Origin of the sequence: Sphingobacterium sp. InxBP1 (assembly GCF_026191775.1) — a bacterium.
In the GTDB taxonomy this organism is placed as follows: domain Bacteria; phylum Bacteroidota; class Bacteroidia; order Sphingobacteriales; family Sphingobacteriaceae; genus Sphingobacterium; species Sphingobacterium thalpophilum.
This window is the reverse complement of the sequence record NZ_JAINDX010000041.1, coordinates 57,672-173,014: the sequence shown is the minus strand read 5'-3', so window position 1 is coordinate 173,014 and position 115,343 is coordinate 57,672. Positions and strand designations below refer to the sequence as shown.

Annotated in this window: 84 protein-coding genes (1 of these 84 only partly in view); 41 read left to right on the top strand and 43 right to left on the bottom strand. The window is 45.4% G+C overall.

Annotation, left to right across the window (positions count from 1 at the left end; genetic code table 11):
- Positions 1–278 precede the first annotated feature (278 nt).
- Positions 279–1,253 (top strand): Rpn family recombination-promoting nuclease/putative transposase, encoded by a 975-nt coding sequence (locus K7A41_RS06490; protein WP_265713050.1) that lies wholly within the window; start codon positions 279–281, stop codon positions 1,251–1,253.
- A gap of 94 nt (positions 1,254–1,347) precedes the next feature.
- Here the strand turns inward: K7A41_RS06490 and K7A41_RS06485 are convergent, their stop codons facing one another.
- From K7A41_RS06485 to K7A41_RS06455, 7 genes are all read right to left on the bottom strand, one after another.
- Positions 1,348–1,890 (bottom strand): hypothetical protein, encoded by a 543-nt coding sequence (locus K7A41_RS06485; RefSeq protein ID WP_265713049.1) that lies wholly within the window; start codon positions 1,888–1,890, stop codon positions 1,348–1,350.
- A 57-nt stretch (positions 1,891–1,947) separates the two neighbouring features.
- Positions 1,948–4,398, bottom strand: a complete 2,451-nt coding sequence (locus K7A41_RS06480) for a zinc-dependent metalloprotease (RefSeq protein ID WP_265713048.1) — start codon at positions 4,396–4,398, stop codon at positions 1,948–1,950.
- Between the two features lie 20 nt (positions 4,399–4,418).
- On the bottom strand, positions 4,419–5,843 hold the full coding sequence (locus K7A41_RS06475) for a RagB/SusD family nutrient uptake outer membrane protein (RefSeq protein ID WP_265713047.1): 1,425 nt from the start codon (positions 5,841–5,843) through the stop codon (positions 4,419–4,421).
- A 12-nt stretch (positions 5,844–5,855) separates the two neighbouring features.
- Positions 5,856–9,461, bottom strand: a complete 3,606-nt coding sequence (locus K7A41_RS06470) for a SusC/RagA family TonB-linked outer membrane protein (RefSeq protein WP_265713046.1) — start codon at positions 9,459–9,461, stop codon at positions 5,856–5,858.
- 31 nt (positions 9,462–9,492) lie between these two features.
- Positions 9,493–10,638: a FecR family protein gene (locus K7A41_RS06465; RefSeq protein ID WP_265713045.1), complete on the bottom strand. Its 1,146-nt coding sequence runs from the start codon at positions 10,636–10,638 to the stop codon at positions 9,493–9,495.
- A 56-nt stretch (positions 10,639–10,694) separates the two neighbouring features.
- On the bottom strand, positions 10,695–11,279 hold the full coding sequence (locus tag K7A41_RS06460) for an RNA polymerase sigma factor (protein ID WP_265713044.1): 585 nt from the start codon (positions 11,277–11,279) through the stop codon (positions 10,695–10,697).
- Between the two features lie 337 nt (positions 11,280–11,616).
- Positions 11,617–11,958: a winged helix-turn-helix transcriptional regulator gene (locus K7A41_RS06455; protein ID WP_265713043.1), complete on the bottom strand. Its 342-nt coding sequence runs from the start codon at positions 11,956–11,958 to the stop codon at positions 11,617–11,619.
- Positions 11,959–12,077: 119 nt separating this feature from the next.
- Here K7A41_RS06455 and K7A41_RS06450 point away from each other — a divergent pair, with 119 nt between their 5' ends.
- Together K7A41_RS06450 and K7A41_RS06445 are read left to right on the top strand one after the other, a co-directional pair.
- The gene (locus K7A41_RS06450; RefSeq protein WP_265713042.1) at positions 12,078–12,452 is read left to right on the top strand and encodes a DoxX family protein; all 375 of its coding nucleotides are present in this window, start codon (positions 12,078–12,080) and stop codon (positions 12,450–12,452) included.
- A gap of 294 nt (positions 12,453–12,746) precedes the next feature.
- Complete coding sequence (locus K7A41_RS06445) at positions 12,747–13,694, top strand: hypothetical protein (RefSeq protein ID WP_265713041.1); 948 nt, start codon at positions 12,747–12,749, stop codon at positions 13,692–13,694.
- A 54-nt stretch (positions 13,695–13,748) separates the two neighbouring features.
- Here the strand turns inward: K7A41_RS06445 and K7A41_RS06440 are convergent, their stop codons facing one another.
- Positions 13,749–14,087, bottom strand: coding sequence for a helix-turn-helix transcriptional regulator (locus tag K7A41_RS06440; protein ID WP_322784014.1), 339 nt, complete (start codon positions 14,085–14,087; stop codon positions 13,749–13,751).
- Between the two features lie 496 nt (positions 14,088–14,583).
- Between K7A41_RS06440 and K7A41_RS06435 the strand changes: the two genes are divergently transcribed.
- Positions 14,584–15,729 carry an ImmA/IrrE family metallo-endopeptidase gene (locus K7A41_RS06435; RefSeq protein ID WP_265713039.1) on the top strand — a complete coding sequence of 382 codons (1,146 nt, stop codon included), beginning with the start codon at positions 14,584–14,586 and terminating at the stop codon, positions 15,727–15,729.
- Positions 15,729–16,229, top strand: coding sequence for a DUF4411 family protein (locus tag K7A41_RS06430; protein ID WP_265713038.1), 501 nt, complete (start codon positions 15,729–15,731; stop codon positions 16,227–16,229). The genes K7A41_RS06435 and K7A41_RS06430 overlap by 1 nt, the downstream gene beginning before the upstream one ends.
- A gap of 145 nt (positions 16,230–16,374) precedes the next feature.
- On the opposite strand, the gene K7A41_RS06425 is transcribed toward K7A41_RS06430, so the two are convergent.
- Together K7A41_RS06425 and K7A41_RS06420 are read right to left on the bottom strand one after the other, a co-directional pair.
- Positions 16,375–16,713: a helix-turn-helix domain-containing protein gene (locus K7A41_RS06425; protein WP_265713037.1), complete on the bottom strand. Its 339-nt coding sequence runs from the start codon at positions 16,711–16,713 to the stop codon at positions 16,375–16,377.
- Between the two features lie 346 nt (positions 16,714–17,059).
- Positions 17,060–17,554 (bottom strand): hypothetical protein, encoded by a 495-nt coding sequence (locus tag K7A41_RS06420; protein ID WP_265713036.1) that lies wholly within the window; start codon positions 17,552–17,554, stop codon positions 17,060–17,062.
- Between the two features lie 880 nt (positions 17,555–18,434).
- Between K7A41_RS06420 and K7A41_RS06415 the strand changes: the two genes are divergently transcribed.
- From K7A41_RS06415 to K7A41_RS06405, 3 genes are all read left to right on the top strand, one after another.
- Positions 18,435–19,016, top strand: a complete 582-nt coding sequence (locus K7A41_RS06415) for a TlpA family protein disulfide reductase (RefSeq protein ID WP_265713035.1) — start codon at positions 18,435–18,437, stop codon at positions 19,014–19,016.
- Positions 19,017–19,060: 44 nt separating this feature from the next.
- Entirely contained in the window at positions 19,061–22,240 is a 3,180-nt protein-coding gene (locus K7A41_RS06410) for a SusC/RagA family TonB-linked outer membrane protein (RefSeq protein WP_265713034.1), read from the top strand.
- A gap of 132 nt (positions 22,241–22,372) precedes the next feature.
- Complete coding sequence (locus tag K7A41_RS06405; RefSeq protein ID WP_265713033.1) at positions 22,373–23,701, top strand: RagB/SusD family nutrient uptake outer membrane protein; 1,329 nt, start codon at positions 22,373–22,375, stop codon at positions 23,699–23,701.
- 44 nt (positions 23,702–23,745) lie between these two features.
- Here K7A41_RS06405 and K7A41_RS06400 read toward each other — a convergent pair whose 3' ends face one another.
- The 5 genes from K7A41_RS06400 to K7A41_RS06380 form a co-directional block, all read right to left on the bottom strand.
- Complete coding sequence (locus K7A41_RS06400) at positions 23,746–24,174, bottom strand: hypothetical protein (RefSeq protein ID WP_265713032.1); 429 nt, start codon at positions 24,172–24,174, stop codon at positions 23,746–23,748.
- A 237-nt stretch (positions 24,175–24,411) separates the two neighbouring features.
- Complete coding sequence (locus K7A41_RS06395; RefSeq protein ID WP_265713031.1) at positions 24,412–25,383, bottom strand: AraC family transcriptional regulator; 972 nt, start codon at positions 25,381–25,383, stop codon at positions 24,412–24,414.
- The gene (locus tag K7A41_RS06390) at positions 25,380–26,327 is read right to left on the bottom strand and encodes a hypothetical protein (protein WP_265713030.1); all 948 of its coding nucleotides are present in this window, start codon (positions 26,325–26,327) and stop codon (positions 25,380–25,382) included. Before K7A41_RS06390 ends, K7A41_RS06395 begins: the two co-directional genes overlap by 4 nt.
- A gap of 6 nt (positions 26,328–26,333) precedes the next feature.
- Complete coding sequence (locus K7A41_RS06385) at positions 26,334–26,840, bottom strand: hypothetical protein (protein WP_265713029.1); 507 nt, start codon at positions 26,838–26,840, stop codon at positions 26,334–26,336.
- A gap of 23 nt (positions 26,841–26,863) precedes the next feature.
- Positions 26,864–27,079 carry a hypothetical protein gene (locus K7A41_RS06380; protein WP_265713028.1) on the bottom strand — a complete coding sequence of 72 codons (216 nt, stop codon included), beginning with the start codon at positions 27,077–27,079 and terminating at the stop codon, positions 26,864–26,866.
- A 136-nt stretch (positions 27,080–27,215) separates the two neighbouring features.
- Between K7A41_RS06380 and K7A41_RS06375 the strand changes: the two genes are divergently transcribed.
- From K7A41_RS06375 to K7A41_RS06350, 6 genes are all read left to right on the top strand, one after another.
- The gene (locus tag K7A41_RS06375; RefSeq protein WP_265713027.1) at positions 27,216–28,046 is read left to right on the top strand and encodes a LytR/AlgR family response regulator transcription factor; all 831 of its coding nucleotides are present in this window, start codon (positions 27,216–27,218) and stop codon (positions 28,044–28,046) included.
- Positions 28,039–29,130 (top strand): histidine kinase, encoded by a 1,092-nt coding sequence (locus K7A41_RS06370; RefSeq protein ID WP_265713026.1) that lies wholly within the window; start codon positions 28,039–28,041, stop codon positions 29,128–29,130. Before K7A41_RS06375 ends, K7A41_RS06370 begins: the two co-directional genes overlap by 8 nt.
- 111 nt (positions 29,131–29,241) lie before the next feature.
- Positions 29,242–29,559 (top strand): hypothetical protein, encoded by a 318-nt coding sequence (locus tag K7A41_RS06365; protein WP_265713025.1) that lies wholly within the window; start codon positions 29,242–29,244, stop codon positions 29,557–29,559.
- A gap of 526 nt (positions 29,560–30,085) precedes the next feature.
- Positions 30,086–30,754: a fibronectin type III domain-containing protein gene (locus K7A41_RS06360; protein WP_265713024.1), complete on the top strand. Its 669-nt coding sequence runs from the start codon at positions 30,086–30,088 to the stop codon at positions 30,752–30,754.
- Complete coding sequence (locus tag K7A41_RS06355; protein WP_265713023.1) at positions 30,754–31,242, top strand: DUF5675 family protein; 489 nt, start codon at positions 30,754–30,756, stop codon at positions 31,240–31,242. Before K7A41_RS06360 ends, K7A41_RS06355 begins: the two co-directional genes overlap by 1 nt.
- A 79-nt stretch (positions 31,243–31,321) precedes the next feature.
- Positions 31,322–31,591, top strand: coding sequence for a hypothetical protein (locus tag K7A41_RS06350; protein WP_265713022.1), 270 nt, complete (start codon positions 31,322–31,324; stop codon positions 31,589–31,591).
- 389 nt (positions 31,592–31,980) lie between these two features.
- On the opposite strand, the gene K7A41_RS06345 is transcribed toward K7A41_RS06350, so the two are convergent.
- On the bottom strand, positions 31,981–33,774 hold the full coding sequence (locus K7A41_RS06345; RefSeq protein WP_265713021.1) for a hypothetical protein: 1,794 nt from the start codon (positions 33,772–33,774) through the stop codon (positions 31,981–31,983).
- A gap of 32 nt (positions 33,775–33,806) precedes the next feature.
- Positions 33,807–33,974 (bottom strand): hypothetical protein, encoded by a 168-nt coding sequence (locus K7A41_RS06340; RefSeq protein WP_265713020.1) that lies wholly within the window; start codon positions 33,972–33,974, stop codon positions 33,807–33,809.
- Positions 33,975–34,627: 653 nt separating this feature from the next.
- Here K7A41_RS06340 and K7A41_RS06335 point away from each other — a divergent pair.
- Both K7A41_RS06335 and K7A41_RS06330 read left to right on the top strand, forming a co-directional pair.
- Positions 34,628–36,547, top strand: a complete 1,920-nt coding sequence (locus K7A41_RS06335) for a polysaccharide biosynthesis protein (RefSeq protein WP_265713019.1) — start codon at positions 34,628–34,630, stop codon at positions 36,545–36,547.
- Between the two features lie 104 nt (positions 36,548–36,651).
- Positions 36,652–37,278 carry a hypothetical protein gene (locus K7A41_RS06330; protein ID WP_265713018.1) on the top strand — a complete coding sequence of 209 codons (627 nt, stop codon included), beginning with the start codon at positions 36,652–36,654 and terminating at the stop codon, positions 37,276–37,278.
- 89 nt (positions 37,279–37,367) lie between these two features.
- Here K7A41_RS06330 and K7A41_RS06325 read toward each other — a convergent pair whose 3' ends face one another.
- Positions 37,368–38,561, bottom strand: a complete 1,194-nt coding sequence (locus K7A41_RS06325) for an ATP-binding protein (protein WP_265713017.1) — start codon at positions 38,559–38,561, stop codon at positions 37,368–37,370.
- 277 nt (positions 38,562–38,838) lie between these two features.
- Between K7A41_RS06325 and K7A41_RS06320 the strand changes: the two genes are divergently transcribed.
- Positions 38,839–39,606 carry an MBL fold metallo-hydrolase gene (locus K7A41_RS06320; RefSeq protein WP_265713016.1) on the top strand — a complete coding sequence of 256 codons (768 nt, stop codon included), beginning with the start codon at positions 38,839–38,841 and terminating at the stop codon, positions 39,604–39,606.
- A gap of 361 nt (positions 39,607–39,967) precedes the next feature.
- Here the strand turns inward: K7A41_RS06320 and K7A41_RS06315 are convergent, their stop codons facing one another.
- The gene (locus K7A41_RS06315; RefSeq protein ID WP_265713015.1) at positions 39,968–40,975 is read right to left on the bottom strand and encodes a helix-turn-helix domain-containing protein; all 1,008 of its coding nucleotides are present in this window, start codon (positions 40,973–40,975) and stop codon (positions 39,968–39,970) included.
- A 150-nt stretch (positions 40,976–41,125) separates the two neighbouring features.
- Between K7A41_RS06315 and K7A41_RS06310 the strand changes: the two genes are divergently transcribed.
- The 11 genes from K7A41_RS06310 (at position 41,126) to K7A41_RS06260 (ending at position 55,190) form a co-directional block, all read left to right on the top strand.
- Positions 41,126–43,555, top strand: coding sequence for a TonB-dependent receptor plug domain-containing protein (locus K7A41_RS06310; protein WP_265713014.1), 2,430 nt, complete (start codon positions 41,126–41,128; stop codon positions 43,553–43,555).
- A 20-nt stretch (positions 43,556–43,575) separates the two neighbouring features.
- Complete coding sequence (locus K7A41_RS06305; protein ID WP_265713013.1) at positions 43,576–44,841, top strand: hypothetical protein; 1,266 nt, start codon at positions 43,576–43,578, stop codon at positions 44,839–44,841.
- Between the two features lie 6 nt (positions 44,842–44,847).
- A complete protein-coding gene (locus K7A41_RS06300; protein WP_265713012.1) occupies positions 44,848–45,156 on the top strand; it encodes a cupin domain-containing protein in 309 nt (102 codons plus the stop codon).
- Between the two features lie 11 nt (positions 45,157–45,167).
- Positions 45,168–46,112, top strand: a complete 945-nt coding sequence (locus K7A41_RS06295; protein ID WP_265713011.1) for an ABC transporter permease — start codon at positions 45,168–45,170, stop codon at positions 46,110–46,112.
- Positions 46,109–47,050 (top strand): iron chelate uptake ABC transporter family permease subunit, encoded by a 942-nt coding sequence (locus tag K7A41_RS06290; protein WP_265713010.1) that lies wholly within the window; start codon positions 46,109–46,111, stop codon positions 47,048–47,050. The genes K7A41_RS06295 and K7A41_RS06290 overlap by 4 nt, the downstream gene beginning before the upstream one ends.
- A gap of 1 nt (position 47,051) precedes the next feature.
- Positions 47,052–47,813, top strand: coding sequence for an ABC transporter ATP-binding protein (locus tag K7A41_RS06285; protein WP_265713009.1), 762 nt, complete (start codon positions 47,052–47,054; stop codon positions 47,811–47,813).
- 23 nt (positions 47,814–47,836) lie between these two features.
- Positions 47,837–48,781 carry a siderophore ABC transporter substrate-binding protein gene (locus K7A41_RS06280; RefSeq protein ID WP_265713008.1) on the top strand — a complete coding sequence of 315 codons (945 nt, stop codon included), beginning with the start codon at positions 47,837–47,839 and terminating at the stop codon, positions 48,779–48,781.
- A 230-nt stretch (positions 48,782–49,011) separates the two neighbouring features.
- Entirely contained in the window at positions 49,012–51,834 is a 2,823-nt protein-coding gene (locus K7A41_RS06275; protein WP_265713007.1) for a TonB-dependent receptor, read from the top strand.
- 18 nt (positions 51,835–51,852) lie between these two features.
- Positions 51,853–53,463: a tetratricopeptide repeat protein gene (locus tag K7A41_RS06270; protein ID WP_265713006.1), complete on the top strand. Its 1,611-nt coding sequence runs from the start codon at positions 51,853–51,855 to the stop codon at positions 53,461–53,463.
- A 117-nt stretch (positions 53,464–53,580) separates the two neighbouring features.
- Complete coding sequence (locus K7A41_RS06265; protein WP_265713005.1) at positions 53,581–54,651, top strand: phytase; 1,071 nt, start codon at positions 53,581–53,583, stop codon at positions 54,649–54,651.
- Between the two features lie 146 nt (positions 54,652–54,797).
- Positions 54,798–55,190, top strand: a complete 393-nt coding sequence (locus K7A41_RS06260) for a hypothetical protein (RefSeq protein WP_265713004.1) — start codon at positions 54,798–54,800, stop codon at positions 55,188–55,190.
- An 87-nt stretch (positions 55,191–55,277) separates the two neighbouring features.
- On the opposite strand, the gene K7A41_RS06255 is transcribed toward K7A41_RS06260, so the two are convergent.
- The 5 genes from K7A41_RS06255 to K7A41_RS06235 form a co-directional block, all read right to left on the bottom strand.
- On the bottom strand, positions 55,278–56,978 hold the full coding sequence (locus tag K7A41_RS06255) for a RagB/SusD family nutrient uptake outer membrane protein (protein WP_265713003.1): 1,701 nt from the start codon (positions 56,976–56,978) through the stop codon (positions 55,278–55,280).
- 18 nt (positions 56,979–56,996) lie between these two features.
- On the bottom strand, positions 56,997–60,005 hold the full coding sequence (locus K7A41_RS06250; protein WP_265713002.1) for a SusC/RagA family TonB-linked outer membrane protein: 3,009 nt from the start codon (positions 60,003–60,005) through the stop codon (positions 56,997–56,999).
- A 112-nt stretch (positions 60,006–60,117) separates the two neighbouring features.
- Positions 60,118–63,390 (bottom strand): BNR-4 repeat-containing protein, encoded by a 3,273-nt coding sequence (locus tag K7A41_RS06245; RefSeq protein WP_265713001.1) that lies wholly within the window; start codon positions 63,388–63,390, stop codon positions 60,118–60,120.
- A gap of 52 nt (positions 63,391–63,442) precedes the next feature.
- Positions 63,443–64,684 carry a DUF2264 domain-containing protein gene (locus K7A41_RS06240; protein WP_265713000.1) on the bottom strand — a complete coding sequence of 414 codons (1,242 nt, stop codon included), beginning with the start codon at positions 64,682–64,684 and terminating at the stop codon, positions 63,443–63,445.
- An 11-nt stretch (positions 64,685–64,695) separates the two neighbouring features.
- On the bottom strand, positions 64,696–65,811 hold the full coding sequence (locus tag K7A41_RS06235; RefSeq protein ID WP_265712999.1) for a glycoside hydrolase family 88 protein: 1,116 nt from the start codon (positions 65,809–65,811) through the stop codon (positions 64,696–64,698).
- Between the two features lie 255 nt (positions 65,812–66,066).
- Between K7A41_RS06235 and K7A41_RS06230 the strand changes: the two genes are divergently transcribed.
- The gene (locus K7A41_RS06230; RefSeq protein ID WP_265712998.1) at positions 66,067–70,119 is read left to right on the top strand and encodes a response regulator; all 4,053 of its coding nucleotides are present in this window, start codon (positions 66,067–66,069) and stop codon (positions 70,117–70,119) included.
- A gap of 111 nt (positions 70,120–70,230) precedes the next feature.
- Here K7A41_RS06230 and K7A41_RS06225 read toward each other — a convergent pair whose 3' ends face one another.
- From K7A41_RS06225 to K7A41_RS06210, 4 genes are all read right to left on the bottom strand, one after another.
- Positions 70,231–71,772, bottom strand: a complete 1,542-nt coding sequence (locus K7A41_RS06225) for a RagB/SusD family nutrient uptake outer membrane protein (protein WP_265712997.1) — start codon at positions 71,770–71,772, stop codon at positions 70,231–70,233.
- Between the two features lie 4 nt (positions 71,773–71,776).
- On the bottom strand, positions 71,777–75,001 hold the full coding sequence (locus tag K7A41_RS06220; RefSeq protein WP_265712996.1) for a SusC/RagA family TonB-linked outer membrane protein: 3,225 nt from the start codon (positions 74,999–75,001) through the stop codon (positions 71,777–71,779).
- Positions 75,002–75,393: 392 nt separating this feature from the next.
- On the bottom strand, positions 75,394–76,089 hold the full coding sequence (locus tag K7A41_RS06215; protein ID WP_265712995.1) for a helix-turn-helix domain-containing protein: 696 nt from the start codon (positions 76,087–76,089) through the stop codon (positions 75,394–75,396).
- A gap of 125 nt (positions 76,090–76,214) precedes the next feature.
- Positions 76,215–77,372, bottom strand: coding sequence for a homing endonuclease associated repeat-containing protein (locus K7A41_RS06210; RefSeq protein WP_265712994.1), 1,158 nt, complete (start codon positions 77,370–77,372; stop codon positions 76,215–76,217).
- A gap of 268 nt (positions 77,373–77,640) precedes the next feature.
- Here K7A41_RS06210 and K7A41_RS06205 point away from each other — a divergent pair, with 268 nt between their 5' ends.
- A complete protein-coding gene (locus K7A41_RS06205) occupies positions 77,641–78,588 on the top strand; it encodes an aldo/keto reductase (protein WP_265712993.1) in 948 nt (315 codons plus the stop codon).
- 95 nt (positions 78,589–78,683) lie between these two features.
- Here K7A41_RS06205 and K7A41_RS06200 read toward each other — a convergent pair whose 3' ends face one another.
- The 5 genes from K7A41_RS06200 to gldL form a co-directional block, all read right to left on the bottom strand.
- Positions 78,684–79,655 (bottom strand): hypothetical protein, encoded by a 972-nt coding sequence (locus K7A41_RS06200; RefSeq protein WP_265712992.1) that lies wholly within the window; start codon positions 79,653–79,655, stop codon positions 78,684–78,686.
- Between the two features lie 2 nt (positions 79,656–79,657).
- A complete protein-coding gene (locus tag K7A41_RS06195; protein WP_265712991.1) occupies positions 79,658–81,517 on the bottom strand; it encodes a RagB/SusD family nutrient uptake outer membrane protein in 1,860 nt (619 codons plus the stop codon).
- A gap of 11 nt (positions 81,518–81,528) precedes the next feature.
- Positions 81,529–84,723 carry a SusC/RagA family TonB-linked outer membrane protein gene (locus K7A41_RS06190; RefSeq protein ID WP_265712990.1) on the bottom strand — a complete coding sequence of 1,065 codons (3,195 nt, stop codon included), beginning with the start codon at positions 84,721–84,723 and terminating at the stop codon, positions 81,529–81,531.
- A 347-nt stretch (positions 84,724–85,070) separates the two neighbouring features.
- Positions 85,071–86,606 (bottom strand): gliding motility protein GldM, encoded by a 1,536-nt coding sequence (gene gldM / locus K7A41_RS06185; RefSeq protein ID WP_265712989.1) that lies wholly within the window; start codon positions 86,604–86,606, stop codon positions 85,071–85,073.
- A gap of 30 nt (positions 86,607–86,636) precedes the next feature.
- Positions 86,637–87,449 (bottom strand): gliding motility protein GldL, encoded by an 813-nt coding sequence (gene gldL, locus K7A41_RS06180; RefSeq protein ID WP_265712988.1) that lies wholly within the window; start codon positions 87,447–87,449, stop codon positions 86,637–86,639.
- Positions 87,450–87,762: 313 nt separating this feature from the next.
- On the opposite strand from gldL, the gene K7A41_RS06175 reads away from it, so the two are divergent.
- Together K7A41_RS06175 and K7A41_RS06170 are read left to right on the top strand one after the other, a co-directional pair.
- On the top strand, positions 87,763–88,842 hold the full coding sequence (locus K7A41_RS06175; protein WP_265712987.1) for a mechanosensitive ion channel family protein: 1,080 nt from the start codon (positions 87,763–87,765) through the stop codon (positions 88,840–88,842).
- Positions 88,843–88,930: 88 nt separating this feature from the next.
- A complete protein-coding gene (locus tag K7A41_RS06170) occupies positions 88,931–90,001 on the top strand; it encodes an endonuclease/exonuclease/phosphatase family protein (RefSeq protein ID WP_265712986.1) in 1,071 nt (356 codons plus the stop codon).
- Positions 90,002–90,007: 6 nt separating this feature from the next.
- On the opposite strand, the gene K7A41_RS06165 is transcribed toward K7A41_RS06170, so the two are convergent.
- Positions 90,008–90,781 carry a DUF4249 domain-containing protein gene (locus K7A41_RS06165; protein WP_265712985.1) on the bottom strand — a complete coding sequence of 258 codons (774 nt, stop codon included), beginning with the start codon at positions 90,779–90,781 and terminating at the stop codon, positions 90,008–90,010.
- Between the two features lie 11 nt (positions 90,782–90,792).
- Positions 90,793–93,105 carry a TonB-dependent receptor gene (locus tag K7A41_RS06160; RefSeq protein WP_265712984.1) on the bottom strand — a complete coding sequence of 771 codons (2,313 nt, stop codon included), beginning with the start codon at positions 93,103–93,105 and terminating at the stop codon, positions 90,793–90,795.
- 295 nt (positions 93,106–93,400) lie between these two features.
- Here K7A41_RS06160 and K7A41_RS06155 point away from each other — a divergent pair, with 295 nt between their 5' ends.
- From K7A41_RS06155 to K7A41_RS06145, 3 genes are read left to right on the top strand one after another with little or no spacing between them, the layout of a single operon-like run.
- Entirely contained in the window at positions 93,401–94,528 is a 1,128-nt protein-coding gene (locus tag K7A41_RS06155; protein WP_265712983.1) for an acyltransferase family protein, read from the top strand.
- A 20-nt stretch (positions 94,529–94,548) separates the two neighbouring features.
- On the top strand, positions 94,549–95,745 hold the full coding sequence (locus tag K7A41_RS06150; RefSeq protein ID WP_265712982.1) for an aminopeptidase C: 1,197 nt from the start codon (positions 94,549–94,551) through the stop codon (positions 95,743–95,745).
- Positions 95,746–95,765: 20 nt separating this feature from the next.
- Positions 95,766–96,554 carry an HAEPLYID family protein gene (locus K7A41_RS06145; RefSeq protein ID WP_265712981.1) on the top strand — a complete coding sequence of 263 codons (789 nt, stop codon included), beginning with the start codon at positions 95,766–95,768 and terminating at the stop codon, positions 96,552–96,554.
- Between the two features lie 74 nt (positions 96,555–96,628).
- Here K7A41_RS06145 and K7A41_RS06140 read toward each other — a convergent pair whose 3' ends face one another.
- Together K7A41_RS06140 and K7A41_RS06135 are read right to left on the bottom strand one after the other, a co-directional pair.
- Positions 96,629–96,799, bottom strand: a complete 171-nt coding sequence (locus K7A41_RS06140; protein ID WP_265712980.1) for a hypothetical protein — start codon at positions 96,797–96,799, stop codon at positions 96,629–96,631.
- A 42-nt stretch (positions 96,800–96,841) separates the two neighbouring features.
- The gene (locus tag K7A41_RS06135; RefSeq protein WP_265712979.1) at positions 96,842–97,615 is read right to left on the bottom strand and encodes a hypothetical protein; all 774 of its coding nucleotides are present in this window, start codon (positions 97,613–97,615) and stop codon (positions 96,842–96,844) included.
- A 3-nt stretch (positions 97,616–97,618) separates the two neighbouring features.
- On the opposite strand from K7A41_RS06135, the gene K7A41_RS06130 reads away from it, so the two are divergent.
- From K7A41_RS06130 to K7A41_RS06110, 5 genes are all read left to right on the top strand, one after another.
- Complete coding sequence (locus tag K7A41_RS06130; RefSeq protein WP_265712978.1) at positions 97,619–98,107, top strand: response regulator transcription factor; 489 nt, start codon at positions 97,619–97,621, stop codon at positions 98,105–98,107.
- 411 nt (positions 98,108–98,518) lie between these two features.
- A complete protein-coding gene (locus K7A41_RS06125; RefSeq protein WP_265712977.1) occupies positions 98,519–99,364 on the top strand; it encodes a helix-turn-helix domain-containing protein in 846 nt (281 codons plus the stop codon).
- Between the two features lie 287 nt (positions 99,365–99,651).
- The gene (locus K7A41_RS06120) at positions 99,652–101,220 is read left to right on the top strand and encodes a hypothetical protein (RefSeq protein ID WP_265712976.1); all 1,569 of its coding nucleotides are present in this window, start codon (positions 99,652–99,654) and stop codon (positions 101,218–101,220) included.
- A gap of 40 nt (positions 101,221–101,260) precedes the next feature.
- The gene (locus K7A41_RS06115) at positions 101,261–101,428 is read left to right on the top strand and encodes a hypothetical protein (protein WP_265712975.1); all 168 of its coding nucleotides are present in this window, start codon (positions 101,261–101,263) and stop codon (positions 101,426–101,428) included.
- A 934-nt stretch (positions 101,429–102,362) separates the two neighbouring features.
- On the top strand, positions 102,363–103,850 hold the full coding sequence (locus K7A41_RS06110; protein WP_265712974.1) for a tetratricopeptide repeat protein: 1,488 nt from the start codon (positions 102,363–102,365) through the stop codon (positions 103,848–103,850).
- Positions 103,851–103,898: 48 nt separating this feature from the next.
- Here K7A41_RS06110 and K7A41_RS06105 read toward each other — a convergent pair whose 3' ends face one another.
- From K7A41_RS06105 to K7A41_RS06090, 4 genes are all read right to left on the bottom strand, one after another.
- Positions 103,899–105,581 (bottom strand): RagB/SusD family nutrient uptake outer membrane protein, encoded by a 1,683-nt coding sequence (locus K7A41_RS06105; RefSeq protein WP_265712973.1) that lies wholly within the window; start codon positions 105,579–105,581, stop codon positions 103,899–103,901.
- An 11-nt stretch (positions 105,582–105,592) separates the two neighbouring features.
- The gene (locus K7A41_RS06100; RefSeq protein WP_265712972.1) at positions 105,593–108,571 is read right to left on the bottom strand and encodes a SusC/RagA family TonB-linked outer membrane protein; all 2,979 of its coding nucleotides are present in this window, start codon (positions 108,569–108,571) and stop codon (positions 105,593–105,595) included.
- A 312-nt stretch (positions 108,572–108,883) separates the two neighbouring features.
- A complete protein-coding gene (locus K7A41_RS06095) occupies positions 108,884–110,992 on the bottom strand; it encodes an ATP-binding protein (RefSeq protein ID WP_265712971.1) in 2,109 nt (702 codons plus the stop codon).
- A gap of 105 nt (positions 110,993–111,097) precedes the next feature.
- The gene (locus K7A41_RS06090; protein ID WP_265712970.1) at positions 111,098–112,384 is read right to left on the bottom strand and encodes a phage integrase SAM-like domain-containing protein; all 1,287 of its coding nucleotides are present in this window, start codon (positions 112,382–112,384) and stop codon (positions 111,098–111,100) included.
- Positions 112,385–112,834: 450 nt separating this feature from the next.
- On the opposite strand from K7A41_RS06090, the gene K7A41_RS06085 reads away from it, so the two are divergent.
- Positions 112,835–113,674, top strand: a complete 840-nt coding sequence (locus K7A41_RS06085; RefSeq protein WP_265712969.1) for a helix-turn-helix domain-containing protein — start codon at positions 112,835–112,837, stop codon at positions 113,672–113,674.
- Positions 113,675–113,778: 104 nt separating this feature from the next.
- Here K7A41_RS06085 and K7A41_RS06080 read toward each other — a convergent pair whose 3' ends face one another.
- Together K7A41_RS06080 and K7A41_RS06075 are read right to left on the bottom strand one after the other, a co-directional pair.
- Positions 113,779–114,384 carry a hypothetical protein gene (locus tag K7A41_RS06080; RefSeq protein ID WP_265712968.1) on the bottom strand — a complete coding sequence of 202 codons (606 nt, stop codon included), beginning with the start codon at positions 114,382–114,384 and terminating at the stop codon, positions 113,779–113,781.
- Positions 114,385–114,719: 335 nt separating this feature from the next.
- On the bottom strand, positions 114,720–115,343 hold the final stretch of the coding sequence (locus K7A41_RS06075; RefSeq protein WP_265712967.1) for a hypothetical protein. The gene runs 1,191 nt beyond the window's last position; 624 of the gene's 1,815 nt are visible here — the last part of the coding sequence; its start codon lies off the right edge, out of view; its stop codon occupies positions 114,720–114,722.

The window sequence follows — 115,343 nt, the reverse complement described above, 5'->3', positions numbered from 1 at the left end:
TACTAATAAAATTAGTATTTTGTTTTAATTTTTCCTATCTTTGTGCTATTAGCCGATTTAAATAACTAATGATCAGACAACGGTCAAGACGGGTGATGGTTCCTGTAAAGCTGTCTGAAAAGCCTCTTTTGGGTACAGCCGTTATGGGGTATGGTAACTTTACCTTGGGGAAAGAGGCAACACTTTGCATGTCGAGAGGGAATAGGTGATTTTACAGACTTTATTTGCTAAATATTTTAGTTTTTTCTATATTTGTATGGATAACCAAAAACTTAATAATGATGGCCAAATTGAAATATATTGGTAAATACGTTGATCCCAGTACCGACTTTGGTTGGAAGCTTTATTTCGGGCGTGAGGAAAATAAAATCCTCTTGATTGAATTCCTCAATAGCTTATTTGAAGGTGAGAAAATAATTTCTGATTTATTCTACAAATCCGTAGAATATGATGGTGATCAGGAAGATATGAGACGGGTCGTCTTGGATTTACATTGTATCGGAAATGATGGTGAGTTGTTCATTATTGAAATGCAGCAATTATTTCAAGAATTTTTTCGGGATCGCGCTGTTTATTATACTTCGCGTTTGATTAATAAACAATTGTCAAGGGGAAAGAAAGGAAATGATTACTGTCTGCCTGAGGTGTATTTTATTGGTGTTTTAGAATTTAACCTGCATGCAGAGGATAAGGTCTTTTCCAGGGGCAATACCGCCCGCCCGTATTTTTATGATGTTGCTTTGTGTGACAAGGATACGCATGAAATTTTTTATGACAAGTTAGGGTACAAATTGGTTTCATTACCGATGTTTACTAAAAAACCGGCAGAGCTGGAAACAGTAATGGATCAATGGTTGTATGTACTTAAACACTTGAGCACCATGGATAAGCTGCCCTCATTTTTGGATAAAAGGATATTTGGTCTTATCTTTGAAGTAGGAGAAATAGGAAAATTAACGGAGGAGGATCGCATGTCATATGAATCAAGCCTAAAACATAAACGAGATGCCGAGAGTGTGTTTAATTCGGCTCTGCGGTCGGGAGAAGCAATGGGGCATGCTAAAGGTCTCGCGAAAGGTCTTGAGAAAGGTCTAGCAGAAGGTCTTGAGAAAGGTCGTGCAGAAGGCCTTGCAGAGGGAGAACACAAACAGGCTATCGAATCTGCTCGGAAGATGTTGAGTAAGGGTTATAACGAGAAGGACATTAGTGACGTTACCGGTCTTTCCGTTGATGAAATCGAAAAGCTCAAATAGAATAATTTAAAAGTTATATTTAATTTGCGGTGTAGTGCTGTCCAATTTTTTGGACAGCACTTTATCTGAATTTCCATACGGCGTTTGCGCATATTTAATGGCAGGCCACAGGCTCGGGGTAATCACCTTTAGCCATTCCCTTGACCAATTGTCCGCAATGGCGCATCGACGCCGCATAAGGGTTGTCAATCGCTGTGTCGTAACTTAACCAATAGGCTTTTTCCATCGGGCAGTACTGCAGATAAACGGCTTCATCTGTACATTTCATTGTTTCCATAATGGTAAATAGGGATTGTGTGACTGCGGAAAAGGACAGTTTCATCGCCTTCATATCCTGTGCAGATTTCAAGCTGGCGGCATCGGTCTTCATGGTCTGGCTCACCTTCTTCAAGCGCATCATGTCATCGATCTGCAGACCCTTTAACCGGAAATGCCGAACTTCCTCTTCCAATTGAACGACGTGTTCCTTACCGCCGGCAAAGTTTTCATTCTGGATGTCCTTTTTTACATCCATGTATGCTTTAAATAGTCGATCGCGTTGTTGCTGGGCAACATCCTGCCCATGGCTTGATTGACAGGAAATCGTCATAAGACAGATCACACATGTGATATAAATTCTTTTTAAGTTATTTTTCATCCTATTATTTTGTTTTTAACCGCCGATGAGAGTCCGAGTAATCCCGGTTTCACCTTTTTAGTCTTTGTTTATTTGATTTTGAATACGTTTAATTTCGAGTAGCATGAGGTCTAAATGCTGTTTATTTAGCGCGTCTACCTGTTTTGTGGAAAGTTGATTAATTGCTGGAACTAAAGAACTCAGATAATTTCTCACATAAAGCTGTACATCGCTGCGTTGTGCCTGTGAAATGATATCCGATCCTTGTGCGATCTTGGGATTGATAATCTGATTTACCTTTTCCAGAAAAAAGCGTTGCTGCGCGCGTTTAAAAGCAGCGACACGAAGATCTCCAGTTGGGAAGGTCCATATAGTCCCCCCTATATCGTTCAAATATTCGTCAAGCCTATAGGGATTTTCATTGGCCAGGGATTTCATATAGACGTTATAGAGCATGCCCGGGCTCATCAGCATATTCAGCATCTGCTCCTGTTGATCGGTGATCTCCTTGTTGGCATCCTTTCCGGTGAGCTCCTGGATGTCTTTGGGATACAACCACATGGGTGGCGTAAATACATGCTCATTCACATACTGCATGGCCGCCTTGACCTTTTCTCTCGAAACAGGCGCATAGACAGCTCCTTGTTGACCCCGTACCTTTTTCGTAATCTCCTGACTGCCGATATTTTTCAGGACATGATAAAGATAACGGTCGAACTGTGCCCGCACCGCTTTATGCATATCCTTTAAATTACTGTAATCATCTCCAGTCTCATTGGTCCACGCTATCAAATTGGAAACCACTCGTTTCAGATTTTTGATACCATAGGTACTTGCCAACATCGAGTCATCACCGAGATCTTCCTTCTGACTGCGCGGATCCTCTTCGTTCCCTTCACCACCAAACCACAATCTGGGGTTGGCAGTCAAGCTATCCGTCACTTGTTTCGATAGATACATTCGTTCGTCTTCGACACTTGAAAATTGTGGAAGATACTGATAGCCCCATTGAATGGCCCATTTATCGTAAATGCCGATGCGTGGATATATCCCTGCCAGCCCCACTTGGTCTTCTGGCTGCGCGACATAATTGAAACGAGCATAATCCATAATGGATACGGTATGACCATTTTTTTCGACCCATTTCTTGTCGCGCAATTTCTCTACCGGAGTTTGGCTACTTGCTCCCATATTGTGACGGAGGCCAAGGCTATGTCCCACTTCGTGCGATGAAACAAACCGTATTAACTGCCCCATCACTTCATCATCCAATTGCATTTTTTGTGCAGCCTTGTTTAATGGCCCCACTTGCACCATAAACCATTGCTGAACGAGCTTCATGACATTATGATACCAGCCCACATGTGCTTCGATAATCTCGCCACTTCTGGGGTCTGAAATACGTGGTCCATAGGCATTGGCTTTTTCGGATGCGAAATAACGGATCACAGAAAACCGCGCATCCTCCAGGCTCATCGTGGTATCCTGCTCAGGCCATTCCTTTCCCACAATAGCGTTTTTAAATCCAGCTTGTTCAAATGCTTTATTCCAGTCATTGATCCCAGCGATCAAATAGGGACGCCATTTTTTTGGCGTTGCTGGATCAATATAATAGACAATCTGCTTCTGAGGTTCTACTAGCTCACCTTTTAAATAGCGTTTAACATCTTGCGCTTTGGGTTCTAGGCGATAACGCTGTATAAAGTTCAACGTTTTGGATCGTTGATCTTTATCCGTGAATAGGATATACTTGTTCGCAAAATAACCTACGCGTTCATCGAAAATCCTTTTTTTCATCGGTACCTTTGGTAACAGGACCATGGAGGTGTTGGTGGTAAAGGTCATTGCTCCGGTCAGGCTTGCCGCAGGTGTACCCGATGTGGACGAATATGTTTTTGTCGTTTTTACTTCCAGATTGATGGGAAATACCTTTATATCCGTAATGAAAGAACGGTCGTCCGCCAACGATGATAACTTATTCTCGCTTTTTATCCTACTGTCAAATGAAATTGCAGCATTGTCCTTACGAAACAGATCTGTCACCTCAACCAAGTAACTGTTGCTTCCTGCGTTGAGTCCTTTGATATCCAAAATAGCGACAATCGGATCCTCCTGCGACTGAATCAACGCTGTACGAATGGCATCGTTTTCCGGAGCGTCCTGCTTATAAATTGCTGCCCGCAGCTGTATCCGGTCACCCAGGCCTTTTTCAAAGTACAGTGTCTGCTCATTGAGCTTTTCTCCTCCGTACATCGGAAATCCTTGTGGGGCTGAAACCAAACGGGTTACGGTCAGGAAATAACGGTTCAACAAACTGTCCGGGATTTCCAGATACCATTTTTTTTCAGACTCTACGACATGGAAGACGCCTGAACGGGCAATTTTTTTCTTACTTAAAATCTTGCTGTAGGCCTCATTTAGATCATTTTTTGATTTTAGGGTATCCGTCTTGCTGACGCTTTGTTGGGCTTGGACCATACCGCCAGACAACAGCAAGGCAAGGGTACTATAGATAATTTTGTTTTTCATGTGTAATGTTATAGCATATATTAAAAGGGAACAGTTTCATCTGTATTTAACCGCAGGTTTGGATTTAACTTCATGGCATCCAATGGAAACGGAATGATGTACATTCTCGAGTTTGGTGCCAACGTATAGGTTTTTTGTTCCACGGTCTTATTGACGATCGGGAATACGCGCACAAGAGTCTTCGCATATTCAGGTTCGAGATTTAAACGTTTCAAATCAAAAAATCGATGGAATCCAATAGGCAATTCCCGACGGCGTTCATTGATGACCAGATCCATCACTTCCTTTCGCGTTGTTGGAACTGCCAGTATAGCTTTATCACCTTCGATCCGGGTCTTGCGCAGCGTATTCAACATGTTAATGGCTTTGGCAAACTGATCCTGACGGGCATAACATTCGGCCAACATAAGATAAATCTCCGGTGTCTTCAGTCCTACTGTGGGGAAGAAAAAAGCAGTGTATTTCACGTTGTAGTAACTTGCTCCAGCGCCGATATCCAAAAAGCTGGCATTGGACGTGTTATAAAAAAGGCTAAAGCGTTTATCTTCTTGGTCAAACATGCTTGTCAATTCCGGACTTAAGATATAGCTGTAACCAAAGTTCATCTCTGTATAGCCGTTGACATACATGTAGCTTAATACTTCCGGATTATTTTCGGCGATTATAGGCGTTTTGCTGGGCCCCCCCAGCTTTTCGTACTGAACCAGATCAATTAACTGTCCATTCAGCTGCATGGCTTTTTCGGCAGCGGCTTGTGCTTCCGTAATTTCTCTTTTGAAGAGATGTACCTTTGCCTTCAGCGCATAAGCAAAGGCCAAGGAGGGATGATAAGGATTGGCCGGTTTTTCCTGCAGATAGGGTAAGGCATCTTCGATATCCTTTTGGATAAAATCATATACTTGCTGTACCGTTGATTTTGCAGGTTTCGCTTCCAGGTCATATTTATCCATGATACAGACACCGCCGTCCTGTGCTGCCGTCCGGGCATCATAAGCTTTTGCATAGACATTGATGAGATGGAAATAATCAAATGCCCGGAACATCTTGGCTTCCGCTTTGGCCAGGGTCTTTAATTTACTATCTCCTGTACTTTCATCAACCAAGGAAATAATCATATTCCACTGTGCAATGTATTTGTAGCACTGATTGTAAAAGCTCGATGCGGTGATACGGCTTACCCGATCCTCCTGTTCCTGAAACAAAAAGTTGATGGTATTGATATTTGGTGTCTGACCGATTACATTGGATTCTTTGAGATATTGATCATCGACCAGATACTGAAAGTTATTGATGGGATATCCCCTATTCGGATAGGCCACCAAATCGTAATAATCTTGTGCGGTACTTACCAATTGTGAGCCTTTGGGTGTGATATCAAGGTATTTATCGCAGGCGGAAAAGAGCATTAAAGTCGCAAACGCCGCTGCTAAAGTTTTCAAAGTCATCGTAGATTCCGGTTAAAATGTTAATGAAAGTCCCATAAGGAAGGTTTTTGCCAAGGGTAGATTACGTGTTCCACTATTGAGCGAATAAGCTTCTGGATCGATATCGTCACCAGCGGCACTCCAAGTCCATAGATTGTTCATCTGTAAGGTTAATCTGACGTTCTGCATGCCCGCTTTCTGCGCGAGTTGCCTTGGTAATTGATACCCTACGGCTACATTTCGTAGTTTAATATAATCTGCTGCAGCGATCTGCTGATCGCTATAGCGCCATAGGGTAGATAAGGTTCCCGAATAGGTACGCAGGTTGTCTGGATAATCGACCAGCAATCTTGGATAATCGTTATCGGCACCTTCTGCCCAGCGATTGACCAAACCCGCGTTAGTCAGCTCATCACTACCCAAGTCTATAGCATCTTTACGCAATTTATGTCCACCGGAGAATACAAACATCGCCGAAAGATCAAACGCTTTGTAGCGCAAACGCTGATTGATAGATCCCGTATATTTGGGAAACAGTGTCCCCATATTGACCAGTGCATCCGGTGAGGTGATATCTCTAATGGTTGTGGGCGTTCCGCTCTCATCAAACACGACATTTGATGCACCGTTTTGATCTAAGAAATAGGGGTAACCATTCTCCATGCCAGCATAGCGATAAGCCATAATCGAGTTATAGCTGCTTCCTTCAAAAAAGTAATTACTTGGAGAACCAACATACGATTGCGCGGTAGAAGTTAAGCCATTTACTTTCTCCACCTTATTTTTATTGAATGAAAATACCAGCTGCGTACTCGCGGTAAAATCTTTCTTTTTCAACCAGATGCCATGGATATTAAACTCGATCCCTTTGTTGCGTAATGCACCGTTGTTGATTACGCGTGAATTGGCGCCTACCGTGGGGTCGAGCATAGCATTGATCAATAAATCCGAGCTATACCGATTATAAGCATCGATGCTTCCTGATAAACGATTGTCAAGCACAGAAAAATCCAGTCCAAGGTTTGTCGTTGTTGTTTTTTCCCAGCGCAGCATTGGGTTTGGTAAAGATTTTTGCTCCAGATACTGCAGGTAGGGGAAAAGTTTATCGGATTTCCAGGTGGCCGTACCAAAACTGGAACTTTCCTGGTCCACATTCCCGGTAATGCCATATGTTGCCCGCAGTTTGAGGGAATTCAACCATTCTTTATTTTTCATGAAGTCTTCGTTGCTGACATTCCAGCCTGCGCCGACAGACCATAAAGGGCGGTATTTAAATTTAGGGTCTACACCAAAGAGATCGGCTTGATCCACCCGTATGCTTCCGGTCAGGTTGAGTCTATTCTTATACGTATAGCCCGCATTGGCATAAAGCGAGGTATAGCGGTGCAGCGTTTCTTTTTGTGCCCCACCATTCAAATCACCCAATCGGGTATTGCCACCATATATATAACTCGTTATACCTGATTTACTCAATGTGGCCCAGTCAATGGTGGTCGAGGTCAGAGTTACAGGATTATATCCTACGAGCAATTGTTGTATAGGGCGCGGTATATGCGACTGCCGCATCTCGAATCCGGCCAGGGCGGTCAGCTGATGCTCACCATATTGCCCGAAAGTATTGTCATAATTAAATTGATTCCGAAAAGTATAGTTATACCGTTTAGCCTCGTATTGATAATAACGGCCTCCGTCCGGCAGATTCTTCGTATAGATTCCTGTCGCATCATTGTAGCTGACCATCGCGTTTGAAGCAACGCGCATCATGTAGCTGTCTTCATCGTAGAAGCTTTCACGTGCAGCCTGCCCCAGTTCATAGGAAAACTGCGTCTGAAAAGAAAGTCCCTTATAGATGTTGGCCCGTAAGGAGGTAAATGCGCGAAGGCTTAAACTCTTGTTGCTCTCTATTCCTTCGCCTAAGGCCTCCAGCACATTAAAGGCTGTACTTTTTAAGTTTCCGTTTGCAGCAATCTCTTCGGCAGTCTCGCCGTTAATGGCTGATCCCGGACCCACTGAACTTGCCAGATCAACGAACGGTGTATAGACCAAGTTCCCATCTCCATCTTTGATCCGGGTGTAACGTGGCTGTAAGAACAAATTATTGTAAATACCATCCGTTGCCTTATTTACGGCATACGTACCGTTCAGGCCCACGGTTGCAGACAGCCATTTGGTCAGATTAAAACCTGACTTCAAATACAGGTTGAATTTCTCATTCTTATTATTGACTACCTGTCCCTTACCTTTATCATAATTAAAGGAAACAAAGGTATTGCTCTTCGTTGAATTTTGTGAGATGCTTGCATTATACCGTTGTCGTGTTTCATTTTGCCAGACATTGTTGGTAAATTCCTTGATATAATCGTTGCTGCGCCATGTATTGATTATTGCGTCTAGTTCCTGCTGGTTAATTTCACCGATAGACTCTCTCCGAAATAAATCGTACAGCGGAGAATAATATTTTAGATTGCCACTGCCCAGTTTGCCATAGTAATTAAATAGTGATTCTGTGTTCGCATAGCGTGACAGCTCTTTCTTATAGACATCGATCTCATAATCGATCAAATCGGATGTGCTTGCATAATGCATTTTGGCGACATCTGGTTTTTGCGTAATGAATTGATCGACATTAAAGTTAACGGAAACACCTTGACCTTTTCCTTTCTTTGTCGTCACCACGATAACCCCATTGGCCGCGCGGGCACCGTAAATCGATGCTGCCGTTGCGTCTTTCAATACGGTGACGGATTCCACGTCGTAGGGATTAATATCATTTAATGTGAACTCGGTAGGCAAGTCATCCACGACGATAAGGGGATTGGTGGTCACCGCACTGGAATAGGTTCCAATACCCCGAAGTACAGGACTGTCTGCACTGGAGCGCGTGGGATTTTTGATATAGGTCAACCCAGCGACTTGCCCTTCCAGTGCAGAAGTCAAATCTATATTGATCTGTTTGTTCAATTGATCATTGTTGATCATGGCATAGGCTCCGGGACTACGTTCTTTACTGATTCGTTGATAACCTGTTATCATAATTTCGTTGAGCATGGACTCCTTTGCACTCAACATTACGCGAACGGGTCTTACGACTTGTTCGGGACTGAAACGCATGACTTTTTCATTAAAGGAGACATGCCTAAACGACAATTGGATCTCTGGGCTTGTCACCTCCAGTACAAAATCACCCTCTCCAGAGCTCATCGTTTGACCGTTGTCCTGCAGATTATGAACCGAGACACCGGGAATGGCATTGCCCAGACTGTCGATTACTTTTCCCCGGACAAGCTGGCTATTGGCCGATAGGGCTTTACGATAGAGAATAATCCGTTTATTTTCTAAACGGTAACTGAAGGGCTGATCCTTAAACAAAATGGATAAAGCATCTTCAACGCTTGATAGTTTGAGGTTAACACTGATGGGACAGGCAGCTTTTAACAGATTGCCGTCGAAAACAAATTCATAGCCGTAGCGGTCCGATAGGCTCGTAATCACCTCTTTGACATCGGCATTTTTAAAATTTAGCTGTACCTGCTGAGCATGTAGCTGGTAGGGGTCAATCATGCTCATCAAGGCAATTCCAGCGACCAGACTCAGGTATTTCCGCAAAAATACCGGTCGCTTTTGGGTTAGGTTGGACATGGAAGATAAAGGTTAATGTACTATTTAGTTGTTATTTTTTATACGTAGTTTTTAATGTGATTTTTTTATTGTTCAATTGAAAATCAAGGCCACTTGCTTCATTTAAGAGACGCAGCATTTCCTGAAGTGGGATATTTTTTCGGACCTTCATATAGATCGATTGATCCGTAGGCAGCGTGACGGTATCGACCTCCACGCCATACCACCTGGACAGATCAGATAAGATGACACGAAGCGACTGATCCCGATAGTCAAAGTAGCCAGCCGTCCAGGCGACAGCTTGCTTTGGCATCAAATGTTCCATATGTATTCCTTTTCGATCGGTTACCGCTGTTTCCCCCGGACGAAGTATAATCCTTTCCGCTGTCCCCGATTTGCTTAACGCGATCCGTCCGGACAGCAGAGACGTGGTAACAAGTCCGTCGCTTGCATAATTTCGCACGTTAAAGATTGTTCCCAGCACTTCAACTTTTGCATCGCCAGCAGTTACAGTAAATGGTCTTCGTGCATCGTGAGCAACTTCAAAGTAGCCTTCTCCTTCTAGGGAAACTTCTCTTTTGGCAGCATCAAAAGGAACCTGAAACCGTAGGGTAGATGCAGCATTCATGGTAATCTTGGTTCCATCTTCCAAAACAAGCCTAAAGTCTGAATTGGGGGTATAGATCGTTTGCAAGCTTGGATTCTTTCCTATCGCCATTACTTTTACCGTTTGACTGTCGATACGGGAAAATGCAATGTCGCCCACTTGCCATACAGAATCAATCTTTGGTAAAATGGCAATTTCCTTTCCGGACTTGTCTTTAACATATAATGTGGGGGCTGATGGCGCAGCAATATCGGAAGGTTTGGCGCTTTGTCCTAAATAAAACCAAGTCGCCAAGCCGGCGACAAGTAGGATGGAAGCGGCGGCCCACCATTGCTGTTTGTATCTTAACCGAACAGGCCGTTTCTTCGATTGGTTTAACCTATCCTCCAGCCGTTCTTTAATCATTGCGATATGCGAAGCAAAAGGTTGTTCGATTGGATCTTCCTCAAAATCGTTCGATGCCAAAGAAGCAAGCGCTTCAAGCTCTGCGTCGCTGGCTTGATCGAAATAGCGCAGCAACCTATCGAGATCGACCCGATGGATACTTCCATTTAAATAGCTCTTGTAAATATTTTCTATTTTTTTTGCCATATCTATAAGTTAATACGCAACTTATTGGCAAAAACACTATCGTAGCCTTATTTTTTTTAAAAAAAATAGAATGTAACAAGAGCGGCCAAAATCTCATCATAGTGGTCTTGCACAAATTGGCGAATATGCTGATTGGATTTGACCATGGCATTGCTCACCGTAGATACCGAGATATTCAGTTTTTGAGCAACTTCTTCGTAGCTTTTCTGCTCTATCTTACATAAAACAAATATTTCTTTTCTACGCCCGCTCAAGGTATTGAGAGCTCTTTCCAATAGTTCGGCCTGTTTTTCATGCATATCGCCTTCTTTTTCCATGACGTAGAGTTGTTCGAAATGTTGGTATAAATTTTCCTGCATCGCGGTTTCCTTCGCCAATTTTCTATACCAGGAAATAACGTCATTTTTAGCTATGGTAAAAATCCAGGACTTAAAGCTTCGATTTGGATCAATGGTGGATCTTTTTTGCCAGACTTTCAGGAATACATCCTGCACAATCTCTTCACTAACCTGTCTATCTTTAACCATTCGAAAAATAGTGGAAAATAAGGCGTGGCTATACTGGTCATATAAAGCAAAAAAAGCCTGTTCGTCTCCATGAGAGAGCGCGATCAATAGCTTATTTTCTGCAGTGATGTCCATCCTAAATTTTTCAAAAGGGCAGATAGTATGCTGTTTAAGTACCTAATAAGTGGGCAAATTTACAAATTTTCAACATAATATTGACGCCAATAGTTTTCAAGCAAACATATGCTATTCGGTCCCCAAGGCAGTTTCGTTACGGTCCGCTGATTACGTTTTGCTTTCCATCAATAAAGCAAGCGCTGCTTGCTATGGACGATATTTTCGGGTCGGCTAGAATACCCAACGATTAACACATTACAGGCATTGCCTTATTATACCATCTATATTGCCGTATCTTGTCCTTTTGCATGTTGAACAGCTCTACGTCACTTTATTCGCTAAGATTTAACCTTGTTTATTTGCTTCCCAACACGGTTTTTCTATGTCGTATTCCCCAATAATTAAGCTCTCTCAATACATTTTCTAAGGACATCCCATGTTCGGTGATCGCATATTCGACCGTTGGAGGAAAAGTATCGTAGACCTTCCTGTTGATGAGCAGATTCGATTCCAGGGATTTCAGTTCTTTGGACAATGTTTTGTCGGTAATACCCTCCACTTCACGGGAAATCTGCTTGAAACGCAAAGGCCTTTCCGACAGAGCAAATAATATCAGTAATTTCCAACGGCCTTCTAAGGCTTCTAATGCATCGCTGATGGCCCGCATAGATTTAGGACAACTTCCATCTGTTAACATAGTGGTTCTTTTTATTTAGCGATACTATCTGTTTGGATACCGCTTTCCAGTTGGATAGTAATATCGATTGGAAAGTAAATGTAGCTATTTTTATGCTATAATTTTAAAACGACTAGAAGATGAATTCAAAATTTTGGAATGTTACAGGGGTCATCGTGCAGGTACTTCTTGCTGTTGTCTTGTTATGGGCAGGTTACACGAAATTATTTACACCACAAGCTAAGTTATCCGCTATGTGGCCTTGGACTGCTGGCAATCCAACTTTAGTGATGGTTGCAGGTGTCTTTGATATCCTTGGCGGGGTGGGCGTAGTCTTACCCTCTTTATTGAAAGTCAAACCACAATGGACATTATACGCCGCTATTGGGATCATTTTGCTCATGTTTTCAGCAGCAATTTTTCATATTGCCAGAGGGGAAGTTTCCAATATTGGAATCAATGTATTTGTTATCATTTTGGCCGGGGTCGTATCGTGGAGATATTTTATAAACTAGCTCCATGCCTGATCTTAGGGAGCAAAGTTTACCTAGTTGTCGCTTATAGAGTGCCAATTTAGGGATAAAACACACCTAATCAGGGCTGATCTAGGGACAAAGTCTACGTTGTGTGCACTGTACGCAGGAGGGTGGTTTTTACACATGGAATGCTAATTTTATTAGTAGGTTGTTTTGATTTTTCCTATCTTTGTGCTATTAGCCGATTTAAATAACTAATGATCAGACAACGGTCAAGACGGGTGATGGTTCCTGTCAGGTTGTGATCAATGGTTCTAAAAAACTTATATAATTATGGGGGCAACACAACGGCTCAGACCGGCCAGGAAGAACGATGAGCTTTTGAAGGGTATCTTTGAAGATAATTTTCCGGACTTTCTGCGGTTTATGTATCCCGATGCCGATGAGATCTTTGATCTGGAGCGGGGACTGACCTTTATGGACAAAGAGTTATTAGAGATCATTCCTGATCGTGAGCGTAAAAAAGGCAAGCGTGTAGCGGATCTCTTGGTTAAGGTGTTTTTGTGCGACGGCACAGAAAAATGGATTTTGGTGCACACTGAAATAGAAGGTGGTAATGATGTGGGATTTTCACATCGCATATTTCAGTACCATTACCGTCTATTGGACCGTTACCGCGTTCCGGTGGAGACCATAGCGGTGTTTACGGGCGACCGTGGCCAGCGTCGTCCCGCTACATACAGTTATTCTGTATTCCGTACTTCGCTGGAATTCCGTTATCTAAGTTATCAGATATTCGATCACAGTGAGCAGGAGCTGCTTGCTATGGACAATATTTTTGCGTATATTGTATTGGCCTGTCAAAAATCTTTGCAGGAAGATAAGCTTCCTGAAGATGAACTGGCGGAGCAGCGTAGTACGATTGCACGCACACTGATACAGACAAATAGATATGGTAAAGACCGTATAATGAGCTTTTTAGTTTTTTTAAAGAGTTTTCTTTTTATACGTGATAAAGAAATAAATAGTAAATTTGACAAGTACATTTATCAAGTGACAGGAGGCACAATTGAAATGGGAGTAATTGAAACAATAAAAAGGCAGGAGCGAGAAAAGGGACTTAAGACTGGTATCGAGAAAGGTATAGTAAAAGGAATTGAAAAAGGCAAGCGGGAAGAAGCCATTGCCATTGCATTGGAGTTTAAGAAAATGGGTTTACCTATTGCCGATATCGCTAAAGGTACTGGTCTTTCCGTTGATGAAATCGAAAAGCTCAAATAGCCTGGCTATTACATAAATATTGCTGAAGCCATTTCCGAAGGGGAGTGGCTTTTTTTATTTTAAGCTGCTGTGGAGACTGTACAGGTGCTCATATAATAGTATGACCTTTTTCTGAAGATAGATAATTTCGTCGTCGCGCTGTTGTATCTTTTCCGAAAGTACTTTTACCTCATCAGCCTTCTCTTCAACCTCTTCTGATCCGGAATAAGATAATAGCTCTACGGTTGTCAAATTAAATAACTTCGCGATTTGGTTTAACCGTGAGAGATTAAGGTCTGTAATTCCTGCTTCTATTTTTGATAACGAGGGAATTGATATCTCTAATCTCTGTGCAACATCATGTTGGGTCCAGCCCCTTTGCTGTCTAAGTAATCGAATTGCTTTTGCTACCATCGTCATTTAAAAATGAATTGAATGTTAAGATACAAAAATATCTGCGTTCCCATGTGTTGACAAAATTCTTTCAGTCATTCTTTGCTGAGACAGTACCTTACTAAATCGGCGAAGGCACCAAGTAAATACCAACATGTGCGCATGTGGAGACAAGATTTACCTAATTTTTGCTCGCGAATAACAAATGTAGTGAAGAGCTTTGCCTAGTCTGTGCCTATCTAGGGACAAAGTTTACCCAAGCGTGCTCACTATGTTTTATGGTTGCATCTTCTGAACTATATACAGAATGGTACTCGTCATTTAAAATTATACATCCCCTACTGCTTACTGCAAGTAGAGAGATTTACAAAATCAATACGATCTTGAATTATTGATGTCTTATTTTACCAATTTGCGGTTAAATTTGGTCATTTCGAGTGAAATTTTGTATATTGAGTATCAGAACCATATAGACCTTCTAGGTGATATTTTGTCGTAGAATAGTTAACTTTGTATAATGGCTGCAACAATACCAGTGAGAGAGAATATTATAACATGGGCTTTAGCCCGTGCAGGATATGATTTAACTAAATTTTCTTTAAAATACCCGGCATTAAAAGTAGAGCGCTGGTTACAAGGTGAAAAGCAGCCCACAGTAAAACAATTGGAAGATTTTTCTAAGAAAGTACATATCCCTTTTGGTTATCTTTTCTTACAGGAGCCTCCAAACGAAGAAATTGATTTTCCCTTTTTCCGCTCTGGTCAAGCTCGGCCAAATTATACCGTTAGCCCCAACGTTTATGATACGATTTTGGAGCTCGAAAGACGTCAGGATTGGTTAAGAGATTATCTTATTGAGTTAGGGAGTGATCCATTAGATTTTATAGGAAAATTTAAGAATACGACTTCTGTTAGTGTATTTGTCAACGATCTACGGGATAAATTAAACCTGCCTGAGAATTGGTATTTGTCTTGTAAAACTTGGGAAGATAGTCTTACAATGCTGATAAATGCGATAGAGAAAATTGGGATTATTGTTGTTCAGAACGGCATAGTAGGAAATAATACACATCGCCCTATACCTGTCGATGAATGTCGGGGTTTTGTCTTGGTAGATGAATATGTTCCATTTATGTTCATTAATAATGCCGATGCAAAAGCCGCACAGTTATTTACGTTAATCCATGAGTTGGCCCATATCTGGTTAGGTAAAAGTGCTGGTTTTAATCAGGATCAATTACTTCCTGCGAACGATGATATTGAATTAATTTGTGATCGGGTCGCTGCGGAGTTTTTGGTCCCCAAAAATCAATTGCTTTCCAAGTGGAATAATATCCAGGATATTAAAATGTTAGCCGCTCGCTTTAAGGTAAGTCCTATTGTCATCGCTAGGAGGGCGCTTGATTTAAATCTGATTACCAAGCCCCAGTTTTTTAGTTTTTATAACAACTATATGGAATGGGCTAAGAAGAAAAAGGACAGTCAAGGGCCGGGCGGTGATTTTTACAGAACGACAAAACGTCGAGTTAGTCCCACGTTTGCCAGTTATGTGGATAATGCAGTGAAGAATGGAAGACTGACCTACCAAGATGCTTTCAAGTTAACAGGGCTTTTCGGAGATGTATATACCCGATTTATTAACCAGAATTTAATGGGAAGTTGATGAAGCAGTATATTTTGGATACGAATTTCTTTGTGCAAGCGCATCGGGCTCATTATCCTTTCGATGTATTTCCAAGTTTCTGGTCAAAAATCAAAGAGTTGGCGGAAGCGGGCCTAATAGTCAGTATTGATAAGGTCAAAAAAGAACTTGATCACAATAGAGATAAACTCACAGCATGGGTGTCGAATAATCTTCCCGATACCTTTTTTCAGCCAACTTCAGAAACAATTGCATCTTATTCGCGGGTTGCTAATTGGGCTTATTCTAGATCAGAGCATTATAAACAGGCTGCATTAAATGAATTTTTAGATGCTGACGAGGCGGACGCATGGTTAGTCGCTTACGCATTGACAGATGTTAATAATCGAATTTTGATTACACATGAAATAAGCCAGCCCGAGGGAAAAAGTAAAATAAAAATACCCGAACCATGTAATGAGTTTGGCGTGTCATTTAAAAATGCCATCGAAATGATGAGAGAAATAGGAGTGAGGTTTTAAGTCCCTAACACCTGATTAACTTGTTTGTTATAACTATCCAATTTTATTAGTTACCGGACTTTCCGTTGATGAAATCGAAAAGCTTAAATAGCTTGGCTATTACATAAATATTGCTGAAGCCATTTCCGAAGGGGAGTGGCTTTTTTCATTTTAAGCTGCTGTGGAGACTGTACAAGTGCTCATATAATAGTATGACCTTTTTCTGAAGATCGATAATTTCGTCGTCGCGCTGTTGTATCTTTTCCGAAAGTACTTTTACCTTATCAGCATCCTCTTCAACCTCTTCTGATCCAGAATAAGATAATAGCTGTACGGTTGTCAAATTAAATAACTTCGCGATTTGGTTTAACCGTGAGAGATTAAGGTCTGTAATTCCTGCTTCTATTTTTGATAATGAGGGAATTGATATCTCTAATCTCTGTGCAACATCATGTTGGGTCCAGCCCTTCTGATGTCTAAGTAATCGAATTGCTTTTGCTACCATGGTTATTCAACAATTAATTGATTGTTAAGATACAAAAATCTGTGCTTCTATCTGACAAAATTCTTTCTGTCATTCTTTGCTGAAGCTTGGATCATCCAAGAATGCCAAGATAGAGGAGATTGGATTTTCTGTTGTCTATGGTTCACTTTGACGTAATCCGTGAGTGCTTCATAAAGAAACCTAATGTTGGCACCAGCTTAATCGTTTGATATTTCGCCCCATCCAGTTGGTATTTTTGTAATAATTCAAGGAACGTTCAATCATCTGGTAATTGCATATAGGTCTTTTGCTGAGTGCAGTTGATATTCGTCTATGTTTTTTATAAGCTAGATTAAAGTCGATTGAGTTACTCCGAAGGTACCATTCCAATCATCGGACGTTCGCCGTCGCCATAGAAGTATTCGAAGAGTTGGCTAGGTTTGAGACCTGCTGCAACACTTAGTCCATATGCTTCGTATGCGTATAATTGATCAAATCTTTTTTCGAAAATTTCGCCTAATCTGGTTTCTTTGATAGAACTCGCCTTACTTAGATCTTTTCTTGAGTTTAGTAATGGAGTAAATAAATTAGATAACTTATTCGCGTTATGATTTAGTGACTCTAATTTATACGCTGTGTGACCTTTGAAAAAAGCAATACAAGTTTTGTCTATGTCCTCGTTGATAATTTTCAATACTTTATAGAAAGAGAGAGCAGTAAGTTTTGAAGTTTCGTTATCCAGTGTATTTTCAATTTGACTCTTTATTTCTGAATAATTGAATTTACCTCTAAATTTTTTTTCTAGGATCACTTCTATAAAATCTATAAATGATTTCAAATTAAACTTCTTGTAGTCAGACATTTGAATTATTTTTTGTAAAAATAACGGGCATTTGATCGTTATTTTGTTTTATTATTCTTATATTTGTTTTATAATCAGTATATCTGATTTAGTCTCGAATACGGAAACGACGAAATTTCAATGATGCGGGACGTAGGGTTTGCGAACCCCCATGCTTTTTGTACATTTGCAAAAGGAAGGGGCTAGCCTCCCTATTGGAAACTGCGTCATGGGTATTCGTCGTACCTCGTATTCAGTGGAAGATAGAGGGGCTAGCCTCTTCTATATTATTTATAGATACGCCCTTTATTTCTTCTTCCGAGACTCTTTTAATAACTCCAATGAGATTAAATTATGAAACAACTAGAGTCCAAAGCACATTCATCACTGCAACGGCAGATCAAGAATCATTGTCGCCAGCATGCAGTCATCCTATTGATCAAGAACAAGTACTGCCCACCAGAGTAGTATCAACAATACTAAAATCAACAGCACTTAATACCAGCGGTATTAAAAATGGGCATAGTAAGCGCCAAAAAGGCCTACTTAGCTCCATGTTGTTGATTTAGCCGACCTGATTTGTTTGCAGCCCATGCCGACAAATATAATTTCTACTCTTTTTTCGTTTAGCAGCTTAAAAGTAAGGAATTTATTGTTGAGAAACAAAGACTCGAAACAGATTGATATAGATTTTCTATAAAAAAGGTCGGTTTTTTATTTTTCCTGCGGATGCGGTATCGTCTATATGAATTTACCTGTAATTGTCTAAAACCGCATCTGAGAACCTATAATAGTTCTATTATTTACCGGAGAGGTCTAGGCTCGACGCCCTGAAAGGAAATTGCTGATCCCGATCGGACAGGATGTCTCTGCCTTAGACCTCTCCATTAAAAACCTAAAAATGAGACAATTTTTTGGGGCAGGAGAGGTCTTGCCCAGTCGAAAGACAATGAAACTGTATAGTACCCTGCTATCTATCCTATGGTTTTCTATGTTTAGTTTATCGGCTCAGACGCCCCGCAAAGATGGCGGGGCTGATGGGCTAAGGCCTAAAAAGCAAGTGCTGCGAGTAGGCAGTAGCGTGCCCGAGGACTTTTGGACTCGAAAGCATCTCTTCTTTCGTAATGGGGACACTATCTCGGAAACACTTGAAAAATATAAGGGAAAAATATTGGTATTGGACTTTTGGTACATAGGCTGTAGAAGCTGCCTGCTTGATCAAAAGGAAATCGCAAAAGCGAAAAAAAAGTACAAAGACCGCCTGAGCGTTATAATGGTTAATAACCTTCCAAACTGGGACAATATTGACGCTTTTAGAAAATTCTATTTTAAGGAGAGATACAGGGATTTTGGAATGGATGAATTTGAATCTATTATTTATGATAACTACCTGTATGATCTGTTTGATTCATTTGCCTACCCAATGTATGTATGGATTAACGAGGAAGGCGCAATACGTACCATAACTGGCATGAACCTGTAGGATGCCAGACTTCCTATTCCACCTAAAGAACAAGGAGGTCGGTTATGAAATGGTATTTCATACTCTTCCTTTGCTTGCCAATGGGATTAAGTGCGCAAAACATGCTTAAAGGCATTATTCAAGATGAATCCGGAAGTGCTATTCCTGACGCAACCATTACTGCAGGAAAAAACAATAACCTATGGAGTTCGGATCAATATGGTCAATTCAGCATACCCGTTCATGATCTTCCAATATCAATTGCGGTTAGACATCAATCGTACAAAATTCTCGACACAGTCATTTATGAAATAGATGGCAATATAACGTTTAAGTTGAAGAACAAGACGAATGTGCTGCAGGAGGTATTGGTCAATACGGGCTATCAATGGTTGCCCAAAGAACGTGCGACGGGAAGTATAGTGCAGCTGGATAGGGAATTATTGACAAAGAGAACTTCCCTGAATGTAATGCAGCAGATGGAAGGCCTGGCTACTGGGCTTCAGTATGACAATAGATCGGGAAACGCGCAGCTCAATATCCGCGGATTGAGCTCGTTCAGTTCAATCCTGTCAAAACCACTGATTGTCGTCGATAATTTCCCTTTTGAAGGTGATATCAACAATATAAATCCTAATGACGTAGCGTCAATTTCTATTTTGAAAGATGCAGCAGCAACATCTATTTACGGAGCACGAGCTGGCAATGGTGTCATTGTAATCAATCTCAAAAAGCCAAGTATGACCAGTAAGCTGGATATCTCCTGGGACTATTCGCTAACGCAAAAGCCAAATACAGCTTATCAGCAGACGATGAATAGCAGCGATTTTATCGATGTTGAAATGATGTTATTTGAAAAAGGCTTCTATAAGGCTTCACTTGAAAATGTAAACAATAGGAATGTCGTTTTCTCTCCTGTCGTATTATTGTTAAACCGTGTTTCCAAAGGCGAGATATCCGCTGAAGAAGCAGCTAAAGCCATTGATCAGTATAAGACGATAGATTATAGAGAGCAGCTGCAGGATGCCTTTTATCGCATGGCCCTGAACAATCAAATGAATATGGGCTATAGTTTTGGAAGTAATAAAGCGCTGACGCGAGTAGCATTGGGATATAAAAAAACTCTTCCGGCAGCCAAGGGGAGCCACACGGATCTATTAACCCTGCGCTGGAGTACGCAATTGAAAATTAGCGAAAAGCTCAATATTATGCCTGGACTTACGTATAGCAAAACCATAGGAAAGAATAGAGGCTATAATCCAAGCTATCCAATTAATATCTCCGGCGGAAAGTCAAATTTATACCCTTATGCATCCTTGTTTGCCGCTGATGGCGCGCCGTTGCCGATCACTTATCAATATAATCCCGTATTTCTGGACACTGTAGGGAACGGCAATCTACTGGACTGGACATTCAGACCTTTGCAAGAAGCTGAGGCTATTCAGAATTACAGTGATGTTAAATATATGGCATTTGATATGCAGCTTAATTATAGAATAGGGAATGGCTGGAGGCTCTCAGCATTATATAATTATCAGAATGAAACTGCAGATAATAAAACCATACATACAGAAGATGCATACTATTTTAGGGACCTATATAATAAGTTTACGACCGTAGATGCCGGAAAGTTGGTACACAATCTACCTAAAGGACAAATTGTCGATTTTAATATTGGCCAAATGACGAGTCATAAAGCAAGGATGCAGCTCGATTATTCAAAAAAATGGGGGCTGCATGATCTTGTGTTTCTAATGGGTGGCGAGCTCTCTGATCGATTGGTACATACCAAAGGTTCGCGTGTATATGGTTTTGATCCCAATACACAATCATCGCGTCCCATCAATTATGCCAATCCAATGCAGACCTATCGAAATTATTTTGGCTTACAGAATATTCCTTATCTCGATCAATTTAGTAAAAGAAATAACCGCTTTGTGTCCTTATACTTTAATGGTGCCTATACCTTTATGGATCGTTATATAGTAAGTGCTTCAGCCAGACAGGACGCCTCTAATAATTTTGGTAAACAGACAAATAATAGGTGGAATCCCTTGTGGTCTGTTGGAGGGGCTTGGCTTATAGACAAGGAACTCTTTTTGGAGGACTTTAGCTTCCTAGATAATATGAAACTGTCATTCACCTATGGCTTTGGTGGAAATGTAGGTGGAAATACTGCCCTTTATCCGTTGATCTCTAACGCAAAAGCTGTTTCATACTGGATTGCCAATCAGCCCTATGCGCGCGTCAGTTCATTGGCAAATTCGAAGCTCAAATGGGAACAGGTGAAACAGACAAATTATGGAATCTCTTTCTCTCTGTGGAAACAGAAATTGTCATTTTCCTTAGAATATTATAAAAAGATGTCTACGGATTTACTTGCTGCAGATAATATCGACCCGACACATGGTTTTTCAAATCTAGATAGGAATATAGGTAAACTGAGTTCTAAAGGGGTCGATATTCAGCTGGGTAGCCAGATCTCCAATGGTAATTTTAAATGGAATGGGCAATTTCTGTTTTCATATAACAAAAATCACGTAAATGTATATAATGGCGGTAAGTATACGTCACAGGCTCTTGTAGCGAATTCAGGGACAGCAAGTCGGCCTTTGGAGGGATACAGTCTATATCCCGTGTTTGCGTATAAATTTGATGGCCTGGATCCACAGACAGGTGATCCTTTTGGCGTATTGAATGGGGAGGCTTCAAAAGACTATAGTAAACTATTAAATGTACCTCATCAGGAACTCATTTATTACGGCTCTGGTTTGCCCTTATTCTACGGGTCATTTAGACACGCGTTACACTATAAGGAATTTGGATTGTCATTTAATATACTGTATAAAGGCGGACATTATTTCCAAAAATCTACAATAATGTATGCCAACCTTTTTAATTCATGGACCACACATGCGGATTATGCATTGAGATGGCAGCGGCCCGGCGATGAATTGCAAACGACTGTGCCCTCCTTAGTCTATCCGGCGAACTCTTCGCGAGATAGCTTTTATGCAAATGCTGAACCGAATATTTTGAGAGGAGATTTAATCCGTTTACAGGATCTACAGCTCAGCTACGATTTAAAAAGTAAAAACCTACGCTATTTTACAAATATGCGCCTGTATCTAAATGCTTATAATTTGGGTATCCTCTGGAAAAGAGCAAATACGCCATTGGACCCAGATTACTCCTTTATGCCTCCTTCAAGAATGTATTCAATTGGTGTACATGTGCAATTTTGATGGGAAACGATTATGATTGATCAAATTGAGTGGACCAGCTCATTTATGTCGATGATGCTTTACACTTTATAACAATTTATACAGATGAAAAAATATTTTTATATTCCTCAGTTATTTCTTTGTTATATATGCATGCAATGCACAATATCATGTGGTAAATATTTAGAGGAAAAAGCTGACTATTCGATTTCAGTAGCCGAAACATTGAATGACCTGCGGGCCCTGCTTGACAATGAAGGCGATCTCAATAGAAACCTTCCGGGGTTATTGGAGACCGGGACAGACGACTATTATGTTACTGATGCTCAGTATGGGGCCGTTCCACCATACCTACAGGGGGTGTATATCTGGAGTGCAGATGTCAATGCAACGGATTTGGCCTCGTGGAGTACGCCATATAAAGCTATTATGATGGCAAATGTAGTACTAAACGCTTTAGAGAGGATTCCTAATACTAACCCGCAACTTTATCAGGAGCTGTATGGCGAGGCTCACTTTATCAGAGGATATCAGCTGTTTCTACTTGCTCAAATTTTTTGTCAACCTTTCAATTCGCTCACGGCAAAACAGGAGCTGGGGCTACCCTTGAAGTATGAGGCCGACCTTGCAGAAGAAATTCAGCGTAGTAGTCTTACTGACACCTACCAACAAATTATCGATGATCTAAAAAAGGCAGCGGATAATTTGGATAACAGAAGCAAGTTCATATCAAGGCCATGTAAAGCTGCTGCCTATATGGCTTTGGCCCGAACTTATCTCGCTATGGGCGATTACCGGTCAGCGGAATCCTTTACGGATAAAGCGCTGGATATTACAGGCAATCTTCTTGATTATAAGACAGTCGCAACAGAGAGTACTCAACCGTTTAATACGAAGAATCCTGAGCTTATCTATTATGTCGAAACGGGACAAAGCTATCAGTTGATCTATCCCGATTACTCTTTTATAAGCAATGATTTATATGCGATGTATGATGCATTGGACTTGAGGAGAGCATTGTTTTTTTCTGTAAGTTCATCAGACAAAGTGACATTTAAGGGTTATTATGCGAATTCTTCGGTTTGTTACTTTGGAGGTTTTGCAACGCCTGAACTCTACCTGACGAAAGCAGAGTGCTTGGCACGGCGCAGCGAGAAGGATGAAGCTGTTTACTATTTGGATCAGCTGTTGTCACATCGCTGGAAGGACAAATCTTACCGTATTCAATTGGAAAATAACAAAGAAAATCTGTTAGCGTTTATTTTGGACGAACGAAGAAAAGAGATGTTAATGAGAGGGGTGAGATGGATGGATATTAGACGGTTAAATGCTTTGGATAACAAGGGTATAGCGTTAAAGAGAGAATTGCTTGTGAACGGAGTAGTAAAGTCCATCGTTCTTCCGGCTAATGATCCAAGATTCTGTTTCCCGATTCCTCAAGAGGTGATTCTACAGAGTCGGATTCCTCAGAATGCAAGATGATATTAGGCCGGCATAACAAGCTGGCCTAATATCTGTGTTGGTTGTTAATTTTTCCTGAAACTGCTGACAGTTTCATTTGTTTGTGGATTTGATGTGCTTAGAGAGGCTTGGGCATCATTGATTTGATCGGCAACTGTTTTCCCCGGCAAAACTGATGCCGACATATCGGGTTGACCGCTGCCATTGTCCGGAGCTTCAATGGTACAGATGCGCTGTAATGGGGTAGGACAACCGTCCGAATGTGGCGTAGTCGTATAAAGACTCGGAGTTGTCGGATTGTCGCTCGAAGTTCCAGTAAAGTACCAAGTCTGATTTGCGCGTAATACCTTGGTGTCTTTTCCCCCTTTTACCTCTTTCTCACCTTTAACGTCTTTTTCACTTTTAATACTTTGGGCATTTGCGCTCAACGAAATGCCTACTACCATGATACCGATTGTCATGGTGCTGATGATTCTTTTTACGAGTGTTTTCATTTCTTATGTTTTAAGTTTATACGTGTTGCTTATCCTTATTATCCTCCTGGATCGGCCGTGGAGTTGTTCCCGCTGATCGGGCAGAATCCCTGATCCCGGCCGATCTTTTTGCTTTACACCAAAGTTAGCACAGTAATTTTCAATAGATGTTTGACTTTTAGGTAGGCCGTTGTATGATTTTTAGATTTTACGGATTACCGGGAGGGATGAATAACCAATATGAGGGGTTAATGGCTTTTATTTATATTGACTTGGACTGACTCCTGTCTGCTTCTTGAAAAAAGCCGAAAAATTTTGCTGCTGCCCGTACCCACAATAATTGCTTACTTCTTTGACCGAATGTCCCGCCAGCAGCAACTCTTTTGCTTTTTGAATCAGATGCTTATTCCAGGTTTGCTTTAGACTTTCACCATAGATTGCTTTATAACATTTATTCAGTTTGCTCATGTCTATCTGTAGCCGCTCTGCAATGGATTGAATCGAGCAGATACTGAAAATCTGTTCGACCTGGTCAATGACCATCTGCTTGGCTAGTGTGGCAAGCAACTGCTTCGGATCTAGTTTTTCATGCAGATCGAAATTCTTGTCTATGGCGATATCAAACAGATTATAGACCACTTTTATGGCAATCGCCTCATTATGCTTGTGGTATTTGAATAAATATGATTCAATGTAGGAAAGCTGATACCGTGTTCTTTCTTTAATAGGCCAGACGGGACTCTGATAAAGATGCTTTTTTGCACGTTGATATGCCGCTCTAAATTCGGATAAAAAGTGATTTTCTTTGTAAATGGTAGGCCGAATGAACCCTATATCGACCAGAACACCATAAACTAGGTATGTTCCCGGAACTAGATTTACTTGTATCTCACCTTTGGGAATATAAATATAGCGGTGATGCTGGGCGGGCAGCGCTGCCAGGCACTCTTCTTTTGGCTGTTCAATAACGATCTCCTGAGGCGAACCGAGATTATAGAGCAGGTGATAATCTGCTTTGGTGGTCGTAACCGACAGCCTGAAATGTTGTTGTACGTGTGCCTGCAACCGATAGAAGATGACGCTATGATAATCAATGTATTCTTCAATAAGCTGAATGCTTGTGTCCTCATAGCGTTGTAGTACGGAGTCGGCCAGTTTGGGCGAAAATGCTTTTACTTGATCGCTAAATCGGTCTACTTCGGGTAGCCGAAAATGAAATGTTTTTTTCATAAAATAAATGGTTTTTTACCTCCTTCCTTTGTATCGGGATCCGCCGTTGCGGTTCGCACCTGTAACGTTGGCCCGGTGGTCCCGAGAGGTTTTATCATTGGCTTGGCAATGCAATGTAAGAGGGGATGCTCCCATGCACAGAGGTTGTACCAGATCATCAGACAGGAGAAATGGACCAGCCCCATCGTCAGGGCTATGCAAAGGTGCATCAGGATAATGCCGGTACTGATGTAGATACGCATCCGGCCAAGCATCCATAGCAATGGGTATCCTAATTCTAAAAGCAAGGTGGCGATTCCTAGTCCTGCCCAGATAGTCGTGAACTGCTGAGCGGATTGGGGAATAGTAAACAATGCAGGGCTCAGAGGCTGCTGTACCGCTTTCCACATGGCTTCGCCATTCCACCATGTAGGGCCTAACGCTTTGCCTAAACCGGCAAAGAAATACACGAAGGTAAGCTGCAACCTAAAAATCGTTGCACCAAGTGTGGCCCACTTGTCGTTGGGTAGCCTGCTGCCTTTGAAGCAGCAGAAAATGGCACCGACGAATATGCCTGTCTGTACCAGATAGTCCGCCCCGTAGCTCCAGGTATAGTTGGCGATAAAAAAAAGATAATGCAGTATAAAGAGCCCCAAAACTGCAGGGAGGATGTATTTGTCCAAAAATACAGCAACAGCACAGATAATATACAATAGTCCAAATAGGTGAACCCATTCTATATGGCCTAAAAGATGTTCTGGTAGATGGGCGATTAGGGTATGGATAGAAAGCGCATATGGCCGTTGCTGCCAGCAAAGGCTATGCTGGTCCAGAAAAATACCTTGCCCGTACAGCATACTGAGGTCTGGCCATAGCCGCCACATTTCCAGGGATAACAGCAGTCCTAGCCCCCTTAACATCATGAGCAGACTGTTATCGACCCTTACCTGTACTTCATTGCGCATAAAAATCTAATTTTTTATATACTCAAACAGAATAATATATTGGGACGAATGGAGCGGATGTTTGCTCTGCTCAACTTTTGTCGGGATGCGTTTGGCGATTAGACGGCATGCAATGCTATCGGCAGCAACAATATCGGATAGGCCGGCCGCCAGCGTACGGACTGATGCGCGCATGTGCTCCTGTAGATCCGGCTGACTGCTGTCAAGAAATGCTGAGCCTGATTGAAGGTAGCTGTTGAGCCTGAGCATACCGGTAGTACTTTGTATGCGTGGTTCGGCCAAAAATGTTTGGTTTCCTTCTTGATACTGGATATATTCAAGTTGTACCTGCATGCCTACGCTAGGGCCATAAAATGTATACCCCCCACTTAGACCTGCGAGATCCTGATAAAGGGCTGCATACCTGAATAGTTCTGGCAAATGATCCGGAAGTTTAAAAATGATGCAGAGATTATAGGCTGATGCCATACCGAAATGCATGACACAGCCTAGTACAAAAATCAGCCTTAACATAGGTTTCACTGGAGCAACTGTTGTTATTTAAGTTGATTGGCCAACTGTTCTTTTGGAGAGGCTGGAAAGAATAAGCGGGTAGAAAGTCCATCTTGAATGGTATGATCCAGCGCTTCCAAGTGCAAATAATTTGCGTTTGATCTGTCCTGTACAGGTGCAGTAGTCAAAGAGGGAGGAACCTCGGTTGCGAAAATTAGTGCTGCGCCAATTAGATAAAAAGATAACTTGAATTTTGTCATGATAATGTGTTTTAATTATTTATTTCTTTAAATTGATAAATTCAGGTGATAACAGAAGGTTAACTATTTGTTTGTATCGGATGTAATTATTTACTTTACGGCTATAAGTATTTTTGTGACCAACCGACATGAACCTATGATGCGCAAATTTCCTGTGGTGATAATCGATGATCTGTATGGGGCACTGGAAGACACTGCCGCCGTATTGGAAGAGCTTGGCTTGTTTGAGATAGCGGGTAAGTTTACCTCCGTTAAAGATGCCGAACTATATTTTTTAAATGCAGATGAAAAGGTCTATATGATCTTCTGTGATATTGAGATGCCTGATCATTCGGGCTTGGAAGCGATTAAAAGACTCCGTAATTATTGTTCCCACTTTGTTTTTATTACAGGGTATGCGGAGGAATATGCTTTACAAGGGCACAAAGTGCATGTTGACGGTTTCTTGTCCAAACCAATTGAGGAGGATGAACTGCTGGGCTTATTGAAACATTTACAGCATAAAACGCCCGCTAGTAACGCTGGTGGGGATAGGAGAGTCGTATCCACGATCTTTCTGGATTACGTTCATCCCAATAGTGAACTCCATCTTGCGCGCAGGAGTGGTCCGCCAGTGCGAAAGCATCCGGAGAATAGAAGAGTACGTGAAAAGGTTCCGGTCGCACTTGCGGAAATTGCTTATTTGGAAAAATCAAGGAATTATATTCATTTTTACGGGCTTAGGCCCGATGACCAGTTTGTCTTATTGGGGGTGCTCAATAAAAGGATGCTGGACATAGAAGATACCTTCCGGCAGGATCCGAGATTTGCCCGGGTCAGCCCGTCAGTATTCATTAATATAAACTATGTTAGAAAAGTGCTGTTGGACGCTGTTTATATCGGACCAAAATTTCAGCCTGTTTCACGATCTCGTGCGGAGGAGCTAAACATGCGATTGATGCTAATGGATCCTGGTTTCAATGGATAAGATCATACCGGCTAGAAAACAATTTATGCTGACCTGGCTCAAAAACATCGTACTGTGCATGGCGATTGTCTTTGCATTGGCTTATGTCTTTCTGATCGTGCCTACAGCGTTTCAGGACTGGCGTGATCAGGTGATCGCTTTGTTGCTGAGTACAATGATCTATGGCCTGTCCCGCTATGTTCTGCTGCCTAATATATTCAAATGGTGCCGATTCAATGCGTATCTGCTCGTGATCTGGATGACTTTGGTCATAGGGCTTTTTGTGGCAATGCCGATTATTTTCAGTCTGTTTACGGGAGCGCTGGTCTTTACTCCGGGGAAATGGGAAATCGCCAACTTTTGGCCGGTTGTATTTTTGATCGTTCCACCCCTAATGGTCGCTTTCTTTATGTATAGCTGGGGGTTTGGTGTCGATAAGTGGCTGGCGTACCGGTCTGTGCAAATCAAGCTTGATGAGATGTCTTTGGAGGCTCAAAAATGGGAACTGGATGCTATAGCCAAAAACCTTGATCCCCATTTTATCGCAAATAGCATGGCGACTATTCGTACCCTGATCAGGCAGTCTCCGGATCAGGCGCTGCTTGCAGTGGGGATATTGGGCACGATCGCTACCTTTTATTTAAAAATAGATAATAAACCTTGGCTATCTTTGCAGCTTGAAATGCAGATGACCCATAAATTGGTCAATCTATATGAATTTATAAAGCATCAAAAAATTTATATAACGTATGAAAATAGCGAAGAACAAGACTTTTTAGTGCCCAAGATGCTGCTGTTCAACCTGGTCGAAAATGCGCTGCAATATGGCGAGACATCGCTGAAGAAGTATCCTATACGGATATGGATCGGCCTGACGACGGATAATATCGTGAAGCTGCAGGTATCCAACAGGATCGCTGCCAAAGCGGTGACCGGCAAGGTAAGCCACAATACAGCGCTGCAAAGAATAGAGCGGCAGCTACGTCTGCTGGATCCGCAGCATGCGGGAATAGTGCTGTCCAAGGATGAATCCGTATTTAGCGTTTCGGTATCTTTTTATCGGCAGAGTATAGGCAGTAATCGAATAGAGCAGAAAAATGTGTAACTTAAAGCTATTATAAACCTTCACCATCCGTGGGCATTTCTTTATTTTGCAGGGCTTGGCAGACCTTGAAATAGCCCCACCTGTGCGCCGATGGTCTTAAAACCATAGACCATGAACTTAAGTGTATGCCTATATGCAATAATAGACCGTATTGAAAAACTGACAGAAATTTTGGTAGCGCTATATGGCCTACTCACTATCCTGATCCACATCCTTAAATCCAAGAAAATCGAACAAAAACCACTGCGTGAGCGTAAACTCTGGACACATACCGAAGTGACGGCTTACCTAGGTATCAGCGTGTCCACCTATAAGCGCCGTGTACGGGAAGGACTGCTCAATCCGATGACCCTCACCGGCGATGACCGGTACTTTGAAGAGGATCTGATCGAGGCCCTTGAAAGGAGTAGGCTCAAAGGGAAAATATAACTTCCAGACAGTTTTGATGTGCAATATTCGCAGGAAATTGTATTTCCGCGCTGTGACTTTGCGGTTCTGCCAACCAAAAGCATGAAGCAAACCGTTGACTGATTGTTTTTTCTCCACGGCAGAAATGAAAAGTCAGCCGGCCGAATGAGACATTCGCCTGACTGGCTGGCGCAGTTAGGGGTATTTGCTGTTCAGTCATCCGGAAATTTAAAACAAACCTACGTCTGTTTCATTTCCCCGCCCGGGGAAATGAACTTTTTACTGGTCTGCTCCAATCAGTCCCTGGACTGACCGAATATTTCAGGTGACGGAATCGCTGTTTTACTGTGCGAAGCGCAGAAGTCAGGCCGTAAAATCTGCTTCTTTGGCCAGTTTGCCGATCAGGTTGGGTCAAATTGGCTCAATTACGTTCAATCTAGCTCAAAACTTCATTTTCGGTCTGTTCTCATTATAAGTTTGCGTCATTAAATGATCTCGCGAGGAATATTTAAGCGTTAACAAACAGATTATTAAACAGACACTGCGAATGCTCAGAGTAGCAGCAGCAGGTCATAACAGAAACAATATGGCGACAAAAATGAAAGCCCTGATCGGCTTTGGAAAAATGAAAGATGATGAACTGGTCATTAGCTGCAATACGATTATCGGTGCCATGACTGGCAATGCCAAATATCCGGCACCGACACCAGAATTAACTGATATACAGATTCTGCTGGATGATTTTACGGCCAAACTGGCCGTTGCCCGCAAGCGTGGATCGCCCGAAGATACCGCGCTTAAGGATGAGAGCCGTAGCCCGCTTATCGTGGCGATGCAGCAGCTGGGATACTATGTCAATTCGGTGGCTCAGGGCCATTTATCCACCTTGTTGAGCTCGGGCTTCCCGACCAATAGCACGTCATTTGGGAATCAGGTGCCCCTTAAAGTGGACAATGTTCGGCTTTCGGACGGACGGCAGTCTGGTCAGGTGAGGCTTGACTTTGCACCGCAAAAGATAGCGACAATCTACGAGTACCGCTATCGCATCCGAACGGATAGCCCTACGGAGTGGGGGGACCGGTTCACGACGACATCCTCCCGGGGCAATATCATCGCGCCTTTGGAGGTAGGCAAATTCTACGAAGTGCAGGTACGTGCCATCAATACCCAGGGGGTGGGTGACTGGAGTAATTCGGCCAATATCCTGGTACGCTAATGAATATGTTGCTAAAAAGGATCAGGCAGGGGAAAAATAGTACCCTGTCTGAATTGTATGTAGACGGACTGTTTCAATGCTATGTCCTTGAAGACAGCATACGTGATCATAAAATCAAAGGGCAGACCTGTATTCCTTCCGGAAAGTATAGCCTGGGTCTCAACTATTGGGGCGGGATGAACACTGTCTATAAGAAGCGTTTCCCGGATATGCATCAGGGGATGATCGAGATTAAAGATGTCCCAGGGTTCAGTAATATCTATATCCATATTGGCAATACGCATGCGGATACAGCTGGCTGCCTGCTGGTGGGGACTTACTTCCATAGAGACAAGAACCGTGGAGATTATGAAGTATATCAATCCCAGAAGGCTTACCAGAACCTATATGAGGTGGTGATCGAATATGTAAAAAAGGGGCGGGTCACGCTCACTATCGAACAGATGCTGGTGAACGGAAACTACGCTAAGTTGAGTCGGGATCTCTAGGGTTGTACCGCAAACTGGATAGTATATGAACCTGTTGAGAACAAACGGAGTAGAGCAAGCTCATATAAATTAATTAAAGATGAAAAAGATAATCAATAAAATAGGAAAGGCGCTGGGGCTGGTATTGGCAGCGCCGGTAAAATTGCCGGGAAAGGTGCCGGCGATTCTAAAATATCTGGCTATCAGCCTGGGCATTATCGAGGTGGTCATTGATGATGATCCGCCGATAAGCGGAAGCGAGAATGCTGACCGATGTCCTGAGGATCAACAGAATCTGCGAAAAGAACCGCAGCAGGATCTGAACAGGATAAGCCCAGCGGAGAAAGGAGCGGAACATGAAACTCAATGACATGCGCATGGGCGTGCTGGGCGGGACAATGTGTTCCTTATGGGCGAGTGTCTCTTTGGGTGACATGCTGCAGACGCTTTTGACAGCTGCACTGGGGACACTGGTCAGCTTCGCTACAAGCCAGTTACTTGGCAGATGGGCCAAGCGTAAAAAGTGACATAAACAGTATCACAGCACCGGAAAGCTGTGCTGCGGTTTAAGTTTTAATTAATGATAGCCATGGCCGTGAAAATTTCAGATTTTCGCGGCCTTATTGCTTTGTCGATAGCGCAGATAGACAATAGTTTTATGGTCTATCCCATACTTAGCTAAGGTCTGGACTTTCAGAAAAAATGCCGATAGCATCAGCTAATCGGCATTCTCCATTATTATCCTAAAATTATCACGTGTTATTTATCTTGAATACAGCGGACATTTGAGCCAACTGGTTTTTGTAATGTAGTGACTCCGTTTCCATTCGTTCTAAATACGAAGAAATTGGCCATGGTGGCATCGGCACTGGATTCGCTCGATACCCAATAATAACCTTCCCGTCCACGTAGCGATAGTTCGCCTGAGTTGAGTTCTCTTCTTCCTGATGCCGGAAATACTAGGTTTATATCTCCGCTCTTTTTGCTCGTAAGGACCATGGCGGCATTATATCCGGGTAGATTATCAAGTGTTGAACCATCTCCCCAGGTGCCTGCCTGCACGGCTGCAGTCTGGCTATTAAGTCTATTGAATTCTACAGCTGTCGGTACTCTCGAACCGGCCGAACATGGATCATTGGCGGCCACTTTCACAGGTGCTGCTTCAGTGCCACTGTTCCACGAATTAGCGGGAAGATAGACATTGTTATTCCATCCTGCGATGGGACCATCTCCGCTGGTACTGGCATTGGCTACGATGGCTTGTTGTCCCCATTGATAAAAATTACCATGTAAGGCTTGTGTGACGGGATTCGTCAGATTGCCGGTAGAAGGATTCATCGGGCTTGCTCCCAAGTTGTAACGGTCCCAACGGTAGCCGCCGATGACGGCATACAGTGCGTCGGCTGCAGTAGCAGCTCTGGTTTCATTGGCTGCATTGACATAACGATCGCTGTTAAAACGCAATTTTAAGGTATATGAATAGCCGGGTTTTAAGCCCTGACCATCATTGGTAAACGTGAAATACGCCTCACTCTGATTGACATCGTGGCCGATCTTAATGCTTCCGGCGTTTATAACAACATTCAACTGTGCATTGGCTAAGCGTTGCTGATTGATTATCACGATTTCTCCGGAGGTACCAATATTTGTCAAAGTGTGGAAATTTGGCTGCGGGTAGAAACCTGTATTGGCAATGACCTCCCCGGTACTCATGTCAATGATAGGAGCCGCAACCGTACCCAAGGACGCATCAACGCTACCGTTTACGGACACTTCCGATAAATAGCCTCCCCTTTGATAACCTGCCTGCCCGAAGGTGCCAGTGGCGTCACTATCGTCAACTTGGATCGTCACCCGCGTAAACATATGTTTTAACGGGGTCGTCAACGGCGTTGGCGTACCGTTGCCGAGAATAGTGACATCCTTTTCCACAGCACACATATAATCGCCTTCATTTTCCGTAAAATAAGGAAAATTCAAGGTAAATCCGGATTCTGGAGCACTGGTAGGGAACATGTTAAGTGATGGGTCGACTGCTGGAGGATCGTTTACTGTCGAACCTAACGAATAGATAAAGAAGTGATACTTGTGTCCCGCAATCAGCTTATCGCCAAAAAATACCTGATTTGGATTGGAAGCGTCACCAACGGCTTGGTCAACGTAAGTCCCATCAGTTTCAAAAGCAACGATTCTATATTTAACCGCTCCTCTCAAATACAACAATTTGGTTGCCGCTTTTTTGCTGGTTGCCGCCTTCAATCCGGTATTGCTGGATGTATTTTCAGTTAGTTGTGCCGTTATCGTAAAAGGGCCTGACAGAACTTCTTTTGTTATCGACAGGGGAGCTGTGGATGCTGTCGAACTGGCTTTTGCAGATCCCTTTACTGATACGCTGTTATCTCCGCCAAATTCCACTTCAGTAAGGGTCAATTGAATACCATTCTGATTGGTTTCAACGATATTTTCACTTTTGTCCTTACTGCAGGAAACGATAGTGAAGAGCACAACAGCCAGGGTGATTTTTAACTTCGTCAGCTGATATAGTGTTTTCATGATTGCTTGTATAAGTTTTAAATTGTTAGTTACTACTGCCACCATTCACCTGATGGGTCTCGTGTTTCAGAACCTCCGTCAATCCATTCTTCTTCTTTTACGCCAGTGCCGCCTCCCGGCTGGCCTGAACCTAGTGAGCCCGCGGCTACACCTTCTTCCATCTCCAGCAGCAATCTTTCGATTACAGGTTTGATGTACATTTTCTTTTCAATTTTTTTGTTCATGTTTACTGTACTATTTATTTGGTTTATAGTGTTAACCTATGGTAAATGGAGGATAATCGCATCTAATGGGCTTTTACCCTAATAATGGCCTTCTCTGAATAAAAAAGTGCTTCATCTATACATGATCCTTTTTTCGAGGTCTAATGTCCTAATACATTGAAATATATGTTGGACTTCAACGTCCACAAAAATAGTGCGCAATGAAAATAAATACCTAAAATGTAAGTATCACATAGGTATCACATTTTTGTTATTTTGCGTGCCAGCTGCTGATCTTGGTTTATTTTTTTGTTAATAAGAGGCATGTCAGAGCTATATACTAACCGGTCTGTATGCCCGGAATCAATAAAACGCTGTTTTTCAAATGAAATCGTGCTTTTTTATATTGTGATATCATTGTGAAAGCTATTTTCTTTCAGGTCGATAAAACGCCGTTCTTCAGATCTTCGAACTGGCGGGCAGAGTGGCGCTTTTTGACTGCACAGAGATGCGCCTATCTTCACACAAATTAGTACCTTTGCGGGCCGCCAAAGTGGCCTGATTGTTGTGTTTACTGCCAGCGATTACGTATACTAAAATGCCGAAGGGAGCGTTTTGTCATTTACTGAATCGTTGATTATTATACTTAGATGAGTAATTTGTGGAAAGGCGGCTTGTCTGTCAACAAGCCGCGGTGGATCATACTACTGTTGGATATGATCCTGGTAGCTGTCGCTTTTTTTGTCAGTTATGTACTAATTTTTAAACATCGCGGAGGTGTCGTGATCGATACGATGATCGCCCAATCCATAGTGGTGGCAGCAGTGTACCTCATCTGGTTCTGTATTTTCGGCACCTATAAGGGAGTCGTGCATAAAGTAGGTATCCGCGAGCTGCAGCGTATTGTACTCGCTGTTGTGCTGGCCTACCTGTCGGCCGAACTGATCGGCAAGTTGATCGAATTTGCTCATCCTTCGTTTGACTTCTTCACATTTATCCTTCCTTTTTCGGATACGCAGCTGCTGTTCCATGCACTGATAGCGGGGTTTGGGATGACATTCAGCCGGGTGCTTTATCGGGCGCTGTACCACGAGCTGGTCTGGGGCAACAAGGACAACCGTATTCCCGTCATCCTTTTCGGTGCTGGCAATATGGGAAATACAACCTTCCATTTTATCCATACCACCTCACGCAACAAATACCGCATTGTCGCCATCATGGACGACAACCCGCACCGCATAGGTAACCGTATCCAGGGCTTTAAAATCCACGATATCAATAATCTCAATAAGCAGTTTGTGCAGCGACACGGTAATGCCGCCGAACTCATTGTGGCGATAGATAACCGTACCCCTGAGCGCTTAAACAAGGTGTTTACGCTGGCTGAGCCTATTCCACTGGTTGTGAAGATCATTCCGGATACGGCGCGCCTGCTTGCCGGCGAAGTGGCTACCCGACAGATCCGCAGTCTGCGCATCGAGGATCTGCTGGGGCGCAAGCCGATTGATCTGGATAACCCGGCCATTGCGGCGGAAATGCAGGATCAGACGGTGCTGGTGACCGGCGGTGCCGGTTCCATAGGCGGCGAACTCGTGCGGCAGCTGGCGCTGGTGGACATCAAACAGTTGATCGTGATGGATCAGGCGGAATCGGCCTTATACGATATTCAGCAGGAATTGAGTGCATACGCCAACTTTGACCGATGTGTCTTTATTGTAGGCAACGTCCGCGATGAAATATTTATGGACAAGTTGTTTGCGGCGTACAGACCGACCTATGTTTTTCATGCAGCGGCCTATAAACATGTGCCGCTGATGGAGGCCAATCCATATGAGTCTATCCTGACCAATGTCTGGGGCTCGTATAATGTGGCTTCGCTGGCGGATAAATATGGGGTGTCTAAGTTTGTGATGGTCTCTACCGACAAAGCGGTCAACCCGACCAACGTCATGGGAGCCACAAAACGGGTGGCGGAGATCGCCGTGACAGCGGTAAACCTGCAGTCAAAAACCAATTTTATCGTGACGCGCTTTGGAAATGTATTAGGGTCCAACGGCTCGGTGATTCCCCTTTTTGAAAAGCAGATGCAGAAGGGCGGACCGCTGACGATCACGGATGCGGAGATCACCCGCTATTTTATGACTATCCCTGAGGCCTGCCAGCTCGTGCAGGAGGCTGCAGTGATGGGCAAGGGCGGCGAGATATTCGTCTTCGATATGGGACAGCCGGTCAAGATCATGGATCTGGCCAAACAGATGATCCGCCTCAAAGGTTATCACTATCCGGAAGATATTGATATCAAAATCGTTGGTCTGCGCCCGGGCGAAAAGATCTATGAGGAACTGCTGGCCAATGATGAGAACACGGAAAAGACCTACCACGAGAAGATCATGATCGCCAAAGTCAATACGGCGGATATCTACCTGCAAAAAGACCGGGTACAGCGCTTATGTAGCTTTGCGCGAACGGCAGACCCGAATGAGGGGAAAATGGAGCTTGTGCGGATGATCAAGGAAATCGTGCCTGAATACCGCTCGCAAAATTCGGTCTTTTCGGCTTTGGATAAATAATGATTCGGCTCAATAGTGTTTTGGAGGTGCTAATATGCAAAAGACTATGAATCCTTTCAAAGCAAATAAGTACCTTTAACTAACTAATAAAATATGAATTGGTTATGAAGAGGTTATGCTTTTTGATGGTACTTGTTTTCGCCTTCTGGGACTATTCGTCGGCACAGGACAAATTTGATCCGGTGAGTTGGAAAGCGCCCTACAGCCTTAGCCTGGACGGCTGGGGAATAGAGCGTTTCCCCATACCCATAGATTTTGCGCCGGCAATCTCCTATAAAGGTGTGGAGGACGTACGCTTTACTACTGGATGGAGCAATCCGCAAAGCGATGAGTATTGGTCCTATGCGTTTCTTTGGTACGTGGAGGGCGTCCAAAAGCCCGATGCCAAGACAATCGAAAAGCATCTGTCCATGTATTTTGACGGGCTGGTAAATCGCAATATCGAAAAGCGAGCGCTTCCAAAAGAACTGATCAAAAAGACCAAGACCCAACTCAGAAAACTACCCGAACCTGAAGGCAGCGATGAGGCGACCTATACTGGTATAGTGGAAATGGTCGATTATATGGGCAGAAAGCCGATGACGCTCAAGGCTGCTGTACACCTAAGAAAGCACCCCGGTACGCATCATACGATTATCTTTCATCAGTTTTCTCCGCAGAAGAGAACGGCTCCTGTCTGGGGAAAGTTAAATGGTCTCTGGAATACTTTTGTTCCTACAGTCGATCAATAGTGGCCTTTTGAAGCGACTTCTGCTAATCACGGTGGTATGTTTCGATACTAGTGGATGCTCAAGTGCTTAACAGGCTGGTCACCCGGGCACTAATACAAAAATCCGAATAGCCACAACGGGATTTTATTGCCGAAGCCGGTCTCTATACCATCTGCCGCAATGAGGTAGTTGCCGGTGTCGCGGACCTGTTTGGTACCTTTGTTTTTGCCTCCGACTTCAATATGGATATTGTTGACTAAAAAATCGCCGGTCTGTGGCTCGGATACGTCCAGTCCCGCATTAATGAATTGATTCAGCAAAAAGGTCTCCCTTAGATTTCCCTGATTGGGCTCCGGATGCAGGGCATACGAAAGGTTTGTGTTTTCTAAGAATATTTTGTCTGGTTTTTGTAACCGGGATACACCTTTGCCCGAAACAGACAGGACGTTCAGAAGCCTTGCGTCGCTAAGTTGGTATATAAATTCCAGAATGCGGTCCCGGGAAATGTCCATTTTTGCTGCCAGAGCAGAAATATTGGGTTTGAACGGAGCGGATTCTGCAATGACAGCTAATAATTTTTTTACTTTTACCGCCGTCCCCGCATTGTATGACGCTGTATAGGCCAGATCAGTGTCTACTACGGCGTCGATCACCTGTTCGAGTTTAGGAAGATACTCCTGTTCTCCTTCGGTAAATATCGGTAGATAGCCCAGCTGTAGATATTTTGCGAATGCAGGTAAGGGACGCATCTTTGACGTGATGTCCAGAGCAATCTCACGGTGGCCTGCCTGTATATCCTCAAATGATAGGGCTGGAAACGAGGCTGTACCGGAAAACAGGAGATATTCACGCAGAGACAGCCCTGCCAATGCATAACTGACCACTCTTCTGCTGAGATCTGCCGGGCCACGGTAGATGTCGAGTGCCGAGGAGGCAGAAAATATAACACGGAGTTGAGGGATGCCATCATAGATGTTTTTGAGCTCCCTGGACCAGTTCGGGTATTTGTGCACTTCATCAATGACGAGCAGCTCTCCACCTTGCTTAAACCATTCCATCGCCGTGTCTAGCAAACTGTGGTTATAGAACCAGGTATGGTCTGCCGTCACATACAAACTTTTCTCCTTTAAAGACCCAATGTCATATTTTATATGTTGCAATAAGAGGGTTGTCTTTCCCGCTCCACGTGGGCCTTTGATGCCTATCATACGCTGGTTCCAGTTTATCTGTTCATGAAGATATCTCCGGAAATCATTGTTGACACTTTGTAAAAGAATGTCCTGAAAATGAATTAAAGTTTTCATATCGCTTTACTAGATTACAAATATACTACAAATTGCAGTTTTTAAACTACAATTTGTAGTATATTTTGTTGTTTAAAAACTGCAATTTCTGATATATTTTGTCGACTCAAAATGGCAATTTGTATTATTGGTCCGGAAAATTGGCCTTTGGAGCTGGTTTTACTAGCGGATTGTCATAATTAGAACGACAGTTCTAATTTTAATAAAGAAAGTGTACATTTACTTCTGAAGTCTGCCGCCTGCACCAAGGCTGAACGGACATTTAAAATCTTTTACTATGGCAGAAGTATATCACTTAAATTGTGTCAGGATCGTCACTCCTTTTCGTGAGCATGTGAGCGGACACTGCCTGCTGATCAGAGAGGATAAGCAGATGGCGCTGATCGATACGGGCATCGGATTGTTGGATACGCGTTATCCGGAGGAAAGAATAGGCCGCGAACTGGTGGACATGGTCGGTTACCGCTTTGATGAAAAGACCACGGCCATTGAGCAGATCAAAGCCCTGGGCCTGGATCCGGGAGATGTCCGCGACTGCGTCATCTCCCATCTGGATAATGACCATATCGGGGGGCTGGCAGATTTCCCCCAGGCTACCGTGCATGTCGGAACGGAAGAGTATGCCAATTTCCTGTCGGGCAACCCCAGATATCTGACAACCCCATTGCAGCACAATCCGCCGGTCAGGACATATGCCAGCTCAGCTGGTCGCTGGTTTGGCCTGGAAGCACGCAAGGTGCATACTGCGCTGGATACGGAAATCTTGTTGATCCCTTTGTTTGGACATACCCACGGCCACTGTGGTGTGGCTGTAAAGCTCGACGACGGCTGGATGTTGTATGTGGCCGATGCCTACTATCTGCGTGATGAACTATACGATCCCGGACATCCTGTCCATCAGCTGGCCGAAGCCAGAGCCGACGACAATGTGATGCGGATCGCTACCGTGGAGCGGATCCGTGAGCTGATCGCTTCGCAGCCACAGATCAGTGTGTTCGGCTACCACGATATCGACGAATTTAGCTTGTATGCCAAAGATCATTGACGATCTTATCTTTTGTTGACGATAAATTTTTGCTTTTTCCTCTTTCCTTTGGCATTACTGTGTCTTCGGTTAGGGACGAAAGCGCCAATTTCAGGGACGAACGGCCTGGCTTTGGCTTTTTTCCCTTTCCTAGCGCACTACTGTGTTTTTCAGTTAGGGACGAAACTACCGATTTCAGGGACGAACGGCCTGGCTTTGGCTTTTTCCCCTTTCCTAGCGCACTACTGTGTTTTCAGTTAGGGACGAAAGCGCCAATTTCAGGGACGAACGCGCCTATTCACGGGATATTTAAGAGGTAAACCGAAATCAGGCACGAGTGGGCGATGCAGGGCGCTGTGACGGTCTCAGTTAAGCTGACTTTTTACTTTTTTAAGAATGAACTGGGGGAGAGCCCAAATCTCTTTTTAAAGGCTGCAGAGAAATGATTGCTCCGTTGGTAGCCTACTTTGCTTGCTATTTCTGAAATATTCCAATGATGGGAGTAAGATTCGGTCAGCAATTTGTACGCTAGATTCATCCGCTGCTCAACAATAAAATCATGTATCGTGACACCAAAGAGTTCTTTAAATCCCGCCTGTAATTTCGTTCGGTTCATATGGGACACATAGGATAATTCATCAATACTATGATGTTTTGTGAGGTCGGCGATGATCTTTTCTCTGATAAAATGCAATTGTTCAATATCTGCTTTGGAGTAGCGCTGCTGCTGTCTGCCTTTCCCTGTACCCTGAACCTGAAAAAGTTGATGGGCCAATAACTCCATGAGTTTGGCCTCCAGATACAGACGTTTGATGTTTCCCGCATAGGGACATTCCAAAAGATCTTGTACGGCACGAAAAATCTGGGGCGAAATCAGATGCGATCTGCCCCCCAACAATGCGGGTCTGCCCGATGCAATGTCATCGACAAAATCCATCGCGGGGGAGGGGGATGTCCCGATATGCTGCCGGATCCATTTTTCTGAAATTTCTATCTCGACGGTAACGGCATCCTTACATGGTGGATCCACCAACCTGCCGTTTAATTCTGGAACATAAAAGAAGCTGAACTCTCCTTCGGAAATCGGCACTGCAAATGTTTTGTTTTGATGAAAATAATAAGCTGATCCTCCTGATATCTCAAAATGCATCTGTAGATAGGGAGCGTCAGAGCGTACCCATATTTCACGCTCATGCGCCTGCGATCGCTTATACACGTTGATGTATACACCATCCAGATGAATACGCCTGCGTTCTTGGTACATGTCCTTGCCTTGCTTGATATCTACCGTCTCGATAAGGTCATATTCCTTAGGAATAACGTAGCCTTCGGGCTCCTCCAGTAGGGAGAGCAGTTCATTTCGATGCGTATTCAACAGTTCTATATTCATGGTGCTTGTTTCCTTCTAAATAGCAAGTAAGAGATCTCATCTCCAACTTAGGTTCCGCGATGCAGAATTTGTACATATTGCTGCAGATTTCGTAAACAAAGATAGATAATTTTGGCTTTAATTTAAACTAATTCTAAATAATGACTGTTAATGAAGACGATTCACAAGTGTCTATGTTATATTTTTCTGCTACTTTTTGTAGGGGTACTTTCTGTCGAAGGACAGACAAAAGGTGGCCTTATCAAGGGCTATGTGTATGACGAAAAAGGGCATCCCGTCTCTGGAGCGACAGTCATCGTGCGCAACACTAGCATGCAGATCACGACGGATGGCAGTGGGCGCTTTTCGTTTGATCTGCCCCCTGACAAAGAATATAGCATTCAGGCCGGCTTTTTAGGTAAGGGGATCCAGGTCAAAAATATTTATTTGCATAAGAACCGGGACAGCCGGCTATCGTTTATTCTCGTCGACGAAATCACCAGCCTTGCGGAAGTTCATGTAAGCGGAGAAAGCCGGAATCAGAAAGCGCGGAATGCGCTTGTCAAGGCTGAGATTATAGATACGAAGGCTGCACAGGCAAAGGCTGTAACCTTGGTGGAACTGATGAATCGTGCAGCGGGTGTACGGGTCCGGCAATCGGGAGGACTGGGCAGCAATACGAACGTCATGCTCAACGGGTTTCAGGGTAAGTCCATCAAGCTATTTAAAGATGGTATTCCCACGGATTACCTCGGTGCTTCGTATAATATTTCGTCTATACCGGTCAATATGCTGGAAAGGGTGGAGGTGTACAAAGGGGTGCTGCCGACTGAAATCGGTGCTGACGCGCTCGGCGGTGCCGTCAATATGGTCTCGAGAACGGAAAGTTCACGATATGCGGCCTTATCCTATGAAATAGGATCGTTTAACACACATCGTGCCTCCGTCAACTTAAAAAGTAGTGCCGGGAAAAGTCATTTTTACTGGGGCCTGGATGGGTTCTATAATTATTCGGATAATGATTATAAAGTGATCGCGAATATCCCGGATCCGGACAAATCGACGGTGTCTGCGGAGACTGTCAGATTATTTCACAATCAGTTTAAACAGGCATATGCTGAGCTCTATGGGGGCTGGTCCAATCTGAGCTGGGCGGATGACCTCCGTGTGGGATGGACAGCTTTTCGAATTGATCGCGACAACCAGTTCGCGGCCTTGATGGAAAAGCCGTTCGGAGCAGCCAAAGCAAGTGAACATGCGGCTATCATTCCGACAGTACGTTATAAGAAAGATTTTTGGGAGCATAAATTAACGATAGACCAGTTTTTGGTATACAGCAGGATCCGCGGCCGTCAGATCGATACGTTAAGCGGCTCGTACGATTGGTATGGGACCTATCATCCACCAGTGGATGCCGACAGACGCGGTGAATCCGGCAACCCGACCTTAGCATCGTATACGTACTCGAACTTTACATCACGGACAGGATTGGTCTATCGAACTGCCGCTAATAGTAGCTTATCATTCAATGTAGTATATAACGATTACGGCCGTACGGGAAAGGATCCTTACGGTCCCACGACCGCGGGAAGCAACCCTGTGGACCTGCAGTCCCTGCCGGCAAGCTATCAAAAAGTGGTTGCCGGTCTGGGCTGGAAAACCGAATTATTTAAAAATAAGCTGGAAAATCTGTTCCAGGTAAAATACTATTATGCAAAAACTGCGGGGCAGGAAGTCAATATCAATACCGGATACCTCAACGAAAATACGTCCAGGGCAGATGTATCGAAATTTGGTGTCGCGGAGTCCATTAAATACAAGTTATCCAAACGCACTTATCTGAGGCTTTCGGGCGAATTGGCGACGCGACTGCCTGAACAGACCGAGATCCTCGGCAATGGTGCATATGTATTGTCTAATTTTGCCATTAGGCCCGAGAAAAGTACCAACGGAAATATAGGTATCCGAACGAGACCGAACGATAAGGTTGATATCGAACTGAACAGTTTCTACCGGATTACCAAAGATATGATCATCACAGTGCCTGTCAATTTGTTGTATTCGCAAAGTGTCAATGTCGAATCTGTGCGGGGAATAGGCTTTGAGGCGGATATCCGATATACTCCCGGATCCTGGCTTTCCTTATACGCCAATGGTACCTATCAGGACTTCCGCTTATACCATATCGACAATCCCCTGATGGATTATCTGGAGGGAGCTCGCCTGCGGAATACCCCTTATTTTTTTGCGAATGTCGGCGCATCATCGGCTTTTTCCAATGTGTTCAGGAAAACGGACAAGCTACAGGCCTACTATAACATGGCCTATGTGCACCAATACTATCTGAATTACATTCCCAGAAATACAGAACCTGATGGATTTTTGGGGCTTTGGGGCAAAGCCAAGGTCGATGCTCCCAATATTATTCCTTCACAGACGGTACATGCTGTGGGACTGCTATGGCAACCAGCGTCCGCATTGCCCCTGACCGTCAATGTGGAATGCAAAAATCTATTTGATGCGGCTGTGTTTGACAACTTTAAAGTTCAGAACGCTGGACGCAGCTTCCACCTGAAATTAAACTATATCCTGAAATATTAATAACTGAAATCAATACAATCATGAGAAAACATCTGTTAAATGCATTTGCGCTGGTTCTGCTGGCTGGCACAGCACTCATCTCCTGTAAGAAAGACGAAACCTCCGGTGAGGGGAATGGCAATAATCCTGCGACGAACGAAAAATATGTCCTGCTAACCGCCGAGTGGGCCGTGAGTGATGGTTCGGGCTATTATGCGGCCTATAATGAGGTCCCGGCAGGTGAGGTGGACAACATCGGCGGCTATTCCTTGCAGTCCCGAAATTATGGCGGCTTCCGTACATTCAAAAACTGGATGTTCAACCGGCAGAGACTGTCAGGTGAAACGGGCATTGTCCGTTATGGAATCGGTGCAAACGGAAAATTCGAGGAAACGGGCTTTATTAAGTGCAGCACCTCCGCCCAGCATCTTGAGGTAGATGAAACCACCGGCTTTTATTTCGATGCAGACCGCGGCAAAACCAAGATTCAAAAGTTCAATCCGACGACGATGCAACGGACAGGAGAAATTGACTTGTCATCAGTCGTTGAAAAAGGAACGGACATCAGTACCAATGTATACATCGGTAACCAGACATTGATTGCCAAGGAGGGCAAGTTATTTGTCAATGTAACTTATTCCCGCAAAGATGGTAATGGGCATAATGATAATACCCGCAATTACCGCCTGGCTGTCGTGGACATTGCTACGGAAAGGGTGGAAAAGGTCATCATTCATCCAGTAGTCAAAAATCACGGTTATTCTACCTCCGAGTTCCCTGCCTGGATCAAGGGAAGCGACGGCGCATTATATGTACTGACGACGGGCTGGAATACCAATGAGGACAAAATTCTCCAGGCTGAAAAATCCTTTATTTTCAGGATCAAGGCCGGTGAAACTGATTTTGACAAAAACTGGGAGCTGAGTGCGACAGATCTAGGGATGCCGGAAGGGGCTCTTTTGTGGAGTTTCCGGGAGCTGAACGGCAAGTTATATGTGGACTGTTCGAAGGATAAAATTATTGTTCCGGGACTGACCAACCTGAATACCAATATATATAAATTTTTTGAAGTGGATATCGCCACTAAAAAAGCTACGGAGATCACCGGTGCACCGCTGACGGTCTTTGGGCTTTCTACCGGTAATGTGGAGGTTGTCGATAATCAGGTCTTTTTACGGGTGGTAAACCGGACACAGGGACTCAATGGATATTATCGTGTGAATTTGTCAGATCACACTGCCTCACCGGCTTTTAATGTCATCAGGGGTGGGGAAGTAAGTGGCTTTGTCCGTTTGGAAAATAAATAATCATATATGGAAATCTTGAAAGTAAATTTAAAAGATGAATCGGCGGCATTGAAGGTACTCTGGTCGCTCAAGCAGGTCGCCGGGGTTAATGATCATGTGGTCAATATGGCGAAGATCAAAGGCGAATTTGAAATGCATACACATGAAAATGGTGAAAAGCTATTTTATGTGGTCGAGGGTGTGCTGTTCATCGAATTTGCCGATGGGGATAGCATCGAGGTCGGAACGGGTGAATTTGTGGTCATCCCTAAAGGCTCCTGGCATAAACCTTATGCACATGAGGAGACAACTATTTTATTTTTCGAATCCAGATAGGTTGATATAAAGTGCGTTGGTCTTTGCTGCTGTGCTGTTTAATACTTTTTGCTGCTGTCTCCGTTTTGTTGGGTGTGGAACGGCTGGATTTGGCCAGTTTGTTCCACCCGGGGGCAGGTAATCGCGACGTGCTATGGATCAGCCGTATCCCGCGTACCATAACGCTGATCCTGACAGGGGCAGGGCTCTCCATCTGCGGTGTCATCCTGCAGCAGCTTACGCAGAACAAGTTTACATCCCCTACAACGGCGGGGACCTTGGATGCTGCCAAGCTGGGTGTTTTGTTCGGCCTGCTGTTTTTTCCCCAGTCGGGATTATTGACAAAACTTATTTTTGGTATGTTCTTCTGTTTTTCGCTGACTGCACTCTTTACCTTTTCCATGATCCCGGTTGTCAAACGGAGCACTGTGCTTATACCTGTTTTTGGCGTGATGTACGGTTACATCCTGAATGCCATCGCTAATGTCATTGGTGTGCAGTTCAACATTGTTCAGAATATGGAAAGCTGGATGGTGGGCAATTTTGCCAAAACATTGAAGGGGCAATACGAGGTGATCTATATCCTGCTACCGCTGTTTGCTGTCTGTTATTGTTATGCCAACCGTTTTACGATCGTGGGGCTGGGCAGGGATTTTACTGCCAACATAGGGGTTAATTACATGGCTGTAACCTGCGTAGGACTGATGCTCACATCCATCATGGTCAGCATAACCCTGCTAACCGTAGGTTCTATTCCGTTCATCGATCTGGTGATCCCCAATCTGGTATCGCTCATACACGGCGACAATTTAAGGAAGAACCTGCCTTACATGGCCTGTTACGGTGCGATAACGCTGGTTGTCTGTGATATCATGGGCAGGGTTGTAATTTATCCTTACGAGATACCCTGCAGTATGATCGTCGGTTCGCTGGGCGCGCTGCTGTTTTTGTTCATCTTAATCAGAAAAGGAAGATGAGCAGACAGGCAGTGATCATAAATCTGGCAGCCCTGCTCATGATGGTGCTATTTGTGTTTTTTCGCGCCGATATAAGCGACGTTTTCATCATGACAGGTAGGCTGGAGCGACTATTTACGTTGGTACTGGTCAGTCTGACCCTGGCCTATTCCACCATCGTGTTCCAGACGATCTCGGCAAACAGGATCCTGACGCCGTCACTGATGGGCTATGAGCATCTTTTTGTACTCTCACAGGTCCTGATGTTGATGGCTTTAGGCTCCGGTAGTGAACTCGTGCGCTCAAAAGTGTGGGGTTTTGTTTTTTCGACGGCGATCATGACAGCGTATTCGTTCGCTCTATATGTATTGCTGTTTCGCAACCATAAGAAAAACGTGTACTATATTCTTCTGATCGGTCTGGTGCTGGGCATGTTTTTTAGTGCTACCACGCAATTCCTACAGATGGCCATCGACCCAAACGAGTATGGATATGTGCAGAGTGCCATGTTCTCCTCGCTAGGACGGACGTCGATAGATACGCTGGCTATCGCCTTGCTGGTGGTGGCTGCCCTGCTTCTGTATGTCAAGCGTTATTTCCGGTACCTGGACGTGCTCAGTCTCGGCAGGGAGTACGCTCTCGGCCTCGGGGTGGACTATGATGACCTTGTTAGAAAACAGCTTCTGGCTATTTCAGTGCTGGTATCCGTGTCCACGGCTCTTGTCGGGCCGATTACCTTCGTTGGCATATTTGTCTCGGGTATTACCTACAGGCTGTCCGCCACAGCCTCTCATGCGCGGATCATTGGATTGGCTGCCGGAATTGCACTGATACTGATGACCGGAGCCCAGTTTGCCATCGAACATATCCTTAATTATAGACACAGCCTCAGTGTACTTATCAATCTGCTTGGGGGGAGTTACTTTTTTGTCCTTATGATCAAACAGCTTCGGAAATAATATGATAGAAATTCAATCAATTTGCAAAAAATATGGACAGCATCCCGTCCTGAAAAATATCAGCCTGTCCATCCCGAAAGGAAAAGTGGTGTCGCTGATTGGCCCCAACGGTGCTGGGAAAAGCACGCTGTTGTCGCTCATCGCCCGTCTGGAAAAGCCTGGACAAGGAACAATAACCCTGGACGGAATAGAGCTCAACAGTTATCCTTTGAACATGCTCTCCAAAAAACTGTCCTTTCTCAAGCAGCATCATGTATTTGACCTCAAGCTAAAAGTGTCCGAAATCATCGGTTTCGGTCGCTTTCCGCATAGCCAGGGGCGATTGAATCAGGGAGATCATCAAAAAATAGAGGAAGCCATCGCCATGATGGACCTTTCGGCTATCCGGGATGCCTACATAGATGAAATAAGCGGCGGACAGCGACAGCTCGCATTTTTGGCAATGATCATCGCGCAGGATACCGAATATATTTTGCTGGATGAACCACTCAATAATCTCGATATGAAACATGCTGTTGATATCATGCAGACGGTCGGCCGTCTGGTCAGGGATTTTGGCAGGACGGTCATCGCGGTGATCCACGATATTAATTTCGCGGCGAACTATTCGGACTATATCATCGGTCTCCAAGGGGGAGAGGTCGTCTTCTGCGGCGAGACAGCGCATATGGTAAACGAAGAAATGCTCCGGAAGCTATATGGTATTGACTTCCGCATTATGCGGAATGACACGACAGTACTATGTAATTATTATAAGATATAACATAATTTTCTAAATCATCGCATATGAATAAAAACCTTTTTAACATACTATTTGCGGCCAGTATATTGACTTTCACGGCCTGTGACAATCCAGTTCGGACAGCCGCGGGGGAGACTGTCTCCGTGTTGCACGAATTGGGTACGACCCAAGTGCCTGTACAGCCCCGGAGAGTCGTGGTATTTGATGTGGGCACATTGGAAACGCTGGATGAACTACACATCCCGGTGGCGGGTATTCCCAAGGATTACATGGCAAAGCATCTTGAAAAATATAGAAAAGATCCGAATGTACAGGATGCCGGCTCGATCATCCAGCCTAATCTGGAGCGGGTGAATCAGATTAAGCCGGACTTGGTGGTTATTTCGGCAGTAACGTCCAGAGAATATGAACAACTGTCAAAAATTGCTCCGACCATTTATCTTGGCGTCAAAAACGAAAATTATATGCAATCTGTTATCGACAACCTGAATACCATTGGTGACATCTTCGGCGTTCGGGATAAGACGGACCAGAAGGTAGCTGAAATACAACGTAAAATCGAAACAGCAGTAAAAACCATAAGCGCCAGCCCGAAGAAAAGCATGGTATTGATGTACAATGCGGGCGCTTTCAGTACGTTTGGCAACAACTCCAGGTATGGGTTTCTGTATACCGACCTGAAAGCTGTACCGGCGGATGAAAATAAGCAGGCAGGGGTACATGGAACGGTGGTATCGAGTGAGTATATCAGCCGTGTCAATCCTGATATACTGTATATCATCGACAGGAATGAGATCATGCTGGGAGAGAAGACCGATAAAAAGGAAATAGAAAATGCATTGATTCAAAAAACCAATGCATTTAAGAACAACCGTATTATTCATGTAGATCCGAACGTCTGGTACCTGTCAGGTGGGGGAACATACTCCCTGAACCGGATGCTGGATGATGTATTGAAGGGATATGAGCCTTTGCCAAGGCATCCCTAATCTTTTGTTATTGTTAACGAAACAATTTCTTAATGGATATTTTCAATCTTTGGAAAGTTTTGATTTTTAGGTATTTGTAATGGTGTTTCAAACCGCTGTTTATGTTTTGATAACGGCTTGTCTATGCGTGGTTCCTTTTTGTAACGCTCCGTTGGACCTTGCTGACCCGAATAATTTTCAACTTCGCAGCAGTCGACAATGAAAACCAAAATCAAAATAATTAAGCAAAGATGAAAATACTTTTTACCTCATTACTGATCTTTTTAACGGTCATATGGTGCCATGCGCAGCAGGGTACGGGCGTTATTTCCGGTAAAGTGATCGAGAACATGACAAAGGCTTCTCTTCCGGGAGCTTCAGTGCGGCTCAATGTGGGCAACCGTTATACGGTCTCTGACCAGACAGGGGATTTTGAGTTTCTGAAAGTGCCTGAAGGTACCTATATCGTTGAAGTTGTATATATGGGCTATAAGCCGCAACGTAAAGAAGTGACTGTGACCAAGGGCGGCAATTCAACCGTCAACTTGGTCCTGGAAGATGCCGCTATACGGATGGACCAGGTAGAGGTGCTCAGTGACCGCGCACGGGGGCAGGCGCGGGCACTCAACCAACAGAAAAACAAATCCAATATCACCAATATCATCTCGTCCGACCAGGTGGGTCGTTTTCCTGATGCCAATATTGGTGAGGCACTGCGACGTGTCCCAGGGATCACGATGCAGAATGACCAGGGTGAAGCGCGCAACATCATCATCAGGGGACTGGCTCCCGAACTGAATTCAGTGACATTAAATGGTGACCGTATACCTTCTGCCGAAGGGGATAACAGGCGGGTACAGATGGACCTGATTCCTTCGGACATGATCTCGAGTATCGAAGTCAATAAAACGCTGACCTCGGATATGGATGCCGATGCCATAGGCGGCTCGGTCAACCTGATCACCCGTGCCTCACCCAATGGGGAGCGCATCTCGGCTACCTTGTCTTCTGGTTATAATCCGATCCGCGACAAAGCGCTGTACACCGGTGCATTCGTGTATGGCAACCGCTTTGCCAAAAAGGCCATTGGTATGGTGCTGAGCGGCTCCTACAATAATAACGTGTACGGATCGGACAATGTCGAAGCGGTATGGGCGAAGGATGATTTCGGCAATACATTTGTCGAGGAGATGGACATCCGGAAATACGATGTACAGCGTATCCGCCGCAGTGTGGCAGCTGCCTTTGATTTTAAATTGAGCCCAAACCACAGCCTCTATGCCAATGCCATGTACAACTGGCGGGACGACCGCGAGAACCGGTACCGCATGCGTATCGATGATATCGAGCCACAATATAATGGTGACAACGGGATCACAGGATATAAGGGCCGGATCGGTATCCAGGCCAAAGGGGGAATAGACAACGATCGTAATAAAATGGCGCGACTCGAGGATCAGCGGGTACAGAACTACTCGTTGCGCGGTGAGCACTTGCTTTCGGCAGACCTGGATATGGACTGGACGCTGAGCTATTCCAAAGCAAGGGAATACCGCCCCAACGAACGTTACATCTTGTTCCGCCAGAAGAATAATACCCTTAACTTTACAGGGACAGATGAATTTCCGCTGTTTAACCCCGTAAATTTTGATGCCAACGGCGTTGGCCTGAACACGATATCGGAAAATACCGACCTCACTGAAGAGGATGAACTGGGCGCAAAAATTAACTTTAGGCTACCCTTTTCCCTGGTGAAAGGTCAGAAAGGCCGCCTACGCTTTGGTGGGCGCCTGAGACTCAAAAACAAGGATAGAAACAATAATTTCATCGAGTATAGCCCAGTCAATGAGGATTTGATTCCGAACTTAGGATCTATCCCGCATGTTTTTTTTGATGGTAAGAATTTCCAGCCGGGTGAGCAATATGTACCGGGGCTGTTTGCGAGCAGAGCTTATTTGGCGAGCCTGAATCTGACTGACCAAAATGTCTTTACAGGGGAAGAGAATCCATCCGAGTTTTTGGCCCTCAATTATACGGCTAAGGAAAAGATCTATGCCGGTTACCTGCGTTGGGATCAGGATATTACAGCCAAATTATCGTTGATTGCAGGCTTACGTCTTGAACATACCAAAATTGACTACACGGGTAATATCATCGAAAACGAAGAAGATCTGGCCGGGACGCGCAGTTCGGAGAATAGCTACACTGACCTGTTGCCAAGCCTGGCCCTTAAATATCAGGCGAATGATGATCTGGTACTCCGGGGTGCTTTCACGACAGCGCTGGCGAGACCAAACTATTATGCACTGACGCCTTTTGTGGGTATCGTGGCCGGTGATGAGGCCATTGCTGCTGGCAATCCGGACCTGGATGCCACCAATGCCTACAATCTTGACCTAATGGCTGAGCAGTACTTCAAATCGGTGGGAATTCTTTCGGGCGGACTGTTCTATAAACATCTGAAAAACTTTATTTATACCTATGCGGACCGCGCGTATACACAGTCTAAGTTTGCCAGTGATTTTCCTGATCTGACCAATCCGATTCCGGATGGGGAGCAGTGGGCATTCACGCAAAACCGCAATGGCGAAAGTGTCAATGTATATGGTTTCGAGGTGGCGGTACAACGACAGCTGGACTTCTTGCCTGGCAAATTCCTGCGGGGCTTTGGTATCTATGCCAACTATACCTTCACGAAGTCCAGAGCCAAGGGCATTACCAACAGCGACGGTGAACCAAGGCAGCATGTAAGCTTGCCGGGGACAGCTCCGCATATGCTGAATGCCTCACTGTCCTGGGAAAACAAACGCTTTGCAGCACGTCTGTCGGCGAATTATACGGCCGCTTACATCGACGAACTGGGGGGGGATGCTTTTGGAGATGTCTTCTATGACAAGCAGTTTTTCTTGGATGCCAATGCTTCTTATAAAGTTTCTAAAGTCGCCCGTTTCTTTGCCGAAGCAACCAATCTGACGAACCAGCCGCTGCGGTACTATCAGGGGGTGGCAGCCCAGAGCAGACAGATGGAGTATTACCGTCCACGGTACAACTTCGGGGTGAAGTTTGACTTTTAAAATTCGTATACTAGCAGCATGATAAAAAAGTGTATCGGAACCTTGATTATTATATTTTGTGTGCTGGGCGCAGTCCGGCCACAAAATACTGCTGCTATTGCATCCCAATCGCATCCTTCCGATGCGGCATTTGTTGCACAGAATGAAATCCTACAGCAGGCCCGGGCTGATGGCGACCTGCTCAAGGAGGCACGTGCGCTACAGCGTATGGGCCAGATCTGCTATCAGATGGGACTGTTCACGCAGTCCCTCGATTATCATATGAAAGCGGATGAGATCTTCCGTTCGGACAGAAATGAGCAGCAGATGGCAGACAACCTCAATGATCTGGCTCTGCTTTTTCTGATTACCAAACAGCAAAATGACGCCCGCACGGCTTATTTCAAAGCGCTGTACACTTTTCAGCGGCTCGGCGATCAAAAGGCTATAGCGCGTACCTATGCCAATATCGGGCATCTTTACGAGAAAATGGCAAACTATGACAGCGCTTTTTTCTATCAGGAAAAAGCCATGGCCCTCTTTGAACGCATCGGCGATAGCGAAGGGATAGCGCTGGTCCACGACAACCTGGGCAGCATCTATGAAGATAAGCAGCAGTTTGACCAGGCTCATTTCCATTTTGCGCGGGCACTGGACTGGTTTGAACAGGGTAGCAATACCGAGATACGTATTGATGTGTACAACAACATGGGGGATGTGTACCGCAAAAAAGGCGATTATGCACAGGCGCTGCATTATACGCGGAAAGCTGAAGCGCTGGCCAGAAGCACCAACGCGTACAGCCGGCTGAGCAGCGCGTATCGAGACCTGGGTAAGACGTATCACTTTCTGAAAAAGAGCGACAGTACCTTCCATTACCTCGAACTGAGCCGGGAATATTTCTTAAAGTCTTATTCCGAGGAAAGCAAAAAACAGGAAGCGTTATTGAAGGTCATTTATGGTCTCGACCGAAAGGAAATGCAGCTCGCCGAAATGGAGCAACAGAAAAGGATCTCCAGGGCGATCTATATTGTCTCGGGTATCGTGGTCGTATTTTTTATCCTCGTGGCTGCTGTTGTCATTCGTAACCAACGATACAGGATGCGGCGCGAGATCGAGATCAGCCGTCGGGAGGAGGCGTTGCTGAAGACACAGCAGGAGCTGTTGGAAATCGACCTGAACAATAAAAAGATGCAGGAAGAGCAGCTGAAGGAAAGCTTGCACAATAAAGCGCGTGAAATCACGGTACATACTCTGCAGTCCATCCAAAAAAATCAATTACTGGAAGACATTAGTGCCACATTGAAAGAGATGATCAAAAGCGATGGCCGCAGCTACAAGAAGGAGCTGCGTGCCCTGCTGAATAAAATCAATCTGAACTTTCATCAGGATAACTATTGGGAAGACTTCAGACGGATTTTCGAAGAAATCAACCAGGAATTTTTTGATAAACTGCAGGAGATCAATCCCGGGCTATCGGCTACGGAAATCAAATTCATCTCGCTGATCAAACTCAATATGAACAGCAAAGACATTGCTGCGCTGCTGGGCGTATCAAGCGATAGCCTCCGTGTAGCACGATACCGCCTCCGAAAAAAACTGAAATTAGAACAAGGGAGTAGTCTAACTGCCTTTATACAATCTATTTAAGGGGGCATGTTGCTTTTTTGTTGCGCTCAAATAAGGCGCTGTACACTATTTGTAACGCTAGATTTGGGGTGTAATCCGACAGAAAATCACAATTTGGCCCTTACTAAAGCAAAAGATATGAATAAGTTAAAAACATTATTTTTGGCATCGTGTGCAATAGGCCTTTGTGCGACTAGCCCAGATGCATATGCGGATCCGAACGTAGCCCGCACAGACACTCTACAGGCTACAGTGATTACGGAGCACGTCAAGCACGATTCTGATGATCCGGCGATATGGATCAATCCAGCTGATGCGGGCAAGAGCCTGATCATCGGCACCGATAAAGATAAGGATGGGGCCCTGTATGCCTTCGACTTAACTGGCAAGATCGTGAAGCGTGTTGGTGGCATCCAGCGCCCCAACAATGTGGACATTGCCTATGGCTTTGAGCTGAACGGCAAAAAGGTTGATATCGCCGTCACAACAGAGCGAAATGCGAATAAGATCCGTATTTTCTCGCTGCCCGATCTGCAGCCGATTGATAATGGCGGAATAGAGGTGTTTGTGGGTGAGCAGGACAGAGATCCCATGGGTATCGCATTGTATACGCGCCCTTCCGACCAGCGTATTTTTGCAATTGTAGGACGTAAAACGGGACCGCAGGATAATTATTTATGGCAATACGAGCTGAAACCCGGCAATGGAGCGGTCACAGGAACCGTGGTACGCAAATTTGGCCGGTATAGCGGCAAAAAAGAAATTGAAGCTATTGCAGTGGACAATGAGCTGGGATATGTATACTACTCGGATGAGCAGACTGGTGTGCGCAAATATCTGGCAGATCCGGATGCGAAAGATAACAGCGAACTGTCGCTGTTTGCCCAGACGGGCTTCTCGGTAGATCACGAAGGGATTGCGATCTATAAAACCGGCGACAAAACTGGCTACATACTGGTTTCCAATCAAGGCTCACAGCGTTTTATGGTGTACCCACGCGAAGGAAGCGCAGGTGATCCTCACCGTTACGAGTTGCTTGCGGAGATTCCGGTGAGCGCGATGGAAACAGACGGCGCGGATGCGACACAGGTGAGCTTAGGCCCTCAATTCCCGAAAGGTATCTTTGTGGCGATGAGCACAGACCGTACATTCCACATTTACGACTGGCGGTCCGTGGAGGAAAAAATAATGATAGGCAGTAAGAAGTAGTCGGCCGCAGGAAAAAACGATAGCAGATCGTATTTATACCCGTTCTCAAAAGTTTGATACGGATCATCCGATGCGACGGAAGGGATGGCACAAACTTTGAATTTTCACTCATAAATAAGTAAATATTCACATTAACACATCGACTTATGAGAAAATGGATTCAGTTTTTGGGCTTAAGTACCCTAATCTTAACCGTAGTGATCGGATTTGCATCGTGCAGCAAAGATGACGACCCTTCGGACAATGATCTCTTTATTGGAAAATATGAAGGTACGATCGGATTTGATGACCTGGATAACAACGAGAATGACGTGGCTTCTGCGCAAGGCTCGGTGACCGTCACAAAGGTGGGCGATACGTATAATTTTGCCTTCAGCAATGGAATTCCCAATCTAAATGGGGTTGATTTTGAACAGAAAGGCAATGTCTTGGTCAATATTGGTACTGCAGGTACCGGAATTATCCGTATCGACGCGGGTAAATTGACCATTGGTTATACAAAGGACGGCAAAGCGTGGACTGCCGACTGTGAACGCTAATCGGAAAATATATCCACGAGGTTAGAGCCATCCGCTGTCGGATGGCTCTTTCTTTTGGCACTGCCTGCTAAATTCAGGGCCACGCTATTATTTGTAGCCGGGATTTTGTTTCAGAGGATCTCCATCTTTATTGTTGAGCTGGATTTCCGTTAATGGAATAGGCAGCAAGGCATTGTAATCCTGGAAACCGGTAATAATCTTATTGGGTGGAGCTTGGTCGCCATTGCGGGAGATGCGCTCTTTTAGCTTGTTCATACGCACCAGCGTCATGCGCCGGTTTTCTTCGGCAATGAGTTCGCGGGCGCGCTCATCCAGAATAAAGTCGATGGAGAGGTCGCCTGTCGCAACACGGCCCAGGCTGGCATTTCCGGATGCGGCCCGTACAGATTTGAAGGAGCGGTCGCGCAGTTTGTTGATATCTTCTGCTGCTCCGGCGGTGTTCCCTCTGCGTAATCGTGCTTCGGCGCGTAGCAGATAGGTTTCGCCAAAGCGCATCACAGGCCAGTCTTTGACGAGTGCATAGCCAAAGTCATCAATCGGATCGTATCCGCCCCATTTCGTCGGAAATGGATACCAGACCTCAAGGCTGTCGGTACGGAAGGGGATTACCTGGTCTCCAGTTTTGATCGTGATGTTTTTGACGCCCGCACCTTCGGCCACACGATAGCCTTCGGCATCAATACCGATAGTCTTACTAAAGCCCGGCCTATTGTAGTTGGTGGTCCGCCGTATATTGTAATTGCTGTTTCGGATGTCGCCGTTCAGTCCTTTCCATACAGTATACTTCATAAAGTTGCTCAGCCGCAGCCGGCCGTTGCCCCGCCCTCCAAGTGAATCGGCATTGACCATCCCGTCCCATTTGTGATAGGCCGGCTGCCACACGCGGCGGTGCTGCGGGTTGTCTATCGTACCGCCATTGATCGACCGGTTGTATTCGACTTCAAATGTCCAGATGGCTTCGGTATTGCCCTGGCTGCGCCGCATATTGCCCTGGCGAAACATATCGCGGTAATAGTCGCCGCCTTCGGCAAGATATTTGCCGTAACGGGCATCTACCAGTTTATAATTGCCGCCGTCAATGATGGCTGTCGCCATAGCCTCCGCCTGGGCAAAATAAGCCGCATCCCGCATGCCCATGCGCAAATAAGCTTCTGCCGCCAGCTGTCGGGCCATATCTTTATTGATGCGGCTCGGAGCCGCAGCTTTGCCCAGGTCGGGAAGTTCCTTAATGGCGTAGCTGAGGTCCGTTTCAATCAATTTATCAACCTCCGCTACAGGCGTACGGGTATAGTTAAAAGTGGGTACTTTGATCGAACTGGTCAGTAGCGGCACGTCGCCCCAGAGGGTCACCAGCATATTGTACGCGTAGGCCCTGAAAAAGCGTGCTTCGGCACTGGCCTGTGGATTGTTGTCGCCGACGCCGTCAATGATCAGGTTGGCATTGTTGATAAATACATAGCAGCGCTCCCATAGGTAATTCACGCCACCGTTCTCCGAATTTAAATCCGCATATTGGTAAAAGGGATTTTCTACCCCTTCAGTAGAGCCGGCGCTGGCGATGTCCGTGCCGATCTGCCAGCAGGAAAGAAATCCTTGTCTGCTGCTCATGCCCCACAGCTGTCCAAAGTTATAATGTAAACCCAGCAGCCTATTTTCTACTGTCGTCGGGTCCACCACGTTGGCGCCATAGTTGGAATAGGGTTTTTCGGTCAGGTAGTCCTTGCCGCAGGAGCTGGCACCCAGCATAGCCATCGCCAGCAGCGAATAGATTACGGTATAATTTTTCATCGTCTTTTTCTTTAATCGTTAAAAATTGAGGTTAACGCCCAGGACATACGTCCGCACCATAGGGTAGTTGAGATTGTCATCGGCAGAGCCGCGCGTGATATCTCGTGCTTCAGGATCCCAGCCCAGCCAATTGGTCCAGGTGTAGAGGTTGCGGCCGCTGGCATATACGGTCAGTCCACCCACGCCCAGCTTACTGGCCACTTGCTGCGGCATGGTATAGCTTAGCGTCACATCCTTCAGACGGGTAAAGCTCGCACTGGAAGGAAAACCATAGCCGTGGACGTTGGAGTGGTTGCCCAATGAGCGCCATTCGTTGCTTTTGTTCTCGGGCGTCCAGTATCCCAGCGCTGCCGGTGTGCTCCGGCGGCCCATCTCGTCCGAGGCTCCGCCGATCTGCGGATTGTTGCGCAGTGCGCCCTGAACGGTATTAATGAAAATGTTGAGCGTAAAATCTTTGTACGTGAAGGTATTGGTCAGACCTGCAGTCCATTTGGGCGCGGTTTGTCCCAGTACCGAGCGGTCGGCATCGCTGATCTTTCCATCTCCGTTCAGGTCGGCCAGTTTGAGGTCCCCGGCCTGGGCGGCATCATCCCAACCCTTATTGGCACCCGAAGCAATCTCGTCTTCCTGCCAGATACCGACTTTGCTGTAGTCATAGATGACCCCTACAGGCTGGCCAATAAACCAGCGATTGCCTAGATCTTCCTTGCCATCGCCGTACACTTCTTTGATCTTATTTTTATTGCGCGAGAAAACCAGCGTCGAGGACCAATTGAAGTTGTTTTTTACGATATTTTTGGTGTTCAGTGTCAGGTCGATGCCGGTGTTTCCGAGCTTGCCCATATTGGAGAATACATCCACGAATCCGGTCAGTTTGGGCAGAAGCTGTCGGAGCAACATGTCGTAAGTGCTCGATTTATACACATCCACACTGCCTGAAATACGATTGTTAAACAGCCCAAAGTCGATACCCGTATTTAGGCCCTTCGTTTTTTCCCATTGCAGGTTGTCATTGCCCATCTGCGTGCGGATCTGGAGTGCGGTATTGGACAGGCCATTCATGGCCATGGGGTAGGAGTTCATCAAAAACTGGGTCTGGTAGATGCTAATGGCTTCATTGCCGGAAAGACCATAGGAAATACGCCATTTCAGATTGCTAACCACGTCCCTGCTGTTCTGCATAAACGATTCGTTGTGGATATTCCAGGCGACCGCTGCGGAGGGAAACACCCCATATTTGTTGTTGCGCCCGAATACGGAAGAACCGTCTCTACGCACCGTGAAGGTCAGCATATAACGGCTGTCGTAGCCATAATTTAACCGGCCCATCTGAGAGATCGTCCGATAGAGGTCGGCCCGGGAGCTCACCTTCTGCGTGTTGGCCGCGCCCAGGTTGCCCCATCCCAGGGCATCATTCGGAAAGACCTCTCCGGTAGCAATGGCTTCCTGCCAGTACTTGCTTTTTGCAGCATAGAGCCCCGTAAAATCAAAGTGGTGCTTGTCAATGTCTTTGCTGTAGGTCAGGATATTCTCCACTGTATAAGACTGTGTCTCCCGATTGGTAATGCGGCCCAGTCCGGCAAAGTTATAGACCGATTCGCCTTCATATTCATTATTACGGACGGGGATGTAGGAATAGCCTGCATTCAGCTTATATTTTAGTCCCGCCAACGGCTTAAAGAGTTCGCCAAAATTGAGTTCCGCATAACCATTCAATGAAATATTGAATTGCCTACGCTGCGGATCCAGCGTGGTGGGCAAGAGGGGGTTGGCCCAGAGCTGTTCGGAATACATGGGGTACTGGGTTAATGTACCATCCGCATTGTACATCCGGGCATAGGGACTCATCGCTGCGGCCTGGAGTAGATTTGCGCGTCCACCGTCTTTATTGTGCGCCACCACAAAGGAGGAGGTCCCCACCGACAGGTACTTTGTGGCTTTAAAGTCGGTATTTGTGCGGAAGGAGTATCTCTTATAGTTATAACCCAGTACCACGCCTTTCTGATCGAGGTAATCTCCGGATACGAAATATTTGGCGTTTTCACTCCCTCCGGATAGGCTGATGTTGTGATTGTGCACCACTCCGGTCTGCATCACGGCGTCCAGCCAGTCTGTGGTCACTCCGTTTTTATAGTTGTCGTATTCATACTCATTGCGCACGGGACCGCCATTGAACAAACTGGTGTTGGTGATACGGGCATACTCGGCATAACGCTTGAGTAACTCCTCTGCTGACACCGGTTCGGGAATATGAGTGGCGTTCTCCACGCCGGCATAACCGCTGTAGCGGATCGCGGGTTTGCCCGTGACGCCCCGCTTGGTCGTGATCAGGATAACCCCGTTGGAGCCGTTCACGCCATAAATCGCGACAGCAGAAGGGTCTTTCAACACCTCGACGGACTCGATATCATTGGGGTTGATATCGTTGATGGAGCCATCGGTTCGGGATAGGGGAATACCGTCGACCACGATGTAAGGCTCGGAGTTGGCATTGATCGAATTGCGACCGCGTACCTGGGCTGTAGGGGCATCGCCAGGGATGGAAGAAGCCTGTGAAACCGTCACATTCGACACCGCCCCCTGGATGGCCTGCATGACATTGTTGACTGGAATCTTGGATAGTCTGTCTTTGGGGACCGAGGCTACCGACCCGGTGATGTCGGACCGTTTTTGACTACCGTAACCGACCACCACCAGTTCATCGAGGACATTCTCTGCCGGTAGAAGGACAATATCTATCGTCTTTTGCTGTGCCACAGGTACCTGTTTTTCCTGATAGCCCACAGAGGTGACGATCAGCGTGCTCCCCGCGGGTGCCTGGATCGAAAAGTTTCCATGTGCATTGGATTGCACGGTTTCGGAACCGCCTTTCACCCGGACAGTGACGCCGGCAATCGCTTTGCCTGCGTTGTCCCGGACCGTACCTCTCAAGCTGGATTCCTGTCCATAAGTGGACAGGGCAATCAAAAAAAGGCTATTCAACAGAAGGCCCTTTCTGGCATACTTGCTGTAGTAATGATGTGCCATAATAGATTTTTATAATTGATTGGAAAAATATACTCTACAGGCTATACGGTGTGTATAGCCTGTTACAAAGGTCGTCCGGAAAGAGGAATGGAGTGTTTAATTAGGGTTCAATTCAGTTGAAATTGGTGTCAAATAGCGCGTTATCCTTGCCTTTCCACCGTACTTCTACACGGCCGCCTGCCCGCCGGACTGTAGGGAACAGTTCGTCGTCGCTCCAGGCTTCGCCGGATTTTTTCCATAGCTGCAGGATGACAAGCCTTTGATCGGCTGCCGGACCCACTGACACATGGCTGCTGAGCAGCTTGCTTTTGGCCGCAGTAGGATGAAGTCCCGCACAGCTCACCGCTTGCACTCCCTGCCAGCCCAGCAGGGGCACCATGGCCAGCTGGTATTCGCCATTATCTATGATCACGGCTGTCAGGTTCTTACGCTTTCGTTCGGAGATTTTGACCGGCTGATCCTGCCGCTGGGGGAGGGCGTAATGTCCCAACCGAAGGGAAACAGCATGCGTGGACGAAAGTCGGTCACAGCGTAGGATGCCATGCGGCAAGGTCTTTTCGTGGAGTTCTATCCGTACCGTAGAGTCCCCGGCCAGCGATCCCACACGGCTGTAGATCTGGTCATCGTATCCGATAAATTGGTAGAGACGCAGTGCTTCCCATGCTCCGCCTTCAACAGAAAAGGCATAGTTCATCGATACCTGACCCTCTTTGCCATCTGCCTGCCAGGGGAAGGCACTGTTATAGGCTAGCTTATTGTAATTCTCCGTACCTTGATAGTAACCTACTGTCCGGCTCGAATTGCAGGCCCGAATTTCGGATGCGCCGATCGCAGCATAGTCGGTGATCAGCAGTCCGGCGTCTTTGACATAGGTATTCCATACCTTGTTGCGGGCAATTTCCTGCTCCCAAGGACCCAGGTTCTCCCGGGCTGTCCAAAAGCTGCTGTCGTCCGGGATAAGTAAGCCCAAGAAGAACTTGCCCAGCCAATAGGCACTTCCTCTGCAGCTGTACTCTTGTACGGCGGGATCAAAAGGACCGTAAAAACCTAAAGTGGGTACGCCGTCCTTCAGGAAATCGGGATGCTGTAGAAATTGGAGCAGGCTGCCCGAGGCAATCCTGCGCATCCAGCCGTAATTGATGGTTGGATCTTCCAGTTCGCCCAGTAGCGGAAAGGGCACCGCGGCGCCCATACGGTAGGATATGCTGCGTCCCCACATGATCATTTCACCGTTTCGGCTGAACAGGTAAGGATAGCTGTTGGCCACGTCGCGTAAGTTGGATCGAAATCGGTCAGCCAGTTCAGGATACATCGTGGGTCCGTAATATTTGGCCCATAGCGATCCGTAGAGCTGAAAGGCCCACATGCTGTAGTAGTCGTAATAGGGACTGTCGTTGTACCATCCATCGCCTTTGTAGTCGGCAAGGCATTTTTCCAGCAAGTTTTTCAGGTACGTTTCGGGTACCGTATAGCCGCGACTCTTGAAAAAGCTCAGGATCATGATGTTGAAAAAACGCCAGTTCATCTCAATGGTAGGCCCTTTGCCGTAGCTCAGCATGGTATGGGCCAGCCTGTCTTTTGCTGCCTGGGGCAGCGGATCCCATAACACTTCGGGCGCGGCCATAAGGGATACCGCTAGGCCTCCAAATTCGACAAGTTTTTGGCTTGGCCCGCCTTTTTCCGGAAGCGGCGCGATGTAAGTGTCAGAGCTCGAATCGATAAGCTGCTGCAGCTGATGCCGGTAGTAATCAGCTACCCGTATATCCCGGATGGTATAATCGGGATCTTCCTTTAGCAGGGGCAGGGCGACAAAGAGTGTCCGACATAGGCCTTCGAGTTTCTCGGTTTCTGTGTGGACACCATCTCTGGGGTAACTCCGTCCGGGCTGTTTGGCAAATTGCATGGGACTGTCGAGGTTGTGGATCACCGAAAAAGCACCTTCCAACAGGTAGGAGGCCGCATCCAGCCAGTGCTGCCGCGTCATTCCCGTGTACGGACTTCGCTCAAAATCGGGGCGGACTAGTTCAAAAGATAATCCATTAGGATGGCATGTAAAATCACGGCTATCAGGACTCCATTGGATCACTTTGATGGTTGTAGGGGCAGCGCTGGATAAGCCTTCACCGTCTTTTTGTACCGTAGATTGCACAAAAAGCGCGATTCTGCGTTCCCGCCGCCATAATTCGGTGTCCAGGCTAGGCTCCCAGGACCCCAGCGACTCCTGACTAAGGTCATAAAGCTGTGGGACACCGTCTCTCAGGCCTTTGACATGCAGCACACTGGGACGTGAGCCACGCTCGGCATCCCGTAGGATCATGGTCACGGCGGCCTCCTCGTCTTTTCCGCTGACCAGTAGCTGTGGCCGTGCAATGGGAATTTCTTTTGTTCCCTGACCGCTTAGGCTAAAAGGCGTTTTTCTGAAGTCAAACGAACGCACATGCCATTCACCCATCTGTAGATAGATAATCCTATACTGTGGGATAAGGCTATGTTGGTCGCGCCAGTAGGTGGCTATATAGGGATTGCCTGCTTCGTCCGCAGCCATGGAGGTCTGGTTGATGAGTTCATGTCCTTGTGGGATACGGGCGGCATACTCAGCGGTGGCAGCATTTATCGGTAGGCTGTAGACTGTTCCCCTGCTGTTCTGCCAGGTTAGCCCTCCATCTTTGGAGCAGGCATACGCCAAATCGTGATTGCTGGCCACATCGGGACTCTCCCGCCAGACCCAAGACAGGTGTATCGTGCCGTTGTCGTCCACACAGCTCTGCCAGTAGGCATTGCGCTTGCCTTCACCGTTGATCAGGTTGCTATGCACGCGTGTCCACTTGTCTTGCTTGTCATCATACCTATTGATGACAAGGTTGCCATTGCCGGATCCACCATCACGGTATAAGAAGAGCAACTGTCCATTGGGAAGCTTTAGGAATTCGGGATAAGTCACCGATGTTTCTTTGTCACCGGTCATTGTGCGTTCGGGCCCCAGGAGCAGGCTATTCGGTTTCACTGTGCGTGCATAACGTAACTTGCTGTTGTGCTGATCCCAGCAGACGTGCAGGTATCCGGCTCCGTCGACTATGATGCTGATGATATTATGGGCATCTTGCGCATGCCCCTTGTAGGGCGTCCGACGGATTTCCCAGTCTACTGCGGACAACAGGCGTCTGCCGAGAACGACATAGCTATCATCGTCATAATAGGCGATATACTGGTACTTATCATTGCTGACCAGGGAGTTTTTACGGAATACGGCGGTATTTACCGTGTTTTTTGCCCAGCCTTTTCCCACAGGTACGATATGGACGAAAGGCTCCTGAGCCAAGATATGCTCTCCACTGAGCAGGAGAACTGCCCACAACGCTATGCTGAAAATCATTTTTATGTTCATCGGTCACTCTTTTTTTGCCCCATACCTGGTGCATGGAGTTGGTTTTTTCTTTTTATGGAATCGCCTGGCTATGGTCTTTCGTCCAGTCTCGGCCTGACCAGATACGCTTGGCGCTCCAGTCCTGTGCCTCGGTCGCCCAAAAAGGCGCATCGGAAGGGAGTCCTAGCGGCAAAAATATCATGGTACATAAATAAGGGCTGCCCTGGTTGTTGTAAAAATCGGTCAGCCCCGGCTGATCACCGTATAGCCCGAGTGTCAGCCAACCCTTACGGTAAGTGTCGGGGCTTTCTGTTGTCTTTTTCAATACGGCTGATAAGGCCGCGCGTACTTGTCCTGGTGCCAGTTCTTGGGGAAGCCGTTGTTTGAGGGCTATATCGGCCAGATGATGGAAGGCTCCGGCGCGATAGATCAGTGAGCGGCCAGAAGGCGGAAAACTGCCATCCGCATTGATTAGCCGCTCCTGAATGATCGCGTAGCGCGCATTACGCTGCCTGATTTTGGCAAACATGGAATCATAGCTCTTGGTCTTGCCCTGAATGACATCCATGATACCGGCCAGGAAAGGATGAATAACATAGCTATTGTAATAGTCAAAGGCGTAATGTGGGCCGTCTTTATACATGCCATCGCCCACGTACCAAAGTTCGAGCTGCTGTAGGGCGTAGTCCACGCGCATCACATCCCATTCTGTGCTGTATCGGGCCAGGAAAGCTTCGTTCATGGCCGAAAAGAGCAACCAGTTGGAGTATACGGGCCGGAATTGACGAGTGCTGCGTATGGAGGCGACGAGACGCTGTCTCGAAACCTCATCGAGCTGCTGCCAGAGCCAGGGGCTGCGCACAAAGGCCAGCGATATGAAAGCGGCATCGACCAGCTGCTGTCCGCCGACGTCAAAACGCATAAAATCACGGGCATTGCTGTCCAAGGCGTTTTTCAGTCCGGCCAATGTCCACTTGCGGTACTGCCTGCGCAGTGCGATCTCTGCGTCAGATCCACCTTCCAGCGCCAGCCAGGGGCTAATACCAGCGAGCACGCGGCCCAATACTTCGACGTATTGTACCTTGATGCGGTGCTCCCTGTTGTCTACCTGTGCTGCCGTGATCTGCGGCATCTGGATGCGCAGGCTATCCTGCGCCAGGCTATGGAGTACAGGTCGCACCATGCGGTCCATCTGCTGCAGCCAAAACTCCCGGGCTGTTTGCTCAGGATCGATTGTTTGTTTTTTCTTTCCCTGCGCATAACCTGTGCTGCTCAGCAACAGGATAGATGCGATAAATAGCAACTGCTTGATCATCGTCTAAAGGTTTATTGTCGATCCAGATAACGGTACATTTGCGTGCCGGCCAGCAGAAAGGCCCCCACTCCAAAAGGAGCGGTGGAACGGGCGTCGACGACCTGCCCTGGGATGGCCTTCTCGCCAATCGGCTGTATATAGCCGACACGTCCATCGGGCTGCACCGCGGTTTGGCTAAGGTAGCGCCAGCCCAACAGTGCCGCATCCCGATATTGCGGTGCTGCCAGCAGTCCGTGATTGATCCCCCACAGCAGGCCATAGGTAAAAAACGCGGTCCCACTGGTTTCCCTGCCGGGCGCATGCTGGGGATCCAGCATGCTGCGTGTCCAGTAGCCTTCGGGCTGCTGGCACGCAACAATCGCGGCTGCCATTTCTTCGAAGCGGGTTTTATAGTGGCTGTAATGGGGTGAGTCTGGAGTCAGGTCCTCCATGACCCGGGCCAGCGCAGCAAATACCCAGCCGTCGCCCCGTGCCCAGAAATCTTTTTTCGCCTGAGTGGTTTTGTGTTTGGGATATACATATTTGGCATCGCGGTAATATAATTTCTCCTCCTCGTCGTACATGATGCTGTCTGCATACTGCATATAGGTAAACAGTTTGTCCAGATACAGTGGGTCATGTGTCAGTTTGTACATCCTGGTCATCACAGGCATGACCATATACAGGCCGTCTGCCCACCACCAATAATCGTTGTTGGCCGTGTGGATCTGATAATTCATGACTTCCTTTGCCCTGGCGATCTTATGGGGTTGGGGCGAAAGTTGGTAAAGGTCGATATAGACCTGGAAACAGATCTGCCAGTCACCGAAAAGGACGTGGTCATCCGTCTCGCCATAGGTATACTTCCAGTTTGCCTTATCGTCGGATTTTGCGCCTTCCCATCCATTATGCTGGGCCCAGTCTTCGGAATAGCGTAAATACTTTTTTGAGGGCTGGATTTTATATAGCTCCATGTTGCCGGTATGATAAGCAGCCTGGTCCCAAAATGCCCAAACTTGTGGCTTATGATGGGATTGCCAGTAGCTGTTGACCCGGTTGAGCTGGTCGAGGACTGCCTGCTTCTGGGATTGTTGCCCAAAAGACAGCTGTGTGATAAGGATTAAACATAGAATAAAATAGCTACGCATGATATCAGATTTAAAATTGTTTGTCATCTCATTTGAGTATAACAAAACTACAGTAAACGCGGGCAACTGATGTTTAAAATCAGCTTAATCATCAGCTAAAATAAGATCATTTCCACGCTCAACGAGTTAAAAAACCGTTTAAGTTCGATTGAGAAACATAAATGTAAAATAAACATTTATACTTTTCAAAACATTCTCTAACTTTAGCATGAGTGATAACCAATTGATTCAGCCAGCACATTAAGCCTCGGGATTATGGTACGTTTTATGCAAATGATCATTTCGCTCTGCCTGTATACTTGGGCAGCAGGGCCTCTTTACGGGCAGCATATCGCGCTCGATCCAATGGCCAAAAATTACGAACTCCCTTCCTTGACTATCAATCAGACCATCCAAGATGATGAGGGGTATATCTGGTTTGCTTCCACACAGGGGCTCAGCCGTTTTGACGCCTACAACATCCTAAACTTTAAACTGCGAAACGCCGATGGCAAGGTGGCAACCGACCAGAATATCCGGGCACTGGCAGCCTATGGGCACTACCTGGTGCTGGGGAGCGAAAAGGGCGTTTATCTGCTTGACAAGCGGAAGTATACGCTGGCGCCGCTTCAAGATAAAAGGTTGGAAAATGTGCGCATCAATACCTTGTTGGTCGATCGGCTACAGCGGTTATGGGTTGGTACTGATGACGGGCTATTCATCTACGATAAGCACTTAAATCCCTTGACAGAACGGCAATTGGCCAATATCCTGAACCGGAATATGCGGGCGCATACCGTCAATGCCCTATTTGAGGATAAACAGCAAAATATCTGGATCGGTGTATGGGGGCTGGGACTTTTTCAGCTGGCTCCGGGTAGCAAACAGCTCATATCTTATCCGAAGCTCGGCCAACGGAATGCGCCCTATAAGCTTATGCAGGACAACAGGGGACAGCTTTGGATCTGCACCTGGGGGGACGGCCTGTACCTCTTTGATCCGCACAGGGCTGAAAACCCGTACCGCGAAATCGTAATAAAAAACAGACGACGGCATGTGGATAAGGAAGATTTGTTTTACAATATCATCCAGGATCCGCATCGGCATTACATATGGGTCCTGTCGTTTTCGGGGATTACTACATTGCGTTATCAGGGGACGCAATTGCAGGAAGTCGATCTTTCTGCCTATTTTGATCAGACGACCAATATCTTTAATGATATTTATGCGGACCGAAATGGGACGTTGTGGTTGGCAATAGGCGGCAAGGGCATGTCCATGCTGAGTTTTAACAAGCCGGTTTTCCGGAATTATGCCTTCCGTCAGATCAAAGAGCAGTATAGTATTGCTCCCAATATCAATATGCTGTACTGTGATCCAAAGGGGGTACTGTGGTTCAATCTGGAGCGGCTGGGATTCGGCAGCCTCCAGTCCGATGGCAGAGAGCTCAGTACCTATAGCAATTCGGACTTTAAGGACCTCATCTCGATACGGGCGGTGACCTCCGCCATTGATGTTGATGACCAGCTGTGGGTAGGTTCGGCTTATGAAGCTTCGATCAATGTTTTTAAACGCGCGCATCCTGGCCTCAAATTGTCCCATAAGATCGATCTGCAACAGTTTTCTCCCGAAGGTATTCCTTCTTTTTTCTATAAAGACAGCGACCAGCAGGTCTGGATTGCAACCAACAGGGGACTCCTGCTCAGAAAATCCCAGTCCACCACTCTGGAGCGGGTAAGCAGTATCGTGGATCAGCCTGTCAGTATAGCGGAAGACCACAAAAATGGTCTGTGGGTCGCTACCAAAAGCAGTGGCTTATATTACCTGCAGCGGCATCAGCCTCAGTCTGTGCTCCTGCACATCGGGAAGGAAACTCCGGTACTGAAGACTGACCAGATCGAAACAATGGATATCGACCGGTTCGGTAATCTCTGGATCGGCACCAAAAGCAATAGACTGCTACGCTACCAGCCTGCATCCGGTAAGGCGGAAGAAGTCGCCAATACCACTTTGTTTGGCAAAAATCAGCTGCTCGATATTGTCTGCTTACCGCATCATACTTGGCTGTCCACGACCCGTAATCTGTACAAGATCGACCCACTGAACAAACAGATCAATGAATTTGCAGCGTCGGATAGCCTACAGGTGAGCATGTTTGCTAAGCGTGCATTTGCCGTGGATAAGCAGCAGCAGGCGGTCTTCTTTGGAGGATACAATGGTGTGGTCCGTCTCGACGAAAATAGTCTGGTCGCCAATTTTAAGGAGAAGGTGCTCATTACCGATATCAAGGTCAACAATAAATCGCTTATTCTGACTGGCAAAACTGGAAAATTCAGGACAGGTTTGGAGCAGCTGACCCTAAGTCCGAATGACCAGAACATTGAAATCGCGTTTTCTACATTGCCCTTCACCCAGCATGACAAAATCCGGTACGCCTACAAGCTGGAAGGGGTTGATGAGGACTGGATCATGGCGCCCCGAGACCGTCTATTTGCGACCTACAATAATCTAGGCAAAGGCAGTTATCGTTTTCTGGTCAAGGCTACGGACCTGAATAACCAATGGGACGAGGCGATTACCGTGATGGAGATCAGCAAGACGCCTGCGTTTTATGAAAGCAACCTGGCCTATGTCTGTTATGTCCTCTTGCTGGGCGGCCTGGCATTCGTTTTTATGAGTTATTCTTTCAACCGGATCAAGTTGCGTAGCGATCTCAAAGTGGCTCAGATCGAGAAAGAAAAAGCGGACGAACTGGCACAGTCCAAGCTAAGCTATTTCACCAATGTATCCCATGATCTGCTGACTCCATTGACCATCATCTCCTGCCTGGTGGACGATGTGCAGATGACGACCAAAAACAACCTCGAACAATTTGACAGCATGCGCCTCAATTTGAGCCGCCTCAAGCGCCTGCTCCAGCAGATCCTCGATTTTCGGAAAATAGAACATAATACGATCAAACTACAGGTCAGCCATGCGCATTTCCCATCCTTTATAGACCGGCTTGCAAAATCGCATTTTGCGCCGCTGGCCAAGAAAAAGAATATTCAGTTTGAAATATTGCATGGTGAGTGCCCGGAGATAGTCTTCTATGATGAGGATAAAATTGACAAGGTGCTGTTTAACCTACTTTCCAATGCATTTAAGTATACCATGGCTGGAGGCAAAGTCACGTTGTCTTACTATGTAGTGTCCAGAGTGGACGGTGAATTTCTACATATCTATGTCCGCGACAGCGGTGAAGGCATACATCCTGCCGAGCTGACTAAGATATTTACACCATTTTACGCCAACAGTTCGGCGGCCCATCCCGAAAGCAACGGTATTGGACTGTCGGTCAGCAAGCAGCTCATTGATATGCATGGTGGCCGTATCGAGGTCGAGAGCGTACTGCAGCAGGGCAGCATCTTTCAGGTTGTCATCCCGGTAAACAGAAGTTACTATGTGGAAAGGGATATTCATATTATTGACGAATCGTTTTCCAATACTTTGCAGGAGCATCCTGTTGAAACAGCAGAGGCAGTTCAGTCCGCATCAGCAGGCTGTTTGGGCGAAAACCGGCTGCAGCTGCTTTTGGTAGAAGATAATGAAGAACTGAGGAACACGATGTGTAATATCCTATCCAGGAACTATCAGGTTCACCTTGCCGTGAATGGACAAGAGGGGCTTGAGAAAATTCAACAACAGGAGATCGACATTGTGGTAAGCGATATCATGATGCCTGAAATGGATGGACTGAGTTTTTGCAAGGCCATCAAATCGAATACTGAATATAATCATATTCCGGTGCTGTTGCTCACGGCCAAAAGTAGTTTGGAGGACCGTATCGAGTGCTATCAGGCGGGAGCGGATGGCTACATCAGCAAACCTTTTGATGTCAAGGTCCTGGAAGCGAAGATTCAGAGTTTTATTATCAACAAGCGGTGTAAACAGTTGAATTTCCACAGCAATACACAGATCAATATTGCAGCTCTGGATTACACACCGGCAGACGAGCGCTTTATACAAAAAATGGTCGCGGCCATCGAAGAGCATCTGGCGGATGATCAATTTGATGTGCTGAAGCTGGGAGACCTACTCGGCTTGTCCAAATCCACATTGTATCGCAAAACAAAGGTACTGCTGGATATATCCCCCAGTGAATTTATTAAAAATATACGCTTAAAACATGCTTGCCAGCTGATGGAAAAAGACCGGTCGATCACCGTAAGTGAGGTAGCCTATGAAACCGGTTTTACGGACCCGCGCTACTTTGCCACCTGCTTCAAGACGGCGTTTGGGCTGACGCCGAGCGAGTTTCAGAAAAAATGCGCGTCAGCTGTCTCCTGACGGGCTATAAATTTGTGACTTGGGAGTTTGCGCCAGAAAAAAGGGACCATCCATTTTGGAGGTCCCTTCGTGCTGTCTTCCCGCTGGGAAAGTTAGGAATGCTGGAATTCTTTAGTCCAGCAAAGTATTGAAGTCGGTTTCTTTTGCTGGGGTAACAATTTTCCAGTTGTTGTTGTCTGTCGGTTTGATTTTTGCGCCGAGTACACCCTGAAAATTACCACCTTCGCTGAATGTTTTGCGCGAAATGCCGTCTCCCCAACGCTTCATGTCAAAGAAATCGAATCCTTCGCCCCACAGCTCAATGGCCCGGTAAAGTTTGATTTCGTTGAAAAGATCTGCACCAGTTTTAGTACAGTTATATTGAGGGTCTCTGCCTGAAGTCCTGGTCAATTCGTTGAGCAATGCCTGAACCGAGGCAGCGCTTTTGCCTTGTTTATATTTGGCTTCAGCTTCAATCAATACCATCTCCGAAGATCTGAAATTATTGACCTGTCCAACACCGGGCATGCCGGTCGCATTAAATTTAAATTGCATATAAGCGTACGCAGTTGCATTAGCGGGTATATCTTTATAGATCCCACGAATATAGCTTAATCCGGCGGCGTCTCCCTGCCCGGTCGTACCGTTGAACTTAAGGCCAGTAGTTACAGGGTCTAAAAATAGTCCTTTACGGATATCAGTCGCCGGTATCTGGTTGTACAAATCTTTGCTGATCGAACGCGGGTATGTCCTGACTACCGAGGCCGTGGAATTGTAAGCCATGTAGGCTAAAAACGAATAGAAGTAAATGGTCTCCTGATCGTTGTCATATACTGACCAGATCCACTCTTTATTTGGTGTTGAGAAGCCTGACTTATACTCGTTGGTAGACATGAGCGGATAATTAGCGCGTGCAAGGATAGCATATTTTTCCGCGTTGACATAATCTTCCTTATTGAGTGCTGCACGGGCGAAAACAGCGTATGCCACATCTTTGTTGACTTCATAGTTATTCGCTGCATTGCGCTCAGACTTGCTGCTTTCATACAATTGAATGGCGGTATTTAAATCGCTATAGATAAGGTCATAGGTCTGTCCCAGGGTCGATAGGGGAAGATCGTCAAATCCAAGTTTTGTGCGTAAGATAACGGCTGTGGTACTGCCGTTGTTGGAGCTTGACCAACGGTCGCCGTACAGCTGCGCCAGCATCATATAGGAATACGCTCTAAAGGTCAACGCCTGTGCTTTGATAAAATCCTTTTCGGTCTGAACACCAGGTGTATTGTCGATATTGTCAATAATCGCGTTGGCGTTGGCAATAATCGTGTAATAGTAGTACCAAGGGTAAAAAGTATAGGTACTCTGTGGATTTGAGAAATACTCAAAATTGACGACCGAACTCCATCCTGTCATTGGAATGGAAAAATGATTTCCCGCATAATTACCATAATACATTTTTATGGTACCTTCGCCATTGAACCCTTGGGAAGACAAATATTGTCTTTTCATGAGTCTGGACAGGCCGTTAACAGCCATCTGCGCGTTCTCAACCGATTCAAAAACTGTATTTGGTGGGACCTCATCGGTTGGATATTTCTCTAATGTGTCTTTTTTACATCCGAATAGGAAGAATAGGGCGGACATCAAAACCCCGATTTTAACTATATTTTTCATTATCTTATAATCCTATGTTAATACCAAACGAATAAACTCTATATTGAACAAACTGGTTGTCGCTTGTGCCGTTGAATGATTGTTGCGGATTGTATCCCTTCAAAGATGTCAGGGTAAACAGGTTTTCGGCCGAAAACACCACATTGGCACGACGCAGGTCAATAGCAGCGAGTAAGCTTTTTGGAAGATTGTAGCTTAAAGAAATGTTTTTCATGGACAGATACGAACTGTTTACGATAAATCTGTTGGAGACTGTGCTTACATTGTATTGGCTGTTGGCAAAATTGACCTGTGGCACAGCATTTGGATTTATACGGTCGGCTGAGGTCAATGTCATGCCCTCGGGCGCTTCTTTCCATGCGTTCGCGAGGTCGGCATGTACGGCCGAAGGCGTACTGCCCAGTCCCATTAAGCTCGCATAAGAATAATCGAATCCCTTCCCGCCAATTGAATACGTAAACAACGTGGACAAGTTGAAATTCTTGTAGTTGATGGAGGTATTAAAACTTCCCATCAGTTTTGGAATGGCGCTTCCACTCCAGTCCCGGATAGCATAGGACGCGTTGCGGGTATACATTTTGCCATTGACTTCGACCTGAAACGGTGCCCATGCCCCTGTAGTGGAAGTAGGATCATATTTTTCAGTATCGGCATAATACAGTGCCTGACCTGTCATCATATCCACCCCAGCGTATTGGTACAGGTAATAATCATACACGTTGTGTCCTTCCTTGTAATTAAATGGAGAGGCCAATAATCCCGTCTCTTTATACTCTGCTGGCATTTTGGTGATCTTGTTTTTCAGGATCGTGGCGTTGGCCCCAAAGTTCCATTTTAGGTCTGCATTTTTGATTAGGTCCACATCGAACGTGAACTCCATCCCTCTGTTATACAATTGACCGATATTGCGTTTGACAATGGCGTTGCTGATCGTGTTGTCCACAGGGCCAACGGATAATGGAAGGTTAACATTGAAGATGAGGTCTTTTGATGTCTTATCAAAATATTCGACCGTAAAATTCAGCCGTTTGAATAATCGTCCTTCTAAGGCAAACGATGTAGACTGGCTGCCTTCCCATTTGAGCGCCTCGTTTCCAATGTTACTGCGGTATAAAGCTGCCGCGTTATTGTTTTGTCCGATGGCATATAAATCCATGTAATCGTATTCGCCAAGACTCGCCAAGTTACCGACTACGCCCGTTGCTGCTCTAAATTTTAAGCTATTGATCCATTGGATATCTTTGATGAAGTCCTCTTTGGAAAGCATCCATGTAGCACCCGCAGACCAAAACTTGTCCCAACGATAGTCGGGCGACACTTGTGACGAACCATCGGTACGGAAGGACCCTTCGATGTAGTATTTCTCCGCATAATTGTAACGTACGCGTGATAAATAGGATTCATAAGCTTTCTCCTTCTGATAATCCGTCAATGTAGTGATCTCAGAAAAATTGATTAGCTCGGGTTTGCCAGCAAAGGTTTCTTTGGTCTTATACCCATAGAGGTAGTTGTACCAATTGTTGTAATTTTCGTGTCCAACAAATACATCTACATTGTGTTTGTCGTGAAATGTATTGGTATAGGTCAACTGTTGTTGAAACGTATAGTTTTTATAGTTATATATCGTACGTGATGCCCGGCCGTTGTTGCCTGCTCCATCACCAATGATGGCGTTGTTATAGGAATTGGAGACACTGTTGCGGATGTTGATATCACCGATAACCTTGAAATCGAAATTTTTTAAAAATTTGATATTGATATACGCCTGGCTATTGAGGGTATTGCGGATGCCCTTGTTTAAGTTAAGCTCATTTTCCCAGATATAATGACGGCCTACGTTCTGATTACGGGTTGTTTCACCGTTGTCGTAGATTTTATTTTTATCGTTATCTAAGACATACTCTCCGGTTTCTGCGTCATGCAGGTGTACAGGATAGATGGGAGCGATGGTACGGGCAAATCCCCATGGGTTCGTAAAGCCAGATCCTGAACCTGTGGTATTGTTGCTATTTTGGTGACTGGCGTTGACAGAGAATCCGGAGGTAATCCATGATTTAGGGGTGATATTGGCACTGATGCGGCCAGAAAGACGGTCGAAGTCAGAAGTTTTGATATAGCCATCCTCCCCGAGATAGCCCACAGAAAACATATAATTACCTTTTTCACTGCCGCCACGACCATTGAGGTTGTAGTCTCTACGGTAACCATTTCTAATAACTGGTTTAAACCAATCCAAGTCCTCAGCATAGGTGCCTTTGATCTTGGCATCAGGCGACAATCTACCGTTCGCATCAAAAAGCTGTTCGTTTGGTAAATCGAATATATTAAGCTTCAGAACCGTTGGGATTAGATTCTTGGTCGCCTCTGCATTCGCTTGCTCAACAGTCAATTTGTTGTTTGGAGCCCAGAGGTATTGGTTACGCAGCCCTTGCCAAGCGACCTCCATAAATTGCTTGGCGTCTAAGCGGTCATATTCCGGAGTGCCTCGGGTAAACAAGCCCTGATTGGCTTGAAAGCTAAGCTCAGTGGATCCCGCAGATCCCTTTTTGGTGGTGATAACGATAACACCATTGGATCCCCTATTACCGTAGAGTGCTGTCGATGTTGCATCCTTCAATACAGAAACGGATTCGATATCTGCCGGATTGATATCGGAGATATTTCCCTCAAATTGGACCCCATCCAACACAATGGTTGGGGACGCGTTGCCATTAATACTCGAAAACCCACGTATCCGTATGCTCGGAGATGAGCCGGGTTCGCCGTAAGAGTTGTTGACCATAATGCCTGGAGCAGAACCTTCCAAGACCGAGGTCACCGAGCTGACCGGGCGTTTTTCAATGTCTTTGGCTGTGATACTGGATACTGCGCCAACGATGGCCTCTTTGTTTTGCTTGCCGTAGGCCGTTACGACGACTTCTTCGAGGCCTGTGGAACTGGCATCAAGTTTTACGGTCAGGACTTTTGCACCGTTGACGGCTACAGATTTGTCTGCGTAACCAATGGAACGGAATTGCAAAACGTCATCCGATTTGACGCTCAACGAGAAATTTCCATACAAATCGGTCTGGGTTGCTTTGTTGCCATTTTTTACCAAAACAGTGACATTGGGGATGCTCACGCCCTGATCTGTCGTCACTTTACCTGTCACCCGGATTTCTTGTGCATACAAGGTGGAGGTAGACATGGCAGTGGCCATGAGCACACAATTGAGTAATTTGTGTTTCATATATAATAGTTGATGTTTAATAATTCAATAGGTCTTAGCACATGATACGGCATATACCATATTATAGATTTCGTTTACTGTTTTTCATTTCGAGAGCTAAAAAAAGGCCCAATAGTTAGGTGAACAAAAACAAAATGTAAATGTTAAATTTTTGTTAAATGCAAAGATATAATAATTTTTAATATTGCCTTAATTCGTTGGAATTTTTTTAAAATACACAAGTTTTCTTTTCGATTTTATAATCGATCGATCGGAAGCTGCTTGCATGACGTCTCCTATGGGTAATTAGAAAAGTGTACTGGGAGGGCGGACACAAGAGGGTTATCAGATAGACACAGTGTAGCTACTGAGGGGAGATTCTCCTGAGACATGCGTTGCTTGTTAGCGTTGTCTTAAGCGACGACGCTGTTACGGAACCAATGGTAGCCTGAAAGTTTCTCAGGATTAGCGAGCAAATCCTCTTCATCCTGGAAATAGACCCAGGTCCGTTTTGGTCTGCCTACACCGACACCATAGTCCCAAGGTGTCTGGTGCCGCTTAATCAACCCATCTCCCACGTAGCGCTGCAGCATCACCTGAATTCGTTCTGGTGAAGCACAAAGGCCGTATTGCCGGGCAAAATCTATGGCCATTTGGAATAAGGTGCGGGGACGGAGAAAGTAATCCGTATGATGTACAATGAGGCGGATCTGGTCGCGGTCTTTTTTGCTTTTCTCAAATTTCTCTTGCGCTGCAACGCTCTGGTTATTTTTTTTAAGAGCGGCAGCCTGCTTGCGTCTTTCTTTCTCTGCGGCCCGGCTGATGGCAGACAATTCCACTTGATCGCTTAACTCATGATTAAAATCGCAGAATGTAGTCAGATCAATTGCCAGGATTGTGCAGATTTTCAGAATTGATTCCAGCGTGATGGGCGTAGTTCCCTTAAAATAGCCATGGAGCGACCGGATATTGATCCCAGCTATCGGCGCAAACTCCTGAAGAGAAAGTTTTGTTAACTGTAAAATCTCAAGGATGCGGAGGGATACTGCTTTTGAAAGCTCGTTTTTTTTTGTAAACCTTTTTTTGAAATCCTTTACTATCAATGTCATTGTTCATGAATTTGGTTTATAATAAAGCAAAATAGGCGGGTGTTCATGTAAAGATAATATTTTTTCTTAAAATAGAGCTCTTTGACCCTCGTCTATTTCTGTTGAATTTGACCTCAGCAGTGGCGCTAACGCTGCCGGACATATTGCGGTCGTTTCAATATATCCCGAAGTTGTTCTTCCGTATACTGCTTGCTCCCCAAGGTATTTAATTTAAATCCACAGACCAGACGCAGGCCATTCATCGAGAAAAACCGTTTCTCGTACACTTCTCTACTATATCCGGTCAACTCCAGCAATTTGCTGCGCGGCATCCCATTTTCGAATCCATGTGCAATACTTTTGGTTTTGTACAGCTCGGCCAGCTCCTTTTTGCTGAGCTTGCAGCGTTTGGGCGTCTTATGCGCAGGCTGCTGCCCGATGGTCAGTAGAAATTGGTTGAGGGGCATTCCTGTTTTCCATTTCATGCCACTGCTGCTGATCTTCATCTTCGCTTCGAGTTCCTTGGTGGAGGGAGCCCTACCCAGAGACTTGGCCAGACTGAGATAATGATCCTGAATACTGAACCCACTGACCGGGACTTTAGTCCCTGCCAAATAACAAAGATTGTTCCAGCCAAACTTTTTTTTGAGATACCAAGTCGAGGGGTAGTCATCGGGCTTGAGCCGCATGTAATCTTTATAATGTTTGATCCGGTGTTTTTTAATTAGTTTGACTACCTTTTCCTTGGCCTCGGCTTCCGTCATTGTCGTGATCCGAAAATATGGGGTCAGGCCGGCGTATTCCAGCACATCTGCCCAGGTATTGACTTTGAAGTGAGTGAAATATGACCTGAAGTTATAAAGGCCTTTGGTTTTAACGCAATCGGCAATGGTCGGCGAACGCCGGTGTTTGAGATAAAACTTGACCAGTGAATTTTTTAAGCGGCCTTTGGAAGTGATCCGGCGATCATTGGGATCAAAACCGGCAGCGGCAATAAACTTGTTCCAGCTTCCAAAATAATTGACGATGGTGCCCATCCTTGGTGTAAACTCGCGCCGCATCGGAATACGCCCGTTGGCGTCATAAAAGTCCTTTACCATGTCCATGAGTTCGTCTGTAATCTCGGCTTTGCTCCTGCTGTTGGGCTTTAATCCTGCCGCTGTGATAAACTGATTCCACGTTCCAAAATAACGACGCGCAATCGTATTGACATCTTCCATTTCACGGCGCACAGGCGTCCGCTGGTGTTTTTTATAAAATTCGTTGACTTTAGAAAAAGCATGCTTAATGATCTCTTCCTGCATTTCTTAAATTGTATAATTAATGGTTTATCTAGGTTATGATAGATACTAACTAAAGATAATAATTTTCTTTTTAGCGTCAAAATAATCAGGCGTTTCCTTATTATTTGACAATTTTATGTGGTGTGAATTTAGCGGGCATCGATCCGAATATCGTAACTTTAGATAGCGTACAGGCGGCAGGATTGGCAAGATCTATAACGCGCAAGAAATAGATGAAAAGCCTAGTTGAATACCATAAAAATACACGTAAACGAATAAATAGTTATATATGAAAAAACGACAGATAAATCACACGGACTTGCAGATTGCGCCGATCAATTTCGGTGGTAATGTGTTTGGATGGACATTAGATGAACAGCAATCTTTCGATATCCTGGATACATTCGTAGGCGCTGGATTTAACTTTATCGATACTGCCGATACATACTCCTGGTGGGTGAATGGCCGTGGCGGACAGTCTGAAGAGATCATTGGAAAATGGCTCAAAAGCCGGGGAAACCGTCATGATGTGGTGATTGCGACGAAGGTGGGCTCGGAAACCAAGGAACACGGTTTTGATATTTCTAAGAAGCATATCCTGCAGTCGGCGGACGAATCCTTGCAGCGGTTAGGCGTAGACCATATTGATCTATACTATACACATTTTGATGATAAAGTGACGCCTGTGGAGGAAACGCTGTCGGCATATGATGAGCTGATCAAAGCCGGTAAGGTACGGTACATCGCCGCCTCCAATGTCTCTCCGCAGCGCCTCGTCGAGAGTTTTGAACTGGCTGAAAACAATGGGCTACCCAGGTATGTGGCCTTGCAGCCACATTATAACCTAGTCGAACGCGCGGGTTTTGAACAAGACTATGCCCCGCTGGTTGAGAAATACGATTTAAGTGTCTTCCCATACTGGTCGTTGGCGGCAGGTTTTCTAACTGGTAAATACCGAGCTGAAGCTGATTTCGAAAAGACGACCAGAGGTGGTGGGGTCAAAAAGTATTTTGATGAAAAGGGAAAGGCTGTCTTGGGGGCCCTGGATACTGTGGCTGAGAAACATAGGGCTAAACAGGCGACGGTCGCGTTGGCCTGGCTATTGGCGAATCCACTGGTGACTGCCCCCATCGTCAGTGCGACCAGTGAAAGTCAGTTGCGAACCTTATTTGCAGCTCCCGACCTGGAATTGGATCAGGAGGACATCAGGCTGCTGGATCAAGCCAGTCAAGGGTAAGCTGATAGTCCTGTTGGCCGGCAAACAAAGTAAAAGGAGAGGGGTACCAACAATATACTGGTACCCCTGATTATTGAGGGAAAAAGGGATCTTGTTTAATTTTGCCTTTTGATACTGAGATTGAGATAGCGGTTGTTGTCAAAACCGCTTAGGGCATTGACAATCACAGCACCATATTTGTCGTCTGCAGTTTTGAAATAAAATAGGCTGCCCACTTTGAGATCCTCCAGTTTGAGATTACCGGTCTTACGTGATACTGCATTGCTCTGAATGACTGCTCCCGAGGTCAATGTATTTAGGAATGCGCTAGCCTGATTGTTTTGAAGACTTGAAAAGTAGGTCGTTCGGCCCTTGCCTGCAAGTTCTGTAAAGTCAAATGCACCGAACGGAATCGGACTGGCCTGTAATGAATAGATGTTATATTTGTAGGTAACATTTCCATTGGCTTCAACGGTATATGTCCGGTACATTCCCAAATCTATTTTTTCCGGATGGCGTTTGGCCTCGGCATAGGTATAGGTTTTGCCTTCCATCAAGTCTATAAAACAGGCGCTGCTCCGGTCTACACTATCCGGCATATAAAGATTGCGGTTGATGAGGTGCACATAATCAGATCGTACATTATAGGTAACGGAAGTATAACCATCGCCCATAAAGACGCCCTCCCTGTCCACGGCCATGATCCGAAAGGTGGCTTCACCTACTTTATCGGCGCGGAGTTTATATACATACCGGAAGCTTCGTTTTTCGGATTCTCCCAACGGGATCTTTAGGGCCGCTGCCCCGGCACCATTGTAGAAGATCCAAACCTGATGCATGTCTTTGGATTTGGAATTGATGGTAAAGTCGACATAGATGGAATCACCGACGGCAACATCCTTATACGTGCCGATATTGAAATCGTTTTCTACATGAAGGGTCACCGATACATCTTCAAATAGGTTGAAAATATTGTCCCCTTCGCGTTTACAGGAAAATAAAATGCCGAGCATCAGGAGCAGAAATACCCCATTGGCTTTCATCTGTAAATAATTTGAGATCCTATAGTTTAAATCAGAACGCTTCATAATTAGTTATTTAATGGGTCAAATGTACCGCCTTCATAACCGATGGTCTGCTCCAGCAAAGGCGATGAGTTCATAAAAGTGTTGGGAAGGGGGTAGAAATAATAATACTCACGGAAGGCAAAAGCGCCGTTGGAGCTTTCTGTGCGCAGGTTGTAAGGATATTTAAAATAGGCGAGCACCGTGTCCCGATTATTCATATCCAGCATTTCTCGATGGAGTACGCCAGCTTCGTTTGCTGTTTCCAACTTTGTTTTTTCGGTATTTGATTTCGTTTCGAACAGGTAGGTCTGTATCGTTCCTTCCAGCCTATGCATGCGTCGTGTACGGCGCAGATCATGGTAGCGCTTACCTTCAAAGGCAAATTCGATCTGCCGCTCGTTCATCAGCAGATCACGCATCTGCTCTTTGTTGGTCGCCAAGGCGAGCCCATAATCATAGCTGCCCTGTTCGATGCCTGCCCGCTGGCGGATGCTGCGCACAAGCTCTTTGGCCAGCGACAGGTTGCCGGTTTCGTTAGCTGATTCGGCATAATCCATGATCACCTCGGCAAAACGGATTTCAATCCAATCCATGCCATTGCCGCCCATATCATTGGCGATGCCAACGGCAGCGGCTGAAAGCGCTGGATTCACAAACTTTTTGCAATAAAACGACTTGATCGATGTTTCATTAGCGGCATTGCTGTAATTCCATTGGCGGCGTCCGTTTTTACCGCTCAACGGCCATTCGGATCCATTGTACACAATCGTGTTTTTGAAGCGGGGGTCCCGGTTTTTCCAGAACAGCGCGTCGTCATATAGGGGATTGCTGCTATTGGCGGGAGTACCGTCTTTCATACGATAGGCGTTGAGCAGAAGGGTGGTGGGCACATAGTAATCTGCCGGCGACCCGCCCTCTGACGCTGGGCGCGAAGCACGCTCCACAATGGTATACCGCTTAGGTGAGGTTGCCGAATAGGAGCGCACCACCACCGCCTCGGTGTTGGCAATTCCTTCTTTCAGGAAAATTTCGGCGTAATTCGGCATCAGGGCATGGCCTGCCGCAATACAGAGGTCATATGCTTCTTTGCTCGCTTGCAGTGCGGTCTCCCAACGTTTGGCTTCATAGGGATGCGCAGCATTGTCCGTTGGGTTAAACTGCGGACTAGCCCAATAAAGCAGCGCTTTGGCTTTGAGTGCTGCCGCCGCGGCTTTGGTGATTTTACCGCGCCCAGTGGCATCGTCCCAAGTAACGCCTTCCAGGTTGGTCATGGCCGAATCCAGATCTTTCACGATCTGTCCAAAACAGGCGCGGGCTGATGCCCGACCCTCCAATTTTAAATTGTCCGGATTTTGGGGCTCGGTCACAAGCGGAACGCCACCGTAGAGCCGCGTCAGTTCAAAATAAACCATTGCCCGCAAGGTATAAAACTGGCCCAGGAACTTCTTCTTCACGTCGCTTGGCAAATTGCCTCCTGGAATGTAGGCAATAGCGTTGTTGCAGCGGGCGATATCAAAATAACGGTTGTCGCCCACATTCGTGCCCTGGTATTTGGTTGCGATATATTTGACGTCATTGAGCGTAATTTCACCGCTCAATCCCAGTACTTTTTTGCTGGGTCCATTAGTGCCTGAAAAATAGTTTTCATCACTGGCATAATGCATTTGCATGTCATTGGTAGTGACCTCATGTGGATGGGTAGGCATAATCATCGAATAAGTTCCGGCGAGATAGTATTCTATCGCCCCTTCATTATCCCAAATGCGTGCGTCGAGCCCCCCGTGATCGACCAGTTCAAAAAAATCATCCTTACAGCTTTGGGTCAGGAAGGTTGTACTGGAGGCCAATAGTAAGGCTAGGATATACTTAAAATGTTTTTTCATGTCGTTAGGAGTTAAATGCCAAAGTTCAAACCAAAGGAGAGTGTCCGGATCGTCGGATAATTATACAAGGACGATGAGTAAGGGTCGCGATGTTTAAATGGTGCGACGATCGTCCATAGGTTGTTGCCCGAAAGCATGAGCTTGAGCGAACGTACATTGATCCTCTCCGTAAAGCTCTTGGGGACAGACCAGTTAAATACCATATTGTTGATGCGGATGGTTGTCCCATCTTCGGCCCAGAATGTTGAATTCCATTTTCTCATCATCGCTGCATCATCATAGCGCGGAAAGCGGCCATTTGGATTGTCCAACGACCAGTGATCTTCCCAAAAGCTCGGCACATTAATCTTATCGGTAGGGGCCGTCATCGCTTGCGACTCATAGAAAGCCTTGCCGCCAAATACCGCACGCAAGTTGGTATTCAATGAAAAGGACTTATAGGCTAGGCCGATGGTAATACCGGTAGAGAAGATAGGATCGGTATTTTCAAACATGGTAGTCAGGTCTTTTTCTGTAATTTTTCCATCACCATTGGTATCTTCATATACTGTCCAGCCGACTTGGGGTACCTTGCCATCGATGGTGTAGTTGGGGTGTTGGGCCAAGAAGTTGTCCACGTCCTGCTGTGTGCGTAACATATCCACATAGATCAACCCGTAGTTGCCCGTGTTGTATTTGCGGGAATCTGTACCCATTTCGACTTTCCAGTCCGGATAGGAGAAATCCCAAAGCTGGAATTTATTGAAGTACGTTTGCGTCGTATAGCTACCTGAGTAGCCAAAGTTCATATTGGTGGATAGGCGGAGTCCATTGGAAAATGTATTTTGGTAACCCAGCGAGAACTCGGTTCCCCAGCCTTTGCGTTTCTGGTAATTGACCACAGGGGCTTTAAATCCAGCATACATGGGAAAATTTTCATCATTTCCTTTGTCGAACACATCGTACGAATCGCGGAAATAATACTCAAATCCGAAGCTCAGCTTGTTGTCAAACCAGCGCGATTCAAGACCGAAGTTAAAGGTACGATGCTTTTCCCAGGAGATGTCGGGATTGGCGATGATGGTTGGATTGAGCGACGCTACAGGAGTTTCTCCATAGAGATAGCCGGTGTTAACCAGGTCTACGCTAAAGCGGTCCTGCCATAGACGTGCTGTCACGCGATCCTCGCCAACCAAGCCATAGTTGGCCCGCAGCTTCAAATAGCTGATGTAGTTGAGGTCCTTGAAGAAGTTTTCTTCGCTCACTACCCATCCTGTAGCGACCGTTGGGAATAAACCCCAGATATTGCCCTTGGCAAAGCGGGATGAGGCATCCAGCCGGGTGACTACCTCCAAGAGGTATTTTTTCTTATAATCGTAATTGAACCGACCAAAAAACGAACGTTTTACAGCTTCTTCGATCGTACGCCCGTTGTTGGTGAAGGTCGATTGATCAAATGCCCAGTACTCATCCAGGTCGAGCAGCTGCTGGTTGGTCCAATACGCTGACAGGCCCTCGGCGTTGGAAGCGGATTGCTCTGCCCCAAGCATCACGTTCATGTTATGCTCGCCAAAGCTATTGCCATATTGCAATACGATATTGCCTTGGTAACTGCTGCCTTTGCCCAGGGAGGGCGCAATTTTCGTCTTATTGCCATCCATGCGGAATGTGGTATTGACCGTATTGGTATAGAGTAGGTTGTTGTTGCCGGTCCGTACAAAATCATATACCGTATAGGCCGGTAGGTACTCCTGACCACTGGATGATGTACCCGAATGGGAAACCTGAATGCGTGCATTAAAGCCTTTTAACGCCTTAGGTGCATAATTCAGTGATGCGTTGATGTTATAGTTGGAGTTGTTGCGCTTTTGGTAATAGCCCGAATTGATGATGGCCAGGGGATTGGTATTGCTGTTGGCATTGATATTCGAAAAGTTGACCGGAAGGCCATCGATCTGAATGGGTACCCATTGTGGTGTGGTAATCAGGGTCTGGTAAAAATTCTGATCCCTGTCGTCGGATAGGCTATTTTGGCTGTTGGTCTTGGTATTGTTGACATTAAAGGCCACATCAGCTTTTAGCCCATCGATAATTTCGGCATTGAACCCTGACCGGAAGGAGTATTTCTGCTGACTCATTCCCGCATAGTTGCCGTCTTCTTTTTGGTAGCTGCCGCCGGCAAAAAAGGTGACTTTTTCGCTGCCACCAGAAATAGATAGGTTGTGCCGTTCCATCTTTGAGGATTTCCAAAGCTCATCGTACCAACTCTTGTATGGGCTAGTTTGGAGGTAAGCGAGGTCCTCGTCAGAAAAGAAGAGGTTGGGCTGTGCGTTGTTTAAGGCATAAGCTTCATTCAATAGCTTGGCATGCTGATAAGCGGATAGCATTTTGGGCTTAACCGTGGCATCTGAAATACCGATATAGCCATTGTAACTGAGTTGTGTCTTGCCGGCCTGCCCTCTTTTGGTCGTCACAAGGATAACCCCTTTGGCGCCCGAAGCGCCATAGATCGCCGCGGAAGCGTCTTTTAGAATAGATATATTTTCAACCATCGACGCATCCAGGTTTTCAAAGACATCCGAAGTCGAAATGATGCCGTCGATAACATATAGAGGTTCGTTTGTCACACCCTGCAATTTGGCCTGGTCAGAGGCGAATGCATTCCTGACGTTAAGAGTAACGGCAGCTCCCGGCCGGCCAGAGGACTCGCTCACGCCCAATCCGGCCACCCGGTCGCGTAAGGCTGCTGCAATATTGGCCGCAGGGATATCCTGGATTTCCTTGGGATCCACAGAGGCTACAGCGCCCAATACTTCCCCTCTTTTTTTGCTGCCGTAACCGACCACAACGACCTCATCAATACTGGCATTAGGCTCCAGCCGGATCGTGATACTCGTCTTTCCTCTCATATCGATTTCCTGAACTTTATAGCCAATGTAGCTGACGATAATGACCTGGTTATCGGTCGGCAGGTTGATATGAAATACCCCTTCTTCGTCCGTTTTAACTCCCGCTTTGCTGCCTTTGACGAGGATGGTGGCACCATGCACGGGCTTGCCGTCAGCATCGAGTACACGGCCTGTGATACCGGCAAACCTCGTACTCAGCAACAGCGGATTCTCGGGCAGACTGCTGGCGTAACTCAGGTTAGAAGACAGTACCAGCAAGGGACAAAGCAATTGCATACTGCTTTTCAGAAGTGCTCTGGTTAATAATCGATTATTCATGCGTATATAGTTATGTTTACAATAGGTTCTGCGAAAATTGGCGTTACGGCTTCAAACTAATTGGTTATCGTGCCACCCTTTAAGTCCGTAGTACAGCGATACCTCAGATGATGGGATTGTACTGTATCAGATTACGTTTATAAAAGGCTCACCTTGCAATAATGGAAATTAATTTTTGCACAACTGTCCTGAACTGTTGGGTTCTATATGCAGGATATGTGTATCTGTATAATAGGGAAGGATAGGTCTGGCATGCTAATATGCTGCTTTGCCGGTAGGATAGTGAGCTAAAAAAAATATCTGCCCGCGTCGACGCGGGCAGGTATTTTTTCTAGCAGATGACGTGATTAATTGGCAGTCAGCGCCACAGCATTGAGTTGTCTAGGGGAACCGTCGGGACCTACGGCGACAATGTTGTCAAAGATGACGCGGGTGCCCGGTACGATGCTATTCAGCGCCGAAGACATGCTCGAGCTAAGTTGTCCGCCGGAGGTGGACAACACAATCGCATCAGCACGTGGCTTCGCAATGATCATGGTAAACTTGGTGACTTTAAACGATGCGTCAAAGTCAAAGTTGTCGAGCTTGGCAAATAGTGCTTTTTGTGCTTTGAGCGCTACAGTAGCCATAGAGCCACCCGTCTTACCGGCAAACTTGGCTATCGGATCGGGGATTCGCTTGACTCGGAACTCTGTCGAGCTCAGGGTCTGTGTTTTGCCTGGAGCGACTTCGGCAGATACGGTAATGCGAGCTGTACCCGGCGAACTTACCCGCACATTGTACTTACCACCACCGGCGCCGGAGATGCTGCCCCCACTCATGCTGACACGGATTTTGTCTGCAGGTGTCCCTGGTGCAGATACTGAAATCGGATTGTTCACGCCGATGTACAGCACGTTCATTTTGTCTGGTGAGACCACAGCCGACGGGCGGGCTACCTGATAAGTCTGCTGCGGTGTACGGTATTCCTTAAAGGTGCCGTCAGTTTGTTTTACGCGGATCACCCCGGTCCAGGTAAAAATGCCTTCCCGGTTGGTCGCAACAGAATAAACGCCTTTTCCATCGACAACCTGTAGCGCGGATCCATTGACTGAGATCGCTGGTTCGGATTTTGAATCAGAAGCCGTCAGGAATACTTCGGCCTTATAGGGCTGGCCCTGTATCAGATATGAACTTGGCGCAACGGCTACTGCGGCAAACTTATCCAGATTCACCACGGCCTGATCCATCTTGCCGAGGATGATCTTGACGATATCTGACTCTGCATTCTGTGCATCGGTCTGAATCTTGGTCAGGATAGTCATAGCAGCAGTCAGCGGTGTTCCACTGCCAAAATTGATCTCCTCCCAGGATTTTTTCCCATTAACCGATTTCTCGGGATCTTTGGCCTCTAGTGAAAAGGAGACCGTTTTTTGTTCTTCAGGTGTCAGTAGGGCCAATAGTTTGGCGCGGGTTTGGTTGATCTTGTCTTTCAGTACAGTGGCCTTCTTTTCATTGATCATCAGGTTGGGAGCGATATCCTCGTTTTCACGTTTGACTAGGTCGCCCCGTTCCTCATCATAGCCACCGCCTTGCTTCACAAACTCTTCCTTGAGGGAAGCGATATATTGATTGAGCTCACCGATGATAGCCTGTGCCTTTTTGGCTTTTTCATAGATGGGCTTTGCCCGGGCGGGCTCTTCCTTTAATTTGCTGTTTTCAAATGCGGTAAACAGCTGCTGTACCGCTGTGTTGACATTTGATTTGGATGTCTCCAGACTGTTGTTGATATTTTTGAATGCGTCCAAGATCGAATCCGGTACATTGAGTGCCAGTAAGGCAAGCAAGACCAGATAGAGGATGCCGATCATCCGCTGCCTTGGCGTTTCTCTTCCTAATGCCATTGTTGTTGAATTAAGTTATACAAGAATAAATTAGATGCGCGGCTGGTTCATGGCACTGAGCATGTTGCCGTAGATGGCATTGAGTGCGTTGAGGTTTTTGGCCAGCTTGCCAACTTCTTCTTTGAATGCTTTGGAATCGTCCAGCGATTCGTTGAAGTTTTGCATGGTATAACTGAGGTTCTCGTAAAATTTGTTCATGGATTGCAGGTGGGAAGCGGAGTCGCGCAGCTCACGTTCATACATGGCATTGAGCTGACTCAGGTTGGTGGTCAGGCTTCTAACTTGGTCATGGTAGCTGGCGGTGTCCCCCGAGGTGTTGGACATGGCTACCAGGTTTTCGGAGGCTTTTTCAAAGGCCATGCTCAGATGGTCAAACTTGGAGGTTGCTGTCCGAAGTTTCTGAGTAAACTCTTCTGTGGCCAAGGAGACATCAGAGAGCCGGTTGATGGCAGATACTTTTTCACTAAAGTCACGTAATCCGCGGCCTAGATTTTCAATACTTGCTGGCTCGATGTTGGCTTCGGCAAACATTTTGTCCAATGCCGCAGTAGCCGAAGGACCGGCTGGCTGAGCGACGATGGCTTGGCCCCGGACTGGAAGCTCACCGGTAAAGTTATCGTCCAGTTCGGGATACACACGTGACCAGTCTGGCTCGGGTGGTGGCGGATTGAATCCCATTAGAAAGAATAGAAAGGCTTCTACGCCAAGTCCGATTCCAATCATATAGTTGGCCGTGCTGCCACCAATATGCAGGATCTTGAACAGTACCCCAATAATGACGATACTCGCGCCCCAGGATATGGCCACATTTAGCCATCTTGAATTGTCTTTTTTCTTGCTCATAGTTTTTATGTGTGTTTGGTTTAATTTTCTTGGAAAGTTCTGATCATCTTATCGTCTTCTATCCTTGTATAAACGCCAATTGTATATTTCTATTACATCAAAGAGGCGGAAAAACAGAATTATTTAGTGCTGATTCTAACCGGCACAAACTGTTCAAAAAACATACCAAAGCAGGTTTACCTAGGCATTTTTAATATCGGGTGTTGTTGGGGCAAATTAATATGCATGTTTTTCAAAATAATACAAACGTTACTGTCGTTGAGCAGTTATTTTATAAGAACTAAGATGTATAAATAACAGAAAACATCCTCTTATGGCTGATATATTCATTCGACTTTCACAGACTTGGCCGGCATGGCTCTGGAATATTGCGTTAATCTTATTTTCATTTCTGGCCGGCATCTTGATTAAATTGATTTTTATTCCCCTGCTGCGCCGTCAGGCCATCGAGCAGTCTTCCTATTCGCTGTTCCGCTCCTTTATCAGACGCTTCAACCGTGTGCTAAGCATTTTTATTCCGCTGGTTATTTTCAACAGCCTGCTTCCTTTTTCCCATTTCAATACAACGACTCTACATGTGGTTTCCAGACTGAACGAGATTCTGTTGGTCGCATTTTTTGCTATCGCCTTGATCCAGGCCATTAAAGTTTTTGAAGACTATCTCTACCATCGTTTCGATGTCAACAAGGAGAATAATCTGCGTGAACGTAAAGTCAGAACCCAAATCGTCTTTATCCGCAAGGTGGTCGTCACAATCATCATCCTGGTATCTCTGGCGATCATCTTACTGAGTTTTGAAAGTATGCAGAAAATAGGTGCCGGGCTGCTCACAGGGGTAGGTGTAGGCGGCATCATTATTGGATTTGCGGCCCAGAAGTCGCTTGGAAATTTGCTGGCTGGTTTTCAGATTGCCTTTACGCAGCCCATACGTATGGATGATGTGCTGGTCGTCGAGGGCGAATGGGGGCGGGTGGAAGAGATCAACCTCACCTATGTGGTGGTGAATATCTGGGACAAACGGCGGCTGGTATTGCCGATTACCTATTTTATTGAGAAACCCTTCCAGAACTGGACCCGTACAACTGCTGAAATCTTGGGGACGGTATTTATCTATACTGACTTTACAATACCTGTACAGCAGCTGCGCGAGAAGCTGACGGCCCTGCTGACTGGCCATCCACTCTGGGATGGCCAGGTCAATGTGCTCCAGGTCACTGATTTCAGGGAGCAAACTATGGAGATCCGTTGCCTGATGAGCTGCCGCAATTCGGGACAGGCTTTTGATCTCCGCTGTTACATACGGGAAAAGATGATCGAATATATCCGTACCAACTTTCCCGACGCACTGTCCAAGACACGGATTGAGTACCTTCCTGCGGCTGAAAAAAAGTGATAACTTTAATGGTTTATTCATAACCGGATTTTTTCAGAAGGCATATACGCGTCAAATTATATATTTGTAATGATTTTATAAGATTGCTATGCTTATACTCTTTGCCATTATCTCAGGGCTCCTGATTGTGCTGAGCTTGATGCCGTTCATTCAAAGCCAGCACTGGGTCTTTCGAGTAGCCGAATTTATCAAACTGCAGCTGCTCGTCTTCCAGGTGCCAGCACTGGCCTGGGGTTTTTATCTGCTCGGTGAAGCGCCCTGGGTCTGGGGCTTGCAGCTGCTGCAGGGGGCCTTGCTGCTTTACCATGTGTATATTCTGGTCCGTTATACCAAGTTTTGGCGCCGCGAGAAATATGAAAAAGGTAAGGATGCATCGGATAGCATTAAGATTATTTCCTGTAATGTACTGCAGTTTAATAAAGAACACGAACGGCTCATTGCGCTGGTCAAAAAAGAACAGCCGCAGATCTTTCTGACGATGGAAAGCGATGCGGTGTGGGAACAGGCGCTCCGTGTACTCGAAGTAGATTATCCAAATACGGTGAAGGTGACTCTCGACAATACCTACGGTATGCACTTTTACACAAACCTGAAAATTAATAAAAGCCAGGTGCATTACTTTGTCGCCGACGATATTCCCAGTATTGAAGCCGAACTCGAAACAGCCGATGGTCATCGTTTTATCTTTTTTGCGGTACATCCACCACCACCTAGTCCGACGGAGGAGGAAAATTCCAAAGAGCGGGATGGCGACCTGCTCAGTGTGGCCAAACGGGTACGGGACTATAAAATGCCTGTGGTAGTCACCGGGGACTTTAATAATGTGGCCTGGGCAAAATCCTCTGTATTGTTCAAAAAAACAAGTAAGCTGATCGATGCACGCATTGGAAGGGGGATCCTATCCACATTCCATGCCAATTATTGGTTTTTCCGGGTGCCGCTCGATCTGCTGTTTCATAGCCCTAATGTGTTTATTGATAAGCTATTTATCTACCCTTCTGTGGGGTCCGATCATTTTCCGATGGGGTGTACCTTTTTTATTGATCGCTATTCGGACGAGCAGGCAGAAGATATAGAACATCTGGAGCCCGGAGACATGGCCGAAGTCAATGAAATGATCGCGGAGGGGAGGGCAGAGGAAAGCGATAACCGAGAGTAGGTCAGTTTAACGGATCTGTACCCGATATTCCCGCATAGGTGCAACAGAGAAATAGCCGAGGGCTCCATTCGTAATATTCGACGGGGGATTTCCAGGAGCGGCATTGCTGAGATTATTCCGCTGATATTCATTCCAGTATTGATAAGTTTTTTCATCTACGCAATAGCGGCGTATGACAACGTCGTCGCCTGGAGAAAGATCTGTTTCAAGGTCTGAAATATAATGCGTGACTTTCAGGCCATCGTTAAACTGGTCGTTTTGTGTACTGGCAAAACGGAATGGCTTGCCATTAACGGATAAAGTGTACATATAGTGATTAGCGACATTGGCGGGATCCTTAAAGGTCATCGTAACAAAGAAGTAACTATCGCCTGCAATTTTTTTCTCAAAGATTCCGGTAGAATCAACTGCAACGTAGGCAGGCATCTTGCTGGTCGCTGTATAGCTCTTTTGCTGAACAGCCACTTTTAACGTATAAGTGCGTCCGCTCACGGGCTTAAAACTGCGGTGTACGTAATAACCATCTTTTTCGTATTGGAATGAATAGCTGTGCTTTTGGTCGTCAGTAACGACGACATTGGCACCCTTTGTCCCTGAACTGTTGATAGGTTGATCAAATCCTACTGAGCGTGATATGCGGATGCGCTGTGTAGTACTTGCATCGGTAAGCTGGGCGTCAATAACCAGGCGTGCGTCTGCCGTGTTCAGGTCGATGTCTATATTCTCCTCGCAGGCAGTAAATAGGATTAGAAAGCAAAGGGGGAGCAGGTCTGTTCTCATAGTCATGCGGTTTAAAATTTAAAGTTCCAGGTCAAAGAAGGCACGATGCCGAAAAGCACAATTTTGTAAGCTTCTGTCAGGTTTGGATTGGCCTTATTTTCCCGGAAGTCTATCGTATAGGCATTTTTGCGGTTGTATACGTTGTATAGGCCGAGCGTCCAGCTGGAGCGGAATCCCTTGTTTGTTTTCTTGGGACTGTAAGTAACCCCAAAATCGAGCCTATGATAATCCGGCATGCGGTAACCATTCCGTTCGGTATAATAGAACATGGAGCGGCCGTTGACGAGATACTTTCCGCTTGGGAAGGTAACGGCATTGCCGGTATTGAATACGAAGGTTGCGCCTAGGGTCCAGGCGGGAGAAAGGGCATAGTTGGCGACGATAGCGAGATCATGGCTGCGATCCTGCCGGGCATTGAACCACCTTCCTGCATTGATGCCACTAAACTTCCGCTGACTTTTGGACAGCGTATAGCTGAGCCAGCCGGTGAGCCGGCCGCTATGCTTACGGAGATACGTTTCCAGCCCGTAAGCGCGGCCGACGCCGAACAGCAATTCGCCTTCGAAATGGCTATTGGCTTGTAATGTGGCACCATTGCGCACGTCGATTTGGTTGCCCAGCCGTTTGTAGTAGGCTTCGACAGATAGTTCGTAGTGCCTAGGTGTAAATTTCTGGAAATAGCCGAAGCTAACCTGGTCAACCATTTGAGGCTTGATGCTCAAACTACTCAGTACATATTGATCGGTAGGCAGGCTCGAGCTTGTATTGGTCAGCTGATGTAGATTTTGCACGAGACGGTTGTAAGAAGTTTTAAGACTACGTCGTTCATCAAGCACTAAGCTGGCCGACATACGAGGTTCCAGATTGATATAGTGTTTGGCAATACGGCTTTCGTCTCGCTTTTCAGCAATCGGCTTGCCCGTTTGGTCAAATTGATAAAAAGTGCGGGGGCCCAGTACCATAAAATCGTGTATATAGATGCCATAGTTGAGCGACAGCCTGTCTGTAGGCTTCCATTCGTGCAGGAGATAGCCACCCAGATCGGCTCCACGCTGACGCTCAATGGCCGTGGGGTTGACGGACTGGTTGATATCCGAGGATAAATTGGCCGGCTGGATCCGTTGCAATAATAGAGCAGCCCCGGCACGCAGGATGTGTCGGTCATTGATATAGTAGGAGAAGTCCTGCTTGGCTTCTGCATTCTCGATGTTTGAAGCAAGCTGAAAGTCAGTCTGTTCACTTGATACGCCAGCGTTGTATTTAAACCTGCTGTATATCAGTGAACTGCTGCTAGTTATTTTTTCATTAAATCGGTGCTTTAGGCGTGCGGTTGCTGTACTGTTGCTCCAGCTGAGGTTAAATAAATCGCTATATTTTAACTCGTCCCTACCGTGATAGCCGGATAAGTAGAGCGTGGTTTTTTTGCTTAGCTGGAAGCTGAGCTTGGCATTCAGGTCATAGAAATAGAGCTTATTGCCCGCCATGGCATCCTCTTTGACCAACTTTAAAAAAGAGTCGGCATAGGAACGACGGGCACTGAAAAGAAAGGAACTTTTTTCCTGCTCAATAGGACCCTCTACTTTGAACCGAGAGGCAATAACACCGAGCCCACCTTCTCCCGAAAAACGCTTTTTATTGCCTTCTAGCATGGAAATATCCAACACTGACGCGATGCGGCCACCGAATTGGGCCGGGATACCACCTTTATAAAGTTCGATATCTTTGATGGCATCTGGGTTGAAAATGGAAAAGAATCCGAGTAGATGCGATGGATTATAAATAGTGGCCTGGTCAAGCAGGACCAAGTTCTGACCGGCATCGCCTCCACGAACGGTAAAATGGGCCGACCCTTCGCCTTCGCTTTGCACACCCGGTAAGAGCTGTATAGTCTTCAGTAGATCTTGCTCGCCAAGTAGTACTGGTACATCTTTGGTCTCCTTTGGGCTCAGATGAATCGCGTTTGCCTGTGGGGCGTCAAGCGCTGTGCCCGATCGCAACGTTGATACCTGCACCTCGTCGATTGTATGGTTGACGGGCTGTAGGTCATAATTTCGCACAATTGACCGGTTGAGGTGAATAGTATCCTGTTGCTGCTGGTAACCCATATAGCGTACCGATAGACGGTACATCCCCTGGGGGATGGTCAATTGGTAAAAGCCTTTGGTATCTGTAAACGTAGCTGTACTGTCACGGCCTGCACCAATAATGGCGCCTGATAGCGGCTGGCCCGTGTTGGCATCACGTACGGCGCCGCTGATTGTAAACTGCTGTGCGAGCGCTGCGCAAGGGAATAGCACACCGGCAATCAGAATCATGTACTGCATGAACGGAATCATTAAGAATGTGGTCTAGATTGATATTGCGATAGTTTATTGTTAATCTTTTATTAATATTTGTTTCTTTAGTTTAAACAACGATGTGATTGCCATCGTTTCATTTTTTTGTTTGCATGCGCTATTATGTAACGCTTTTGGTACATAATTATTGTTTTATGTGATCTTGTATCGTGAATTACACAACCTGAGCTGCGCGAGCGCCGAAAAAAAGAAGTCGTCTGCAGGTTAATTGATTGAAAATTGCTAATTTAACGGCACTAAGCAGTTGACTAAAATCTAACTAATGGATAAAAGTAATCCTGTCAGCATAACGGCCGACGAACTACAGTCGAGAACAATAGATGCGCTACGCTTTCCATTGATTGTGGGCGTCGTCTTTATCCATACGGATTTTTCCGATATCGTCATCGGCGGCCAAAAACAAATCGATTTTGTGAATTTTCCTGTTTTTTCATCGATTTTTTTTCTGTTTTCCAAGTTTATTTTTGAGGCCTGTGTGCCGCTGTTCTTTTTTATCTCGGGCTTTCTTTTTTTTTATAAAACTCCAGAATTTTCTCAGGAGATTTATATTCAAAAATTAAAAAATCGTGTACGTTCGTTGCTGGTACCTTATATTTTTTGGAATCTGGTCGTAATCCTGTTTTTCTTTCTTGCCCAGACCTTTCTCCCGGACGGGCTGCTGTCTGGCCGAAACAAACCGATCACCGATTACAGTTTGGCTGATTGGCTCTGGGCATTTTGGGATACTTCGAAGATCAACCCACATTTACAGAAGACTCTGCCGATCAATTCGCCTTTCTGGTTCATTCGGGACCTGCTGGTCGTTGTGTTTTGCTCTCCTCTTATCTATAGGCTACTCAAAAGCATGGGGCTATATCTGGTCGTGGGATTGGGACTGCTTTGGCTGTGGAAACCTTATTTCTATCAGCCTGGATTGAGTAGCGTTTCGTTCTTTTTCTTTACGGCGGGCGCTTATTTTAGTACACATAATAAAAACTTTGTCGACATCATGAAAGCGATGCGGTCGAGCCTGTTGCCCGTCTATTTGTTGTCGTTTGTCGCGGCGTTTTACTTGTTGGGAACTAGATGGTGGAGCTACCTGTACTGTGCCGAAGTGTTGCTTGGGGTGATACTTGCGGTTGCATTAATGGCTGAAGGTATCGAAAAGGAACGATGGCGGCCCAATAGTTTTTTAGCTAATGGGGCCTTTTTTATCTTTGCTTACCACCGTCTACCGTTAGTATTTGTGATTAAATTTTTATTTAAGTTGGTGCGCCCCCAGTCGGATATCCTGTTGCTATTTTTATACTTGGCGGCTCCGGGTCTGATCATTATCCTGGGGCTTGCAGCCTATAGTTTTTTAAAGCAGTGGATGCCCCGGTTTACCGCAGCCATCTGCGGTGGGCGTTAGGGCTGGGGATAAAATGAGTTATGAAAACATATAAATGGATTAGTATAGCTTTACTTGCACTGATTGTGGGGACAGTAGCCACAAAATATCTGCGTGGGGTCATTTATAAAAATAAATACCGGCGGCTCAAGACAGAATTCGTCTTTACGGATATCATTCATCTTGGCTGTACTCCGCCGAAAAATCAAGGTGCCTCCAATACCTGCTGGTCTTATACAGGCAATTCATTTTTGGAGTCGGAAATGATCCGCATGGGTAAGCAACCCGTAGAAATTTCACAGATATTCACGGCCCGACGTGCTTATATGGACAAGGCCCGCAATTTTGTCCGCCTCCACGGAGGAATGACTATGGGCGAAGGCGGGCAGCTACTGGATGTACTGCACGTATTTCGCAAGTATGGAGCGGTGCCGAAGGTAGCATATTCGGGCTTGTACGGTAATCAGACCTACAACGATTTTAGGAAAATGACACCCATGCTGAGAACCATGCTCAAGGTACTGGTCAAAAGCAGACCATTGACACCCGGCTGGGAGCAGGCCTATCAGGCAGCGCTCGATAAGCATTTGGGTGAGGTGCCCGCAAGCTTTGAGTACCAGGGGAAAACCTACACTGCACGTAGTTTTGCTGATCAGGTAATAGGGATCAACCCGGATGATTATATGGGGCTGGCCTCGGTGACCGATCAGCCTTACTTCAAACCCTTTGTACTGCTGGTGCCGGACAATTGGTCTTTTCAAAGTTTTTACAATGTGCCTATGCAAGACCTGACACAGGTTATTGATAGTGCCCTGCACAAGGGTTACACGGTGGCCTGGACCGCTGACGTATCAGAAAAAGGATTCTCGTGGCCCTACGGAATAGCCTATGTTCCTGAAAAACCATTTGACAAGCTGTCTGACGAAGACAAAAAAGTTATGTTTGTAAAACCGCAGCCTGAACGCAGGGTAAATGCCGAGGAGCGTCAGAAATCTTTTGACGACTGGAGTACCACAGACGACCATGCGATGCATATCGTGGGACTGGCTAAAGATCAATATGGCAAAGAATATTATCTGGCCAAAAATTCATGGGGTAAAATGAATGATTTTAAAGGCTATATGTATGTGACCAAGGAGTATGTAAGATACAAAACCATTACCCTGATGCTACATCGGGATGCGTTGCTTGCGAACATCAAGACTAAGATTAGCCGGCATTCCCAAATGTTTCCATAATCTGTACGAATTTTTGCTGTATGAAAGACATCACACATACAGCGACATTAGTAGCTACGCTGATTTCAATTGGCCTGCTCTGCGCTGCAGATCCTGCTCATGCGCAGCAAAGTGCTGCTAAACCTGATAAAGTACATCACGCCGAACCATTATACAATGACCTCGTGCGTGACCTGGGAGCCCGAAAAGGGGAAAAGGAATTTAATATAGGCGCAGATATCAAGAAGATGCACAGCGCAGACGAGTATGGCTACCTGATGGAGTACGAATTTGCTCCGATCGACCGTCTGGGCCTCGAGGTAGAAACGGATTTTGCCTATACAAAAAGTAAGGTGCCGGGTGTTGGCTCGAGCAATGCACTTGAAAGATTGCGTTTATCCTCACAATACTCTTTTTATGTTTCCAAGCCGCAAGCCACGACTTTGGCGGTTGGATACACGCAGATTTTTAACTTTGTGGAAGGCGGAACAGCGTTTAATCCCTTTTTTATTGCAGCCAAAAGCTGGCATAGCAACTGGCATACACTAATTTATACAGGGCCAGAACTGGTCTATCGATATAAAACGCGAAAAGCGAAATTGAATTGGCAGGTCAATACATCCTTTCATTATACGTTGCCGAAGTCAGACCATTTTATTGGCCTTGAAGTCAATCAGGTGATTGCCGATGGAAAATTGGAAACCACTCTTCATCCGCAGGTTAAACTTGGGCTGAACGATAAGCTGGCTATTGGTATGGCGGTGGGGCTTCCTGTCGGCGACAGTGAAAATAGTATAAGTTCTTTTTTTCGTCTGATCTACCAATTGTGATGAAGGCGGGCGAACGAAAAACCTCGGCAAGCTTTTGGCTTGCCGAGGTTAGGTTTTATTAGGCTACCCTGCGCTTACCAATTGATCAGGCGGTTGTCATCGTCGGCCTTTTCCCAAGATTCCTGCGGGTCATTGCTGAACGTCTGTCCAGGATTCGAGCCGGCAGCGATACCTTGTTCCAGTTCCACGTCGACAGCTTCGATGCGGGGACTGATATAGATTTTCTTTGAAGATGCAGTTTTCATCGTTATTTCTCGTTTCTTATGTGTTTTATAATTAACTAACTATTACTGGGGACAGGCGATTTTTTTGCGGCCACTTCCCGAACCAACCATCGTTGTCTTGCCCTGTACCACCTGAGTGATTTTTACCGTATTTGAGGATGAGCTCCAAGGAACGATGTTGAATGATCCCTGCGTAAGTTCTAGTGGGTATAATTTACCGCCAGAAGTTTTGCTACCGTATAGGGCCACCTGTCCATCACGGCTGATCACTACCCGTATCACGGGATTGGCTGCTGTACCTGTCATGTTGTAAATCTGTGGCACGCTGCCCCCTTCCACGTTGGTACCGCCATACAAACTGCCATCAACAAATCGTACGTTGCGTGGTGCGATAGAAATACCGGATTCAAACTGTATTTCCTGGGTGGCCAGTTTTTTGCCGTTGACTTCCATGTTGAAGGAATTGTCTAGCTGTCTGATATCGAATACAAATCCATAGTCGGCTCCTGGTGCAGTTAGTGTTTGTGTCACCGTCTGCCCGCTAGGAACAACCTGACCATTGACGAGGGCACCATTGCCAGATGCCGGGTAATCCCAATTGAGATCTGCTCCACCGGTTACCGGCTGCGTACAGGTTTTGAAATTTAAATTCAGGTTGTACCGTTGTCCCGGCACAATTTGTAGACCAGCGACCGATACATTGGGTTTGGTCTCACCGTCAATGGTGACCGAGCCAAAGTTGAGAGACCCATTCGACTCGCCAGGATGAATCAACAATGTGGGGCTACTCGAGACGGAGCGTAGACCGACCCTGACCATAAAGAGTTTTTTCTCCAATTTTTGGAATCTTTCGGCAACGAAGAGATTTATCTTTTTCTGGATTATTATCTAGCCGGAGAGAACGGTCTTGCCCTATTACCTGAAATCAATCGCCTAAATAAACAGGCAAAAATCATCTTTGTAACTGGTGCTGTCTCGCCTTTGGTGATACGGACACTTAGCCAATATGGCCCTGATGGGATATTAAGCAAATCCTGTGGGATTGACAATCTCGTCAACTGTATCGAAGCCATAAAAAACGGGAATAAATTTATTGACCCTTTTTTTCAGAAGCTAATTGAGGATATGCCGAAACCTGTTAGATTTACAGCCCGGGAGATCGAGTTACTAAAATTGTTTGCCGAAGGTGCGAGTATTGCTGAAACTGCAAAAAAGACCTTTTTGAGCCCACATACCGTCGTGGCGCATCGACGAAAGATGATGGCAAAAGCTAATTGTCAATCCATTACGCAGATGCTTCATTTCGCCAAGGAGCATGAGCTTATATAGGGGGGGCGATGAGTCTCCGGCATTCACATTAAAGAAAAACCGGATCCTTTACCTATGCCGCTCCCCATATGGAGATGGCTTCCACTGCCTTCCAAATAATGGGTGCAAAGCTGCAGCCCACAGCCAAATCCAGTTTAAAGCTGATCCCGGAAAGCGAAGATCACCGAGCCCTAGGTCGCAGGCTGTCGGATATCTACAAAACCCTAAGTATTCAGTTTGTTCGCAATTTTTCCCTACAGTCAATACCTTTTTTATCGGAATAGCGTTTACACATATAGTTTGTTGATTGCCAGCTTGTTTTATATATGTGATATGAATGTGAAAGGTTATTTTTACAAAATGTTTATCCAAATGCTAATCTTTGGTATAGAGAACAATTAAAAACGACAATAGGAATCAATCAGTGCTAAGATGGTCAAAGGCGCAGAGTTAAATAAGAAACTTCGGGGCTTCGGTTTATATGAGTTGGCGATGTATAGCGATAATGTGAACGTTGAAAGCAATCGTGACTTTTTTCATATTATTAAAGCTTTTGGCCCCGTTGTCGTGCAAGTAGAAGCTGAATATATACATTTGTTTACAGGTCAGTTGTTGTTTGTCGGCCCAGGGAAAACGATAAACTTCCCTACGGACGTTCGGCCGCAAGGCTATCTTTTGTCATTTAGCCAAGAGTTTTACGAGCGCTCCAGCTCAGATAGCAAAATGCTCAATTCGACTTTGTTTTTTACGGGTGAACTGGCGATGCAAATCAATGACGAATACCGGAATGAAGAGTTATTCAATGCGCATATAGTGGAGCGGATATATGCTGCGATGGAACAAGGGACTGAGATTTTGGATTTGGTCGTACACCACTGCATCGAATCGCTGTTATTGGATGGATACTACAAAGCGTCGCTCAACGGTATCAGTGAGCAGCTTAATAAGTCTGCCAACCAGGCTCTAGTCAATAGTTTTAACGTACTGGTCCATAAATATTATCGGAAGCACACGACGGTACAGTTTTATGCCGATAAATTGCATGTCACGCCACGAAAATTGAGTGATCTCTGTACCGCTTACACGGGCAAGTCAGCTAAGACCATTATATCCGATATTGTAGGCAAAGAAGCGGTACGCTTGATCAAGCACAGCAACCTATCAATTGCCCAGATTGCTTATGAAATGGGCTTTACTGATGAATCCAATTTCAGAAACTTTGTCAAAAAGAAGACCGGTCATATTCCCCGTATGCATCGGCAGCCCGAAGGACTTTAAGTCGTTGTGGACGGACATGAAATGCAAGTGCTCTTGTGGAGCTGTCAGGCGAAGGCCATCCGTTAAAAATATGGTGCTATTTTGAGCTTTTTCCAAGATGTGATATCAATATTTGTGTTTTAATTGGATGTAATGAATGTGCGCCCTGAAAAGTGTGATACCTATGTGAAAGCTCTTTTTTCGTTCGTCTACAACAGGTTTCTAATATTTGCTGGAAAATAACAAATATGTTAGGAGAAGCTCCTGGGCATATTATTAACACATTATATTTTTAAACCAGAACAAAAATGATTTCACAATCCCAAACAACAAAAGGCTGGAGAGTCTTAGGCCTTTCGATTTTGGTGGGCTGTTCGTTAAATTCTTGTAAGGAGAGTAAGGACAGTGTCGCATCCAGTGGCAAAGCTAATGTCAGCATCCATTTGCTTGGTGTCGAAAGCCCAATCGTCACATCGTCAAAAGCAAGTACCGGTAATCGCTCAATGACATCAGATCAAACCCGTGTAATTCCTTTTACTAAAACCAGTTCGTTCGAAGCAACGTTAACTAGCACGTCTTCAGCTACCGCTGGCAACGTGTTGCGTGCTTCCACTGGGAGTCGTGCTGCTGTGACGGAGGAGCGTACACCCCTTGGAGACAATATTAAGTATAAAGTGGTCGTGTACAATAGTAATGGCGATTATGTCACTGAGAAAACTTATACCAACTCGGTGGACAATAATAGCGAGATCTCATTGGATGCAGGTCAGACCTATACATTTGTAGCCTATTCAGTCAATAGTACCTCTACTGTTCCCACTGTCACTGCAGCAACCGATCTAGCCAGCGCAAGTCTTGAAAATATCAGCGCGGATCTGATGTATTTCAAAGGAGACTTAACCGTCCAATCGGGAGATAATAACCTCAACGTAGTCTTAAAGCACCAATATAGTGAGGTGACAACCAACCTCAGCATGGCGACGGATATGACAGGGGCAATCACAACTTTGGGAACAACGACCATCAGTCCGACATACGCCAGCGCCACGCTAAAATTGGCCGATGGCAGCATCACATATAACGGCTCAACTTCTACAGCCAACGTCGTGTTTCCTACTTTGGGGGCTGGCTTACGTCAGGTGTCCAGCAATCCGACACTGCTGATCCATCCTGGCGAAACGAACGGGGAGCTCAACTTCGGTTCAATTACGATTGACGGGGAGACTAAGTCCAATGTATCTGTGGCTGGCCTACAAATTGTGCCGGGACAACGGTACAACCTGAATTTAAATTTCAAAACCTGTACGCAGCCTGTAACCGGAGGAGCAGATCTCAATTGGGATTATCCTGCAGCATCATCTGGCAATGGCGCAAATGTGGATGGTACGGTAGTTCCTAATGGACAGACGGTGACACAAACACTAACTGCACCAGGCGCTGACTATGGATTTGTATTCGATATCAGACAGCTAGACAACTCCTTCAACATGGAAGTGAATGGTACGAAACTGGCCACCCAGGAAATACAGTTTGAATCCGGAATTGCTATCGCCCCACGGAACGTGCAGTTCGCTGACGGCAGTGTGTATGGCGGTACCAACGTGGAGGGTGGCAGCGTTCCACAGATTTACAGCATGACTGGAACAGCGTCCAATCCAATCATCCGAGTAGTCATCAGCCGTGACGGACAGGTAGCCCTATACGGTAGTAAAAGTTCAGGTGGACCACTTTATCCACTGGTATTAACAGCGGGGAGCTTTAACCTAGTACCATGGGATGCCAACACAAATACGGTAAAAATCACCCAAGTGGTTCAGGGCAAAACAACTATGGTTGGTTCAGGAAGCGGCCGCAAAAAAATCGCCTGCCCGCAATAATAGCCAAGGAGTAATTTACATAAGATAAGAAGTAAAAACGATGAAAACAATTACAAAAAACATCTATATCAGCCCGCGTATAGAAGCCATCGACGTGGAACTGGAACAAGGTATCGCCGCAGGTTCGAATCCTGGACAGACGATCAGCAATGATCCGCAGGAATCTTGGGAAAAAGCCGACGATGACAACCGTCTGATCAACTGGTAAGGCAAACGCAATACTATATCCCGGGGCTGTCGATTTAATCGAACAGCCCCTTTTTTATTGCACTGTATCAGGACGTAATATTCCTGGGTTTATCGATCCATCGACACAGACGTGAAAGCGCGGGATCCGACAAGGCAGATCAAGTGCGACTAGAGCATGAACTTCCTGGCCTGGCTCTCCGTGGATTTTATATGCGAGTTCGCTCGCAGTCGCCCGCTCGCTAGAAAAGTGAAAGGTCACCCAAAAGTGTGATACGGATGTGAAATCTGTTTTTTTTGGCATCTTTGGTCAATTGCTAATCTTTGTGCTGGAGATAATGAATCATCGTTGACAATCTCCTTTGTCAACATGCATGGTAGGACATAAGACGGAAAATTACACGAGAAGAGACAAATGATCTTCCTTCCGGACAGTTAAATGACTGGGCGAATCCGGAGGAGCATCGGATAACTGGAATAATATTTTGCTAACGCTCAACGCAGGTTGACGTGGTTGGACCGATTTGGGTATTGTATCATGCTGTTTTTCAGTTTTTTAAAAAAGTGTGATAGCAATGTGAAAGGGTTTTTTTTGCATAATTTTTACTCAAATGCCAATCTTTGCTATGAAATTTTCGTGGCAGGCTATGTTATTGCCCCTATTGTAAACCGGGTTCGGATGGCCAGCAGAAAAAGTATTTACAATATTAATTCACCTTTCACAATGATGTTAAATGTCAAGACTTCTCAGCGCCTAAGCGTCTTTTTGCTCCACGTTTTAATTACTCACCTAATTATATTAGTTCAGCGCTCTAGGGTTTCGGGATATATGTCAATGCTGCCGTAAACGCAACCATATACAACAGCTATTTAGCTAATCATTTTTTGCAGTCTATTTTGTTGCTGCAAAGTATAATATTCATCAATTGGTGGAGAATTTAGTAAATCCTAGGGAAATGAAATATATATTTTTGATAGTACATCTTTTTGCAATAATTGTCGCAAGGCCACAAAACCATCCCATAAAAAAAATTGATTCCCTGCTAGATAAAACTTGGGAGGACCATTCCGCTGCGAAATTCTATCCAGCCATTAAAACGGGTATGCAAGCATTACAGCTGGCGCAAGAGTCGAAATACGATAAGGGCACAGCCGAAGCTTATCAAATGGTTGCAGATGCGCTCATCAGCATTGGCTTATATAAGGAAGCGTTAAATCAGCTGGAAGCCGCCGAAAAACTAAAATATTATAAAGAGCGTCTTGTGTTTCAGTCGGACATACACCGTCTAAAAGGGGAAGCATATGTAAAATTAAATCTATATGACCTGGGCCTAGGCGAATTTCGGGAACAGATCAGGTTATTGCCGGCATTGGATGTTGTTGTGCGAAAAAAAAATCAATTTGACGCATATAGTGCCATGGCCTCGACGTTCAGCCAGATGGGATCCTTGGATTCCGTTGAAAAATATACCGCATTGAACTGGCAACTGCTACACAGTCAGACGGAAAAAGAAAGTAGTTGGGACCGCGTTCAGGTGCTTACTGATCTGGCTGATATAGCCATTAAGAAAGGTGCTTTTGATAGGGCACAGCACTGCTTGGACGAGGCTAAGGATCTGATACGCAAATATAACATTCCGGTCTTCTTTCCTACCTTAGTCAATTATGCAAAGTTGGAGAAAAGGCGGGGAAACCTTGTAAAAGCAGTTCAGTATTACAACCAGGCCCTTGCTAATACAGTCGAAGTGGATGATAAAGAGGCTCTGCGGGACCAATATAAAAGATTGTCTGACTTTTATCGTGAATACAAATTGGGAGATGATACAGCAAATGATTATTTGCTTAAATACAATCATCTGTACGATTCGCTGGATATTAAAAAGCAGCAAGTTATAAATCTGGTATTGAGCCATATCCTAAAGTCCAACGAAAGAGAAAGTGAAAATATTCTGGAGCGAAATACTATGCTGTCAAGCTTTGTTGGCGGAGGGCTACTGCTGGCTGGCGTTTATTTTGCCTGGAATGTCCGGCGCAAACGGAAGCTACAGGGAAAGCATGAGGACGCGCTAAACGAACGGGAACATGCCAATAAAATGCTCGCCGAAAACAATAAGGAACTTTCAGAGCAGATAGAAGAAAATAAATTCAGCAATTTGTTAGCATTGGCAAAGAGCAACAACCCTGAATTTTTGATCTTATTCAATGAACTGTATCCCGATTTTATAGCGGCTCTGAAAGATATAGACCCGAAAGTTAGAAGTTCCGAGCTCGAGTTTTGTGCAATGGCTTACCTTAATTTTTCAACCAAAAACATCGCTGAATATACTTTTGTGACCATACGTGCTGTGCAGGTCCGCAAAAACAGACTACGTAAAAAATTCAATATTCCGTCGGATGAAGATTTCAACAGCTGGATGCGGGAAAAGATAAAAATAAATAGTTGATTACTTAACGCGAATAAGGCCATCTCAGATGAGATGGCCTTATTCGCGTTAATACCCTGGGTTTTGTGCTAGGCTGCTATTACCAGCAATAGCTTGGTTGGGTACCGGAAAGCGGTTTAGATGAGCTGAATTGCTAGGGGTATGATCCCACCAGCGCTCGGTCGTAAAGGCTTTCCAGCGAATCAGGTCGGTGCGGCGACGGCCTTCACCGATAAATTCTATGCTCCATTCGTCGAGCACACGATACTTGTCCAATGTTGCCGCCTGGACCGGATTAGGGTCTGCGTTGTTGACAAAGTTGCGCTTGCGCACGGTATTAAATAGGTCTGCAGCTTGTTGGCTGTTGCCCAACCGGAATTGGCATTCTGCAAGCATATAATAAATTTCTGCCAGGCGAATCACGGGTAAGTCTGCCCCCCAGCGAAGGCTGTTGTTGGCCAAGTTTGGGATTGGAACTTTGACCAGACGTATACCTGTATTTTCTTCTCCTTCGGACATTTTGGAAGGTAACTGATCGATAGAGCTGTATTTTTTGTCGGGACCCACTTCGGAAAAGCGGGCTACCTGGTCGACGAAGTTCAGTGGTAAGCCTTTATATTCCTCCCCGCCTAGGATCGCCTCGCCGCTGGGAGTTTTGTGTGGGCCTACAATAAACATTCCCTCGTACTGGTCTGAGCCCTGATACACGTAAGGTGCTTTTCGCAAGTCCCCTTTGTCAAAGGTCTCAAAAGGTGATCCGAGTTTGAAATCTGTACTATAAAGCGAACCGTCTGGCTTTCGCGAAGGTGTGAGATGCGCACCATTATTGCCTCCCATATCCTGATCAAAGAACTGCTTAGTATTGTAGTGATAGAAATCGGCATAAAACCAGTTGTATTCAAGCATCTTGAATTCTGATGGCATAGACCAGATAATTTCGGGTGATTCATTGTTTTTAAAGCCATGGACACCGTTCCATTTCGTATCCAATGCATAGTCTCCATATACCTTGTTGATGATATCTTGTGAGATCTTGCGACTCTCTTCATACATCGGCTTGCCGATGTATGCTTCGGCATTAAAATACAACTGGGCAAGCATAGCTGCTGCTGCAGCTTTCCGAATTGCCCCTTCCTCCTTATCGCCAGCTTTTTTGGCCGGAAGGTTTTCGATAGCTGCTTTCAGCAATTTTTCTATATGTGCAAATAATTCTTGATCGGTATTGCGGGGCAGCGACTCTTGGTCCAAGGATTCAAAAATCGGCATGCCACCAAAATAGTCTAACCCGCGGAGATAAAAGTAGGCTATCAAGGCATCCAGCTGCGCTAGATCGGCTGCTTTGCGCTCCTCGGTCAATGCAAATTTGGTATAATCTAATTTGCTCAGATCGCTTTTGGCGTCGAGGGCAAGCGCTACGCCCATTAATGTACCCCGCCAGCTTCCCCAAACCCAGTTGTCATCGGCTGTCCAGCGGTGGTAATGATAGCGTTCGTTTTCACCACCGTTATACCAGTGACGTCCTTTGGTGGTAATCGCAAAGTTGTCTGCGGTATATTCCTGAAGACGCCAGCGGTCCTCGCCAAGGTACCATTTGGCATGTGTAAACGGTCTGAACAGAGCTGCTTTGATATCTTTTTCACTTTTGAAGAAAGTGTCTGGTGTTACTGAACTATAAAACTCTTGATCTAATTTGGTACATCCTGATACCAAAAGAGCGAGGGATAATGTTGCTATTGAAATGTATTTTTTCATGGTTGATGCGGTTAAAAGTTTACTTGAAGTCCAAGCATGAATGTGCGAGTTTTGGGGTAGGCATTGCGCTCCTCAAATCCGGGCTCCAAGCCATTAATATTTACCTCCGGATCCAAGCCGCTGTAGTTGGTAAACACAAAGAGATCCCGTGCTGTGGCATAGACCCGCATGGATTTTAGGGGTTTGAGCCAGTGTTGGTTAAAGCGGTAGCCAATATTAAGTGCGTCGACCTTGAGGAAGGTGCCTTTCTCGAGCCAGTAGTCACTCAGCTCTTTTTCGCCCTTGATATTTTTATGCTTTTCAAAGGCGTCTTCCAGAACATTTTGACCTTTTACATTGGGCAGGCTATAGTACATGTTGATCATGTTAAAGACATCGTGACCGATCCAGCTCCGCATATAGATACTGGCATCCCAGTTTTTGTAGGTAAACTGGTTGTTCCACGAAAGCTGCAGTGTAGGAATGGCATTGCCGACAAAGGCTTTATCTCCTACGGTTTTATTGCGATCGCGTACATCAAAGGCGTTGCCGTCTTTATCATAAAGCATCCAATAACCGTCATCGGTGAAGCCGGCAAATTTCCAAATGAAAAATTGTCCGATATCTTGTCCGGGATAAAGACGTACGGCCGATCCTGGTGATCCAGGAGCAGGAAAATCTTTACGGTCGGTGAAGGTCTGGCTGCCCCAAAGACTGTTGAGCCGGCTTTTATTATGAGAAGCAACAAGGCCTGTCGTGTATGTAAAGTTTTCGTTGTCAACGGCTTTGAAATTCAGTTCGAACTCGTAACCGGTATTTTGCATGCTGCCGACATTCATGGTTGTTTTGTCATGTATGGCTGGCGGCTGCGAGACACTGATATCATAGATGAGGTCGTCGATCTTACGCTTGTAAAGGTCAAATCGTCCACTAAGCCGGTTGTTGAGGACAGTAAAGTCGAGCCCTAGATTATACTCCTTTTTGACTTCCCATTTGATATCTGGATTTTGGTTGTGCATGACGCCATACGTTCTAAACCACTTGCCGTCTTGTAGAAACCAGGTGTCGGCGCTGTACATCCGTGTAGCGACTTTGGCGTCGAAGCCCTCATTGCCGGTCTCACCGTAGCCAGCCCTCAACTTAAGATCGTTAATAAATTGAACATCTTGTAGGAAAGGTTCCTGCGATACCCGCCAGCCGGCAGAAACGCCCGGAAAAAATCCCCATCTATTTTGGGGCGCAAATTTGCTTGAGCCCTCGTAACGGGCAGTAGCGGTCACGATATAGCGATCGAGGTAGGAATAGTTTACACGGCCAAAGAAGGCTGCAAGCTTTACCCAGGGGTTTTTCCAGGAACCTAAGCCTGCACGGCCATCAGGAAGGTAAGTACCTGTACCCATATCGTGCTCGGCAATTCCATCCACTGGAAAATTGGAGTTTTCGGCAGAGAATCCTTGTCCATTAAAGTCCTGATAGCTATAACCGGCTACAGCGTTTACTGAGTGTTTATCCCAACGATTGTTGTAATTAATGGTCCATTCAAAAACACGGTCGTTGAATCGGCTATAATATTGTTTGGCAAAACCGTCCACATTGTTTTCCCGCGATATCCGATGTTGCGCCGAGCGATAGTAAGTGCCATGCTCAGAGTTGTTTTTAATGCCCACGGTGGCACTGGCCGTCAGGTGATCGGTTAGGTTTAATTTCAACGTGGCATTGGCCAGCAAGTATTTAAACTGTTTCTGATCGCTACGCAGGCGAGCCTCTGCAACGGGATTCCAAGTGTCATATCCCCCCTCCAGGACGTTATACCCACTTACATCGCTCGGATTGTAGGGTGTCTCGGTAGGATTCATTACCAGTGCCATATTAAAGATATCGTTATTGTTGAAAATATCACTGTTAGCACCATATGCTTTCACCTGATTGTAACTGACGTTGGTATTCAATTCGGCGAAACCGTCAAAAAATTTGAAAGCACTGTTGATACGGCCGCCGATCTCATCCCGCTTGGATGTGATGGCCATGCCTTTTGCATCCCTTTTGGTAAAGGTCGTATAGACATTGGCATTTTCTGACCCGCCGCTGATATTCACTACCTGTCTATGACTGAAGGGGTTGTTATTAGTCACTTCGTCGTACCAGTCGGTACGATGTCCCAGATCTTTTCCTAGCCCGTATTCCACAAATTTTTCGGCGGATAGTACTTTAGGTCGCTTGCGGATGGTCTCCACAAAATATTCAGACGTGAAATTGACCTGAGCGTTACCTACTTGAGGCCGCTTGGTAGTAATTAGAATAACGCCACCCGATGCGCGCGTACCATAAATGGCTGCTGCCGAAGCATCGCGAAGCACGTTGATGGACTCAATATCTTCTTTGGCCACGGAGTTGATATCGCCGCCCGGAACACCGTCAATGACCACCAGTGGACCTTGCGATGCATTTACGGAGTTAACACCCCGAAGTTGTAAGGATATTCCCGCATTAGGGTCTGTACCGTTGGTTGAGATGACGCTGAGCCCCGGAACTTTACCCTGTATGGCGAGCAATGGTGACACGGCGCCTGCCACCATATCTTTCTGTTTGATACTCGACACAGCGCTGGTCAGCTCTTTCTTGTCCAAGGAGCCATAACCGACCACTACAGCTTCCTCTAGGTTATGCGTATCCGATTCGAGCAGAATCGCCAGCGTTGGTCCACCGTTAAATGTAACCTCTTTGTTGGCATACCCAATCATCCGAACGATAAGTACATCATTTTTTTTGATATTGGGCAGACTAAACTCACCTTTGATATCGGTAGAGGTGCTGATGCTGCTTCCCTTAACCGCAATGGTGGCGCCGGCCAAAGGTGCGCCGCTTTGGTCCCTGACAGTACCCTTGAGCGCAGTATGCGGTTGCTGTGCATATAGTGCTGTCGGCGAAAAGTATGTGGCTCCAGCGGAGATACTGCCGCTGAATAACAATAATTTAGTAGCCACTTTAAAACTGCTGATTTTAAAATTCATGAGCTAATGTTTATTAAAGGATATTGATGTTAAAAAAAATGGTATCGGATCAGGAGCGTAGTCCTATCGATCATAGTTGTGTGTTCCCGGACGAATTGGCATCGTTGTTTTCAGATACTGCATATAATTGGTGTGATTTGATTGGTTTAAATTTAGAAGAATCTATCGCTTTAAATAAGAGATGAGACAATTTGAGGAGATTTTGAGACGATTTGTAAGTCGACAGTGGCGAGTGGAGTTTCTGGGGGAGAGCGTCGCTTGTCGTATGGGACAGTGTGTTATGTGGGAAAGCGTACAGGCCGTTGACCTAGGCTATTCTTTTGGGAAAATCAAGCGGACTGTTGTGCCTTTTTCAAGCTTGCTTTCGATCTGCAGATCTCCGCCCAGCATTTTCATCAGGCGGCTAGCCAGCGTCAGACCGATGCCAGATCCGCTAGTGGTAGGCGGCGTATTTTGTGCTCTGTAGAAAGCTGATTTAACTTTGAATAGTTCCTCTTCAGGGATACCAATACCATTATCACTAATGGTATAGACAATTCCCTGTGCATTTGCTATGCTGTTAATTATTATTTCAGGATCCTGAGAATGAGCTGAGTATTGTACGGCATTCCCGATAATGGCGGAAAAAATCTGGGTTAACGTGCCCTTCTCTCCGTAGACAGGACGCAAATCCGCGGTTGAAAGTAGACATGTAGGATTGTCGTATTTTATTTTGCACTCTTCAAAAATCGGCTGGATAAGAAGGTGTATAGCAATTTGCTCTTTAACAAAGGAAAAACTTTTGGAGCGCATAAATTCCACCGTTTTGTTGATGATTTCCTCCATATTATTTACACTCTCCTCTAGATTTGATAACCATCGTTGATGCATCTGGGATAATTCGGCTTGGCGCTGGAAAAAAGCAACGCTCAATTTCGCTGAAGAAAGCGGATTTTTTAAATCATGGGATAATGTATGTGTAATCATCTGAAGCTCATTATTGGTACTGATAAGGATTTCACGGGTCTTAGCTTCTTCTTTTGTTCTTAAAAATACTGCTTTACCGATCATTCTATCTAAACTTTTCATGAATGAGATGTCCTCATCGTTCCAAAAGATCGCGGTGTCCAGTATTTCGGTTTCGGTGAGAATAAATTCCTGTTTACTCTCATCATCTTTTATCGCTTTGGATTCTTCGAGTTCCAAAATCGTAAATTTACTTTCGTTTCTAAACCATATAATCCAGTGGTCTCTTTCATCTGCTACACGCAATGCGGCTACTCCCGCAATACGTAGCGGTTCGTCAAATAACTGTTTGCGTTTAAGCCTGAAGTTATTGTCTTTGAACAGATTTTTACCGGTCTGTCTGATGATATCGACCATTTTGCTGATTTGTTTATTGGAAGGTACACTACCCTGTTTGGTAATCACGCCATGATGATAAATGGCTACTCCGTCGGCATGTGCTAAGCTTGCAATACTGTCTAGATGTTGTAATAAACAATAATTTAGTGAACGGCCAGAGGTAAGCTGTTCATCCAGCTGATTTTTTGTCTCTTTTATAATTGCATAAAAGCTTTCTCCTTTTTGGTTTAGCAGTTGTTTTTGACGTATGGCGGCATTTTGGACCAGCAGTTGGCATAGTACACGTTTCTGATAGTCAATTTTTTTGGGTTGTCGGTTTATGCCGATCACGATTCCCCATAAGATATTGTTGATGACAATGGGTATTGCTAGTGTCGAACTGGCGCCAATCAGCTTGCTAAACTTGGGTTTTTGTGGTAAGGGAGAATATTCTATGGGAATATGTGATAGCGACAGCCGTGTGCACAATTTTTGCTCACGATCTTGCATGTCGGGGATATATACGGATTCATTTCCAGAAAAGAAAGTATAAAGGGCGTCGGATATAAAGGTTTTCGAGAAAAGTTTTCCGGCAAAAGATGATTCAGTACAGGTCGAATATAATATTTTGCTGGTACGATCTTCAAAAATCTGAGCGACCGTAATCACATCAAATGCTGATATATGCTGTACCGCATTTATTAATGTGTGCCACATAGCTCCCGCATTATCATAGGCAGAAAAATGGAACGCATTTATTTGTTTGGAGAATATGACTTCTTCTATTTTTTCTTCTATACGGATAAAAAAATGCCCTTTGTGTGCACAGAGGTGCAAGTAGTAAGCAGAGTCATTGTCTTTAACAACAAATGTTGTTCCAGTGGTTGGTATTTGGGAGATATCATTCAGGATGGTCGATAGCTCCGATGGTAAATCGAAGAGACTTTCTAAAAAAGCAGGTAAGTGAATCCCCAACAAGCTCTGGATATCTGAGCCTGAAGTCAGCATGTTTTCACTTAGGCCAACGATCGTTTTATCAGGTGCCATGATGAGGAACCTTCCGCTGGTTTGTATGGGCAAATAATTGACTGAATTCATCTTTTCGACTCGAGCCATAATGAAAATAAATACATAGTAAGTTAATGCTTTTCTTTCGGATTAGCAAGCCCGAGTCTTGATACCCTGCTGACTGATAGGGATTAATTAATTTGTGAGCGTGTCGGTTGCTGTATCGGTGCTAGCACTATGTTGATCCACAAATTTGTTTCTATACATTTCGTCAAGATAGGTGGCCAGCGAGCGTGTTCTTTCTGTATTCGTACTGCTGATATAGCGCTGAAACATTTGCTCGGTGCTGTGACCCGTGGCCTCCATAAGTAAAGGGGTGGGAATCTTGCCATAAAAATTGGAGGCAAAGCTGCGGCGGCCGATGTGGCTGGTAATAGCTTCCCATTTATGAACAAGCTTTTCTGTGGCACGAAAACCATTTCGGGTCCGTACCTTGATCAGTGCAGTGATACCCGCCAACCGGACGATTTCCTTGATCTGTTCATTATATTTTTGCGCGGGGAGTTTTGTTGGAAAATTATTTCCATTTTCTGACAGTACGTGTAATGCGGACGGATGGAGGGGTAGTAAAATTGTTTTTTGTGTTTTTTGCTGAGTAAAGGATAAGCATGGTTTTCCGTCAAGAGTTTCCATCATGCCGAGATTGAAATTCATAAAATCTGACACACGCTGTCCGGTATAGCAGCTGATCATCAGCCAGTCTTTGGCCGCTTTCAGTTGTGGCGGTACGTCTGTCTTTTTGATAGTGATCAGTTCGTCTTCGGTGAGGCTAACCACGCAGTGCTGCTTTTTGAGCTTTGGAAGCTCCAGTTCATAGACATAGGTGCGTATGCCTCTCTTTTCCAGAAAATTAAGTACTGTCCGAATAAAGTGTATGGTGCGATGGATGGTGCTGGGACTGTACATTTCGGCTTCGCCATAATGAATAAACTCTTTAACAAAATTGCTGTTTACATCTTTGATCATCAGCTGTTTGCGCTGATGCCCTTCAAAGCGTTTCAGCAATCTGAAAAAGACCATGTATCGCCTGTAAGTAGTAGTAGAGATGAGATGCAACCGGCTGTTGATAAAGTTGTCGGTGGCCTGTGAAAGGCTGCCATCAAGGTAAACATTGTTTTCGCCCAATAAGCAACATTTTTTTATGAGCCTTGTTAAAATATTGGCTGAAAATTTGCGTTGTTTAAGAGCGACTTCTTGCAGATAATGAGAAACACCTACTTTCAGTGCATCCAATTTAGCATTGAGCTTTTTATATTTTTTGAGGTAAATGTTTGTAGGCCGCTGTTTATCAGCATCCCACTTGGCTGGGCTAATTTTTAAAGCGGTTTTTACAACAACTTCGTTTTGTTGATTGTCAATAAATTTTAATGCAATTACAGCATTTGGTTTAGTGTCCAACAGGGCGAAATCGAAATTTATCATATACACTTTTGCTATTGTCTGAGTGTAAAGATAGTAGTATATATGAATTAGTCTAATTCAGACTACTATTTCGCTTAATCAAATATACTGCTTTTTTTTTAAATCCGTGCAAAATACAGCGTTAAAATAACTGGTAAATTAAAAAAGTAGAAATGTCGGCAAGACAAAAAAAGCCTCTTATGCTTGTTAAAAAAATATTTTACTGATAATCAGTGTTATGTGTTTTTTTTCTAGTCTGAATTAGACTACTATTTTTAACCGAATAGCTTGTTTAAAAAGAAGTAGTAGAATATAAATCCAAAGGCGTACGAAAACAGACGGGAGATGAATTCGCCTGAAAATAGAAAACAATACTTATCGAAACAGAGAAATGTTCGGCCAAATTGTGATATGGCTGCTCGATAAAAAAGAGAGACGAGAATGTAACAAAAGTGATTTCAATACTATCACATGATAAATTATCAGCTGGTCAATATAAGAAGAACTGATATGCAGGCGCTTTCGTTAAAAGCGTTAAATAGCAAATACCTTATTGAGGCGCAAAGAAATGAGCCTTATTTCGCTATTGTCAAATTGTGGCAGCCGGTGGCAGCTACTGTGGACGGTGAGCTGCATCAGTTCCAAAAGGGAGAGCTTGCATTTATCAGGCCGGGTTGTCAGCTTGATTTCCTGAATGCTGAGGAGGGCGACGGGTATATATTTTTGTTTACGGCTTCATTTTATGAGCGATCTAAAGAAGATTCAGCTCTCTTAAATTCCAGCTTGTTTTTTGGTAGTCATCCTATTGTAGTGATAGACGATCCGCTGCGTGACGAACAGTCTTTTCATCAACTTATTGAACGCTTAGAAAATGTCAGTCAGCGAGGTGAAGTTATTTTTCCGCTGATGGCACATCATTTTCTTGAGGCGCTGTTACTCGAGGGGTATCACGGTCTCAATGCGAGTATTTATATGGAGAAGCAGGAAAAGCAGCTGGATTTAAGTTTGGTCAATAATTTTTCTGTTCTCGTGCATAAGTATTACCGGGAATATACAAGTGTACAGTTTTATGCCGAACAGTTACATGTTACGCCCCGAAAATTGACTGAGTGCTGTTTAGCGATCACAGGCAAGTCTGCCAAAACATTGATCACAGATGTTCTGGTCAGGCAGGCACTGCGTTATATCAGGCATACGAACCTATCGATTGCACAGATATCATACGAAATGGGGTTTAATGATGAGTCCAATTTTAGAAATTTTGTAAAAAAAAGGACGGGCAACATTCCGCGGACCTATCGGGAAAATTAACTCTTGGCGCTCGCTTTTCAGAGTGCGTCTGATTGTTACTGTTGCTTTGGATAGTGAGCTTTTTTTAATTACCCATTGCAGTAGTGCCCTGGTTGAGCCTTGTCCTATTTTGTAGCCTTGAAGTACATAAACGGTCTTCGGCTGGCAGGGCGATCACATTTGGTACGGGGAAGGGGCTTGCGTTGAAGGATTTCGCGACCTACATATTTTCGAAGCAAACTGTATAGCCTTTCGGTCGTAAAATGTGCTTTGTATTGTTTCTGAAAGTCGATGACCATTTGTTCCAATGTTTTGGGATCGGAGAAATAATCGGAGGTGCAGACTATATGGTCGACAAACTCGCGTTGCTGTTTCAGGTCGCCAAGGACAGTTTCATCGACAGGTTTTACATTATTTTTCAGTAATAAGTTTTGTTGTTCTAGCAGCAATTCGTTTTTAAAACGTGCAAGATCGGGGGCTTTAGCGATCTCTAGTGTCAGTACGTATTCTGGATTAAAAAAATCAGACAGTGAAATGGAAAAAGGCTGACATATCTTGGCGACATGTTCAACAGAGATCGTTAGTGTTTTGTTGTAATGGCTACGTAACGGCCCTGCGGTCAGACCAACGAATTTGGCGATCCCTTCCAGTGAGAGTCCCGTAAGATTCATGATTGTAGTTAGCCTGGATGATATCAGTGTTGCTAATTCATTGTTTGTAACTTTTCCCATTTTTATTGTTATAATATGCTGTCTGTCAGCTAAGTGGAGTGTGTTTGCTGATCGCGACAAAAAGGAATGGGACAAACGCCTTCGTCCCATTCTATCCATTAATATTATCAAGCCAAACGCAAAAAAAATGACTCGATGGCCCAAAAGTAAAAAATCTAAATGGAAATGGCCGTGTGAAAATTTACGAAAATCGTGTAAAAATGGGATGGTGTAGTAAAATAACTACAAAATGGGAATTAATAAATGGCGATTATGGGATACAATAGGAGCTCTAAAATGAGCTCCTATTGTTATTTTTATATGCTAAACTTAAAAAAGTTTGCGATTGGCAATCATTAGTTCGGAAGAACTGGATTTGGGTTGTACCCAGGAGCAGCTGGGTTCCAAGCGGTGTTGCGTACGCAACGTACGTTCATTAAAGAAGACTTGATGACATCTAGCCCACCTAAGACACTAATGCCAAGTAAGTTGGTCGACCTGAATGCTTTGAAACCACTGCCACCTGTAAGAAGACCTCCATTGTGGAAATTCCCCAAGTAATGAGTTACGCCTAGGTCAGCAAGATTCAAAGGCAAGCTCAAAGAGCGGTCATTTGTCCAAAACGCTGTGTACCTGCCACCTGTTGTGCCCAAATCAAGTTGAATTAGGTCCTCTACCACACTGATATCGCGCATAAAGCCGTTGTAGTTGAAACGAAGTTTGTTCGTTGCTGAAGTATTTGCGCCATAAGCTGTATTTGTTCCAGTAGCTGTAAATTCAGCATAACCAGTGCCTGCTGTTGAACCTGATACAGGTGTCGCTAATATATTTTGGGCGCCTATTAGAAGGTCGACTGTGCTGCCAAGAACATTCAAATTAAGGTCACCCAAAATTCCAGTAATACCTCCTGAAGTAAGCGACGCTAAATCCGCTTTCGCAGGTGTTTTCCATAGACCCGCTGGATATACTAACGCACATGG

Bases quoted from the DNA above. Each gene is read 5' to 3' on its own strand.
- K7A41_RS06235 (WP_265712999.1), bottom strand. From the start codon at position 65,811: ATGCGTAGCTATTTTATTCTATGTTTAATCCTTATCACACAGCTGTCT.
- K7A41_RS06270 (WP_265713006.1), top strand. From the start codon at position 51,853: ATGATAAAAAAGTGTATCGGAACCTTGATTATTATATTTTGTGTGCTG.
- K7A41_RS06415 (WP_265713035.1), top strand. From the start codon at position 18,435: ATGAGACAATTTTTTGGGGCAGGAGAGGTCTTGCCCAGTCGAAAGACA.
- K7A41_RS06405 (WP_265713033.1), top strand. From the start codon at position 22,373: ATGCAATGCACAATATCATGTGGTAAATATTTAGAGGAAAAAGCTGAC.
- gldM (WP_265712989.1), bottom strand. From the start codon at position 86,606: ATGGCATTAGGAAGAGAAACGCCAAGGCAGCGGATGATCGGCATCCTC.
- K7A41_RS06385 (WP_265713029.1), bottom strand. From the start codon at position 26,840: ATGTTAAGGCTGATTTTTGTACTAGGCTGTGTCATGCATTTCGGTATG.
- K7A41_RS06365 (WP_265713025.1), top strand. From the start codon at position 29,242: ATGAACTTAAGTGTATGCCTATATGCAATAATAGACCGTATTGAAAAA.
- K7A41_RS06150 (WP_265712982.1), top strand. From the start codon at position 94,549: ATGAAAACATATAAATGGATTAGTATAGCTTTACTTGCACTGATTGTG.
- K7A41_RS06275 (WP_265713007.1), top strand. From the start codon at position 49,012: ATGAAAATACTTTTTACCTCATTACTGATCTTTTTAACGGTCATATGG.
- K7A41_RS06280 (WP_265713008.1), top strand. From the start codon at position 47,837: ATGAATAAAAACCTTTTTAACATACTATTTGCGGCCAGTATATTGACT.
- K7A41_RS06350 (WP_265713022.1), top strand. From the start codon at position 31,322: ATGAAAAAGATAATCAATAAAATAGGAAAGGCGCTGGGGCTGGTATTG.
- K7A41_RS06460 (WP_265713044.1), bottom strand. From the start codon at position 11,279: ATGGACATCACTGCAGAAAATAAGCTATTGATCGCGCTCTCTCATGGA.
- gldL (WP_265712988.1), bottom strand. From the start codon at position 87,449: ATGAGCAAGAAAAAAGACAATTCAAGATGGCTAAATGTGGCCATATCC.
- K7A41_RS06375 (WP_265713027.1), top strand. From the start codon at position 27,216: ATGATGCGCAAATTTCCTGTGGTGATAATCGATGATCTGTATGGGGCA.
- K7A41_RS06335 (WP_265713019.1), top strand. From the start codon at position 34,628: ATGAGTAATTTGTGGAAAGGCGGCTTGTCTGTCAACAAGCCGCGGTGG.
- K7A41_RS06205 (WP_265712993.1), top strand. From the start codon at position 77,641: ATGAAAAAACGACAGATAAATCACACGGACTTGCAGATTGCGCCGATC.
- K7A41_RS06310 (WP_265713014.1), top strand. From the start codon at position 41,126: ATGAAGACGATTCACAAGTGTCTATGTTATATTTTTCTGCTACTTTTT.
- K7A41_RS06220 (WP_265712996.1), bottom strand. From the start codon at position 75,001: ATGAAACACAAATTACTCAATTGTGTGCTCATGGCCACTGCCATGTCT.
- K7A41_RS06210 (WP_265712994.1), bottom strand. From the start codon at position 77,372: ATGCAGGAAGAGATCATTAAGCATGCTTTTTCTAAAGTCAACGAATTT.
- K7A41_RS06100 (WP_265712972.1), bottom strand. From the start codon at position 108,571: ATGAATTTTAAAATCAGCAGTTTTAAAGTGGCTACTAAATTATTGTTA.
- K7A41_RS06305 (WP_265713013.1), top strand. From the start codon at position 43,576: ATGAGAAAACATCTGTTAAATGCATTTGCGCTGGTTCTGCTGGCTGGC.
- K7A41_RS06480 (WP_265713048.1), bottom strand. From the start codon at position 4,398: ATGAAAAACAAAATTATCTATAGTACCCTTGCCTTGCTGTTGTCTGGC.
- K7A41_RS06420 (WP_265713036.1), bottom strand. From the start codon at position 17,554: ATGTCTGACTACAAGAAGTTTAATTTGAAATCATTTATAGATTTTATA.
- K7A41_RS06440 (WP_322784014.1), bottom strand. From the start codon at position 14,087: ATGGTAGCAAAAGCAATTCGATTACTTAGACAGCAAAGGGGCTGGACC.
- K7A41_RS06430 (WP_265713038.1), top strand. From the start codon at position 15,729: ATGAAGCAGTATATTTTGGATACGAATTTCTTTGTGCAAGCGCATCGG.
- K7A41_RS06490 (WP_265713050.1), top strand. From the start codon at position 279: ATGATGGCCAAATTGAAATATATTGGTAAATACGTTGATCCCAGTACC.
- K7A41_RS06315 (WP_265713015.1), bottom strand. From the start codon at position 40,975: ATGAATATAGAACTGTTGAATACGCATCGAAATGAACTGCTCTCCCTA.
- K7A41_RS06250 (WP_265713002.1), bottom strand. From the start codon at position 60,005: ATGGCACATCATTACTACAGCAAGTATGCCAGAAAGGGCCTTCTGTTG.
- K7A41_RS06255 (WP_265713003.1), bottom strand. From the start codon at position 56,978: ATGAAAAATTATACCGTAATCTATTCGCTGCTGGCGATGGCTATGCTG.
- K7A41_RS06215 (WP_265712995.1), bottom strand. From the start codon at position 76,089: ATGACATTGATAGTAAAGGATTTCAAAAAAAGGTTTACAAAAAAAAAC.
- K7A41_RS06370 (WP_265713026.1), top strand. From the start codon at position 28,039: ATGGATAAGATCATACCGGCTAGAAAACAATTTATGCTGACCTGGCTC.
- K7A41_RS06170 (WP_265712986.1), top strand. From the start codon at position 88,931: ATGCTTATACTCTTTGCCATTATCTCAGGGCTCCTGATTGTGCTGAGC.
- K7A41_RS06230 (WP_265712998.1), top strand. From the start codon at position 66,067: ATGGTACGTTTTATGCAAATGATCATTTCGCTCTGCCTGTATACTTGG.
- K7A41_RS06190 (WP_265712990.1), bottom strand. From the start codon at position 84,723: ATGAATAATCGATTATTAACCAGAGCACTTCTGAAAAGCAGTATGCAA.
- K7A41_RS06240 (WP_265713000.1), bottom strand. From the start codon at position 64,684: ATGATCAAGCAGTTGCTATTTATCGCATCTATCCTGTTGCTGAGCAGC.
- K7A41_RS06200 (WP_265712992.1), bottom strand. From the start codon at position 79,655: ATGAAGCGTTCTGATTTAAACTATAGGATCTCAAATTATTTACAGATG.
- K7A41_RS06300 (WP_265713012.1), top strand. From the start codon at position 44,848: ATGGAAATCTTGAAAGTAAATTTAAAAGATGAATCGGCGGCATTGAAG.
- K7A41_RS06145 (WP_265712981.1), top strand. From the start codon at position 95,766: ATGAAAGACATCACACATACAGCGACATTAGTAGCTACGCTGATTTCA.
- K7A41_RS06345 (WP_265713021.1), bottom strand. From the start codon at position 33,774: ATGAAAACACTATATCAGCTGACGAAGTTAAAAATCACCCTGGCTGTT.
- K7A41_RS06435 (WP_265713039.1), top strand. From the start codon at position 14,584: ATGGCTGCAACAATACCAGTGAGAGAGAATATTATAACATGGGCTTTA.
- K7A41_RS06265 (WP_265713005.1), top strand. From the start codon at position 53,581: ATGAATAAGTTAAAAACATTATTTTTGGCATCGTGTGCAATAGGCCTT.
- K7A41_RS06475 (WP_265713047.1), bottom strand. From the start codon at position 5,843: ATGACTTTGAAAACTTTAGCAGCGGCGTTTGCGACTTTAATGCTCTTT.
- K7A41_RS06120 (WP_265712976.1), top strand. From the start codon at position 99,652: ATGATTTCACAATCCCAAACAACAAAAGGCTGGAGAGTCTTAGGCCTT.
- K7A41_RS06360 (WP_265713024.1), top strand. From the start codon at position 30,086: ATGCTCAGAGTAGCAGCAGCAGGTCATAACAGAAACAATATGGCGACA.
- K7A41_RS06395 (WP_265713031.1), bottom strand. From the start codon at position 25,383: ATGAAAAAAACATTTCATTTTCGGCTACCCGAAGTAGACCGATTTAGC.
- K7A41_RS06320 (WP_265713016.1), top strand. From the start codon at position 38,839: ATGGCAGAAGTATATCACTTAAATTGTGTCAGGATCGTCACTCCTTTT.
- K7A41_RS06095 (WP_265712971.1), bottom strand. From the start codon at position 110,992: ATGAATTCAGTCAATTATTTGCCCATACAAACCAGCGGAAGGTTCCTC.
- K7A41_RS06410 (WP_265713034.1), top strand. From the start codon at position 19,061: ATGAAATGGTATTTCATACTCTTCCTTTGCTTGCCAATGGGATTAAGT.
- K7A41_RS06105 (WP_265712973.1), bottom strand. From the start codon at position 105,581: ATGAAAAAATACATTTCAATAGCAACATTATCCCTCGCTCTTTTGGTA.
- K7A41_RS06155 (WP_265712983.1), top strand. From the start codon at position 93,401: ATGGATAAAAGTAATCCTGTCAGCATAACGGCCGACGAACTACAGTCG.
- K7A41_RS06380 (WP_265713028.1), bottom strand. From the start codon at position 27,079: ATGACAAAATTCAAGTTATCTTTTTATCTAATTGGCGCAGCACTAATT.
- K7A41_RS06225 (WP_265712997.1), bottom strand. From the start codon at position 71,772: ATGAAAAATATAGTTAAAATCGGGGTTTTGATGTCCGCCCTATTCTTC.
- K7A41_RS06470 (WP_265713046.1), bottom strand. From the start codon at position 9,461: ATGTCCAACCTAACCCAAAAGCGACCGGTATTTTTGCGGAAATACCTG.
- K7A41_RS06245 (WP_265713001.1), bottom strand. From the start codon at position 63,390: ATGAACATAAAAATGATTTTCAGCATAGCGTTGTGGGCAGTTCTCCTG.
- K7A41_RS06290 (WP_265713010.1), top strand. From the start codon at position 46,109: ATGAGCAGACAGGCAGTGATCATAAATCTGGCAGCCCTGCTCATGATG.
- K7A41_RS06175 (WP_265712987.1), top strand. From the start codon at position 87,763: ATGGCTGATATATTCATTCGACTTTCACAGACTTGGCCGGCATGGCTC.
- K7A41_RS06195 (WP_265712991.1), bottom strand. From the start codon at position 81,517: ATGAAAAAACATTTTAAGTATATCCTAGCCTTACTATTGGCCTCCAGT.
- K7A41_RS06140 (WP_265712980.1), bottom strand. From the start codon at position 96,799: ATGAAAACTGCATCTTCAAAGAAAATCTATATCAGTCCCCGCATCGAA.
- K7A41_RS06325 (WP_265713017.1), bottom strand. From the start codon at position 38,561: ATGAAAACTTTAATTCATTTTCAGGACATTCTTTTACAAAGTGTCAAC.
- K7A41_RS06425 (WP_265713037.1), bottom strand. From the start codon at position 16,713: ATGGTAGCAAAAGCAATTCGATTACTTAGACATCAGAAGGGCTGGACC.
- K7A41_RS06285 (WP_265713009.1), top strand. From the start codon at position 47,052: ATGATAGAAATTCAATCAATTTGCAAAAAATATGGACAGCATCCCGTC.
- K7A41_RS06125 (WP_265712977.1), top strand. From the start codon at position 98,519: ATGGTCAAAGGCGCAGAGTTAAATAAGAAACTTCGGGGCTTCGGTTTA.
- K7A41_RS06165 (WP_265712985.1), bottom strand. From the start codon at position 90,781: ATGAGAACAGACCTGCTCCCCCTTTGCTTTCTAATCCTATTTACTGCC.
- K7A41_RS06115 (WP_265712975.1), top strand. From the start codon at position 101,261: ATGAAAACAATTACAAAAAACATCTATATCAGCCCGCGTATAGAAGCC.
- K7A41_RS06390 (WP_265713030.1), bottom strand. From the start codon at position 26,327: ATGCGCAATGAAGTACAGGTAAGGGTCGATAACAGTCTGCTCATGATG.
- K7A41_RS06110 (WP_265712974.1), top strand. From the start codon at position 102,363: ATGAAATATATATTTTTGATAGTACATCTTTTTGCAATAATTGTCGCA.
- K7A41_RS06465 (WP_265713045.1), bottom strand. From the start codon at position 10,638: ATGGCAAAAAAAATAGAAAATATTTACAAGAGCTATTTAAATGGAAGT.
- K7A41_RS06085 (WP_265712969.1), top strand. From the start codon at position 112,835: ATGATAAATTATCAGCTGGTCAATATAAGAAGAACTGATATGCAGGCG.
- K7A41_RS06450 (WP_265713042.1), top strand. From the start codon at position 12,078: ATGAATTCAAAATTTTGGAATGTTACAGGGGTCATCGTGCAGGTACTT.
- K7A41_RS06485 (WP_265713049.1), bottom strand. From the start codon at position 1,890: ATGAAAAATAACTTAAAAAGAATTTATATCACATGTGTGATCTGTCTT.
- K7A41_RS06445 (WP_265713041.1), top strand. From the start codon at position 12,747: ATGGGGGCAACACAACGGCTCAGACCGGCCAGGAAGAACGATGAGCTT.
- K7A41_RS06330 (WP_265713018.1), top strand. From the start codon at position 36,652: ATGAAGAGGTTATGCTTTTTGATGGTACTTGTTTTCGCCTTCTGGGAC.
- K7A41_RS06340 (WP_265713020.1), bottom strand. From the start codon at position 33,974: ATGTACATCAAACCTGTAATCGAAAGATTGCTGCTGGAGATGGAAGAA.
- K7A41_RS06160 (WP_265712984.1), bottom strand. From the start codon at position 93,105: ATGCAGTACATGATTCTGATTGCCGGTGTGCTATTCCCTTGCGCAGCG.
- K7A41_RS06355 (WP_265713023.1), top strand. From the start codon at position 30,754: ATGAATATGTTGCTAAAAAGGATCAGGCAGGGGAAAAATAGTACCCTG.
- K7A41_RS06455 (WP_265713043.1), bottom strand. From the start codon at position 11,958: ATGTTAACAGATGGAAGTTGTCCTAAATCTATGCGGGCCATCAGCGAT.
- K7A41_RS06090 (WP_265712970.1), bottom strand. From the start codon at position 112,384: ATGATAAATTTCGATTTCGCCCTGTTGGACACTAAACCAAATGCTGTA.
- K7A41_RS06260 (WP_265713004.1), top strand. From the start codon at position 54,798: ATGAGAAAATGGATTCAGTTTTTGGGCTTAAGTACCCTAATCTTAACC.
- K7A41_RS06400 (WP_265713032.1), bottom strand. From the start codon at position 24,174: ATGAAAACACTCGTAAAAAGAATCATCAGCACCATGACAATCGGTATC.
- K7A41_RS06080 (WP_265712968.1), bottom strand. From the start codon at position 114,384: ATGGGAAAAGTTACAAACAATGAATTAGCAACACTGATATCATCCAGG.